The following is a 115343-nucleotide window of genomic DNA, read 5'->3' on the forward strand; positions in this document are numbered from 1 at the left end:
CTAACCATGTGACGAACTTCATGTTTTATTGGTTTGTTTTTTCTTCTTTAAGTTTTTACTATCGGTGGAAATAATTCGGCCAAAAATAACATAAGGCTATACCCTAAATAATTCGAATTTCAGGAAGGCGGCAAGCGAGGGAATCCCGATGAGCTTACTCAAGTAAGTGATTCGGGTGACTGAACGAAGCCAACGCACATGCAATTTGAATTATGACGGATATATGCGGGGAGTTTATTCCATGGGAAAAAATGAGGTTATTCAGTCAATCATTAAACTGGTTGGCGGAAACGATAATATAAATAAAGCCTGGCACTGCATGACACGGCTTCGGTTTGATTTAATTGATGAAAATAAAGTGCAAACCGAGGCGATCAAAAATCTGCCCGGTATATTAGGTGCGCAACACCAGAGTGAACAGTTTCAGATTATTATCGGGCCACAGGTCAATGAGTATTACGAACTGCTGAACGCCCAGCTTTCGCCTACAACGACATCGCAGCCAGACGTGCAGAAGCAGAAGAAGGGGCTGGTTTCGCTGTTCATGGATACGGTTTCCGGCGTATTTGGTCCGATCGTCCCTGCTATCGCGGGTGCGGGGATGATCAAAGGGCTGCTGGCAGGGCTGATCGCCTTGAAAGTGGTCTCTGCCAAAACCGATACCGTGATCGTCCTCGATCTGATCGCCAGCGGTGTGTTCTATTTCTTACCTTTCTTCCTCGCCATCTCCGCAGCCAGGATCTTTAAAACAAGCGAATATCTGGCAGCGGCTGTTGCAGCCTGCCTGATGTACCCATCGTTGATAGAAGCGGCGAAGGCACTAGCCAGCAATAGCCCTAATGCGGTCAGCGCCTTTTACTTCATCGGTGTGCTACCCATTCCGGTGTTCAACTATGCCGCCAGCGTCATCCCAGTGATTTTCTCCGTGTTGGCACTGAGCTATATCCATCGTTGGGTCGACCGCATCATGCCTTCGGTGCTGAAAACCGTGTTTACCCCAACGCTGACGCTGTTTATCGCCGCACTGGTGTCGCTCACCGTTATCGGGCCATTCGGGATCTACCTCGGTAAACTGCTGGCACTGTTTATTCAGAGCCTGTTCGATGTGTCGTCTATCTTTGCTGGTTTCGTGGTTGGTGCGATTCGACCTGTCGCGATTCTGACTGGCATGCATCACGCGATGACACCGATTGCGCTGCAAAATTTCAGCAATCAGGGCTTTGATATGCTGATGCCAATGATGTGTATGGCTAACATGGCGATTGCGGGTTCCACGTTTGCCATCTACTTCCATGCCAAAACCCGTCAGGATAAATCCGTCGTGCTGTCTGCTGGGGTTTCCGCGCTGCTCGGTATTACCGAACCGGCGCTGTTCGGCGTACTGACCAAGTATAAAAAAGCGTTTATCTCCGCCACTATTGCCAGCTCCATCGCCTCGGCCTTTATCGCGTACTTCGGTGTCCGGCTGTATGGCTACATCTTGTCGAGTATTTTCAGCCTGCCAGCCTATATCGGCCCGTACTTTAGCTACGCGGTATCCGGCATGGCCATCGCCATCGTGCTTTCTTTCACGCTGACTTATATTCTGGTCGTCAGAGCGTCCAAACAGGCATAACCGCACTCGCGGGGCCTTTGCGCCCCGCCATCCCCCTCCGCGATACTCTAAATAATTCGAGTTTCAGGAAGGCGGCAAGCGAAGGAATCCCGATGAACTTACTCAGGTAAGTGATTCGGGTGACTGAACGTAGCCAACGCACATGCAACTTGAAGTATGACGAGTATATTAGTTAGCCTAATATCCGCGCCCCTGTAATTAAATTTCACAAATTGCCAAGCCCGCCTCAATGCAAGTACAAAGAATAAGGAGAAGAAAGAATCGTCAATTGACGAATCCGCCTTATCGTGGCTAGATGGAGGCAGTGCGTCAAAATATGTCAAGTGAAATAAACTTACAAAAATGGTAGGGATGGTCAGGGTAACTATGAACGAACAATATTCCGCAATGCGCAGTAACGTCAGTATGCTCGGCAAGCTTCTCGGCGATACCATCAAGGAAGCGCTGGGTGAAAACATCCTTGATAAAGTCGAAACAATCCGCAAGCTGTCAAAGTCTTCCCGCGCAGGTAATGAAAAACATCGTCAGGAGCTGCTGACCACGCTGCAAAACCTGTCTAACGATGAACTGTTGCCGGTTGCTCGTGCATTCAGCCAGTTCCTTAACCTGACCAATACCGCTGAGCAGTACCATACGATTTCACCGCACGGTGAAGCCGCGAGTAACCCGGCACAGCTTTCCAACGCCTTTGAGCGCCTGAAAGAAAGTAAAAATCTGACCGAACGCGATATCCGTGACGCGGTAGAGTCCTTGTCGATCGAGCTGGTGCTGACAGCGCACCCGACCGAAATTACCCGCCGGACGCTGATCCACAAACTGGTGGAAGTGAATACCTGCCTCAAGCAACTCGACCATAACGATCTGGCTGATTATGAACGTAATCAGATCATGCGCCGCCTGCGCCAGCTGATCGCACAGTCCTGGCATACCGATGAAATCCGTAAAATTCGTCCTACCCCGGTAGATGAAGCCAAGTGGGGCTTTGCCGTGGTGGAAAACAGCCTGTGGGAAGGTGTGCCTGCGTTTTTACGCGAGCTGGATGAACAGCTGGAACAGGCTTTTGGCTACCGTCTGCCCGTTGATGCGGTTCCGGTGCGCTTTACGTCCTGGATGGGCGGCGACCGTGACGGTAACCCGAACGTCACGGCGGAAGTCACTCGCCATGTGCTGTTACTCAGCCGTTGGAAAGCGGCCGATCTGTTCCTGCGTGATATTCAGGTGCTGGTTTCCGAGCTGTCGATGTCCGAATGTACGCCGGAGTTGCTGGAGCTGGCCGGCGGCAGCGAGGTACAGGAACCGTACCGCGCCATCATGAAGTCGCTGCGTTCGCAGTTGAGCAGTACGCTGAGCTATCTGGAAGCCCGTCTGACGGGTGAAGAGCGTCTGCCTCCTAAAGATCTGCTGGTTACCAACGAACAGCTTTGGGAACCGCTCCACGCCTGCTACCAATCGCTGAAAACCTGCGGCATGGGCATCATCGCCGATGGTCGCCTGCTGGATACGCTGCGTCGCGTGCGCTGCTTCGGCGTGCCTTTGGTACGCATCGATGTCCGTCAGGAAAGTACCCGCCACACCGAAGCGCTGGCTGAAATTACCCGCTATCTGGGTCTGGGCGACTACGAAAGCTGGTCAGAGTCCGATAAGCAAGCCTTCCTGATCCGTGAACTGAGCTCCAAGCGCCCGCTCCTGCCGCGCTACTGGGAGCCGAGTGCGGAGACCAAAGAAGTGCTGGATACCTGTCGTGTCATCGCCAAAGCGCCAATCGGTTCAGTCGCAGCCTATGTCATTTCAATGGCGCGCACGCCTTCCGACGTGCTGGCCGTTCAACTGCTGCTCAAAGAAGCGGGCTGCCCATTTGCCTTGCCGGTCGCACCGCTGTTTGAAACGCTGGACGACCTGAACAACGCCGATGATGTCATGACGCAGTTGCTGAGTATCGACTGGTATCGCGGCTTTATTCAGGGCAAGCAGATGGTCATGATCGGCTATTCCGACTCTGCGAAAGACGCGGGCGTGATGGCCGCATCCTGGGCGCAATATCGTGCACAGGACGCGCTGATCAAAACCTGTGAGAAAGCAGGTATCGCATTAACGCTGTTCCACGGACGCGGCGGTTCCATCGGTCGCGGTGGCGCACCGGCTCATGCTGCGCTGTTGTCACAACCGCCGGGTAGCCTGAAAGGTGGCCTGCGCGTGACGGAACAGGGCGAGATGATCCGCTTTAAGTACGGCCTGCCGGAAGTCACCATCAGCAGTCTGGCGCTGTATACCGGTGCGATTCTGGAAGCAAACCTGCTGCCGCCGCCGGAACCAAAACAGGAATGGCACGAGGTGATGGATGAGCTGTCCCGCGTGTCCTGCGAGATGTACCGTGGCTACGTGCGTGAGAACCCAGATTTCGTCCCTTACTTCCGCGCCGCGACGCCGGAGCTGGAGCTGGGTAAACTGCCGCTGGGTTCACGTCCGGCCAAGCGTCGTCCGAACGGCGGTGTGGAAAGCCTGCGTGCTATCCCGTGGATTTTCGCCTGGACGCAGAACCGTCTGATGCTACCAGCGTGGCTGGGTGCAGGTGCCGCGTTGCAGAAAGTGGTGGATGACGGTAAGCAGGAACAGCTGGAAGCCATGTGTCGCGACTGGCCGTTCTTCTCGACGCGTATCGGTATGCTGGAGATGGTGTTCGCCAAAGCCGACCTGTGGCTGGCGGAGTATTACGATCAGCGTCTGGTCGAAGAGAAGCTGTGGCCGTTAGGGCAACAGCTGCGCGATCAGTTGGCCGCCGATATCAACATCGTGCTGGCGATCTCTAACGACGATCACCTGATGGCGGATCTGCCGTGGATCGCCGAGTCGATCGCATTACGTAACGTCTATACCGATCCTCTGAACGTATTGCAGGCCGAGTTGCTGCATCGTTCACGTCAGCAGGAAAAACCAGATGCCGATCTGGAGCTAGCGCTGATGGTGACGATCGCCGGTGTCGCGGCAGGTATGCGTAATACGGGTTAATTGCGACAACACGTTAATACGCCAAACTAACTCACTCACGAAGCCTCTCAACAGAGAGGCTTCCTTTACATGGGTTAAAAGATAACCGTCGTGACGCCATCTAACGGTAAATGCCAGTCCAGCGTGTTCCACGGACTTTCAGGATTACCGGTTAAACGACGCAGAATATCCATCTGATCGTTAACAAAATCTTCCGTCGCCAGCGAGCGCCAATATTGCCGCCCAACCACGTAGCTAATGGCAAAATGATACCAACTGTCATATTTCTGTTGCGCATCCCGCGCCATAGACATGATCATATCCCAACCTTCCTCTTCGCCCACCATACCCACCGCCATCCCCCAGCGGCACAGGTTGACGCTACGCCCTTCGTCCCAGGCATCAATCCCGGTACGATCCAACGCAAACCGATTGAGCCTCACGATCAGTAATTCACTGTGATGTTCTTCATCATGTTGATGGCGCTGGATATACGCATCCATCTCCGCTTCAGACATCGCAGACAGCCTATGCTGTAGACGGCGGTAACCAGGCCCGTGTCCGTGACCATTGAGCAGGCGATGGATCTGGCGCAGCAGCGCTTCGCGAGTTTCAATGCCCCAATCCCGTTTCAGAATATGGCGGATCGCCCTCAGCGCTTCCTGTTTATCACCCCCGCCATCCAGCACATCATGGCGATCGCGATTCATTTCCGTCAGAATGGCTGACAGCGCCAGCCCCCATAGCTGAGTTTTGGATAAAGGCTGCGTATTTTCCTGATTTTCCACGGTCATGCGTTATCTACTCCCTGCCGCCCCGGCGCTATCCGCTCCAGCTTCATTAACCATTCGCCGATCTCATCCATATCGCCGCCGTATTCCTGGTATAACTTCGCGCCACGCTGGGCCTTATCATACAAGCCTAATTCACAGGCAGATTTCAACAACTCCAGTGCGGTAATCGACCGCCGAGTGCCCCACTCGATCGCTTCGTCAAAACAGTCTATCGCTTCACGGTGTCTCCCTAAGCGACTTAGACATATGCCGCGACGATGCCAGAGTCCATCATCGGACGGTTTGCACCTCACCGCAAAATCCAGATCCGGTAACGCTTCATGGTAACGATGAAAGGTATAAAGCAACATTATCGAACGGGCGGAAAAATACACCCAATGTGATGCATCCAGCGCGATAGCTTTATTCACACACTCCAATGCCTTATCAGGCTCATCAGTAAAACGGAAAGCCTCCGAGAGCATAAACCAGACATCGGAATTGTCCTGATGATAGCTCAATACATTTTCCAATAGCGGGATCATGTCCTTGTACGTCTCCATTTCGTACAGGGTTCGCGCTAAGCGAATCCGCGCATCGTAGCCATTTTCTCCTTGCCGCTGCGCCTCTTCCATCGCCCATGTATAGGCCTGCCGTGCGTCCTCATACTGCTTCAACCGATAATAGGCATCGCCAAGCGTCATATAGAGCGTCGAGGAAAGATGACGCTGGCTGAAATCACCATGCTTGACGAAAAGTGAGCGGTAGATGACCTCAAAAATACTCCCCCTAATAAAGCGCCAGGGTGACGTAGCGTTGTATTCTGCTCGAGCCATCAGATGGCGGATAAAATTAATACTCAGTGTATAAGCACCATTTTGCAGGTAGCATTCTGCGACTTCTTCACAGTATTCCATGCTGTAACGCTTCGGTTTAATCGTCGCGAAACCACCAGCAATGGTCTGCGCATTGATTTTAAGCACCTGAATCTGCGCTTCTACGTCATACGGCACCAGCATGCAAAGATAGCGATACAGTTCCCGAGCTTCAAAGAGCAGACCTTGAGCCAGAAAACAGCCAGCCAATCCCTTCAACGCCACGGCATGGTCGCTTTGCATCTCCAGCACCTGATTAAACGCATCGGCAGCACGTAGATACTGTCGGTCATGCAGCTCGATCTGCGCTAATCGCAGGTAACCGTCTATTTGCTCCGGCACCATTGCAATTAACTGACGACAGCATTCACGAGCGGGGGAAAAATCACCAAGGCGATGGTAGTGGGCGATAGCCCAACAGAGCAGCTCTGGATCGCAGATCTCTCGCGCTAACACCTGCGCTAGTTGTCGATCAAATGCCGCGCGATCACGCTGATAAACGATGCGAACCAACTGTTCCCTATCGTGGAAATAACGGTCGACGTCCTCTCCAGTCAAGCCGGAAGGCAACCTCAATCCACGCACTGGGATATGCCAGACATCCTCATCATTCAGCCATTCCAACACATTCTCCACCTGCTGTGATGAATAATGTCGCTTTAGCAGTAACGAGTTATGTTCCCAGTCGAAGGTTTCCAGTAAGTGCTGCTTCACCGTATCGGGTAAGAAAGCACAGTGGCCTAAAAAACCAAACAGCCACAGTGAAACAGGCTGTTTGATTTCAAGACGATCGAGTACCGATGTTGATAGCACGTCACGCCACACCTCATCGTCGATACGACACTGAAAATCCGCATAGATTGCCGCCACACGCTGCTTTATCGCTTCAATTTGCTGCATCGTATCCTGCATTAAAGCAATGTCATCGTTCGCCGTGTTAGCCGCAGGATTGCTAATGTTCTCAGCCTCTGCTGCCGTCTCTGGCGCAGGGTTTTCCTGCTGCTCGGCATCCCCTTTAGCCACCAGATAGCGGGCCTGCAAGAGCGCTTCTTCGTACGCAGCGCGGAGCGCTTTAAACGCTTCGGCATCATCTTCTGGATTATGCTGCCGCAACAAACGCGCATACGCACGTCGAATAGCCATTTGGTCGACCGTTTCCTCAATCCCTAAAAATACCCAGCATGACGTTTTCATAACGAATGAGGCTCCATCTCATCAAATACGCTCTGTATTTCTTTTGTTACCCGACGAATATGTAATGTATCCTGCGTTTCCAATGCATCTTCAAAAACTTGCAATTCATGCGCAATACGTTCTCGCGCTTCGCCCATTAATTGCTCATATAAACGCTCACCGCGTGCCAGTAACAATCGACTCTCCATACGCTCACGCGGGTGTATTTTTATCTCTGCCAACTGCTGTAAGCGCGCCTGTATCTCAGCGTCCGACAAATCACAGCTATCATTGCGGATAACCGTTGATTTACTGTTGCCCTCATGGAGGTCTGTCGCCTGCACTTCCAAAATGCCGTTGATATCGTAGGTATAACGCACACGCACAATGGGTTCATCTTCCGGTGTGGGCGGAAACTCAATTTCCAGCTCACCCAATTTGACGTTATTACGCGTCAGGCGACTTTCCCCCTGATAGATTTGCAGCAGCATGTTGGTTTGCCCTTCATGACAGGTGCTGAACACCTTTTCCCGGCTCACGGGGACAACCGTATTACGATCAATGATCGGCGTATAATAACCGCTCTCCAGATGTCCATTCGGCAAGCGGCGTGCCGTTTCTAGCCCTAGGGTAAACGGGCAGACGTCAGTCAGCACGACCTCCGCTAGCCCTTGGCTACGCGCCTTGAGCCCAGCCTGCACGGCAGCACCCAACGCCACGATTTCATCAGGATTTAGCGTCGCGATCGGGTACTGACCAAATAGTTTGGCAGCCAGGCTTCTCACCACGGGCATACGGCTAGCACCCCCGACCAGAATGACGCAATTCAAATCACGCGGGGTAATAGCCGCGTCATTCAATGCCCGTTCGATAGGCTGGCGTAACGCATCAATTAAAGGAGTGCAAAGTGATTCAAAATCATCGCGGGTGAGGCGCCATGGATACGATACGCCACCGAACTCTGGCGCTATCGACGCCTCATGTTGCAGCGTCAATTCCCGTTTCATTCCTTCGATATGCTGGCGCAGGCGACTCATTTCTGACAAGTCGAGCGACGTCAGCGCATGCGTATTCAGAAACGCTTTTACCAACGTATCGACAAAATCTTCGCCCCCTAGTGTGTTGTGCCCTGCTGTGGCGTTCACTTCCATAATGCCGTCAAATAGCGTCAGGACCGACACATCGAAGGTGCCACCGCCCAGATCGAATACTAAAAAACGGTTTTCTGGTGCATTGATGTGCAACCCGTAACTTAACGCAGCGGCCGTCGGCTCATTCACCAAACGTTCAACCTTGAGGCCAGCTAGCTGCCCTGCAATCTGCGTTGCTTTGCGTTGTTTGTCATTAAAGTAAGCAGGCACGCTGATGACCGCTTCTGTCACGGGCGCACCAAGAAATGCTTCAGCATCAGCTTTCAACACGCGTAGCAGAAAAGAAGATAATTCCTCAGGCTGGTAGGTCTGTACATTACCAAGCGAATAGGCCTTTTTCGTCCCCATGTAGCGTTTGAACAATGCTGCGGTTTTAAGCGGGTGAGTAATCAAACGCTCTTTAGCCACACGCCCCACCAATAGGTCGCCGTTATCATCAAGGCCGATAACTGAGGGGGTGAGGTAATCACCGTGTGCATTAGGAATCAGTACGGCTTTCTCGCCGTCCCAAAATGAAGCCAGACTATTTGTCGTACCTAAATCAATCCCTATGATATGAGACATATTCCTCCCTGATTGAATAAACGCAAAACGCCTGATGAAATTCATCGGGCGTGGGTAAGCTGAATAGAATTAACCGATAGTAGGACTAATTATGAACACAATAACGAACTTAAAAAACGTCCTATTCTAAATTACGCCAGATATTTATCCTGCAAATAATTCCGCGCACGATTATCCAGCCCGTATTCCACCTCAAGCCAACTATCGATCGAACCATGCCGTTCGTAGATGGCCTGCAACGCCGTCACGATGAACTCTTCCTGCACCGACAGCACATAAGAGAACTGTCCCAGCGCTTTTTCATTCAGCGTTGCCGACAGATGTGTCAGTAGTTGCTGGCGGAAGGGCGTCAGCGTCGTCTCGGTGAGCAAGTAATCTTCCATCACCGTCTGCTCATCTGCCCCCAGCGCAAACATCACCAGCGCCGAACCGATACCGGTGCGATCTTTACCGACGGCGCAGTGCTGTACCAGCCCGCCCTCATCCGGCCGCAATAGCAGCGATACCAGCTGTTTATAGGCTGAGTTATTGAAAGGCAGACGGCGGTAAAGCTCCAACATGAATGCGCGGGAATCAAACGCCGCCAGCACATCGGATCCCAATGAATCCAGATTAGCCGTCACTTCATGGCGCAATGGGTTGGCTGGGTAAGCGTGGTAATTCGCCCCCGTCCACAAGACGTCGGGCTTCTGCGCAATTTCATCAGCATCCCGATAGTCCACCACGTGGGAAATCGGCACGCCCGCAAGGTGTTCACAGTCAGCCTGACTCAGCAAATCCAGCGAGCCGGAGCGAAAAAGTTTACCGTGTCGGATAAGCCGCCCATCAGCAGCGCGGTTACCGCCTAAATCGCGGAAGTTGATTCCGCCGTCCAGCGGTAATAAAGAAGGATGAAGCAACGTTGGTTCGGTCATACATCTCCTTGCGAGGTTGAAAGGCGAGCAAGGCAACTTGAGCTATTTAGTGTATACCCTAAATAATTCAAGTTGCAGGACAAAACGTTATCGTTTTGAACAACGCAAAGCGTTGACCCGCTAGGGCGAGGTTCATTTATGAGCCTCGTAACGCGGCAAGAGAAGGAATCCCGATGAGCTTACTCAAGTAAGTGATTCGGGTGAGCGAACGCAGCCAACGCACATGCAGCTTGAAGAATGACGGGTATATCAGGATACGGGCTGGCATCGACGATGACCAGCCCAAAATACCATCAATTTTTGTGCTTATTCAGCGGCTAACAAGCGGCGGGTTGCATCCAGCAACACCTTGACGACGGTGGTTTCGGCCAGCTTCATCGTCGCCGCATCCGGGATTTCCTGCTGAGTACGGTTCACGATCACGCCCGCGATCATGCCCGCTTTTAATCCCTGGCTGGCGCACATCGTCAGCAGCGTGGCGGATTCCATTTCATAGTTCAGCACGCCCATGCTCTGCCATTCTTCCATCGAACCGCGGAAACGACGTACCACGCGTCCAGAGAAGGTGTCATAGCGTTCCTGACCCGGATAGAACGTATCGGAAGATGCTGTGATGCCCACGTGCAACGCCGCGCCCGATGCCTTCGCCGCTTCCACCAGCGCGGTGGTACAGCCGAAATCAGCCACGGCAGGGAATTCCATTGGCGCGAAGTGCAGGCTCGCCCCATCAAGGCGAACGGCTGCCGTGGTTACTAGCACATCGCCGACATTGATACCGGACTGAATCGCCCCCGTCGTACCGACGCGCAGGAAAGTACGGATGCCGAGCTGTGCCAATTCTTCGACCGCAATTGATGTTGACGGGCCACCGATACCGGTCGAGCAAACAATCACTGCCTTGCCGTCCAGCTCCGCACGCCAGGACGTAAATTCACGGTGTGATGCCAGATGTACCGGGTTATCCATCAGGCGAGCAATTTTTTCAACACGCTCAGGATCGCCGGGGACGATAGCCAGCGTCGCGCCCTGTAAATCGTTCTTGACCAAACCAAGATGGAACACATCAGATGTAGACATAACTGCCTCCCGGGCAATCAATTGGGTATTCAGAGAAATCGTGCTGGACGCACCATAAACGCAGCCTGTAGGCGTCCGTGCAATAAAAAGACTCTAGCGCATCATGACGTTTTTTTAAGTGACGAGAATCACCGATAAAAAAGAAACAAATATCAACATACATAAAAAATGTGATTTAAATCACTATTTATTGGACGGGGAATTCATTTTTGCCGATTAATTGTCTTCTAGTGTAGATTCTTTAATCATTAATAGTATTTATGATGGATATTCTGAGATCCCTCTTTCACATGAAAATCGGCCGATAACAGGAGTGCGCGTAATGAAGACTGATGAACAGACAACCTTCAAACATCTTCCTCAGGGGCTATCCCCAGCGGTAGAACCGCAGACCTCCTCCATCATTACGACGGATTCTGTCGGTATCATTGCCAGTGAAACCACTATTTCTTCTCAGGGCGAGCAGTTGCCTGCGTATATCGCCAGACCGGCGAACCATGACAAGCCGCTCCCTATCATTCTGGTGGTGCAGGAGATTTTCGGCGTTCATCAACACATTCAGGACGTTTGCCGCAGGCTGGCCAAACGAGGCTATATGGCCATTGCACCAGAGCTGTATTTTCGTCAGGGCGACCCCAGCCACTATAACGATATTCAGCGAATCCTGACCGAGCTGGTGTATAAGGTGCCCGATACGCAGGTGCTATCCGATCTCGATCACACGGCCAACTGGGCGATTAAACAGGGCGGCGACGCCAGTAAGCTGGCGATAACGGGTTTCTGTTGGGGCGGACGCATCACCTGGCTCTACGCCGCGCATAATCCACAGCTCAAGGCGGCCGTTGCCTGGTACGGCAAATGTACGGGTGAGAAAACGTTGAATAGCCCTAAACATCCCGTCGATATTGCAACAGAATTAGCAGCCCCAGTGCTGGGGTTGTACGGTGCGAAAGACGGGAGTATTCCGCTAGAACAAGTGGATACCATGCGGCAGGCGCTGCGTGCTGCCAATGCGGAGGCAGATATCATTGTCTATCCCGATGCCGGTCATGCTTTTCATGCTGATTACCGCCCCAGCTATCATGCAGAATCCGCACGCGACGGCTGGCAGCATATGCTGGCGTGGTTCCAGAAAAACGGCGTGGCGTAACGCCATCACACCATTTTCGTTCTTATCCACGATCTAAAACGCCACCGAACAATGGTGGCGTTGGCGTTTTACCTTTTTACTGTTTTACAGAGACAGACAGCCTTAGAACGTCGTCCAGTCGCCGTCATTGCCCTTGTCTTTCGCTGCCGCTGGCGCTAAAGACAGCGTTGGCGTACGCATTGGTGCCGATGCATAAGAAGCGGTTTTGCCGCTGCCATATGACTGCAACTTAAACGCGCTTACCGCTTCCGCCAGGACAGAGGCCTGTGCTTGCAGAGACAGTGCCGCAGAGGCCGACTCTTCAACCAGAGCCATATTCTGCTGGGTCGTGGTATCAATCTGTCCAATCGCCAGATTCATCTGGTTAATGCCGTCGCTCTGCTCACGGCTGGCCTGCGAAATCTCGCTGATAATGCCCATTCACGTTATCGATGAGGTCATTCGCATCTACCGTTTGCGGATAAACCTCTTTGACGATATCTCTGGCACCATCCTGAAAAGAGGACAGTTTAGACAAAGAAAAAATACTCACGGTAAATAACATCAGAATCAAGATGGCAAATCCGCCTCCTAATCGATAGCCAATTCGCTAAACTCATGTCTCACTCATTTTAGGTAATACATAATAATGACTGCTGCTCGTATCATAACGCCGCAGTGTGGGGAATTATCGTTTTTTTCGGGAAAATAAATAGGTTGTATGGGTGTAAATAAATACTCATAGATGAGTAATTGCAGGTGCACGTTCAACATCAGTAAAACGTTAAAAAATAAAAAAACCTCGCTCCATGGGTACATCCAGAGCCGCTTCCATATCGTCTACCTTATCGGCACAATATTCCCTAGCTTTATGACGGCATCGATTAACTCTACCGATGAATCAATATATTCATAGCGAATAAATAATCCTTTTCGAAAAAATAACCTATCAGTCAATGCAGAAAAATACGGGGAATAGAGCGGGAGTTTTATTAAAGAAAAGACAATATAGTTAATTTTCAGGAAGGAAGAAGATTTGCAGGGTAGAAATAATAAACAGCCGAGAGGGAGAAAAATAATGCGTATTTTTATCTACTCGTTAGCTATAAAAGCTCAGGGAGGCCATCGCCTCCCTGATTGCATTAGCCACTAATTATTACTGGGTTTCACGCAGACGCTGTGCTGCCTGAACCATATTCGCCAGAGCCTGACGCGTTTCCGGCCAGCCACGGGTTTTCAGACCGCAATCCGGGTTCACCCACAGGCGTTCAGCGGGAATACGCTGTGCCGCTTTCTTCAGCAGGTCTTCCATCCATTCCACGCTCGGTACGTTCGGGGAGTGAATATCATAAACGCCGGGACCGATTTCATTCGGGTATTCGAATTCTTCAAACGACTCCAGCAATTCCATATCGGAACGAGAGGTTTCAATCGTAATCACGTCTGCATCCAGCGCGGCGATAGAATCCATGATGTCGTTGAACTCGCAATAACACATATGGGTGTGGATCTGCGTGTCATCTTTCGCCACGGCGGCATTCAGACGGAAGGCATCCACTGCCCAGGTCAGATAAGCGTCCCAGTCCGAGCGGTGCAGCGGCAGACCTTCACGCAGCGCCGGTTCGTCAATCTGGATGATGCCAATACCTGCGGCTTCTAAATCTGCCACTTCGTCACGCAGCGCCAGTGCAATCTGTTTAGCGATGGTTTCACGCGTGACGTCTTCACGCGGGAACGACCAGCACAGGATCGTCACCGGACCTGTCAGCATGCCTTTCATCGGCTTGTCGGTCAGAGACTGTGCGTATTTCGCCCACTCAACAGTGATCGCTTCTGGACGACTCACATCACCAATAATGACTGGCGGTTTCACACAGCGAGAACCGTAGCTCTGCACCCAGCCGTTCTGGGTAAAGACGAATCCGTCCAGATGCTCGCCGAAGTACTCCACCATGTCGTTACGCTCGGCTTCACCGTGCACCAGTACGTCCAGCCCCAGACGCTCTTGCTCAGCCACAGCCTGCTTGATGTGCTCGGAAATGCCGGTGCGATAGTGATTGCCATCCAGACGACCTTGTTTGAAATCCAGACGCAGGCCGCGAATTTCGGTGGTTTGCGGGAAAGAACCAATCGTCGTCGTCGGCCATGCTGGCAGATTAAAGCGCTCACGCTGGGCATCCGCACGAACCGAATACACGTTCTGACGCTGGCTGTCCTGCGCAGTAATCGCCGCCAGACGCTGGGCAACGGCAGCGTTATTCACACGCGTCGAGGTACGGCGAGCACGAATCGGCGCGCTGTAGGCGCCCAGTGCCTGCCCATTGCCGCTGTTCAGTGCCTGAGACAGCAGTGACAGCTCCGCACATTTCTGGATGGCAAAGGCAAACCAGCTCTTCACTTCATCATCCAGACGCACTTCCACACTCAGATCGATAGGGCTATGCAGCAGTGAACATGAACTGCCCAGCCATAGATCACGCGTCCCCACCAGCGGCTGCAGACGTTCGAACCAGTTGCTCAGGTCAGCACGCCATACGTTACGGCCGTTAATCACCCCCAGAGACAGTACCCAGTTAGCAGGCAGTTGAGTGCTCAGCGTAGCGGCATCATCCTTACCGTGAACCAGATCGACATGCAGCCCCTGAACCGGCAGCGTTTTGATCGTTTCCAGATTCTGGCTAACGCTATCGAAATAGGTCGTCAGCAGCAGTTTCACCTGACCCTGCAATGCATCGTAAGCCGGTTTAAATGCGGCCAGCCATGCTTGCGGCAGTTCCAGCACCAGTGCAGGCTCATCGATCTGCACCCACTCAATGCCGCGCTTCGCCAGTTCAGCCAGCACCTGCTGGTAAACGGGTAGAATGTCCTGCAGCAGCGACAGACGGTCAAACTGCTCGCCTTTCACTTTCCCCAGCCATAGGTAGGTCACCGGGCCTAGCAGAACAGGTTTAATTTTATGACCCAGCGCCAGCGCTTCATCAACTTCATCCAGCAGTTGTGTCCAGGTCAGCTTGAACTGCTGTCCTTTGGTGAATTCCGGCACCATGTAGTGATAGTTAGTGTTAAACCACTTGGTCATTTCTGCCGCAGCAGCAGGTTGACCGGTTGGCGCGCGTCCGCGGCCAATACGGAACAGCGTATCCAGATCGACCGAGCCATCTTCATTTTGATGGCGCGCAGGTACGTTACCCAGCAGCAGACTCGTGGTCAGCACATGGTCATACCAGGCGAAATCACCCACTGGCAGCAGATCAACGCCAGCATCCTTCTGTTGTTGCCAATGACGCGCACGCAGCTCACGTCCAACGGTCAGCAACTCTTCCTGTGTCGCGTTACCTGCCCAGTAGCTTTCCTGCGCTTTTTTCAGTTCACGGCGTAGTCCAACGCGCGGAAAACCCAGTGTGTGATTCACAATCGCCATCGTTAATTCCTCATTTAGCCGTCCAGATGTTTACACATCCATAATCCGCAGGTAGTGTAGTAAGCACAAGCGCAATTTATTCACTGTCACTGTGAAGGACTCTCATGATCGAATTCAAACACCTGCGAACGCTGCAAGCACTGCGCAATACCGGATCGTTAGCCGCCGCTGCCTCTGCACTTCACCAAACTCAATCGGCGTTATCCCACCAGTTCAGCGATCTGGAGCAGCGCCTTGGGTTCAGGCTATTCGTGCGTAAAAGCCAGCCGCTGCGCTTTACGCCTCAGGGAGAAATTCTGTTGCAGCTGGCAGAGCAGGTGTTACCGCAAATCCAGCAGGCGTTGCAGTCGTGCCATGAGCCGCACCAAACCATGCTGCGTCTGGCTATTGAGTGCCATAGCTGTATTCAGTGGCTGACACCTGCGCTAGACGAGTTCCACCAGCATTGGCCGCAGGTGGCGATGGACTTTAAATCAGGCGTGACGTTCGATCCTCAGCCAGCACTTCAACAAGGCGAGCTGGATCTGGTTATGACCTCCGACATCATGCCGCGCAGCGGTCTGCATTATTCACCTCTGTTTGATTTTGAAGTCAGGCTGGTACTGGCTCCCGACCATCCGCTGGCAGGAAAAGAGAAAATTGAACCGGAGGATTTCACCGCCGAGACTCTGATGATCTATCCGGTACAGCGGCAACGGCTGGACGTCTGGCGTCACTTTTTACAACCAGCCGGCGTCAGCCCTACGCTGAAAAGCGTGGACAATACGCTGCTGCTGATTCAGATGGTCGCCGCACGCATGGGCATCGCTGCGCTACCGCACTGGGTGGTGGAAAGCTTCGAGCGTCAGGGGCTGATTGTGACTAAATCGCTGGGTGACGGGCTGTGGAGCCGGTTGTACGCCGCCGTCCGTGACGGAGAGCAGCGCCAACCGGTGATTGATGCGTTTATTCGTTCGGCGCGCCAGCACGCTTGTGAGCACTTACCATTTGTGAAGGACGCTTCACGACCCAACGCTGGTGTACCCACAGTGAGGACGTAATAATTATCGTCCCCACGATAAAGCTCAGCCAGTCTGGCGTTTTATGCCAGATAGCGAAGTTGACCAAGAGCCCAGCCGGCACGTGAAAGTTGTTCATTATGCTAAGCGTTCCGGCATCGACCTGAGTTGCGCCATAGTTCCACATAAAATACCCCAGGCCAGAAGCGCCAATCCCCAACCAGACCAACACGCCCCACTGCAAGGTTGTAGTGGGTAATTTATCCAGATTGCCGAAAAGCAGCCATGCAGCTATCGTCACAATCGCCGCCCCCAGATAAAACCAGGAAAACGCGCAGTGCTGCGGCACCGGATAGAGCTCCATCAAACGCTTATAACCCACCTGACCGGCGGCAAAACACACGTTAGCTGCCTGCACCAGCAGGAATCCCCACCAGAAATGTGCACTCACGCCGTGATAGTGGATCACCGCCGCCCCGAATACCGCCAGCAGAGCGCTCATCACGTAGCCCCAGCGCAGGCGCTGTCGGGCAAGCAGGTCGTAAATCAGCGTCACGTACAGCGGCGTCATCACCGTAAAGAGTAAAAACTCAGGTACGGTCAGGTACAGGTAAGCCTGGAACACGAACAGGTACATGATACCCAGTTGGCAAGCACCCACTAACAGATACAAGAAAATAACGCGTGGGGCATAGCCGCGCAGGCGTAAGAACGGCAAAAACACCACTGCCGCCGCCGTCAGGCGGAACATCGCAGAAAACCAGCTATCAACCTGACCCGCCAGATATTCGCCAATCAGGCTGAATGAAAATGCCCACAAGATAGTGGTGATAGTAAGTAATGGCACAACAACATCCGCTTAGGAAAAAGTATCGCCATTGTAACGGAGATGGCTGAATGAATTTCAGTCAATGTGGTTTACATTAGATTAAAGAGTAAACAAACAAAAAATAAACGTCACAACGGAGAGAGATGACGTGAAATAGCCTTTAGCAGGGAGCAATCCACGTCATTAAATATATTCTGTCAGTGCTGCTCTTTTAGCAAAAAATAGGGCCTCTTTTTATCAAATAAAGAGACCCTGTGACCGTGGAATTAAATCTGCCATCTGAACCAAGCAAAGAAAACATTACCGTTATTGTATGTTCCGGGAATGTAAGTCGCCTGGAAAGAGAGCTTGCTGTAGCTTATTGATGCCAAAGGTAATAAGACGGGAATTGGAATATAGTTCCAGTTATCACGCATAGTGAAACCCGCCGTAAAACCCAGCCCCAGTTGAAAATCCTGATCGCTGGTTGGTCGCCAGCGCTTTTCATAACCATAGCCACCGATAGGCTCCCATTTGTTATAGGAGTCCTTGAACGCCATGAGATAAAGCCCGTGCCAGTCCCCATCCTTATCCAAGCGGGAAACCCCATAGCCCGCGCCCCACGGCCTTTCATTATATTTATCGGTCTTTTCTTTATCGTACGTCCAGCGGTTATGCCAGGTGATCGTCGGGATATAAATATCGTGGCTCTGCGGCGAATTCCAGGTCGTAGACAGATTATTTTTACTTCTCTGCCACCAACTTTCATCCTGCTTATCCGACGCCGACTCATTGGAATCAACCGCGACAGGTGCGAGATTTGCCGTGCTACTCGTATTATTTATCCCTACATTATTTATGCTTTCTGCTGCGTAACTCAAAAAAGGGACAACGGGTAGTGTAATCAAACTCAACGTGATTAAAATTCGCTTCAAATACATATAAGGTTCTCTGTAACAGAGTCACGATTCCATTCAAACAAAGGTAATCCAAACAAAACTATTTTTGGTTCTTACCAGAATATATAGTTCAGTTTACGTCATCTGCCTATATAGGCGGGAAACCAAAACAGCCTATTATGAAGGGATAAACAGCAACTTTGCTTAAATAGATAGTGAATTCCGTTCCGCTTTCAGACGTTTCCTAGCTGAAATAACAAAAAACCACCTTATTTATCGGCGGTTTATATTCTGGTTGGAACCCGTATCAGAGAGATAGCAAGAACGATGAATCGCCTATGTCGTGGGATTAGATACCATCACCATATTCGAAACCGCGATTGATCCCGTTGAAATACTGATCCATGTCCATAGCGGGTTTATCGCTTTCCGGGCGACCGACGATACGAGCCGGAACCCCTGCCGCCGTCGTATGTGGAGGAACCGATTGCAGCACAACAGAACCCGCGCCAATTTTCGCGCCACAACCCACCTCAATATTCCCCAGAATTTTCGCGCCCGCGCCAATCATCACGCCTTCGCGAATTTTAGGGTGACGGTCACCGCTCGTTTTACCCGTACCACCCAGCGTCACGGATTGCAGAATGGAAACATCGTTTTCAACAACAGCGGTTTCGCCGATTACAATGCCCGTTGCATGATCGAGCATGATCCCGCAGCCGATTCTCGCCGCTGGGTGGATATCAACACCGAAAGAAACCGAGATCTGATTCTGAAAATAGACCGCCAACGCTTTACGATCCTGCGACCACAGCCAGTGACCAATGCGGTAAGCCTGTAATGCATGAAACCCTTTCAGGTAGAGCAGCGGCGTAGAATATTTATCCACCGCCGGATCGCGCAGGCAGACGGCCTGAATATCGCGCGCGGCAGAAACGATCATCTGTGGATCGGCACGATAGGCTTCCTCTACCACCTCACGAATAGCAATCGCGGGCATAATCGAATTGGCTAACTTATTCGCCAACATATAGCTCAGCGCGCTGCCCAAATTCTCGTGCTTTAGCAATGTGGCATGAAAAAAGCTGGCCAGCATCGGTTCACAGTCCGCGAGACTGCGCGCTTCTGCCTTGATATTGGTCCAGACCAGTTCCAGTTCTTCTGTCGACATTGCCTTACTCTCCGAGATACCACACACCACAACGTATATCTGTTCTCAAACGGCAGGCTTAGTAGCACCGCCGCTCGCATACAAGAAAATGAAGATACTATGAGCCTCCAGGATTAGGAAGCCCAGCATATACTCGTCATACTTCAAGTTTCATGTGCGTTGGCTGCGTTCAGTCACCCGAATCACTTACTTAAGTAAGCTCATCGGGACTCCTTCCCTTGCCGCCTGCCTGAAGCTCGAATTATTTAGAGTATGGAACGACGTGTTTTATAACCTAGCGGTTTCGTCTTTACGCGTGCGCCCCAATAGGCTCAGCGCCGCCTCTCGGGCGTCTTTCCCACAATACAGCACCTGCCAGAGTTGCTCAGTAATCGGCATTTCAACGCCGTAGCGCTGTGCTAATGCCAGCACCTCTTTCGTATTGCGGTACCCTTCAACAACCTGACCAATGCTATCCTGCGCGCTCTGTACATCCATTCCCTGTCCCAGCATCATGCCGAAGCGCCGGTTACGGGACTGATTATCAGTACAGGTCAGCACCAGATCGCCAAGCCCGGCCATCCCCATGAAGGTAGTAGGATCCGCACCCAGCGCCGCACCAAGCCGAGTCATTTCTGCCAGCCCGCGGGTGATCAGAGCGGTACGTGCATTGGCACCAAACCCAATGCCGTCGGACATCCCAGCACCGATAGCAATGACGTTTTTTACCGCGCCGCCCAACTGCACGCCGATAAAATCGGGGTTGCTGTAAACGCGGAAGCTCTTCCCACAGTGCAGCAGCTGTTGTAGGTCGTCAGCAAATTCACTGTCCGTTGATGCCAGCGCAATCGCCGTCGGCATACCCGCCGCTAATTCTTTGGCAAATGTCGGGCCGGATACCACCGCAAGCGGGATGGCTTCGCCCAACGCTTCGCGTGCAACATCTTGCAACAAGCGTCCCGTTTCCGCTTCCAGCCCTTTAGTCGCCCACACAATACGCGCATCGGCACGCAAGTGGGGTTTCAATTGACGCAAGACATCACCGAACACATGGCTCGGCACAACGACCAGCACGTTTCTGCTGGCAGTAAGCGCCTGCGCCAGATTGGTTTCCAGCTGTAGCGAATCGGGGAAAGGCACATCAGGCAGGAATGCCTGATTACAGCGAGCGGCCTGTAACGCCTGAATGTGCACAGGGTTGTGACCCCACAGCACGACTCGATGGCCATTACGCGCCAGCGTAATGGCCAACGCGGTGCCGTACGAACCGGCACCGATAACGGTCATTGAAGCGTCAGACGCGTTCATCAGGCATCCTGATGCTGCGCAGCGCCTTCACCTTCGGTCTGCTGCTGCAGGTAATTCATGAACAGTGCATCAAAGTTAACCGGTGCCAGGTTCAGTTGCGGGAAGGTACCGCGAGAAACTAGGCTAGTGATGCACTCACGCGCATAAGGGAACAGAATGTTCGGGCAATATGCACCCAGACAATGCGCCAACTGAGTTCCTTCGATACCGCCAACGGTAAAGATACCACCTTGCTGAACTTCACACAGAAATGCAGTTTCTTCACCCAGAGAAGCCGTTACGGTCACACGCAGTACGACTTCATAGATGTCATCAGCCAGTTGGCTAGAAGCCGTATCCAGATCCAGTTTTACTTCCGGCTGCCATTCCTGCTGGAACACCTGAGGCGCATTCGGCGCTTCAAAAGAGATATCTTTGGTGTAGATACGCTGGATTTGGAAAGCCATTTCTGTGTTGTTTTGTTCAGACATGTTAAGTAATACCCTTTTGTTAGATTCTCTTGACGTCTTCCGTCGTCATAAGTGGGCGGACGTCAGCACATTTCTGTCATTGTCATACTGCAATCACTGTAGTTGCAATAACGGTAGTACTGCAATCAGCCTGTAGGTTATCCTGCAAAATCGCCGCCATTTTCACGGTGTATGATTGATACACTTGGCACGATGCGGATAGTTTTACCACAAACCATTTTATTTGCCGCGGACTAAAGGCAGATTCTCACCGCTCCAGCCAGCCAGGCCGTCTTTCAGTACCTGCACACGCTCAAAACCGGCTTTATGCAAATTCTCGGCCGCTTCGCGTGAAGAGAGGCCGTTGGCGCAAACCACGATAATCGGCTGCGATTTATGTTTTTCAAGTTCACCTACGCTGCCGTTTTTAATGTCGTTCGGCAACAGGTTAAATGCGTTGGCAATATGGCCACGGCGATAGTCGTCACGGTTACGGATATCAACGACGACAGCATCTTCTTTATTAATCAGGCGGATCGCTTCACCGCGAACCACTTCTTTTACGTTCGACAGTTTACTCTTCACAGTAAGTACAATTACCGCAACCAACAGCGCAACCCAGGCGATGCTCAAAATAGGGTTCTTGCTAACGAATGGCATAATCTCTTGCATGGGGTGTAACGACTCCCGGATCAGTTAAGCAACAAAAATATAAGGTTCCTGAGTATACCTGCGCGATACGGCAATTACAGCCAGTAAGCCAATATAGCGTATCGAATCTGCGGCGAGCTTTCCATTTATCTCTATATTGATGCGCCCAGACACCCACCTTTGTGCCATGCTTGTCACGTCTGGAAATAGAAATCAGACAAGAGACAACTGGTAAGCCGCTGTTCATCGTGGAATAATTCACCGCTATGAGTAAAAACGCGTTATTTGTACAGAGTCGAGTAGCATGTAGCGCCGATCGCCATGTATCCGCATTACAAAGGCTGCTCACCCGCTGCGCCAACGCGCTCTGCGTTGGCGTTTTGTTGTTGCCCGCACTCGGCCAGGCGGAAGATAATCAGGCACAGCTTAAGACCCTGCAACACGATATCGCCGAGAAAGAAAAAAGCGTTCAAGAACAACAAAAGCAACGCAGTGTCTTAGTCCAGCAGTTGAAAAAGCAGGAGCAGTCCATCTCTCAGGCCAGTCGTCAACTGCATGAAACGCGCAATACGCTGTCCACACTCAATAAAGAATTAACCAGCCTCAGCGCCTCTATCGCCAAACTGCAATCTCAGCAGGATAAGCAACAAACGCTACTTTCCCGTCAGCTTGACGCCGCCTTCCGGCAAGGTCAGCACAGCGCACTGCAATTAATGTTGAGCGGAGAAGAAAGCCAGCGCAGCGAGCGCATCCTCGCCTACTTCGGTTATCTGAATGAAGCGCGGCAGAAATCCATCCACGACTTGCAGCAAACGCGTGTGGAGCTGGCTGAACAAAAGCGTCAGTTGGAACAAAAACAGGCACAGCAAAAAACGCTGCTGGGCGATCAACAGCAACAACAGCAGACGCTAGAGCAGGCACAGTCCGATCGCAAGAAAACGCTGTCGACGCTGGAAAGTTCGCTGGAAAAAGATCAGCAGCAGTTGACGGAACTGCGCCAGAATGAAACGCGGTTGCGCGATCAGATCGTCCGCGCTGAGCGAGAAGCGAAAGCCCGAGCCGAACGGGAAGCACGTGAGGCCGCCAAGGTTCGCGCTAAAGAAGAACAGGCCAAACGCAGCGGCAGCAGCTACAAACCGACTGAAGGTGAACGCTCACTTATGGCCCGAACCGGCGGTTTAGGGCGACCTTCTGGTCAAGCTATCTGGCCAGTTAACGGTCGCATCGAGCACCGCTTTGGTGAACCGTTACAGGGTGAGCTGCGCTGGAAGGGCATGGTGATTACCGCACCGGAAGGGACGGAAGTGAAGGCGATCGCCGACGGAACCGTACTGATGGCCGACTGGCTACAGGGCTACGGGCTGGTCGTTGTTGTGCAGCATGGTAAAGGCGATATGAGCCTGTACGGCTATAACCAGAGCGCATTGGTTTCCGTTGGCGCTCAGGTCAAGGCCGGACAATCTATTGCGTTGGTCGGCACCAGCGGCGGGCAGAGCCAGCCTGGACTGTATTTTGAAATCCGTCGTCAGGGTCAGGCGGTCAATCCACAACCTTGGCTGGGAAGATAGTCTTGTCTTATTTAACCAAAACACCGTTATTGGCGTTGAGTCTGCTCGCCCTGTCTCCTTTGGCGCTGGCCGGAAAACTGTCCATCGTCATCGATGATTTCGGCTATCGTCCACATAATGAAAACCAGATTCTGGCGATGCCAACAGCGATTTCCGTCGCGGTATTACCCAACGCGCCGTACGCCCGTGAAATGGCAACCAAAGCCCATCAGCAAGGACGAGAAGTGCTGATCCATCTGCCGATGGCACCGATGAGCAAGCAGCCGCTGGAGCGCGATACATTACGCCCTGACATGAGCAGCGAAGAAATTCAGCGCATTATCCGCCAATCGGTTAATAACGTGCCTTACGCCGTGGGGTTGAATAACCATATGGGCAGCGCGATGACCGCCAGTCTGCCGGGTATGCAAAAAGTCATGCAGGCGCTGAGCGCCTACCAGCTCTATTTCCTCGATAGCATGACCATTGGCAGCAGCCAATCAAGCCAGGCCGCGGCAGGAACGAACGTCAAAGTTATCAAACGCAAAGTCTTTCTGGATGATTCGCAAAACGAAGCCGAGATTCGCAAACAGTTTACCCGCGCGGTGCAAATCGCCCGCCGCAGCGGTTCCGCCATCGCTATCGGGCATCCACATCCTGCAACCATCCGCGTCTTACAGCAGATGTTGCCCACGCTGGATGCCGATATTGTCTTAGTCCGCCCCAGCCAGTTGCTTAATGAGCCGACGCGGCAGTATGAGCCTCAGCCGCCGCAGCCAGTCAAACCGCGTAATCCGTTCCGCGGTATACCGCAGTGCCAAGTCAAACAGCCGCCGGAACCGGTGAAGAACGATGTGTTCTTCAAGCTGGTGAGCAGCAGCATTCGGGAAAGCGCCCCCGTGCTATTTATCAAGCACCGCTGGCAGACCTGGATTGCGCCAGCCGCGACCGAAGCATCCAAACAACCGTAATGTCAGGCGCGCGTTTCTCTTTTGCCATCGCGCATGTCAAAGCTAAGTTCGGATGTCCGCTCTTTGCCATATTTCCGGAATCAGGCCATGCAGAAGCCGGGGATGGAGACCTTCTGGAACAGGTGCGGACTTGCCACGACGGATGAAGGATATGCTGGAAGTTTCGCGAGGAACACGGGATCAGCGAAGGCGGCGCGGACCGCTTCGGTGGATTCCCACATTACATAGTTTAGGTAAGTCGGGCTATCGCCGATCGCCCGATGCAATTGCATGGAAATGAAGCCCGGTGCCTTCGTTATGACTTCTGCAGCCGCCCTGAAAGCGTCCAGAAAGCCCGCTTCGTCGGCGAGATCGACGACCGTGAAGAGGTTGATGAGCACGAGAGGCGCGGCCGCGATACCGAGTTGGCGGTCAAATGGAAATTTCTCGTCTAAAGGTTTGAATGGTTTTATGGCGGCCATGGTGGCGCTCCTGTCTATGGTGAAATTGAACTGGGGTGATCGATGCTACCTGCACTCAGGCGAGCATTGACTGCTGAACGAAGATACCCGCCATTACGCCCTGCCATGTTGCCGTGGTGACCGAGGGGATGCCGGGGTTGGCAAGGTCACCAGCGGCGTAGATGCCTGGCATGCTGGTTTCACGACGCTCGTCGGTCCTGAGGGCGATACCGGTTGGCGTATTGACCGTGGCGAGGCCCAGTGCGTCATGAAGGCTTGCGGACGGACTGGTACGCGGATGCGCGAACAGGATATCGACTGCGACATCAGGACCGGTATCGATCCTGATGGTGGCACTATGGCTCCCGTGACGCGCGATTTCGGTGATCCGACCATCAACGAGAGGTACCTGGCGGACCGCCAGATCGGCCCGTATATCGGGGGTGATGTCGTGACCATTGCTGAAGACAGTCAACCTGTCGGTCCAGTCGTGAAACAGCCTGACCTGATTCATCGATTGCGGACCAGACCAGACGAGGCCCCAATGCTGGTCAGCGACTTCGAAGCCATCACAATAGGGGCATGGGATGACAGATGTGCCCCAGCCTTCAGCAAAGCCAAGAATATCAGGCATCTGGTCAACAACGCCATAGCTCAGAATCAAGCGGCGCGCCCTCAGGCTTTCGTTATCGTCCGTGACGACGCAGAAATCGTCGATGGTACCAGATATGCCCTCGCCCCTCGCATTGACCAACTTGATCGTTGGATAACGTGCCAGTTGCTGCCGTGCCTCGACTAGGATGTCCTGCGGCGGCTTGTGATCGTGGCCGAGCACACCATGTGAACGGCCAGCAAAGCGATTACGTTGCCGGCCAGTGTCGAGGACTGTAACCTTGCGACGGGCACGGCCAAGCTGCAGGGCGGCGGCAAGACCGGCAAAGCTGCCTCCGATGATGATGACGTCATTCATGGTGATGAGTTCCGTGTTGAGGATGTAAGGAGATGAGCTAGCTCTAGCACACCTTGCAAAATTATGAAACTGCGTGGTATCGTAATTAAATAATTACGATACTGTCAAGGACTGTATTTATAGTGACCAATAAAAACAACCCGACTCGGCGGGGCCGACCTGTCAACGAGGCGCTTGGCCAGACAATCGTCGAGGCCGCCTCCGAACTCTTCGTAGAATTGGGATTTCAGGCGACGACCCTGGACAAGGTCGCCCAGCGGGCGAAGATATCCAAACTCAGCATCTATCGGCATTTCGAGAATAAAGAGGCACTGTTCAGAGCGGCCATCGTGTCCGGTTGTCATCAGTTGTTTGCACCGCAGGCCCTTCTTGAAGGCGTCGACGGTTCGGTTGAAGATCAACTGATGGCGGTGGGATCATTACTGCTGCGCACGTTGTTGAGACCCGACGTTAGTAGCGTAGAAGCCATGGTTATGGCCGACAAGACGAATCAAAAGTCGTTAAGCAGGCTCCATTATGAAGCCGGTCCCGCTCATGTCATCGCCCAAATCGAAGCTCTTTTGCGTCAGTTGCACGCGAAGACGCTTCTGAATGTTCCCGATCCTCTTCAGTCTGCTCGCTTGTTTGCCGCGCTTTTCAAAGGCTCCGACCTTCTGATTATCGCGCGCTTCGATGAGACCAGAGCAGAGGACGACAACGAAATCGAATCGTATTGTCGGTCGGCCGTCACCATGTTCATCGTCGCGCACAGTGGCCCCCAGGATGCAATATCGCGGTTGTGACCTTGCCCCATAGCCTCGCGTGGCTTCAAAATAGGTGAATGTTGATTCCGATTTCACAAATCGAAGCTGCATGAACCGTCATCAGAATCTCTTAATGGTGAATCTACGTAACGGACATCTTAACTTAGCCCAGAACAGACATTACAACTTTGCTGTTATAGTGCGGGTTCGCTTCGGCAGGGTTATGTCTCATCCCAATTGAGAATCACCTTGCCCGACTGACCCGAGCGCATGGCATCGAACCCTTTCTGAAATTCATCAATGTGAAAGCGGTGGGTGATAATCGGTGACAAATCCAGTCCAGACTGAATCAGCGCCGACATCTTGTACCAGGTTTCGAACATTTCCCGTCCGTAGATTCCTTTGATAAACAGCCCTTTAAAAATCACCTCTCCCCAGTCAATCGACATCGGTTCGTGCGGAATACCCAGCATAGCGATGCGCCCACCGTGATTCATCGCTTTCAGCATGGCACGAAAGGCCGATGGCGCACCCGACATCTCCAGACCGATATCAAACCCCTCGGTCATACCCAGCTCGATCATCACGTCCGCCAGCTTTTCTTCTGACACATTGACGGCGCGCGTGGCCCCCATTTTACTGGCGAGATCCAGACGATACGCATTCACATCGGTAATCACGACATTCCTTGCACCAACGTGGCGACATACCGCCGCCGCCATCATGCCTATCGGCCCTGCGCCGGCGATCAAGACATCTTCCCCCACTAAATCGAAGGACAGTGCGGTATGCACCGCGTTGCCGAAGGGATCGAAAATGGCGGCTAGCTCATCAGAAATATTGTCGGGAATGCGAAACGCGTTGTAGGCAGGAATCACCAGATACTCCGCAAATGAACCGGGGCGGTTTACCCCGACGCCGATAGCATTGCGGCATAAATGACGTCGACCGGCACGGCAGTTGCGACAGTAGCCGCAGGTAATGTGCCCTTCGCCAGAGACCCGATCGCCAATATGAAAACCGTTAACTTCCTGACCGATAGCGACAATTTCTCCAACGTACTCATGCCCGACGACCATCGGAACGGGAATCGTCTTCTGCGACCATTCATCCCAGTTGTAGATATGCACATCCGTTCCGCAAATCGCGCTTTTACGGATTTTAATCATGATGTCGTTATGCCCGAGCTCCGGCGTGGGCGAGTCCACCATCCAGATGCCCTCTTCCGGCCGCAGTTTTGCCAATGCTTTCATGACGGTTTCCTCAGATGATTACACCCAGACGTTTGCCCACGCGGATAAAAGCCTCGACGGCAAATTGGATTTGCTGCGGCGTATGGGCGGCCGACATTTGCGTGCGGATACGCGCCTGACCGAGGGGGACTACGGGATAGAAAAAGCCGGCGACATAAACACCTTCCCGCTGTAGCGCCTGCGCAAAATCCTGTGCCAGCTGTGCCTCACCCAACATGACGGGAATAATGGCGTGATCGGCTCCCGCTAGCGTGAACCCTGCGGCCGTCATCTTTTCACGGAACAGACGGGCATTTGTCCACAGACGCTCACGCCGTTCGCCGCTCTGTTCCAGCAAGTCCAATACCCTGAGCGACGCGGTGACAATGGCAGGGGCGAGCGAGTTGGAAAATAGATAGGGTCGAGAACGCTGGCGCAGCCAGTCGATCACCTCATGCTTGCCCGCCGTATAACCGCCCGATGCGCCACCCAGCGCTTTGCCTAACGTCCCGGTGATGATGTCAACGCGCTCCATCACGCCACAGCGTTCATGCGTTCCGCGCCCTTGTTCGCCCACAAATCCCACCGCATGCGAATCATCCACCATCACCAGCGCGTCATAACGATCCGCCAGATCGCAAATCCCCTGTAAATCGGCAATGACGCCATCCATCGAGAAAACGCCGTCGGTGGCGATCATGACGTGTCTTGCCCCTTCCGCTCTGGCCAGTTGCAGTTGTGCTTCCAACTGGCTCATATCGTTATTGCCATAGCGGTAGCGCCGCGCCTTCGATAGCCGAATACCGTCGATGATTGAGGCATGATTGAGCGCATCGGAAATAATCGCATCCTCCGGCCCCATCAGCGTTTCAAACAGCCCACCGTTAGCATCAAAACAGGAGGAATAGAGAATCGCATCGTCCATTCCCAGAAACTCCGCCAGCTTACGCTCCAGCGCTTTATGGATATCCTGCGTTCCACAGATGAAGCGCACCGAAGCCATACCAAAACCGTGGCTGTCCAATCCGGCTTTTGCAGCGGCAATCAGCTCAGGGCTGTCCGCCAGACCAAGATAATTATTGGCACAGAAGTTGAGCAGGCGGTTGCTGTCCATCACCTCGATTTCAGCCTGCTGCGCAGAGGTAATGATGCGCTCCTCCTTGAACACGCCTTCGGTGCGTGCAGCCATAATTTGTGCAGTAAGTTGTTGATAAAACGCGGCAGGCATAGCGTCACTCTCCCATAAAAAGATTGCGTTATGGTTTTTAAGCTAGCGGATGTGGGCAGAAATGCGGGGTAAACAGTCTGAAAATGCTGGCTTCGTCACGGCCTGAATCATCTTAAAAACGTGGGAGCAACACGGGATAAATTAAGCTCTGGCTGCTTGCGGTAAAATGAAATGCTATTATAGCGGTCATAAACAGTGTGGGGCGCGGTGCCTCACCGGCAAGATTAATAAAGGTCGCGCCCATGATTATCGTTACTGGCGGTGCCGGTTTTATCGGCAGCAATATCGTAAAATCTCTGAATGACATCGGCTATCGGGACATTCTGGTTGTCGATAACCTGAAAGACGGCACCAAGTTCGCCAATCTGGTCGATCTGGACATCGCAGATTACGTGGATAAAGAAGATTTCATCGCCAGCATCGTTGCAGGTGACGATCTGGGCGATATCGATGCCGTATTCCATGAAGGCGCTTGCTCTTCCACCACCGAGTGGGATGGCAAATACATGATGGATAACAACTATCAGTATTCTAAAGACGTGCTGCACTACTGCCTCGATCGCAACATTCCGTTCCTGTATGCCTCTTCTGCCGCAACCTATGGCGGTCGCAACGATAACTTTATCGAAGCGCGTCAATACGAGCAGCCGCTGAACGTCTATGGCTACTCCAAGTTCCTGTTCGACCAGTACGTGCGTGAAATTCTTCCAGAAGCTGAATCGCAGATCTGCGGTTTCCGCTATTTCAACGTCTACGGACCGCGCGAAGGTCACAAAGGCAGCATGGCAAGCGTCGCGTTTCATCTGAACAACCAAATCAATCAGGGTGAAAATCCGAAGCTGTTCTCCGGTAGCGAGAACTTCCAACGTGACTTCATCTACGTCGGTGATGTCGCGGCCGTCAATCTGTGGTTCTGGCAAAACGGTGTTTCCGGCATCTTCAACTGCGGTACTGGTCGCGCCGAATCCTTCCAGGCTGTCGCGGACGCCACCCTCGCTTTCCATAAAAAAGGCAGCGTGGAATACATCGAGTTCCCTGAGAAGCTGAAAGGCCGCTATCAGGCTTATACACAAGCCGACCTCACCAATTTGCGTGCCGCAGGCTATGACAAGCCGTTCAAAACCGTCGCCGAAGGCGTAGCGGAATATATGGCCTGGCTGAACCGTACCGTTTAATCGGATAAGGATTCATAAGCGGTATGAAAATTTTGGTCATCGGCCCTTCCTGGGTCGGCGATATGATGATGTCGCACAGCCTTTATCGCACGTTGAAGGCTGAACACCCGGAAGCGGTCATTGACGTGATGGCACCAGCCTGGTGCAGTCCGCTGCTGGCACGGATGCCGGAAGTCAATCAGGCGTTAGCCATGCCGCTAGGTCACGGCGCACTAGAGTTGGGCGAACGTCGCCGTCTTGGCGTATCGCTGCGCGATGCGGGCTATGACCGCGCTTACGTGCTGCCTAACTCCTTTAAATCCGCGCTGGTCCCGTACTTTGCCAACATTCCGCAGCGTACAGGCTGGCGTGGCGAAATGCGTTACGGGCTGCTGAACGACGTACGCGTGCTGGATAAAGCCGCATTTCCGCTGATGGTTCAGCGCTATACCGCGTTAGCCTATGATCGTAATCGTATTCGTAGGGCCGAAGACTTACCGCAGCCCTTACTGTGGCCACAGTTGCAGGTCAATCAGGCCGAAATTGTGGACATGATGCAGGCCTTCGATCTCAGCGATGCGCGCCCCATCATCGGCTTTTGCCCCGGTGCCGAGTTCGGCCCCGCCAAACGCTGGCCGCATTATCACTATGCGGCGTTGGCACAATCACTGATCGAGCGCGGCTACCAGATAGCGCTGTTCGGTTCGGCCAATGACCGTTCGGCCTGTGACGATATCCTTCAAGGATTAACGGAAGAGGCACGACAGCATTGCGCTAATCTGGCGGGGAAAACCTCGCTGGAACAGGCGGTAGTGCTCATTGCCGCCTGCCACGCCGTCGTCAGCAACGATTCTGGGCTCATGCACGTTGCGGCGGCACTTCATCGTCCGCTGGTCGCGCTTTATGGCCCAAGCAGCCCCGATTTTACCCCGCCGCTGTCCCATCAGGCCGAGGTGATTCGCCTGATTACCGGCTATCATCGGGTGCGCAAAGGCGATGCCGAACAGGGTTATCATCAGAGTTTGATCGACATTCAGCCCGAACGCGTACTCAGCGCGCTGGATAACTATATCGTTCCAAGAGAAAGTCTCATTCCGGGAGCGGACGCATGAGAGTGCTGATTGTGAAGACATCGTCGATGGGCGATGTGCTGCATACGCTGCCCGCCTTAACCGATGCAATGCAGGCTATTCCCGGTATCCAGTTCGACTGGGTGGTTGAAGAAGGTTTCGCGCAGATTCCAAACTGGCACCCAGCGGTTTCTCGCGTAATTCCCGTCGCAATACGCCGCTGGCGCAAAAGCTGGTTCAGTGCCTCGGTGCGTCAGGAACGTGCGGAATTTAAACGCCAGCTACGCCAGCACCGCTATGATGCCGTGATTGATGCGCAAGGGCTGATTAAAAGCGCGCTGCTGGTTACGCGACTCGCCAACGGAAAGAAGCACGGATTGGATTGCAAAAGTGCGCGTGAACCACTGGCAAGCTGGTTTTATAACTACCACCACCCAATAAGCCGTCGGCAGCATGCCGTCGAGCGCGTACGGGAGCTGTTTGCCGCCAGCCTGAACTATCGGAAACCCACCGAGCGCGGCGATTATGCGATTGCCTCACGCTTCCTCTCTCAGTCGCCCGCAGACGCCAACCGCTATCTGGTGTTTCTCCACGCCACGACGCGTGATGAAAAACACTGGCCGGAAGCACACTGGCGTGAACTGATTGCTCTATTAGCACCGAGTGGATTACGCATCAAACTCCCCTGGGGAGCGGAGCATGAGCACCAGCGCGCCTTACGGCTGGCGGAAGGCTTTCCGCATGTTGACGTCTTACCACGCCTCACGCTGCAACAGGTCGCCGAGGTATTAGCTGGCGCCAAAGTCGTCGTTTCCGTCGATACCGGGCTTAGCCACCTGACGGCAGCGCTGGATCGTCCAAATATCACCTTATATGGGCCAACCGACCCAGGGCTGATTGGCGGCTACGGAATGAATCAGGTGGTGGAAATGTCTGAAAGCCAGAAAATGGAGACTATTCCCGCTAGCCTCGTCCATCAGAAATTAGAGAAGCTGATATACACTAAATAATTCGAGTTTCAGGCAGGCGGCAAGAGAAGGCATCCCGATGAGCTTACTCAGGTAAGTGATTCGGGTGAGTGAACGAAGCCAACGCACATGCAACTTGAAGTATGACGGGTATAGAGTTACCGGCATCAGGCGAGTGATATCGCTCCCGACTGTGAACAAATACATGCTCAATGAATTAAGGTACGAACTGGGAAAAACGCCCAGCATAAGTTCGGCTGTCGCGCTTAAAGCGGTTTTCCCCGGCTGTTTACTCACATTAGCCGTGATGCCATTTAGTAGCATTATTGCCGGGTGGCTTTTTTATCTCACGGGCTCGCTATCTGTTTTTTATGTGGCGACACACTTAAGAACAGTAATAGCGGCTAAGCGGCTATTACTAATTCCACTTTGCCTGCTGGCTATCGGCTTGACCAATCTCATTTGGTATCACCACTATTATCAACCCGATAGCCTTTTACCTTATGTGTATAACGCCTACAGGACATCCGCTCATGCCAGTATTCTGGGTGCCTTTACCCTGCTAACGGTCTTGCATCTTTCACAAAAGAGTCAGCTACAACGGTTACATGCCTATATGCTCGTCATTTGTGTGCTAGCGTTAGGCTATGCATTTTATCAGGCATGGTTCAGTGGAATGCATCGCATTGGGCTGGTATTTGGCACGGCCACTAGCGCAGCCTATTTTCTGACGTTCATCGGCGCCTTAAGCGCACAGGCACTGCTCAAACTCGATTCACCGCATAAATATTACCTTTATCTGGGGCATTTTCTGTTAGTGATGGTGGCTATTTTGCTAACAGAGACGCGGGCAGCGATATTCGTCTACCCGATTGTCGGCGCGACCATTTTATTGTCAGAAGTCAGGCATAATAAACGCCTGCTTATTAAAGCATTCGTCGGCTCAGCCGCCACGCTTCTCCTGTGTTTATTCCTCTTCCAGAATACGCTTTATCAACGTGTCAACGACCTGATCAACGATATACACAGCTATAGTATGGACAACAGCATGACCTCGGTGGGTGCGCGTATTGCGATGTACCAATCAGGTATAGAGGCAGGAGAAGAAGCCCTGTTCGGACAATCCGCCGAACAGCGTGCAGAACATATCATGACACAAGCAAAGCAAGAGTCTGAGTTATCCGGCGCGTTGGGATATTTGAATGTCCATCTGCATAACGAAGTGATTGATGCCTTCTCCCTTAAGGGATTACCGGGAGCAATATTGCTAGTGTTGCTTTATGCCTCCCTATTTTATTTTTCGTTTTTTGTTCTACGCAGCCACCTCTCTGCTGCGCTGCTTTTTGCCTTGCTGATGTATGGACTTAGCGATGTCATTCTCTATTCACGAGACATGCTGATTGCGTGGCTGATGGCGTTTTGTCTTGGCACAACGCTGACTGGAAAATGGTTAAAGCAGAAATGATCCTAATCGGCGAGTTTTTTCAATGCTTCCGCTACGGTATGCACGTCGTAACCCCCTTGTGCAGCCATTACCACGAAATCAGCAAAGTTTTCTGACGGAGTCATTGATGCGCCATTCATATCAAGAAACACCATAGCCGCGGCTGCCGAAGTCCTTTTATTCGCATCATTAAAGCCATGCCCGCGCGCTATCGAAAGCAACAGCGACGCGGCAAGCACGTGTAGGTCATTCTCACCTTGGTATGAGTGAAGGTTCTCAACGCGGGCAACCATACCTTCCACCAAACCAATATCCCTAAACCCTGCCAAACCGCCATAGGTTTCTAACTGGCTGTCGTGAATAGCGATGACCTGTTCAACGGTTAAGAAGAAGATCATTTATCAGCGAGTTCCTTAAACAGCGCCTGATTCTTTGGCTTACTCATTACCTTGGTAAGGGAAGTCTCAAATTTAGCCTGCTGCAACTCTGCAAACTGTGCCGCCGTGATGACCACCATATCTGGCGCTGAACGACGGGTAATCGTCACTGGCTGCGTGATAGCCGTATCCAGAACTTTGGCAAATTTCTGACGAACATCAGAGAAAGTCATGGTCAACATAGCATGTTCCTTTAAATTGCTTCGGGTTAATCTCAATTAAGTTGTACAATTAAGTCGGTATAATTGTCAATTCAATGCGCTCAACATCTTTTCGACAAACGAGAGAGGGCATGACAACAAAAAACCAGCGGTAGTCGGAAATCTGTGGGTAAAGGTAACCTCTGCGCAGCTTTCAAGATGACGGATATAATAGTAATTACTACTGTGAGAGGGGGGTGGGTTTTAGTACCATAGCGGAAAAATTAGCTATCCATGCTGTCACACCACATGGATAGGATCAGCCTTTTGGTCGCTGTTGAGCCAAGGCGGTAGCGTGCCTGTAAAAATTAACCTTTTGATGACATGAAGGAAAACGAGTGAGTCAACGCATCATCCCTTATCACCGGATTCTCGTGGTAAAGCTCAGATATCATGGCGATATGCTGCTGACCACTCCGCTCATCAGCACGCTGAAAGCCAATTACCCTGACGCCAAAATCGATGTATTGCTGTATCAGGATACGATGCCAATTCTCTCCGCCAATCCAGAGATACATCAGCTTTATGGCCTCAAAAGAAAGACTGGCACGCTTTTGGAAAAGATCCGTAATTTCCAAGAAATCAGGCACGAACTTAAGCAAAACAATTACGATCTGATCGTAAATTTAGCTGACCAGTGGCCGATTGCCCTACTGGTAAAATCATTGGGATGTCACAGCATTGCTCTCGATCGGGGCGATAATCTGAAGGGAAAGATGTGGCGCTCATTTTTCAGCACCTGCGTTTCAGCAAAGGGAACGCATATTGTTGAGCAAAACCGCTCCGTGCTTTCTCCTCTCGACTTACAGCCGACCACGCAAAAAGATCGGATGTCGCTGTATTACAGAGAGGAAGATGCCGATCGTATGTTCAGTCTCTCTCCACAACTACGTGAGCAAGCTTATATTGTCATCCAGCCTACGGCGAGACAGTCTTTTAAATGCTGGGACAATGATAAATTTGCGACTGTCATCGACGACCTGAAAGTAAGAGGCATCGAAGTGGTACTGACCTGCGGCCCGTCTCAGGACGATCTTCATGTTGTTCAAGATATCCATGCTCTATGCAAGCACAAACCGAATATAAGCTTTGCAGGTAAAACCAGTTTTCTGGAACTCGCCGCATTAATCGATAGAGCCAAACTTTATCTCGGTGTCGACTCTGCTCCCATGCACATGGCAGCTGCGCTCGATACCCCAGTAGTTTGTCTGTTTGGGCCAACGGATCACAAGAAATGGCGACCCTGGTCTGACAATAGTATCGTTATTTGGGCTGGGGACTATCACCCGATGCCGGAAAGAAAAAATCTCGATAGGAACCAAAAATACCTTTCCTGCATCCCTGCACAAGAGGTTATTCAAGCGGTAAATAGTCTATTGGCAGATCGTTCGACAAACGAGGAAGTGCAATGAATATTGCCATCTGCCTGTATAAATATTTCCCTTTCGGCGGACTGCAACGTGATTTTTATAGTATTGCTCAAGCTTGCGTAAAGCTGGGACATCAGGTCCGCGTCTATGTTTTATCCTGGCAAGGTGAGCAGCCAGATAACCTTGAGATTATTGTCGTTCCCGTATCGGGTATGAGCAATAACCGACGAAATCAGCGTTATAGTGAATGGGTTCAGTGCCATCTCCAACACTATCCTGTCGATCGGATTGTTGGTTTTAATAAAATGCCAGGGCTGGATTTCTACTATGCTGCCGACGTTTGTTATGCCGAGAAAGTCGAGCAAGAGAAAGGGGCAATCTACCGCTTAATGCCACGCTACAGGCATTATGCCGCCTTTGAAAAGGCGGTGTTCAGTCCAAGCGCGAAAACCAAAATGCTGATGCTGACTCAGCGCCAGATTGCAGATTTTAAAAAACATTATGGTACGCAGGATGCGCGTTTCCTGATTCTACCGCCGGGCATTGCGCTGGACAGAAAATATGACCAGCAGCCTCCCGACGTTCGTCAGACCTTTCGTCACACGCAAAATATCCCAGAAGACGCCCTAGTACTGCTGCAAGTCGGTTCAGATTTTAAACGTAAGGGCGTCGAGCGCAGCCTGCGTGCTGTTGCCAGCCTGCCGCAAGCGCTGCGGGAAAAGGTCGTTTTCCTGATTGTCGGCCAAGATAAACCCGACCGCTATCAGACGCTGGCAAGTCAGTTAGAGATTGATAAGCACGTGCGTTTTTTCGCTGGGCGTAGCGATGTTCCTGATTTCATGGCCGCAGCAGACCTGTTGATGCATCCAGCTTACCAGGAAGCTGCGGGAATTGTACTACTTGAAGCGATAGCCGCTGGACTACCGGTGATGGTGACTGACGTGTGTGGCTACGCGCCCTATATCGACAAGGCGCGGGCAGGGGCTGTTATCCCTTCACCTTATGCACAAACATCGTTGAACATGGCCCTACATGATGCTCTGAATCAGCCGGAAACATTACTGAACTGGGCTAACAACGCCCGCCATTTCGCCGATAGCGAAGATTTATACAGCCTGCCTGAAAAAGCAGCGATGCTGATTTCAGGCAGTGATGAGTGAATAAACAGCATGATTGAACTAAAAGAGCCGTTTGCATCGGAATGGAAAGATCGCGATCCCTTCGAAGAAGTTGAAAAATTGGATGGCGACGTTTTTCGCGCATTGGAAAGTCGCCGGACGCTACGTTTTGTACTAAAAGAAAAATCCTACTTCATCAAAATACATCGTGGCACCGCGCTCAAAGAAGCGTTAAAGAATTTGCTATCACTCAGACTGCCCGTACTCGGTGCCGATCGTGAATGGCAAGCCATCCATCGTCTGGCAGATCTGGGTGTAGATACCATGAAGGGTATTGGATTCGGCCAACGTGGGTTAAACCCACTACGACGTCATTCTTTCATCATTACCGAAGATCTTAACCCTTCGATGAGTCTGGAAGACTATTGTGCAAACTGGCTGGCTAATCCGCCCTCTGTGAAAGAAAAACGTCGGCTTATCCGTCGCGTTGCAGAAATGGTACGCGACATGCACGCTGCGGGGATTAATCACCGCGATTGTTATATCTGCCATTTTTTACTGCATCTGCCTTATCAACCCACAGACACGCAATTTAAAATTTCAGTTATTGATTTACATCGAGCACAACTTCGCGATCGTGTTCCTCTGCGCTGGCGGAATAAAGATCTTATTGGCCTCTATTTTTCATCGACCGACATTGGTTTAACCAAAAACGATTTACTGTGGTTTTTAACGATCTATTTTGATCGGCAAACGTTGCGTACAACACTGCAACACGAACAGCCTCTATTTCAACAAGCACGTGTAAAGGCAGAAAAGATTCGCGTGCGAACGGAGCGCAAGGCTTTGTAAGGCCTTAGCCTGATAACACTTATGAACATACTATTTGTTGGTGAAGCCACTTCTGGGTTCGGCGGTATAGAAACCGTGCTGAAAAAAGTAACGGGTTTTCTTGAAAATGACGTCGAGACAAAAAACGACTACACCCTATATTTTTTATGTCGCGATGACCGCATGGACAAAGCATGGCTCGAAGGGAAAAAATTCGTTTGCCACCGTTCAAGCATCAAGATTTCATTTCTACGTCGACTGAGTCATGCCAGTGCGTTGGCACATCATATTAAACAGAGCCAACCGGATGTCGTCATTGCCTTTGATTCACCTTCATGCCGTGTAGCGGCACAAGCCATTCGCGCAAGCAAGAAAACATTGCCGCTGGTCTCTTGGATACACTATTCACTTGACCATAAAAAGCATTCAGAGCACGTGTTGGCTGCCAATTACCACTTGGCGATCAGTTCCGGCATCAAACAACAGTTGGTCGATCGCGGCGTTCCTGCCGATCGTGTTGCGGTCATTTTCAATCCAGTGACACCACAAACCACGGTGATCCCCCCTCCCTCCGAGGCGGAAAAAGCCGTATTTGTCTACGTCGGACGGCTTAAGTTTGAAGGGCAAAAACGCCTCAAAGATATGTTGGACGCTTTTTCTGGGCTGACAGGCGATTGGGAATGCCATTTTATTGGTGATGGCTCTGATGCTCAGACGTGTCAGGAGTATGCTAAAAAATTGGGCATTGCCGCACACATCCACTGGCACGGTTGGCATGCAGCGCCATGGGAATATGTACAAAATAATATTAAAAATGTTTCCGCGTTCGTCATGAGCTCTGCCTTTGAGGGGCTACCCATGACGTTACTTGAAGCCATGTCTTATGGTATCTATTGTGTTAGCAGTGATTGCCCTTCTGGGCCGGAAGATATCATCAGGAATGGCATCAATGGGCAGCTTTATCCTGTGAGGGATCTGAACGCTTTGCAAGCGATTCTCTCTTCAATTATTGTGAGTAGGGAGACACCTGATGTACAAATAATAAAAATCTCTATTCATGATTTTTATGATGATAACTATTATCGTACCTTTAAAAGTGTCATAAACACAGCATCACAAAAATAATTAATTGCACAACGTATAATGGTGAAAGCATGTATTTTACCCCTCAAACAGTTATTATCAATAAGTTTATTTTAAACGAAAATATATCTTTAGACGCGTCGAAAAAAACGCTAGACATCGCCTATGGAATTGACAAAAACTTCATTTTTGGTTGCGGGATATCTATAGCATCCATTTTACTGAACAATAAGCAAACAAATTTCACATTTCATGTTTTCACTGATTTTTTTGATAAAAAAAATAGAGATGAATTCACTAAACTAAGTCATCAATACAATACTCAAATCATAATTTATATTGTGAATTGTGACGAACTAAAGTCACTTCCCAGCACAAAGAACTGGTCTTACGCTACATACTTCAGATTTATCATTGCCGACTACTTTTACGAATTAAAAGATAAAATTCTTTACCTCGATGCAGATATAATCTGTAACGGAAACGTAGATGAATTAGTTGAACTGAAACTGGAGAATCATCTTGCCGCAGTAGTAACTGAAGGCGAGAACCCGTGGTGGACCAAACGTGCACAGGCGCTGGGAGATGAGCGGATCAGTGCTGGTTATTTTAATGCAGGTTTTCTATTGATAAATATTTCTCAATGGGGAAAAGAAGATATTAGTCGTCAAGCCATGGTTCTGCTTGACAGTGATGAAGTTAAAAACAAAATTTCATTTTTAGATCAAGATATTTTAAACATATTGTTTGTTGATAAAATTTTGTTCCTTACAAAAAAATATAATAATCAATATAGTATTAACTACGAACTAAATAAAGATACGACGCATTTTATTGCAGATAACGTCATTTTTATTCATTATATCGGGCCCACAAAACCTTGGCACGAATGGGCTAATTATCCTAACAGCCACTATTTTCAAATTGCAAAATCACATTCTCCTTGGGAAAACTCACCGTTGGAAAAGGCAAAATCGTCAACCCAACTGAGATACTGTGCCAAGCATTATGCTCATAAAGGGAATATACTTCCATCGCTAATGAGCTACGCCAAGTATTTTACGAGTAAACTACTAGCTCGATAATACACAAGAGAGTGAATATGTATTTTGATAAATCAGCCATTATAGAAAGAACAGTTGATATTATTGGTAGCAACTCTGCGAGCACGTTATTTAATGTTGCCTACGGCATAGATAAAAATTTTATGTTAGGTGCCGCTATTTCCGCAACGTCGATTGTCATCAATACTAATATCCCGCTGGCATTTCATTTTTTCACAGACTATATTGACAGTGATATCACGTCCCGCTTTGAAGCCATGGCGAATCGGTATCATGTTAATATTCATATCTATAAAGTTAATACCGAGTTATTAGCTGATTTACCACAAGATAAATGGCCTTGCTCTGCTTATTTTCGCCTTATAGCCTTTGATTATCTTACGGATAAGCTGGATACTTTATTATATCTTGATGCTGATGTTATGTGTAAGAATAATCTGGCAGAATTACCCACTCTCGATTTTCAAACCAAAATATGCGCAGTAGTACCAGATATTAGCTCAATCCAAGAACAATGCGCACTTCGCTTAGAAAACCCAGCAATGAAGACTGATTACTTCAATTCAGGCGTAATGTTTACGCACCTGAAAAACTGGACAGCGAATCAACTCACTGAAAGAACCTTGGCGTTTATTAAAGAAAACACAACCCTAAAATATCCAGATCAAGATGCCCTTAATATTCTGTTGTGTGGTAAAACCGTTCTCTTACCGCGAAAGTTCAATTGTATCTACAGTATCAAAAGCGAGCTTCAAGATAAGACTCACCTGAAATTTAAAAACATTATTAATGACGAAAGTGTATTTATCCATTATGTCGGTACGACAAAACCGTGGAGCGCATGGGGACAATATCCATCAACGATTTATTTCCAAACCGCCTACAAGGCATCCACATGGCATGATGTCAAACTGCTAACGCCAGCAAATGCATTACAATGGAAGAAAAAATCTAAGCATGCATTTAGAAAATATCACTTTCTGGATGGTATTCTTGCTAGAATTGCCTATTACTATTTAAAATAATTTTTCACTCCAGAGAATATTTTATGAATATCTACTTTATTGAGTGGAATGCTAATTATGAAAAATTAATGCTTGCAAATTTATCAGAACTTGGCATAAAAGAAAAAAACAACGTGATGAAACACTTCACAAAAAACAATATTAAATTAAAAAAAATCGGCATCAGCAACAAATTATTCGTAAAAATACATCATTTTCTAAAGCTGCGAGAAATAAAGCACGATGATTTGATTATTTGCAATGGCTTTAGTGTTTTAGGCTGTCTGGATTTAATAAAAAGCATCGACTGCAAGAAGGTGTTGATCATTCGAGATACCATCATTCATCTTGAAAAAGGGATGAAGGAAAATAAAAAATGGCTCCTTCCAAAAAATGATTTCATCAATACCGTTCGGGATCAATTTGATATAATCTATAGTTTCGATCCTGATGACTGCAAAAAATTCAATCTAACCTTTCTAAATCAATTTTTACCCTACACGAACAAAAATATCTCGGATATTTTGAAAGACAAAAATTCAACATTCTCGAATGAGAAATCTTGTTTTTTTATTGGTGAATATAGAGAGGAAAGAGAAACTTATCTTAATGAAATCTATGATTGTTTAAACAGTGTCAATTACCAATCTGATTTTTATTTAGTCGACAAGAAAAAACAATCTAAAAATTACCCGTCATTCTGTAAAAATGAATCTCTGAGCTATGATGAGAATGTAAAAAAAGTGATTAGAAGCGACGTCATCATAGAAATAAATCATGCAGGACAGAAGGGTGTCACTTTACGTGCCATAGAAGCGCTGGTCTTTGATAAAAAATTAATAACCAATAATGTACACATTATGGAATATGATTTTTATAATCCAGACAGATTTTTTATATTATCACACGATGATATAAAATCATTACCTAACTTCCTCAACGCAAAAACGACGCCTACTTTAGATTCAATAGCGAATAAATACAGCGCTGATTATATGGTCAACACAATCATGGCTGATATTAATCATTTAGAAAAATGATTACCCTGCGAAAAATGTGAGGCGTGATATTGGCGCATTGAAGATGTTTTATGATGACATATTTAACGCTTTTACCGCCAGCCACCGTTTACTCCCCCCAGCGATGATCGAATAATAGCCAATATCGATACTTCAAACCCTTTACACCGTTCTACTTTACCCTTAACTCCACCGATGCTCTGGCTATGTACGGGGCTGTAGGGCTCTCCCTGTCGCCATCGCTGGAGTAGCCCCCTCCCGGTTTTACCACCATCAATACGGATATTCTTCGTTATCTTCTGTGCGCTAATCGCCTTCTCGTACGCATACTTCTGACTACGTTCCTAAAAGAAAAATTAACACAATGATTTAAAAACATCTGATAAATGGATTTTTTTGTATTCTTGCTTAGATATATCACCCATGGAGATTTTCTTTTCAAGGCTCTCCACGAATTCATTGATATCCATTTTTTGATGAGGAAGGTCAGAGGGTTTGTAATTCCACCATTCGAGCAATAATAACTTTTGAATGACATCATTCTCAAATCTAAATCGAATTACTCTTGCTGGAACTCCACCAACGATAGCATAGGGGGGAACATCTTTCGTGACCACAGATCTCGCAGCAATAACAGCCCCATGACCAATTGTAATCCCTGTTTTCAAGGTCACATCTTCACCAATCCACACATCGTTGCCGATTATTGGTGCAGGCCGATGTAATTTATCATATTCAGTTGGCGTTACATTGGCCATTTTGGCTTCAACATCTATATAGGTAAACAAATGACTGGTAAATCGATCGGTGGGGTGGTCAGGCCCCATTACTTTTACTCCCCCTGCGATGCTACAGAATCGGCCTATCTGAGTGTCACCACGTAACCGACTGTTAGCATAGGAAAACGCACCCATTGAGCAAAAACTACGTTGGGGCATAGTGGCAAAGCTTTCAACCCAAACGTTCTGGGTTATTTTAACGCTCGAGCCTTTTTGAAATAACAGCAGATTTCTGGTTTTATAAACACCTTTAATATTGAATGGCTGTTGAAGAAAAATATTTTCTGAGATGCAAAAATCGTCGTGACGTTTCGTCCATCTAAATTTAAAAGGATCCATCTGCTTTTGCTCCACCGGCCTTAAAACGTAAATATTATGTCAGTATAACGCCAAGATTGCGTTAATGTCATAAGGTTTCTCTCGGCTGTTAGTTTATTGTTCTGCCTGGCCGCCTTGCTGGGCGTTGCGCTTTTGCCATCCGGTACACGTTTTCACGCGTCCTTAACACCCGACGGTTTTCCCCCTGGGATTGGTCTTTCGTTCATTTAACGGTGTTGATGGGCTGAATCGGAAAACACGGGCCTCGGCATTGACTTACATCTACCGGTACATCGTGATGTATGAGCATTAAAGCGGAGGGAGTACGGTGCAATTGATGGCGTTCGGGTTCGCAGTGACCACCAGGACAAATCGAAACCTATACTGAGTATGACGGGTATAGAACACTTTCCAGATTCAACACGGCGAATTATACTAGCTTGCTGGGATCGGTATGGATTTTTATTGAGAGGCTGAGTTCATGGTTTTCTGGAAAAAATTAAGAGATTACATTAAAAACAAAGCATTGAGTGAGATGGCCTCTGAGCTAAAAACAGCGATAAATGGCATTGATGTTCCAATAATAATAATATCATATAATAATTATGTGTATGTGGAAAACATGACCTTGCAGCTTAATAGATTGGGGGTCGTACCAATAATCATTGATAATAATTCAACAGACAGTGATTCACGTAAGGCACTGCACAATTTAAACGACAGTAAAAAAGCACGAGTTATTTTTGGGAAATTTAATTTTGGATACAGAGTAGGTTTTATGTCTCCGCTTTATGAGACGTTACCTAATTTCTTTGGTTATACCGATCCTGACTTGGCGTTTGAGGATAATATTCCTGAAAGCTTTGTGGAAGATTTTATTAACCTGACGGAAAAATATGAAATATATAAGGTGGGTTGTGCTTTATCACTTTCAAAAGAAATAGGAAAGGATTTATACATGACAACACCTAAACAACGCAAACCATTTTATGTTGCGCCTAAAAAATTTACAGTAGCCGAATGGGAAAGTAGATTTTGGAATATGCAAATTAACGACGATCAGTTTGAGTTATATGCTGCCCCCATTGATACAACATTCGCCATCTATAATAAAAAATATTACTTCAATAATTTACTCGATGCAATAAGGGTTGCAGGTCGTTATTCTGTCACCCATTTACCCTGGCATCCTGATATTGATATTATGAATAAAGAACAGAGTTTAGCTTATTATAAAAATAACAACTCTAATTCATGGCGGACAAAAAACTAATCTGCTGGTAATTACCAATAGCATATTTATGTTGGTTTTATTGAATTCATTACACGGCGTGATAAGGGTTCCCCCTCATGATATAGGGCAGGGCGGGATCCCACTTTACGAGGAGATATTATTCTGAGATGCTCCTTTTTGTGATGACGTGGGGTTGTCTGTATCGCGCATGGGTATACCATTCACGTTCAGGCAGCCAATCAGATCATCGGCCGATATATCGAATCGCGGCACGATCTCTTGAAAACGATAGGTATCGTCGATAATGCAGTGCAACAACGCTATCATCAACTTTACTGATAACTCAGAAGACGTTACCAGAACTCGCGAGTACGCACATTTAAGAATAACGCCACCGCCCACACTGTCATAAAAAAATATCCTGCCCCCGTTACTTACAAGTAAACAATTTAAAATTGGAGCGTGGTGATAACACCAGAAAATTTAAAATCCCAATTTTAATTAAGGTGATGAATAAATATTTCCAGAAAAGAATTTCGGATTTGCAGAATAAATAGTTATTTTATGCAAATAATCAACTAACCACCTCAGGTATATTTACCATACTTTCGTCACCAGTTTACATTTTCATGTGTATTTACAGCTTAATTAACAGGGACATCTCAATAAATCCATAGCCTTGCTCTTATTTACCCGATAAAATCCCCCTAGCGATAACCGATAACAGTAGATCTTATGTTACAAACTCTCTACACCATCATCCTGTACCTCATCCAACCGTTGATTTGGCTTCGCCTGTGGCTTCGTGGCCGTAAGGCTCCGGCCTATCGTCGACGCTGGGCTGAACGCTACGGCTTTTGTGCAGAGAAGGTTAAACCAGACGGTATCATGCTGCATTCGGTGTCGGTGGGGGAAACGCTGGCCGCCATTCCCTTAGTGAGAGCGCTACGCCATCGTTATCCCAATCTGCCGATCACCGTGACAACCATGACGCCAACCGGTTCCGAACGCGTGCGTTCAGCGTTTGGCGATACGGTCTATCACGTTTACCTGCCTTATGATTTACCCTGTGCCCTGAAGCGCTTTTTTGATCAGGTTCGTCCGAAAATCGTCATTATTATGGAAACCGAGCTGTGGCCAAATCTGATCGCGGAACTGCATAAACGCGACATTCCGTTGGTTATTGCGAATGCCCGACTGTCCGAACGCTCTGCAGCGGGTTACAAAAAGATCGGGAAGCTAATGCGCCATATCTTGCAGCGCATTACCCTCGTCGCTGCACAGAATCAGGAAGACGGGAATCGATTTATCGATCTTGGTCTGAAGCGCTCCAGCCTGAAAGTGACTGGCAGCCTTAAATTTGATATTTCCGTGACGCCAGAACTGGCAGCACGAGCCATTACATTGCGTCGACAATGGGCGCCACACCGTCCGGTATGGATAGCCACCAGTACGCACGAAGGTGAAGAAGCGATTGTTCTGGCTGCTCACCGACAACTGCTTGCCACCTACCCTGACTTACTCCTCATTCTTGTGCCTCGCCATCCAGAACGTTTCTCCACCACGCAGGCGTTAGCAGAAAATTTGGGATTCACCTACACGCTGCGCAGCAGTGGTGAACAGCCTCCTGCAAACACGCAGGTGGTTATCGGGGATACCATGGGCGAGCTGATGCTGTTATACGGCATCGCCGATCTGGCTTTTGTCGGTGGAAGCTTGGTTGAACGAGGCGGACATAATCCGCTAGAAGCGGCAGCGCATGCTATTCCGGTATTGATGGGGCCACACACGTTCAATTTCAAAGACATCTGCAACAAACTCGATCAGGCAGACGGGCTGATTACTGTGACCGATGCAGACTCACTTGGAAAAGAAGTCGGGAAACTGCTCGCTGACGAAGACTATCGCCTCTACTATGGTCGACATGCCGTGGAAGTGTTACACCAAAATCAGGGTGCACTACAGATGCTGCTTACGCTACTGGAACCTTATTTACCCCAGCGCACACAGTAAAGCAGTCGCTACCGAGACAGTAAATGAAGGGCTAACGTGATGACAATCAAAGCGATTTATCCTGGAACGTTCGATCCATTAACCCATGGTCATCTGGATCTGCTGACGCGTGCATCACGACTGTTCGATCATGTGGTGCTGGCCATCGCTGCCAGCCCGAGCAAGCATACGCTTTTCACATTGGATGAACGCGTCGCGCTGGCAAAGGGTGCAACGCAGCATTTATCGAATGTTGAGGTCATCGGCTTTAGCAACCTGATGGCGCACTTCGCACAACAGCAAAACGCGAATGTTCTTGTGCGTGGTTTGCGAGCCGTTGCCGATTTCGAATATGAACTCCAGCTCGCAAAAATGAATCACCACCTGATGCCTACTCTCGAAAGCGTGTTCCTGATGCCATCAGAAGAGTGGTCGTTTATTTCATCTTCTCTGGTCAAAGAAGTGGCTCGTCACGGCGGTGACGTATCGCATTTCTTACCCGATGCCATCGTTAGTGCCTTACTGGAAAAGCTCCGCTGATAATCCGTTTACGGGATAAGAGAAATGACGGCCTCTTTGACATCAGCCACACTAATGCTGTCGATGCATTTGCCTGAATGCAGCAAGACGTGATTGACACCAATCGGATACCAACGCAAATATTTCTCTGGTCTTGCTTCGAACAGACCGACAACCGGTATCTGCAACGCCGCACCAAGATGAACAGGTGCGCTATCAGCCGAAACCACCAGATCTAATTGGCTCATCGCTGCGATAAGATCAGGCACTGTTCCAGTATCGATACACTGAACCGTAATGCCATTAAGTGCATCTTGCTCCGGCTTCTCACCTGGACTAGAAAAAATAATAATATTGAAATCATTGCCGAGTAACTTAGCAAGTGAGTACCAGTTTTCCCACGGCCAGCGACGTTCATATGCTTTATTTGATATAAAAAACCCGATATTCGCTTTGCCGTTATTTTCTAATTTTTCTGACCATTGTTTTTTTAATTCTGGATTAGGATAAATATAAAGCTTTAGTTCGTCAGTGCTCGTTACACCAAGCTCAGGCACTAAATCATACCCCGCCAATACTTCATGCTTTATTGGTCGATTGGTAACATGTTCAGTATTGCGGTCGTCAAACTCTGTCTCAGCCTTGTGCCAACGCGAGTCAGGAACATTCATCCATCTGGCAAACTGGATTGCATTCTTATTCATTCCGCCATTAGGAATAATCAGCAAATCGAAATTCAAACGCCTTAAGCGCATAATCAAAAGAAATTTATCGATTAATGAGCCGATTAAACCACTGCGATTATTTCTCTCTCGGCTTTTGCTATAAACATAACGATGTACTTTTTCTACGCCAGGGTTATCATCAAGCGCGTATGAATTATATTTATTCGCTAATACATGAATTTCAGCAGCCGGCCATTTTCTTTTCAGAGAGTGAATCAATGCTGTCGTGCATACCATGTCACCTAGAAAATCGATTCTTATCAACAAAATGCGCTGCATACTTCCTTTCCCTTAATAAGCATTATCGTCACTGTTACTTATCTGAATTTTTATCCACAATACCGACTACTTCTGGCAGCGGCGACAGAAAAACGTGCTGCGCTGCCCATGCTTCGCGGTTTCGATCAATGTTCCGCATGTCCGACAAGGTTCGCCGTTGCGGCCATAGACTCGCAGCTCCTGCGCGAAATAACCGGGTTTACCGTCTGATTGCAAAAAGTCACGCAGCGTTGTGCCCCCCTGCTCAATCGAAAGCTGTAGCACCTGCTTAATCACGCGAACCAATACGGCTGCATCGTTTTCATTTAACGATCCAGCGGCTCTATCAGGATGAATGCCAGCAGCAAACAGCGATTCGCTCGCGTAGATATTGCCTACGCCAACGACCACTTTGTTATCCATAATCCACTGTTTGATTGCCGTCTTTTTACCGCGTGAAGTCTGATAAAGATAATCGGCAGAGAATTCCGCCTCTAGTGGTTCCGGCCCGAGATGCGCCAACACCGAGCAGGTTTCTGGATTATCCGTCCACAGCCAGGCACCAAAACGCCGAGGATCGGTGTAACGCAGCACCTTACCGCTGTCCATCACCAAATCAACATGGTCGTGCTTCTCCGGCTCGCTATATTCCGGTAACACCCGCAGGCTGCCAGACATGCCAAGATGTACAATAAGCCAGCCACGCGTGAGTTCAATTAGCAGATATTTTGCCCGCCGACGCACACTGAGCACCGGCTCATCGCTCAGTGAAAGGATCTCAGCCGATACCGGCCAGCGCAAACGCGTGTTCCTCACTTCCGCATAAAGGATGGTATGACCAACGAGATAAGGGGAAATACCCCGACGACTGGTTTCAACCTCAGGTAATTCAGGCATATTCTCTCTCTGGGGAGTCTCTCAATTATTGCAAACGCTGCCAGAATGAATATTTCCGGCCATGTTGCTGCTTAAGCTGTGCCTGATAATCCGTCCACGCCAATAACGGCGCGTAATCCGCAACTTGCGAGTCTAGAGCATCCAATTCGCGATAATAATTTGCAGCATGATCGTAGGCCTTACTCCGGCCAGCAGATAAAATATCGTTGAGTAGCAGACGATAACAAATCACTTCAGCTAAAGGGCATTCTGCATCATGAAATTGATTTGCCCAACCCAACAATACACCGAAGAAGACATTGAGTGACTCCCAATGGGCAAGCAGTTGTGCTGATGCTTGCGCATAATCATTCAGTGCCAACAGCGTATCAATTCTGGACTGAACATCTCCCATCGACAACGCATGGGTAGCCGCCTGATTCTGTAACGTTTCTCGTTCCGTCTCATCTTGCAAAACGGCAAGCAGTGCTTGTAGCCGAATATAATCAGGACGTTGCTGATAAGCTTCACGCCGTAACGTCAAGAGTGCGTCTTGATCGCCAAGTTGGACATAGGCTTTATCCAGCAATGCCCTGCGCTTTTCTTCGGCATGCCCCTCAAAAGGCTCTGATAACCATTTCAGAGCCGACTGTGCGTCATTGATCGACAGACAGAACTCCACAATGTGGAGCTTTTGCAATTCATTAGGCTTTGGGGAACCCAAGAGGATAGATCGCTCAAATAGGGCAACATCTTGCAGAGCTTGCGCCACCCCAGAAATACCGAGAGTGGCATGCGCAGCACGAAAGTTATATTCCTTGTGCGGTGCAGAGGCCAAGGCAGCAGCATATTCACGTTCAAAGTCCTGCGCCAGTTGCCGCAACTCTGGCTCGGTAAGTAACGTGCCACTTTGTGCAATCAAATCATCCCATGCGGCATAATCGTTCTCATCATGCCGTTTTTTTACCTCATCAGGCCAATTCCACGTCTTTCCACCTTGTGCTCGCCACTGGCTTGCGGCCTTAACCCATACCGAAAGCGCCGCCACATACGCCTCGCCAATAGCCCCATCGGAATCATCCACGCGCTCATAAACACGAACATGGGTGGACATCAGTGCGTCAATCAGTGCAAATGCTTTTTCCGGTGCGTCGTCGATCAGATAACCGATATCACCAGCCAGTGCCTCAAGCTCCATAGCAAAGCCATGACTCTGATAATAATCAATAAATTGTTTACCACGAGCAATAGATGCAATACGTTCTTTCAGCAATTTTCCCTGCTTCACCGTATCCTGCCGATACAACAGCGTTTCAATACGCTGGTCTACCTTTGGATCTAAACCATAAATCGTTTCGATCAAAAGTAAGAGCCGCGTCTGTGGTGTCGCTAACAAAAGCTGGTGCAATGTCGAGTCCATATTTTCATTACCGGATGGTTGTAGAAGCCAGAGCCCAGAAAATTGGCATAATGCAAAAAGGGATACAAGGGGAAGAATTAGGAAATAAGCTCGAAAAAAAACCCGACCAAGGCCGGGTTTTATCAAGAAGCAGAAATTACTTAATTTTAGCTTCTTTGTAGACAACGTGCTGACGGACAACGGGATCGAATTTCTTCAGTTCCAATTTTTCCGGCTTAGTACGTTTGTTCTTCGTAGTGGTATAGAAGTGACCAGTACCAGCAGAAGAAACAAGCTTGATCTTCTCGCGAACACCCTTAGCCATGATTCAGTTCCTTAATACTTTTCACCACGGGCACGCAGATCGGCCAGAACCGTCTCAATACCCTTCTTATCAATAACACGCATACCTTTAGCAGATACACGCAGTGTTACAAAGCGCTTCTCGCCTTCAACCCAAAAACGGTGTGAATGCAGGTTCGGCAGAAAACGGCGTTTGGTCGCATTCAGTGCGTGGGAACGGTTGTTCCCGGCCACCGGACGCTTGCCAGTAACTTGGCAGACTCGGGACATGTCTATTCTCCAAAAATCAAATCAGCTCGAGCTTCGTATAGGGTTTGGCCGCCTCGTCAGGCTTTAGAGCCCATCTCAGCAACTTCACTGAAAAGACTCTGTCATCAGGATAAACCTGCTGAGATAGGCTCTTAACGCCACACCCAAGATTCTCAAAGGTGGCGTAGTATACGCTCTGAAGCGTAAGTGCTCAAGTCCCGAACAGCTAAAGATCCCATTGGATCGCGGAAATATCTGTTAAATCCAGCCGCGTTCAGCAAAAGAAACGTATTCGCCATGCCCAATGACCAAATGATCGAGCACGCGGATCTCCATTAACAGACAGGCTTTAACAATCTGTTCGGTTATCGCACGGTCAGCCTGACTCGGCTCCGCTTTTCCGGATGGATGATTATGCGCCAGTATTAACGCGGCAGCATTGGCTTTTAGCGCTTCACGCACGATCTCACGCGGGTGGACTTCCACGCTGTTAATCGTACCAACAAACATCTCCTGATGGCGAATAACGTGGTGCTGATTGTCTAAAAACAGGACTAAAAAGACCTCGCGTTCACGTCGAGACAATAGCAGTTGCAGATATTGTCGCGTTGCTTCTGGGTTTAGCATGGCATCTTCTTTCGCCAAGCGAGAGAAAAACAGCCGCCGCGACAGCTCTGCGATCGCCTTGATTTGCGTATATTTTGATATTCCTACCCCTCTGGCATGATGAAACGCGGACTGGTCAGCAGTCATCAACTGATATAACGACCCAAACTGCACCAACAAGCCCTCTGCCAACTGCATCACATGCACGCCTGGCAACCCAGTGCGTAAAAAAATCGCCAGCAATTCGGCATCTGTCAGCGATTCCGCCCCTAAGCGCACCAGCTTTTCACGCGGTGCCAATCCCTTTTCCCAGCCCATCACCTTCTCCCTATACCGCTCGACGGCATCATGTCACGCCCGTAAAAACCGGACGACACCAGCGATAAAAGGCTGCGAAGCGCTTCGCAATCTTCTTAGGGAAGCCACGGTAACCATCTTAAGATTCCTATCTGACTGCAAGGTTATGGTAAAATGGCGCATCTTCTGACTTTCAATCGGACCATGATGATGACGGAATTTTCCAGCCTGAATGCACTCTCCGGCAAACGAATCGTGCTGGGTATCAGCGGCGGCATCGCCGCGTATAAGTGCCCGGAACTGGTGCGACGCCTGCGTGATGGCGGAGCCGATGTACGCGTTGTCATGACCTCTGCAGCTAAAGCGTTCATCACGCCGCTGACGCTGCAAGCCGTCTCCGGCTACCCAGTATCAGACGACCTGCTTGACCCCGCGGCGGAAGCCTCAATGGGCCACATCGAGCTGGGAAAATGGGCTGATTTAGTCATTCTCGCCCCGGCGACTGCCGATCTAATCGCACGAGTCGCCGCCGGCATGGCGAATGACCTGCTAACCACGATCTGTCTAGCGACATCCGCCCCTATCGCCGTTGTCCCTGCGATGAATCAGCAGATGTATCGCGCACAGCCCACGCAGGACAACCTGCGCACGCTGGCCGCGCGCGGTTTACCGATCTGGGGGCCAGATAGCGGCAGTCAGGCGTGTGGCGACGTTGGGCCAGGCCGCATGATCGACCCAATGGACATTGTCGGGCTGGCACAGCGTCATTTTTCTGCCATCAACGATCTGCAACATCTGAACATTCTGGTCACCGCAGGGCCGACGAGAGAAGCGCTGGATCCCGTTCGCTTTGTCACCAACCACAGCTCTGGGAAAATGGGCTTTGCTATCGCACAGGCCGCTGCCGCCCGTGGTGCGAATGTCACACTGGTCAGCGGCCCAGTTTCGCTCGCCACTCCGCAGGGCGTCACGCGTATTGACGTCGGCAGCGCGTTGGAGATGGAGCACGCGGTGATGGCACACGCGGCCCATCAGCACATTGTGATCGGCTGTGCGGCGGTTGCCGACTACCGCGCCAAACACATCGCCGATGAGAAGATAAAAAAACAGAATCAGCAGGGCGATGAAATGACTCTCACTCTGGTCAAAAATCCAGATATTATCGCTGGTGTCGCCGCCATGACGAAAAATCGTCCTTATGTTGTCGGGTTTGCTGCCGAAACCCAGAATGTGGAAGAATACGCCCGACAAAAACTGGCGCGTAAAAAGTTGGATCTGATTTGCGCGAACAACGTTTCTCTTTCTGGGCATGGTTTTAACAGTGAAACCAATGCGTTACACCTCTTTTGGCAAGGTGGTGACACGCCGTTGCCGCAATGCGACAAGCGTCTGCTTAGCCAAAAATTAATCGACGAGATTATCAGCCGTTATGATGAAAAAAATCGACGTTAAGATTGTTGACCCACGCGTTGGGCAGCAATTTCCGTTACCGACCTATGCCACACCGGGTTCTGCTGGGCTCGATCTGCGTGCCTGTCTGGATCAGGCGATTGAACTCAAAGCAGGGGAAACGACCCTGATTCCAACTGGGCTGGCGATTCACATTGCCGATACGGGGCTGGCAGCGGTTATCCTGCCCCGCTCCGGGCTGGGCCACAAGCACGGCGTAGTGCTGGGGAATCTGGTGGGGCTGATTGACTCGGACTACCAGGGGCAACTGATGGTTTCCGTCTGGAACCGTGGTCAACAAACGTTCACGGTTGAACCGGGCGAGCGCATCGCACAGATGGTTTTTGTGCCCGTCGTTCAGGCCGAATTTAATCTGGTCGAAGATTTTGTCGGCAGCGAACGTGGAGAAGGCGGCTTCGGCCACTCTGGCCGTAGCTAACGCGCTCCAGCCACCCATAGTGTAAAAATTCCTATAAGCCACAGCGCCGACTCAAACGGGAATGGCAACTGTGGCGCTAACGGGTGCTTGTCAGTCAAATATTTAGCAAGGGTCTTTTCAGACATGGCAGAAAAAGAAAATACGAAAAGGAATCGCCGCGAGGAAATTTTGCAGGCGCTGGCGCAGATGCTGGAATCCAGCGACGGTAGCCAGCGTATCACCACGGCAAAATTAGCTGCGAACGTCGGCGTGTCCGAAGCGGCGCTCTACCGGCATTTCCCCAGTAAAACGCGGATGTTTGATAGCCTGATTGAATTTATTGAGGATAGCCTGACCACCCGCATTAACCTGATTCTGCAAGACGAAAAAGAAACGTTTAATCGTCTTCGTCTGATTTTGCTGCTTATTTTAGGGTTTGCGGAACGAAATCCGGGTCTGACTCGCATCATGACCGGCCATGCGCTGATGTTTGAACAGGATCGCTTGCAAGGGCGTATTAACCAGCTGTTTGAGCGTATTGAATCGCAACTGCGTCAGGTGTTGCGCGAGCACAAGCTACGCGATGGTAAAGGTTTCCAGCATGATGAAACGCTGCTAGCCAGCCAACTATTAGCATTTTGCGAAGGGATGTTGTCGCGCTTCATTCGCTCTGAATTCCGCTATCGTCCGACGCAGGAATTCGACACCCGTTGGCCGCTGCTGGCGGCACAGTTGAACTAAACACCGCCTTTAGATAGTAAACCCGCCAGATATTCTCTTATGGCGGGCTCCTGACTCACAACGTTAAATCCCGTACTGCTCACGATAGGCTTTCACCGCATCCAGATGCGCTGCCATTTCTGGTTTTTCCGCCAGATAGGCGATCAAATCCGTTAACGTAATAATCGAAATCACCGTGCACTGATAGTCGCGTTCCACTTCCTGAATCGCGGACAGCTCGGCGCGGCCGCGTTCCTGACGATCCAGCGCAATCATCACCCCCGCCAGCGTCGCCCCGTGCGCACCGATGATCGCCATCGATTCACGAATCGCCGTCCCGGCCGTAATCACGTCATCCACCAGCATCACGCGGCCCTGTAACGGACTGCCGACCAGGCTGCCACCCTCACCGTGGTCTTTAGCTTCTTTGCGGTTGAAGCAGTACGGCAGGTCACGATCGTGATGTTCTGCCAGCGCGACAGCAGCGGTAGTCGCAATCGGAATGCCTTTGTAAGCTGGTCCGAACAGCAGGTCGAACTCTACACCGGAATCAACCAGCGCTTCCGCATAAAAACGCCCCAGTAAGGCCAGGTCACGCCCGGTATTAAACAGCCCAGCGTTAAAGAAATAGGGACTGATACGTCCGGATTTCAGGGTAAACTCGCCAAACTTCAATACCTGCTTGCTGAGTGCAAACTCAATAAACTGGCGCTGGTAGGCTTTCATTACGGCATCTCCTCGTCTTACGGATTAATCACGTTATCGATCAGAATTAAAAATTGATCAGACATAAAAAAAGCGACCATCTGGTCGCTTATCGCTTTAACAAATCAATCGATTAAGGCCGCTTTCTGCGCCTGAACGATGGTATCAATTCCCCCTCGGGCTAGCGCCAGCAGGGTGAGCAATTCTTCGTGGCTGAACGGCTCGCCTTCGGCCGTCCCTTGCACTTCAATCATACGGCCGTCTTCGGTCATGACCACATTCATGTCGGTTTCCGCAGCGGAATCTTCCACGTATTCCAGATCGCACAGCGCTTCGCCGTTCACGATGCCGACGGACACGGCGGCGATCATGCCTTTCATCGGGTTCTTTTTCAGCTTACCCTTGGCAACCATCTGGTTCAGCGCATCGGCCAGCGCCACGCAGGCACCGGTGATGGACGCCGTACGCGTGCCGCCGTCCGCCTGTAAGACATCACAGTCGAGCGTAATGGTGTATTCGCCGAGCACTTTCAGGTCGATTGCCGCACGCAGGGAACGCGCAATCAGGCGCTGAATCTCCAGCGTCCGGCCGCCCTGCTTACCTTTGGCGGCTTCACGCGCGTTACGGCTGTGCGTCGCACGCGGCAGCATGCCGTATTCGGCGGTGACCCATCCTTGTCCCTGGCCTTTCAGAAAGCGCGGAACACCCTCTTCTACCGTGGCATTGCATAACACTTTGGTATCGCCAAATTCGACTAAAACGGAACCTTCAGCGTGTTTCGTGTAATGACGGGTGAATGTAAGGGGGCGTACTTGCTGTGCACTTCGGCCTGTTGGGCGCATGGCTCATCTCCGGTGGGTCAATGAAAACTGGCGCGTATTATACACGAAATCCTTCGCGTTGCGGGAAAGCGGCATCAGAAAGCCATACCTTGAACTTAGGGTATAACCTGAGGTTATACCCTACTGATGAACAAGTATTCGTCAGTGATGATGCATCATGAAATAGTCCGTTCATCCCCTGAGCGTTGATGAGAAAAAATCATGATGCGGCATATGCAAATTGAAACGGTCAATCTGCCACTAGCCCGTCCTATGGCGGCTGAAAACGGGACGCGTCGTGCGGTTACCGTTATCCGCGTCGCGTTGGAAGAAAAAGGATTTATTGGACAAGGCGAATGTACGCCAGTCGCCCATTATGGCGAGTCCGCCGACAGCGTATGTCGCCAGCTCTCTGCGGTCCGTGAGGCAATAGAACACGGTCTGACCATCGAACAGCTCCAGAAAGATTTATCACCGGGTGCGGCCAGAAATGCGCTGGACTGCGCCCTGTGGCGGCTCAACACCGCCTTGGAAAAACAGACGCTGTGGCAGCGCATCGGCATTCATCCCCCCACATCCGTGATCTGTGCGCAAACGTTGGCGCTCGACAGCGTGGAGAGAATGGCTGCCGCCGCCTCCAATGCCGTTTCCCACGGCGCTCTGCTGCTGAAAATCAAACTGGATCGCGAGCTGATTCTGGAGAAGGTCGCCGCCATTCGTGCCGCCGCGCCCAACGCCAGATTGATTATCGATGCGAGAGCGAGCTGGAGCGGGCTAGATTTACATAGCCTGTCTACCGCTCTGCTGCCTTATCAGGTCGCCATGATTGAGCAACCGCTTCCCGTCGGTAAGGACGAGGATTTACAGCGGTTTTCTCACCCGATTCCGATCTGCGCGGACGAAAGCTGCCGCCACAGCGGAGACATCGTCGGGCTGCGCCGTCGTTACGACATGATCAACATCAAGCTGGACAAGTGTGGCGGGCTAACCGAAGCGCTGGCGATGGTGCGCGAAGCCCACTTTCACGGCCTGCGCATTATGGTCGGCTGCACGCTGGGCTCGTCAATGGCGATGGAAGCCGCCCTGCCCGTCGCCGCCGATGCCGAGCACGTCGATCTCGACGGCCCTATCTGGCTGGCCGCCGACAGTTCGCCTTATCTGACCTATAACCTTGGCCGAATTTGGCTATGACGCCATTAACCGCAGTAACCCTAAATCATCAACCGGAGTGACCATGACGGATATCATGCACGCGGGTGCCGCCACAGCACCCGGTAACGCCCCCAGGCCTGTACTGGAAATCGACGATCTGAGCGTCAGCTTTAGCGGCCGTTCCGGCACGCATCAGGCGCTAAAAGGCATTTCCTTTACCGTCAATAAAGGGGAAGTGGTCGCCGTGGTCGGCGAAAGTGGTTCAGGCAAGTCCGTAACCTCACTCGCCGTGATGGGGCTGCTGGCGGATTCTGCCAACATCGAACGCGGCGCGCTCCGCTTCACCGCACGCGACGGCCAACAGCATGACCTGCTGAGCATGAAAGCGGAAGCGCGTCGTAAGCTGCGCGGCCGCGATCTCGCCATGATTTTTCAGGAGCCGATGACTTCGCTTAATCCGGTACTGAAAGTCGGCGATCAGCTCACCGAAGCCCTGCTTGACCACAAAATCTGCGATGCCGCCAGCGCGGACAAAAAAGCCCGTGAGCTGCTGCACAAGGTGCGCATCGCAGACGTCGATCGCGTGATGAAAAGCTACCCGCACTCGCTGTCCGGCGGAATGCGCCAGCGTGTGATGATTGCACAGGCGCTGGCCTGCGATCCGCAGTTGTTGATTGCCGATGAACCGACCACTGCGCTGGACGTCACCGTGCAGGCACGTATTCTGCAAATCCTGCGCGACCTGCAACAGCAGAGTGACATGTCGGTGCTGTTTATCACCCACGATATGGGCGTGGTGGCGGAAATCGCTGACCGCGTAGTGGTGATGTACCGCGGCGAGATTGTGGAACAAGGCACCGTCGAACAGATTTTTGCCGCACCACAACATCCTTATACCCAATCGCTGCTGGCCGCTGTACCGAAGCTGGGCGACATGCGCGATAGCCTCTGGCCAAAGCGCTTCCCTTTACTAGGGCAGGCTGCCGATCCGGAAAACAGTGAACAGGTTACCGCCCGCTATGACGCTGAGCCGCTGTTGGATATTCGCGGGCTGAGCGTGTATTACCCCATGCGCAGCGGGATTTTATCCACCATCACTCACCACGTTCATGCGGTAGAGCAGATTGATTTCAACGTCTGGCCGGGCGAAACGCTGGCTATCGTCGGGGAAAGCGGTTGCGGCAAGTCCACCACCGGACGCGCCCTGCTGCGTCTGGTACAGAGCCAAGCCGAAAGCATTCATTTTCAGGGTAACGAAATTTCCCAGATGAAAGAGCGGGATTTCCAGCCGCTGCGTCGGGAAATGCAGATGGTGTTTCAAGACCCGTACGCCTCGCTCAACCCGCGCCTGACGGTCGGCTTCACCATCGCCGAACCGCTGCTGCTGCACGGGCTGGTGAAATCGCTGGAAGAAGCGACACCACAGGTGCAGGCGCTGTTAAAAAGCGTCGGTCTGCTGCCTGAGCACGCGCGTCGTTATCCGCACGAGTTTTCCGGCGGGCAGCGTCAGCGTATCGCGATTGCGCGTGCGATGGCGCTACAGCCGCAGGTCATCATTGCTGACGAAGCCGTTTCGGCGCTCGATGTGTCGATTCAGGCACAGGTCGTCAACCTGATGATGGATCTCCAGAAGAAAACCGGCGTGTCGTGGATTTTCATCTCGCACGATATGGCCGTCGTCGAGCGCATCGCCAACCGCGTCGCGGTGATGTACCTCGGCGAGATTGTGGAGATCGGCCCGCGTCAGTCGGTGTTTAACGACCCGCAGCACCCGTATACCCGCCGCCTGTTGGCCTCGGTTCCGATTGCCGATCCAACCCGTCGCGGCGCACGCCAGTTTGACGACAGCGAAATCCTCTCACCCTTGCGTAAAGCAGGAGAGGCCGTCGCCAAAACGCGCTACCGAGAGGTCGCGCCGCAGCACTGGGTCGCCGACAACGAATCGGCAGCCTGAAACACGATGCCATGATAAGAAAATAGCAATAAAAACAACGCACTAACAAAACAAAACACACGTTCATAGCTGACCAGGAGAGAAACCATGAAGCCATTCGTTCGCCGCTCTGCCGTTGCCCTCGGGCTCTCACTGTGTCTGGCGGCTGTCGCCCAGGCGCAAGACCTTCGCATTTCCATCTATGCCGATATCACCGGACTCGACCCGCACGATACCTCGGACACGCTGAGCTACTCCATTCAGAGCGGCATCTTCGAGCGTCTGTTCCAGTTCGATAATAAAATGAAACTGGTGCCGCGTCTGGCGACGGACTACACCAGTAATGACACCGCCACCGAGTTCGTCGTTACGCTGCGCGAAGGCATCACCTTCCAGGACGGCACCCCCTTCAACGCCGACGCCGTTAAAGCTAACCTCGACCGTCTGGCCGATCAGAGCAAAGGCTTAAAGCGCAACAGCCTGTTTAACATGGTACAAACCGTCACCGTTCTGTCGCCCACGCAGGTTAAAATCGAGCTGAACAAATCTTTCGGTGCCTTTGTCAATACGCTGGCGCACCCGTCTGCCGTTATGCACAGCCCGGAAGCGCTGAAGAAATACCCAGACGAAGCACAGCTGCGCGTGAACCCAGTCGGTACTGGCCCGTTCAAGTTCACCGAATGGCAGCAGGGTAAAGACGTGAAGCTGGTGAAATTCGACAACTACTGGCAGAAAGGCTGGCCGAAAGTCGACAGCGTGACCTTCTACCCGACGCCGGAAGATTCCACCCGCGTGGCGTCACTGAAATCCGGCCAGGTTGATGCGGTGTATCCGCTGCCTTCCGACCTGATCGGCACCGTACAAAACGACAGCAAGCTGGCGATTCAGCGCGACCCGAGTATTTATCAATTCTGGCTGGCGATGAACAACCTGCGTCCACCGCTGAACGATATCCGCGTGCGTCAGGCGCTGAACTACGCCATCAACCGCGACATCTGGCTGAAAGTTGGCTTTGCAGGCATGGGCGTTCCTGCCTCTTCTGCGATGGCACCAGACGTGCAGTTCTTCGCACGCCAAAGCTCACCGAACTACACCTATAACCCGGAAAAAGCCAAGGCGCTGCTGAAAGAAGCGGGCTACGCCAACGGCCTGAGCCTGAAGCTGTGGACGACGAACCGCACCGACTACATCCGTAGCGCGCAGTTCTTCAAGCAGCAGTTAGAGCAGGTCGGCATCAAAGTCACCGTTACCCCGATGGATTCCGGGATGCGTAACGCCAAGCTGTTCGGTGTTAAAGATCCGAAAGACGCCGAATTTGACCTGTTCTACAACGGCTGGTCTCCGTCTACCGGTGATGCTGACTGGGCACTGCGTCCGCTGTTCGCGACAGAGTCATGGGTGCCGGTTGCGTATAACGTTTCCTACTACAGCAATCCGGTAACGGATAAAGCGATTACCGCTGGGCTGGCGACGGCCGATAACGACAAACGTGCTGCGGCTTATGCGGATGCACAGCGTCAGATTTGGCAGGATGCGCCTGTGGTCTTCCTGGGCTCGCCGGACAACGTTGTCGGCAAAACCAAGAACCTCGACGGCGTGTACATGCTGGCGGATGGCTCACTGATCTTCGATCAGGCTGAATTTAAGTAATCGGTCAGGGAGAACGCCATGTTTGCTTATATCGTCCGACGTTTGCTGGAAATGATCCCGGTTTTGCTGGTGGTCTCCCTGTTAGTGTTCGGTTTTATAAAACTGCTGCCGGGTGACCCGGCACGTATTTACGCCGGTGCTGATGCGACCATTGAGGCCGTGGAAGCCGCCCGTCAGCAGTTAGGATTGAACGACCCGCTGCCGCAGCAGTACGTCCACTGGCTCGGCGGCCTGTTCAGCGGCGATCTGGGTGTGACGTACCGCACCCAGCAGCCGGTTATCGATGTCATCAGTAAGAGTTTTATGCCCACGATGTGGCTGGCGCTGGCGGGCTTTGTCTGGTCGGTGTTGCTCGGTCTGCTGATTGGCGTGGTGTCTGCGCTCAAGCGGGGCAAATGGCAGGACTGGGCGCTGATGAGCTTCGCGGTCGGCGGGATTTCTATGCCGCCGTTCTGGCTCGGCCTGTTGCTGATTCAGTTTGTCGCCATGCCGTTCGGCGTCTTTTCCGTCAGCGGCTTTAATCAGCCCAGCGACATCATTCTGCCCGCGCTGACGCTCGGGGCATCGGTGGCTGCCGTCATGGCACGCTTTACCCGCTCTGCGTTTCTGGAGGTCGCACAGGAAGACTACGTCCGCACCGCTCGCTCCAAGGGGCTGCGCAATCGGCTGGTCACCTGGAAGCACGTGATGCGTAACGCGCTGATTCCAGTCATCACCATGCTGGGGCTGCAATTCGGCTTCCTGCTCGGTGGCTCCATTGTGGTCGAAAGCGTGTTTAGCTGGCCGGGTCTGGGCTGGCTGCTGATTGAATCAATCAAGACGCAGGATCAGCCGGTCATTCAGGCGCTGGTGATGCTGTTCGTGTTTGAATTTATTGTCATTAACCTGTTGGTCGACCTGCTGTACGCGGTGGTCAATCCGGCGATTCGCCTACGTTAGGAGACACGATGAACCTTCCTCCCGAACCCGTCGTGGCCGTTGCCACGCTTGATGAAGAGACGATACGTTCGCCGTGGCGCGACTTCGTTCAGGTCTTTATCCGTAACCCGATGGCGCTGGTCTCCAGCGGCTTCGTCCTGCTATTGGTACTGGTCGCCATTTTCGCGCCCTGGCTGGCACCGTGGAACCCAATGGAGCCCGACTGGATGGCGCTGGCTTCACCGCCTTCAGCGGCGCACTGGATGGGCACCGACGATCTCGGGCGCGATGTGATGAGCCGTATCATCTACGGCGCACGCATCTCGCTATATATCGGCATTTTCTCCGTCACGCTGGGCATGCTGGTCGGCATCGTGCTCGGCCTGCTGGCAGGCTACTACGGTCGCTGGGTAGATACGCTGATCATGCGCGGTTCCGACGTGCTGTTCGCCTTCCCCGGCATGCTGCTGGCAATTGCGGTCGTCGCGATCCTCGGCCCCGGCCTGAATAACGTGATTATCGCCGTGGCGGTCTTCAGCGTACCGGTTTTCGCCCGCATCGTGCGTGCTTCTACGCTGTCGCTGAAACAGGCGGCCTATGTGGAAGCGGTACGCTGTGCCGGTGCGCCGGATCGCATCGTGCTGATACGCCACATCCTGCCCGGCACGCTGCCTAACGTGATCGTCTATTTCACCATGCGTATCGGTACCAGCATCCTGACCGCGGCAGGACTGAGCTTCATCGGCCTTGGCCCAGAACCGGACGTACCGGAATGGGGCAATATTCTGGCGATGAGCCGCAGCCTGATGATGGCAGGCGCCTGGCACGTCAGCGTGTTCCCCGGTCTGGCGATCTTCTTCACCGTGCTGGCGTTTAACCTGCTTGGGGATGCGCTGCGTGATACGCTCGATCCCAAACTGAAAAGCTGAGGAAAGCGATGCGCGGCGATCACCCGATGAACGATTATCAACAGCAGCAGCAGGCGCTATTGCTACAACGCTGGAAAACGACGCGGCAGTTGGGTACGCCGCGCTCGGCTAACGGACCGCGTAACAGCATTAGCGATGTGGCAGGCGTACGCGTCGGCCACTGCACATTGGCGGCAGGTGAAGTGCAAACTGGCGTCACGGCGATTGTGCCGCCCGGCGAGAACCTGTTCACCCAGCCTCTGCCCTGCGGCGCGGCGGTGCTGAACGGCTTCGCTAAACCCGTCGGACTGGTACAGATCGAGGAGTTGGGGGTGCTACAAACGCCCATCCTGCTCAGCAATACGCTGGCAACCGGCACGTTGTTTACTACGCTGGTACGCGACGCCATTGCCCGCAATCCTGAACTGGGTCGCACGCTGCCGACGGTTAACCCGCTGGCGCTGGAGTGCAACGACGGCTGGCTGAACGACATTCAGGCGCTGGCTGTCACGGAACACATGGCGCGACACGCGCTGGCTAGCGCAACGGACAGCTTCGCACGCGGCAGCGTAGGAGCCGGACGCGGCATGAGCTGCTTTAGTCTGAAAGGCGGCATCGGCACCGCATCGCGCCTGATTCCTGAATTGAACGCCACGCTCGGCGTGTTGGTGCTGGCAAACTTCGGCACGCTTTCCTCACTGACGCTGGACGGCGTGCAGATGGGCGACGCTATCGCGCCTATCCTGCCCGAGCTCGCACCGCAGCAGGACGCTGGATCGATCATCATTATCATGGCGACGGATGCCCCGCTCGATGCCCGCCAGCTCAAGCGTATCGCCAAACGTGCCGGTGCAGGATTAGGCCGGCTCGGCAGCTATTGGGGACACGGTTCTGGTGATATCGCCGTCGCATTCTCCACCTGCCCGCAGCCGCAACCGCCGGAGGATGCGCAGCTTGAATCGCTGTTAAGCGCCGCCGCCGACGCCACCGAACACGCTGTACTCGACGCCATGCTTCAGGCAGACGCCGTGACCGGTTTTCGTGGCCATCATCGTCCGACACTGCCACAAGCGTTGGATCGGCTGGCTGCGACTCTTTATCCATAAGCAAATTCTCCCGTAGGAAACTGATGATGAAAGTGTTTATCTCTGCTGATATCGAAGGGATCGCTGGCGTGATGCGCCCAGAACAGTGCAGCCCTGGCACCGCGGAATATCAACTGGCACGCGGCCTGATGGAGCAGGAAGTGAACGCCGCGATTGACGGTGCGTTCGCGGGTGGCGCAACAGAGGTGGTGGTCGCCGACAGCCATGCGGCAATGGTCAATCTGCGCGCGGAGAACATCGACGCCCGCGCCCGACTGGTACAGGGCAAACCGCGCGGCTATTCGATGGTAGAAGGGCTGGAGCAACAGCAGTTCGACGGCCTGATGTTCATCGGCTACCACAGCGCGGCGGGCGAGTTTGGCGTGCTGTCGCATACCATCAACGGTCGTGCGTTCTACCGCGTGCGCATCAACGGTGAAATCATGGGCGAGAGCGACATCTACGCTGCCGCCGGCGTAGAACAGAAGACACCACTCTGGTTGGTCAGCGGTGACGACACGCTCCAGCGCTGGATCGCCCGCTACTACCCCGCCACCGACTACACCTGCGTCAAGCGCGCGATTTCGCAGCATGCGGCCGAATCCCTCAGCACCGAACAGGCGCGTCAGGTCATTCGTGACGCAGCAAAAGCGGCGGTGGAAAAAGCGCACCGGACGCTGAACTCACGGATTCAGGCACCCTACCGCCTCGAACTGATGGTGGCAAAACCGGTACTGGCCGATCTATTCTGTCTGCTGCCGAATGTGGAACGTTTGGATGCCATAACCGTAGGTTATACGGCGCAGAGCATGCGGGAAATCACCAGCCTGCTGGGTGCCTTTTCCTATCTGGCGACGACGCAAAACTGATTCCAGTTTATCCGCCCCTTATTCCGGGGCGTAAACCGATTGAAAAGAGAATTTATCGCATGACAAAGCCCGTGATTGTGATCCACGGTGGCGCAGGTGCGCTGACCCGCTCAGCTATGAGCGCTGAAAAAGAGCAACGCTATCTGGCGGCGCTATCCGAGATTGTCGCCAGCGGACAACGCATTCTGGCTGAAAACGGCAGCGCGTTGGATGCCGTAACGGAAGCCGTCCGGCTGTTGGAAGAGTGTCCGTTATTCAACGCCGGACACGGTTCAGTCTTCACCCACGCAGAAACCCACGAACTGGACGCCAGCATCATGGACGGACGCACGCTGGATGCCGGCGCAGTGAGCTGCGTCAGTCATATCCGTAACCCGATTCTGGCCGCGCGTACCGTACTCGAAGCCAGCCAGCATGTGATGTTTACCGCCGACGGCGCAGAGGCATTTGCACAGCATCACGGTCTGGAGATGGTTGATCCTACGTTTTTCTCCACCGACGAACGCCGCCAGCAGCTGCATAACGCGCAAGCAGGTTCAGGCCGCGTCATCCTCGACCATGACGGCCAGAACGACCCTATCGATCCCGACCGTAAATTCGGTACCGTCGGCGCGGTAGCACTGGATAGCGCGGGGAATCTTGCGGCAGCAACCTCGACGGGCGGCATGACCAACAAACAGGCCGGACGCGTAGGTGACAGCCCCATCATCGGCGCAGGCTGCTACGCCAATAACCAGACGGTAGCGGTTTCCTGCACCGGCACTGGGGAAGTCTTCATGCGTGCCGTCGCCGCCTATGATGTCTCGGCGCTGATGGAATACGCCGGACTGACGCTACAGCAGGCCAGCGATCGCGTAGTCATGGAGAAACTCGTGCAAATGGACGGCAGCGGCGGGCTGATTGCCGTCGATAAAGCGGGCAACATTGCTCTGCCGTTTAACAGCGAAGGGATGTACCGCGGCTACGGTTACGTGGGAGAAGCCCCCGTCGCCGATATTTATCGCTAAATCTGTCTCCCTACGTATGCAGGTTGAATTGCACCACCTTAGACCACGACGCCCAATTACGGGGCATTGCGCACCATGATTGGGCAAGAGTATTATTAAGAAACGCAGCGGACCGCGCAGGAAAAAAATTAGAAACTGGCGTAATAATTGCAGGTATTTTGGTTATTACTCATACGATGCTCATTAGAAAGCATCAGCCGGAGCCTGCAACCATGCGATTACGCCATATTGAAATCTTCCAGGCCATTGTTCAGGCAGGCACCATCAGCGGCGCCGCCCGTTTACTCAACGTCTCTCAGCCCAACGTCAGCCGGGTACTGAATCACGCAGAACAGCAGCTCGGTTTTTCCCTGTTTGAACGCCGCACACAGGGAATGATCGCCACCGAAGAAGGGCTGCGCCTGATACCGAAAGTGCAGGAACTTTTCAGCCATCTGCAAAGCATCAGTTCACTCACCGAACAAATCAAAACCAGCAAGGCCCACTCCGTACGACTGGGCGCGGCACATGCGTTCGGACAAATGATCGTGGCCCCAACGCTGGTGGAATTTCATAAGCAGGCAGCCTCGGTTAACGTCGAACTGGTTACCGAACACTTCAGCACGCTGTGCCAGAACATCCTGCAAAACCAGCTCGATTTCGCGCTGATCTTTGGCCAGCAGGTGCCGTCCGAGCTGCTGGCAGAACCGCTGTTCCAGTCCACAATGGTTGCCCTATTGCCGAAAGACAGCCCGATAAACGGCCCTGTCTCGCTGGAATGGCTGTGCAACAACAATCTGCTGATGATGCAGCATAAGGATCCGCTCGGTCAGGTGCTACACCGTGCGCTGCGCGACAAAGCGCTACAGCCAGCGGCGTCGCTCTACATCAAAACCTACTCGGTGATTGCCGACATGGTGCTGGCGGGCGGCGGAACGGGCATCGTCGATCTCTTTACCGCCTGTCGCTATGCTGACCAGCTCAAGATCGTCCCTATCGATCAGCCGCTGCCTTTTGAAGTCACGCTGATCAGCCGCCGTGACAACCCACAGTCACAGGCGACACTGCAGTTAAAACAGATGATGAAAAATCGCTGTCGCGACATTGCCAGACAGAACGAAGCCTTACTTTACGCCGCCTGATTCTCGACAGGTGGCACCATGTAGGCGGTTTTTCCTATCCCCTGCACGGGACTCAACGCTATAATCCGTCTCATCATTTGCTTTACAGGTATGCACCAATGATTCGCAGCATGACCGCTTACGCCCGCCGAGAGATCAAGGGCAACTGGGGAAGCGCAGCCTGGGAACTGCGTTCCGTTAACCAGCGCTATCTGGAAACCTATCTTCGTTTACCGGAACAATTCCGCAGCCTCGAACCTGTCGCCCGTGAGCGCATCCGCGCCCGCTTAACCCGTGGAAAAATCGAATGCAACCTGCGTTTTGAGCTCGATCCGAGCGCGCAAAGTGCGCTGATCCTGAACGAAAAATTGGCGAAACAGCTGGTTAATGCCGCCAACTGGGTCAAAATGCAGAGCGACGAAGGGGAAATCAACCCAGTTGATATCCTGCGCTGGCCCGGCGTGATGTTGGCGGAAGAGCAGGATCTGGACGCCATCAGCGCCGAACTGCTGACCGCGCTAGAAGGCGCGTTAGATGATTTCATCGCCGCCCGCGAAAGCGAAGGCAACGCGTTGAAAGGGATGATCGAACAACGTCTGGCGGGCGTCAGCGCCGAAGTTGTCAAAGTCCGCGCTCAAATGCCGAACATCCTGCTCTGGCAGCGTGAACGCCTGCAAAGCAAGCTGGAAGATGCGCAGGTACAACTGGAAAATAACCGTCTGGAACAGGAACTGGTGCTGATGGCACAGCGCGTTGATGTCGCGGAAGAACTCGACCGCCTCGACGCTCACGTCAAAGAAACCTACAAAATCCTGAAAAAAGAAGAAGCCGTCGGCCGCCGCCTCGACTTCATGATGCAGGAATTCAACCGCGAATCGAACACGCTGGCCTCGAAATCCATCAACGCCGACGTCACCGCGTCAGCCATTGAGTTGAAAGTGCTGATCGAGCAAATGCGGGAACAGATTCAAAACATCGAGTAGTGTTTCACGCGATCTCATAGAGTCTCATCACATCTCATCAATCAAAAAGGCCATTGTAAATACTGGCCTTTTCTGTTTTATATAGTCTCATATCGTATCACTAGAGCGCGTACTTGAAGTGTACTTAAAGGTGTACTTATTTAGTCTTAAGTACATTCGTTTAAGTACACTCCCCTGATGGTCACGTATTCAATATGTAGATCAGGTCATTGCAGATAATGTTCACGCTCGATGAATGTGCCGATTATCGAGTTTTTTAAGGTGCGTACAACGGCATTAATACTGATATGCAGCGCCCGTGCGGTATCGCGGATACCGGCATTGTTCATGGCAAGGTCAACAATTTTCTCTTTCATACCCTGCTGACAGGCACGATATTCATACTCAAGCTGAAAACTTCGACAACAGGTCTGACAGCGGAAGCGCTGATGACCGGTGCTTCCCAGTCCATGTTTTTTAACCGAGTCTGTTTGCTCACAAAATGGGCATTTTACCTCAACCGTTGCCATCAGGCTCTTCTTCTAAATATTTCGGAAAACAGATGAACGTTCTACCTGACGATCACCGAGTTGAATACGTGACCGCATTTTCCTGTTTGCGCTGATCCAATGTCTTAGCAATCGCAGACACTGTTGTTTTACTGATCCCTTGTTGCTTGGCAAGATAAGTAAATTGACTGATGGCTTCTGCGACTTCTTCAATGACTTGCCTTGCATCATTCCAATTCGCAAAGCCAGCACTGGTAGCAAGTTTTTGCATCACCTTAAGCGGTGGCGCTTTGCCATAACCTCCGAACGCAGTGGCGTGTTCGTTGAATGGATGTGGGCTGTAGGTAACATCGTAAAAAGGTGCAGGATTCCATTGACCGTCATCCGCTTGCAAAAACGCCCAATTTTTACTGTGGTCGTCTTGATTAGACGACAGCAAGTTAAAAATGGCGCGGCGAAATTGCAGTTGTCCAGCCGCTGGAGATTTACACAACTGACGGCTGGCTTTAACCAAGTCAATATAATCCAAACTTGGCGTTCGAAAGTCTGCATCCAGCAGCCCGCAAGCGCTGTGCATATGCAATCGACCTGAACTGAGTTGACTGCCTGAGTCGGCCTGTTCAGTGACATAATCAAAACGCTTAAGCGCTAACCAGGCAGATGCAGCGCTTGAAGATGGTGCTTCAATGAGTTGCCAGACTGGTGGTTGACACTTAGCTTGCTCAGCCATTTGCAAATAAACCGCCTCACACAAACCTTCTTCATGGCCGAGCGGGAGATTTTTTGAGGTAAATTTAATCAGCCAAGCCTCATCTTTAGGCTGAGCAAAGGTTCGACAATGCCGAGCTTCTCCAGCAGGCATATAAATCTGCGCTTTAGGCCTTGCCCCACCCGAACTACCTCCGGCGACTAATGCGGCCAACACCTGTTGCGTATGCCCATCTAACTCATCGTGATTATCATCCATATAATCTGACATCGAAGAATCGAACAGCGTTTGCGCTTCTAAGCCTAAAGTAGCTAAATCAATGTCCGCGTTCGTCGTGGCTGAAAACTCAGACACCGGAGAAAAAGACAATGCTCCCATGCCTTTATCACCGACAAAGGCCAGTCTATCCATCGCCGTTAATTGATTAGGCAGGATGCCCTTTTGCCGGAAAATACGATCTTGCAACAGCATGCCCCAGCCATCGGGCAAACAATCTCCAAATACGCCATGTACACCTTGGTGCGGCGCTTTAGGAGCGGCTTGAACTTGCGCATTCGCTTGCAAGGTAAACGGTGATAAATTGCCAAACTGCTGCAAATAGTCGTCAGCATACTGAAAAAAAGCGCCTTGCCGATTCTGTGCCAAGACTCCAACAGATATTTGTTCACCTGAGCTTAGCGTACGAGTAACGGATAGTTTTTGAATGGGTTTAAAACTCATCTTTTAGCACCTCATCAATACTAGAAGGCATAGTGGCGCGCTCTTTGTGAGGTTGCGTGAGCTGATAAAGTCTATCCAACGAGTCTAGGGTCTGCCAGAGCAACAGCAATTGGCGAAATGAAATTTGCCCAGTTAGCTCAAATTTCTTAATGGTGGCCGCAGGTACACAGCTTCGCTCAGCAAGCGACGCTCGTGACAGCTTTGCTCGTTGACGTAACTCTCGTAAATAAGCCGCATAGGCTTGGCTTACATCGGTATCATCAAGTAAGGTAAAATTCATCCGCAAAGACCAAATGGATACAGTTATACCCATTATAGCGAGATAAAACCAAAATTAGATACTATAATGTCCACTTGTGGGTAAGATGCTGAAAAATCACTCGATAAATCCTTTCTAAACTGCTATGTTTTAACCCTAACAGCAGCGTAAAGCGGCACTGTTTTTCCATTGCTAACCACTAAGATTTAGTAAAAGCCAGAGGCAAGTGGTGGGCAGTTTGGTGGGCAAACAGGCATTTTTGAACGGTTTCTTTTCGATAAACCATTGAGTTTATTAAGGTCTACACCGCTACTCTACGAGCAGATCCAGAATAACGTTTCACGCGATCTCATAGAGTCTCATCACATCTCACCAATCAAAAAGGCCATTGTAAATCATGGCCTTTTTGTTTTATGACCGTGGAAGAAAAACATGGGTTAACCCATATCAAATGGATTTTTTGGTGTTACGTCATTCAATAACTCAGACGTGATGGCATGTACCTCTCTCTGAACATAATCCCAATATTCGGGATTATCGAGGGTTCTCTCTTTAATTTGCTTAGGGATAAAGCGGCTCATTTCCATATTAAAGTCGTCACGGACTTCATCTTGCGACATTAACTTAGCTAACTGAATAGATAGCGCCTGTCGAAAGTCATCTGTTTGCTTGTGTCTGGCGGTGAGTTTCTTTTCAACCAGTGTTTTGGATAGATCAATGCCGCGCTGCTTAATCCAAACAATATCCCAGATATCACGAGGCTTTATACGTCTTGCCCGATACGCTAACGCGATCAGCTTATCGGCTAGTGTTTCTTGTAACGATTGTACCGGAACCAAGATCCCTTCAGTCGGTACAACAATGTCGTAATGATTGATTAGCGGGCGCTTTTCAATATCAAATGATGGAATAGCACAGACATCAATATGCATTTTTTGCCGTGGCAAATCAGGACGATTCGCTTCTTTTACGATACTAATTTTCCAAGAAACGGTATCCCCTTGCTGCTCGCCAGAAGGTTTGTTTACCCAAACTTCGGTTTCATACTTGTTCTGAATATAGGTTTGGATCTCGGATTCCAGCCCCTCAAATGCTGAGGGCTTGAAATCATGACCACCATTGAAATCAAGGTCTTCTGATAGCCTGCTACTGTTGTAACACATTCGTAATGAGGTGCCGCCAATAAACGTTAACCGTTGCATGACACCCTGTTTGATCAGCACATCTATAATGTCATGATGCAAGATCTCTTTTTCTATGACGGGTGTCACTGCGGCATAGTCAGGGTTTGACTGGACGATTTGGCGAATTTGTTGCTTCAGCATACGTTATCTCCCACACACTTCCCCATACTTAGCTCTCCAACATATGTAGATTGCGCTGGCAGTGCTTTAGATCTGCAATCGCTTGTTCCTTGTATGCGCGATACATTTTAATGTCAGGGTCATAGTACAAATTAGGTGCAACTTGCTCGACTGGCTTTTTAGTATGGGTAAACTCAATCACGCCATAAGGCGTATCAAAACAACCACTTCGACCTTTAGTCACTACCGTGACTCTACCCATCACCACTTGTGAAATATCACCGGTATGACTGAGCTGGCTTTCTAAACTGATGTAGTTCAATACGCCACTGCGCAACTTTTTGATGATTTTATAAATGGCAGTCTCAGGCTCAGGTGGTGTAATAACACTTTCATAGAAGCCTTTCACCACTCGTCTTAGCAACCCCCTCTTTACGCAATCGGCTAGGAACTTTCTAAAGGCTGAGTCACATGGCACACCCTGCATAAAAGCCAGCTCTGTTGCACTATGAATGCCACCGCCAGCGTTCACCGCTTTGGAAAATACGTTTAGTAGCTCATCAGATTTAGTCATAGGTCTACACTACGTCACAAAATAAGTAACTTAATGTAGACCTGATGTTCAACTTAAACAAGAAACAGATCTACACATTATTACCTTATAGGTAACGATGAAAATAATTGGTCAAGACAGTAGCTGACAGAGGGCGAAGCGTCCCTAAAGCAGATCGCTCAGCCGGTTTAGCAGTGCTTTACGATTATTATTGGCCACGGTAAATCGCTTAAAACGATGCTCAAATGCCGCGACATCGCCTTTAAACTGATAGGCTTCGAACAACTGATGCAGATAACGTGAAGCTGCATCGTAGCCACTAGCGCAGATTCGATTAGCTTGCTCTTGCGCTTGCTGCCAGCAGTGCTCACGCTGGCTATAAATATCGGCTAACACTTTTTCTTTTTCCGCTCTTTCGATTGCCAATTTCTTTGCTAATTCTTCGGCTTGCTCTTGCTGTAATTGACTTCGTACTTCTTGAATATAAGGGGTAATCACATCGGGAGTTAACCAATACTGATAAGTTTCATCTTTATTAACAGACTCTTTTCGCGTCATCGCTGAGGCTTGGTGACTTGGTTGAGCGCTCAGGACCATGGCAAGCGCTTTAATAGAAGCTAAGGGAATATCATAAAGCGCAGTAAAAGCCAGTAGCCCCTCACTGAGAGACGTAAAATCGAACTGAATTAACGGTATTCCCTCAAGTTCATCATTAAAGCCAAACGTTTTGAGCCATATGAAGTAGAACAAACGCCAATCACCTTGCATTAACTCACTGCGTAAGGCGGCTAAATGTTGGAAAAAATCGTCTGCACTTTCATCATCAAAATACTCGTAATATTCCTCGATAGAGAAAACAAGCAATTGCCACTCATCGGTTTGATGAATAGAAAGTTCAAGTGTTGCAAACTCAAGCATAGCACTCGGTATCGTCCCAGCAGGTAGCTTAATGTAGGCATCGATTGAGCCCCAGTCGGCCTAATAAAAACCGATATCGAAGTATTTTAACATCAGCTCAGAAGGTTCCGCCTTTAAGTCACTGTAGGTGTAATACACCTGAAAATACGTTGCGGAGATGTCGGCACGGCTTGAAATAGCTCTGAGTTTTTGTCGCGCCTTCGCGTCTAAATACCCATCCAGACGCTCAAATCGATAGTATTGATATTCGCTCACGATGACTTTTCTGCTGAATTAATGGTGAATTGAAAAGTTTGTTTTAATAAAGGCTGAACCTGAACCATTCTGGCAACAGGCTCTGCGCTTATATAACGTTTTGGATCAACCGTCACAAACCCCCAAAACTGTAAGAAGCGTTCAATAAACCTTGATTCGATTAGCATGTTTAAACTTCTTTTCGGTGAGAAGTAACCGTCCGTAGGGAATGCCAGCAGCAAATCAGGGAAAGCCGTCATCACCTCTTTAACAAGCTGATCCACACTGTGATGACGTTGTATGCGCCACAGCATAAACAACCAAAAGGTACGCAAATCGGCATCGAATTCAAAGCCGTCCAAATACCCCCAGTTGTATTGACTGGTTGCGGCGTCTAGCATGGGTTTAAAGAATGCTTGGCTACCTAAAGCCTGATACTGCTTCTGCGCTGATTTTTTTACATGGTAGCGGCCGCTGCGTTGATAAATAATGCCACTGATTTCGGCAAGTACTCGGGTGTAGTGCAAGGCATTAAACTTATCTTCGTTACTGCCCGCAAACTCACTGATGCTCTTGTCATATTCAAATTGAGCAACGGCAAACTCAGGCAATAATTCACTGGCCTGTTTGACTACCTTAGTCGGTAAGTTGCCTTTGCTCGTGGCTTTGAATGAGCCATCTTGCGCCATGGCTTCATCAAGAATCAGGGCTAAATAGCGCATCACAGGGCTGGCAGAAAGGCAGTCTGGCGTGTTGATTGTGACCCACTGTAACTCATCAAAAGGCGCATAAAGCCAATTGGCCATTTGCCTTGGCGTCACCCCACAAAAATCGGGATGAGGTTGATTATTACGATCCAGCACTTTGTGTTGTAAAGCAGCATTGAGTTCATCAAGGCTCAAATTTGGGTTCATTGCCAGCATGGCTTGAACATCATCAAGGAGTTGGGAATGCTGCTGAGATACGCTGTTCATACAACAATTTTTAAATTTTTTACCACTGCCACAGTGGCAAGGATCGTTACGACCGAGCTTCATTATGGGTTTCTCTTATTGTGGTAGAAAATATTGAAAAAAAACGCCTTGCCAATTCTGAGCCAACACCCCCACTGCGACCTGTTCACCCGACGTGCGGGCTACACTGCGTTTCTGAATGGGTTTAAAACTCATCTTTTAGCACCTCATCAATGCTAGTCGGTATAGCAGCACGCTCTTTGCTGGGTTGTGTGAGCTGATATAGCCTGTCTAGCGAGTCAAGTGTCTTCTGCCAAAGCAACAGTAATTGGCGGAAGGACATTTGCCCAGTCAGCTCAAACTTCTTAATCGTGGCCGCAGGCACGCAGCTTCGCTCTGCCAGTGCAGCCCGTGACAGCTTTGCTTGTTGGCGTAACTCACGTAAGTAAGCAGCATAGGCTCGGCTCACATCAGTATCATCAAGTAATGTAAAATTCATCTGCGGCCACAACGCCCTGTGCTCAGGGCGTTTTCGTTGCATTATTGCCCTTCACCCTTTCCTACATACGAGACCGGCAAGGCTTCCTTATAGACTTCTTTCACCGAATTAAATTGTCGCGCCGCCTCCAGGGCATTCAATGTTGTTAGCTTCATCGAATTGCGAATGGGCCGGTGAGGCACGTTTTCAATCGGTGTTTTTAACATCAGGGGTTTACCTAATTCAAACAAAATACAGTCATAAGTATCGACACTTAACTTTCCCGTTTGCTCAACGTCTAGTTCATTCCTTTTCACGATTTTCTGGCTTTTAACTGGCCATATTTTCTTAATCGATTTCCAGTGGGGATCAAGGTCACTCGTTGAGGCGATAGCAAGGTAGCGTATTTCTGCGACTACGTGGTTTTTTGACTTTTTCATCGCCGCATTGAATGTCTCCACTCTGGTGTGGTACCACGCGGATGTGCCGTTTTCAAAATTATCAAAATACGTGCTGGTTCGCCCCACCTTACCACCCAAAGCGGCCGTCATCACTAAATCGGGGTAAAGCGTTTGCCCCATTCCGTAATAAGGGATCCGTGCGGCTTCTTGCAGATATAAACGTTCTTGTAATTGTTGCGTGCTGTAATAATTTCCCGCAACACCAAGCTGGTGCTTTAGAAAATCCACAATCCAGCGGCACCCAACCTGACCATCGTTGTTGGGCAGAAGTGCAAACGCGCCAATCCCCACCTCAGAAATGGCATCAAGGTAAGGGTTGTCTTCCACGTTTTGGTTAAAAAAGCCGGGGTAGAGGGCAAAGGCTCCAAACACGGGGCGACTTTTCTGGCCTGCTACGGATGATGTGTCTTGCGTAATACGGATCAACGCATCACGGTAACGGTGCATTTGGTTAATGGCATCGTCCGGCACCAAATCGATTTTATCAATATCATATTTATCTGCATCGCTGCCATCCACTTGGCTCGCTTTGGTTTGAATACGGTACTTGGCATCGAATAGCCAAATACAGCGCTTATCGCTCGGCGTAGGGAATTCAACCTTCAAGACAATATCAGGACGATGAGAGACGAAGTAAGAACGAATATCTTCGCTGTTTGGGCTAAAATGAGGTTCGTGAGCCAATCTCGCCACTAAACCATCCTCGCGTTCAAAAACAAACGCGCCCGCAAATCCATTTTTTAACTGATATTCAAAGTCATTTTTTAATACCAAGGCTTGGCGATTCGGGGTGATATCCTTAAATCCAAGATCGTCGATTAAAATATTGCGCAATGCCAGAAAACACCACACTTCATAAATATCAGCAACAGATTTCATCGAAATACTGGTTTGATTAGCAAAAACATCCAAGTAGCATTTAAGCTCCTGCCAAATACGATATACCGCGCTGTAGCCCGTTTTTTGTTGCAGTACGAGCGATGATTTAGCCAAACCATTAAATTCGCTAACGTCACGTAAAAAACTGTGGTTCAGCATTTTGATCAATGGTTTTTGCCAACTGCCAATTTCAGTGAGAAACGAATCGGAAAGACGTTGATTTTCAGGTGCTTGATTATTTTTCCGCAGTTTGCGTTCAAACTCGATTAATCGATTTTTGCATTGAGTGACCACCATCTTGATAAAACGGTTTTCTGGCGTATCCACACTCAAGTATTTTTTTTCAACGCGATAGCGTTTATCAGACCGACCATTTTTCAGATCGTTAATGACGTTTTCGGTTAAGCGATGAGGTAAGCGGCCTTTTAAACGATCCGCACGCACAAATGAAACATTGGGCTGTAGACGGCGATGAGGAGACTGACTGATTATTTTTAAACTTTGTTCTAAACGTTGCCTCAGCGCCGTAAAATTAGCCAACCACAGTAATGGAAAATCACCACGCTGTTTACTGTGTTCTGCATCTTGCTCCGTTTTCTCCGCCAGGCTAAAACGCCATAGCGGATAATTGTTGTCGAGTACGCGATACATCTCAGACAAATCACGGTGTAAATCCATTTTGGTCGGCAACACTTCAAAAGCGAGAGTAAACCGATAGTCCTGACCTGCACGGCGATAGCTAAGCGGCAGGCGCATCCAGCCGACATCATTACCAGTATTGATGGTGCCCGTTAAACGAGCGGGAATATCACGTTTCTTTGCCGCAAAGCGAAAACCTTCATTCACCAGCCTTACGCGGTGGGTTAAAGCGGCTTGCTCCACCTCATTAAAAAACACCCACTCAAACTGATATTGCGCATTTTCAAAAAACAAAGGTTCCCGCAGAGCGATCGACTCACTCTGCACACGGGGGGCATTACCCAACGTTTCAGAGATCAGCATTTCATCCAGAACTGCCACTTCCTGCAAATCCATCGCAGGGGAAAAACGCACCGCCGAGCCCACGCTATTCTCAACTGAGGGATGAAGAGCATCAGCGTGCTGAACGCGTTTAGCCAGCGTGTTACGGTAAACCTGTTGCCGTTTAGCGATATCATTACACCAAATCGACAGTTCAAAATGCTCAGTTTGTACTCGCAATAATTCGGGCATTTCGTACCGCCTTGTGGGTTATGGCCAGAAACTGGTGAAGCCGGATTGCGCAAGCTTATTTTGCATCCAATCAATTTTAGCGCGACTGCGGCAATCAATCATTATTGTCGCACCATCTTGTTGCTTTTCACGGTAAAAATCCGGTCTTGCGTTTGGTTCATTCCAAATAGCGGACAGATTTTCCTTTAAAATACCGGATAATTTTATGAGCAGCGATTCATCAATATCATGCTGAGCTAATTTATCGCTATCACCTTCAATACGCGGTAATAACTTGCACATTAAAAAATCATCCCAAACCGCTTGTAACTGAATTTCGTCTTCAGGTTGATGACTGATCACACTCAGCAGCAATTCATTTAAGGCACGATAGGCCAATTTAAAGGGCGTGTTGTCCAAAACGGTATTCAGCGCATGTAGAAATTGAATACTCGCTTTGCCATCCGCATCAATCGCAGGCAAGCGTTCTTTATTCTTCACAGCACTTGAATAAATCGGGTAGGACAGTTTTTTAAGTGCGACCGTTGGTGAAAAATAATCGTCAAAATCGTTAGGGAAGAAGTCACCAAAATCGAAACTCAGTGCGCGGTCAATCACCTTACGGGAAAAACCATGTGTGGTCTCATCCATATTCACCGTACCGGCCACCAGTAAGTTAAAGGGAATGCCGATACCATGCTTAGAAAATTCAAGCCATAACGCAGAAGTCGGGTCTAACTTCAAGTTTTCGCACAATTCATTCCGTTTATCATCAGAAAGTGACTGAATCACGGAGGCTTTTAATAACGGATCGCACTGGTAGGTAAATTCATCATCTGCCCATTCCCATTCGCGGGTTTCCAGTATGGATAAATAATCAGCGAAATACTGCTCAACAGGGGCGAGATTCATTTCATCCAAGCATAGCCAATACGGCGGTATTGCCTGTAAATCATCACGGTGGCCTGCCGTTTTATTCCCTGCAATTTGCACACCGGTCTCTGCAATGGCTTTCCACGCTTTCACAATAAATTGCAACACATCGGTGGTGACGTACCCAGCATTGTTATTCAAACGGGTGGTATAGCCTAATAAATCGCTAGGTTCATGCCAATCCGGCCGGACGGAAACTAAGCAATACGTTTCTTCACGGCTCCCTGTCGCTTCCGCTTGTTCACGAACAAAACGTGATTTCCCCGTGCCGGAGATACCGGCAAGTAAGAGGAAAGGTTTTGGGAGGGGAATAGCATTATTATCTGCTACACTCGATTTTTCTTTGGTCTGTACGTCTTGCATTTCGAGTTCTACCCCCTCGATTTCTCTATAGATATTCAGTAATGAATTCAAATCACTTTTTAGAATTTCATCAGACGGAATACTGTCAGCAGAATAATATCTTGCGATAATACTTGGTTTTTCATACGATTTACCAAGAGATGTACTTGCTGTTAAATTTATATCTTTACCCCCCCAACCCTCTAAACCAAAAACTTTTTCTAATAGCTGTTTTTTTATATATTCAGCGCGTTCTTCGGCGACTTTTTTTCCCAATTTTTTAGCTGGGATTGTTGTACCTTGATTAAGGGACAAATAAAATCCTGAGCCATCAGCTTTAAAAAGGTATACTGGATAAATGCCTTCTTGAGTGGTACTTGTAATTTTTGGATTGAGAATAGATACCCAAGGAACACTTGCCCAATTCCCTGCACCAGCACTAGCTTCTACTTTATAATTCGAATCGAACTGACTAACTATATTCTCTATTTCTTTTTTTAACTCTTTTCTCAATAAATTCGCAATCGGGTTATTAGTAAATCCCTCTTTTTTCGCTGCAACCCAACCTTTAGTTATTATTTGAAATTTTTCTTGCAGGCTCATCCTAGCTCCTAAATTAAGACAATAAATCTATGATTATGTTGCCACAACGTTTTACTTTATTGCGTAATACTATTTTTATCTACTACACAGAGGCTTAAAGTGTTTCAGCAGTCATCATACCGACGACGCAGCGTCTTCGACCATCGGCCTCTGGCATAGTTTCATAAAAGCCTATTGGCATTGGCACTCAACCCGTAATTTACAACTGTGTATTTATACATGAGTATTAATATTATCATCTGATGATACTTAGGCAAGTATTGTATTCTTCACCCCACCTGATCGAAAGCATCTTAGGTCTCGATTTGTGCTGTAAGATAATTGTAGGCTACGAAACTCGTAGTATCTGAACCCGTAAAACACATCGACAAGATGGTAATCGGCCAACGAGTTGTATCAATTCACACGGCAAACCTCACCTAAACTGTCCCTATTCGAGCACAATAAGGACAACTTTCCTACAAATTGTCCTTATTATCTGGCGTTTTGTCCTTATTCATCCTAAATATAGAGACACTTACCGCCATGTTGTCCTTATAGAAACACGTCAATAAACCGACCCGCGCTACACATTAAACGCCTCTTGTTTGGCAAGTTGCTCATTGAGGCTGATACCCAATCGGTTTGCGGCCTCTTGCCAGCCTTTTACGGTGCAAAGTACCTCGTCATAGATACGGGTTGCGTCCTCGCGGCTTAAGCGGAAAAAATCGATCACCTCAAAGGCAGATGATAACTTCCAGCCTCTATTGATGAGCAAAAAATAATCAAATAGGGACTATATTCCCATGATATTGCCAAAAATGGGAATACAGTCCTCTTTTCTCGGTCGATGAAATCGACACAAAAAATCTATCCACGCTTTAATCGGTCACAGATTGACCAACTCTTAAATGACCAGTAGACTCATTCATGTAGACCAACTTTTTTTAAAAATTTGACCAACTCTTCGGAGGACCTGTGCAAAAAATCAATCTCTACGAGGCAAAGACCAATTTCTCTAAAATTATCAACCATGTATCTGAAACGGGAGAATCCTATGTCATCACCCGCAACGGTAAACCCGTAGCGAAGATCGTTCCTCTTACCCTTACCGAAAAAACGCCACGCATTGGTTTCATGAAGGGCCAAGTTTCAGCACCAGAGAATTTTAATGATTTGAATAAAGAAGAAATTATCGACATGTTTAATGGGAAATAATGATGACAATCAACAAGGACGATGCCCCAAAGCAGCGCTCTACTAGCTACTTGTTAGATACGCACGCGTTGATTTGGTTAGCAGGTGAGCCGGAAAACCTTAGCAGCGACACAATCGCCATTCTTTCCGATGACAATAACCGTTTTTACTTCTCTTCCGTCAGCATACAAGAGATAGCAATCAAAACGGCACTAAACAAGCCCAGCTTTAGTATTGATGCTGAGGCTATAACGAAAGGTTTATTATCAGCGGGTTATCTTGAGCTTCCTATGCAGGCAACTCACGCCTATAACCTCACAAGATTACCCGAAATGCACCAAGACCCGTTTGACCGAATATTAGTCTCTCAAGCGAAAATAGAAGGTCTGGCACTGATAACAAACGATGGCAATATTATTAAGTATTGCTCAGGCTATATCAGCGTGATCAAATGTTGTTAGCATTCCAAGGAAAAACAACCGACATGCGTTGCCTCGTCCTCCCCTTCATCCTTCTTGTCCTGACCGGCTGTCAGGCGCTCACCACCTTCGATAAATACGCCACGATGCGACGTGGCGAATAAGCATCAACAAATTTACCAGTAACATAATAGTAATTCCCGACCACAGGTTTAAACGTGACGGTACTAAATCCACCATTGGCAGCAATCATTCTGACTGCAATATTGTGCTGCGCGCTGACCCAAAATTCACGAATCATCGTTGGCGTTTCTGGAATAGCGGGAAAGCCGAGTTCTTTATTATTGAGTTTAGTTTGGAACCCAAACGCATTATTGGTATAGCCATTTTCTGGTGCATCAATATTAATACATCTGTCGGTCGTCGGATAAACGCGAACATAGTCAAGGTTGCGGTTATCGAACGTCATACCCACGCGCTCAGCACCCTGATAATCTTCCAGTTTATGACTATAGGTTGCGACCGAGCATCCGCTAAGTAATACCGCGCCCATTCCAATCAGAAGCATTTTCCCGAACATAACCATCCCTTACCTTTATAAAATCAGAACATCCTGATTATTTTACGCCGCTTTTTATTCGAAAATTTACGTTGTATTACTTCACCTTAAAGCATTACCTCACCTTAAACACTAATGATAAACGAGGCAAAGGCGCATGATCCCACGCGATGAAGTCTGAGCCTCTGACGCTTGCTGAAAGACGAATTTGGCCTGTGATTCTTCGCCAAAGCGCCCGCAGGCGTCGTGTGGATTACGCCCGAGAGGCAAGAGAGTTGGACGTAAGAGGAATCAGCGGGCCAATCACAAAACCGTTGATACCGTAGATTTCCATACCGCCCATAAGATGGCGGAATAATACGGTGCTAGGGTGTCAAAAACGCCAGCGTGAGATAAATAAGATAAGGATGAGGAATCTCCCTTCGTTCAATCTGCCCTCGAAATATAGAACGCAGTCGACCGTTTGCAATTCAGGAAAAAGCGCATAGTGCTGAGGAAATGGCTAGGCAAGCGCCTCATGAGTGGCAATAAAGTCATTTTTTAACTGGCTATACACAGCGGCATCGTTGTCACACGCCAGTGCTGCGGCACGTTTTATTGCCGCATACTCAGCACATACGGCTGGGTTTGCACGTAGATAATCGCGGAAAGCCAAGTGCCGCTGGATTGACTCGTCGCCCACCACAAAAGCGTGAAGATGGTGAGTACGCGCATCGCCACCTTTGGTGTAGTAACGACGTCCCGCTATTCCATTTTCGCCACGAGGGTGATAGCCCAAATCGACCATGACATGATCGAACTTGTCCAAAGCGGATAACGAAATCACTTCCAGCAGTATATCAATCACCGGCTTAGCGGGGAGTCCCGGCACGGCCGTGCTACCGATGTGATGCACATTTACCGCAACTTCGCCGAGCGCCTGCGTGAGTTCCCTTGCCGCCGTTGCATAATTTGTCGCCCACAGTGGATCGTAATCCACCACGGCAATCGTTCGTCCGCCCATTCACTGCTCCCCCAACACGGCCTTATCGCGTAAAGGGTATCAGCGTTCAGGGGACGATTCAAAAGCCATCAGAAAGCGCGGCGAAAAGACGGTAAATGTCTCCCGCCACGTCATCCGTGCTTACAGGCCATCCAACCGCCGCTGGGTCGCGCGCACCAATGAGTCTGTGGTGATATCGGCAATGGATTTGGCACCCGTGAGCGTCATCGCCACACGCATCTCTTTTTCGATCAGGTTCAGCAGGTTAACCACACCCGCCTCGCCCGCCGCCGCTAGCGCGTAGACAAACGCGCGCCCGAGCATCACGCCGTCCGCGCCCAGCGCGATCATCCGCACTACGTCCAGCCCAGTACGAATACCGGAATCTGCCAGAATGGTGATATCGCCTTTCACCGCATCGGCGATGGCAGGCAGCGCATGTGCCGTTGACAGCACGCCGTCCAGTTGTCGACCGCCGTGATTGGAGACCACGATGCCGTCTGCACCGAATTTCACCGCTTCTTTGGCATCTTCGGGGTCGAGAATGCCTTTGATGATCATCGGCCCTTTCCACATCTCGCGGATCCACGCCAAATCCTGCCACGAAATAGAGGAATCGAAATTCTCGGCCAGCCAGCCGATATAGTTTTCCAGCGTTGTCGGCGTGCCGCGATAGGCGGAGACGTTCCCCAAGTCATGCGGTTTACCATTCAGGCCAACGTCCCATGCCCACTGTGGATGGGTAACGGCCTGTAAAATACGACGCGCCGCCGCATTCGGGCCGCTCATACCAGAGTGCGCATCGCGATATCGCGCACCCGGCGTCGGCATATCCACGGTAAACACCAGCGTCTTCACCCCGGCGGCCTGCGCGCGCTCCAGCGCATTACGCATAAAACCACGATCTTTCAACACATAGAGCTGGAACCACATCGGACGATTGATTGCAGGTGCCACTTCCTCAATCGGGCAGACTGAAACCGTGGATAAGGTAAACGGGATCCCTTTCTGCGCTGCCGCACGGGCAGCTTGGACTTCGCCGCGTCGGGCGTACATCCCAGTCAGGCCAACGGGTGCCAGCACCACTGGCATCGCCAGCTTTTCGCCGAACAGCTGCGTTTCCAGACTCAGGTCGGAGACATTTTTCAGGATACGCTGACGCAGCGCGATATCCGCCAGATCGGCGGTATTACGCCTGAGCGTGTGCTCGCCATATGCACCGCCATCGATGTAGTGGAAAAGAAACGGCGGCAGCTTACGCTGCGCCGCCGCCCGGTAGTCCGCTGAAGCAGAGATGATCATCGTCCTTTCCCATCCTTCTTCTTGTTGGTTTCATTCTTGCGGTCAATAGAATGACCGCGAATGAAATGACCTTTCTAGTGAAGCCACTTTTAGTGAAACTGTAAATACGCGACATGCGTTTGCAGGTATTCCTGCAAGCCGTGTTTGCCGTCCGCCCCACCCACACCGGATTTACGCCAACCCGCATGGAAGCCCTGCATCGCCTCAAAGTTCTCACGGTTGATGTAGGTTTCACCGAATTTCAGCCCTTTCAGCGCCTTCATTGCGGTGTTGATGTTTTGCGTATAGATCGACGACGTCAGGCCATATTCGCTGTCGTTCGCCATCGCAATTGCCTCTTCCAGCGTGTCGAAGGTCGCGACGGGCAGCACCGGACCAAACACCTCTTCGTGCATGATCGGCATGTCCTGTTTGACATCCACCAGCAGCGTTGGCGGATAGAAATAGCCCGTGCCGCTTTCGCGCTGGCCGCCGAGCAGCACTTTCGCGCCCTGCGATACCGCTTTCGCCACTTTGTCTTCCACACGCTGTAACGCCGCGGCGCTGATCAGCGGTCCCATATCCAGCGCTTTTTTCTCTGCCGTGTTGCCGAAAGTCACCTGCTCCATCGCGGTTTTAATACGGGCGATAAACTCGTCGTAAATGCCTTTCTGCACATAAACGCGCTCGGCGCAGTTACACACCTGCCCGCTGTTGATGACGCGGGAACTGACAATCGCTTTGACCGCCAGATCGAGATCGGCATCGTCCATCACGATAGCTGGGGCTTTGCCGCCCAGTTCCAGCGACACCTTCGTGACGTTCTGCGCCGCTGCCGTCATGGTTGCAATACCCGCCGCCACGCTGCCGGTCAGGCTGACCATGCCGACTTTCGGGTTAGCAGCCAGCTCTTGCCCGACCGTTGGGCCGTAGCCGGTAACAAAATTGATGACGCCTTTCGGTAGGCCAATTTTGTGAATGATTTCGGCGAAAATCACCGCATTATTCGGTGTGATCTCGCTCGGTTTGATGACGATGGTATTGCCGGTAATCAGCGCTGGCGCCGCTTTACGCGCAATCAGGAAGAAAGGGAAGTTCCACGGCAGAATGCCGGTCGTAACGCCAATCGCTTTGCGGAAGACGAAGATGTTCTCATTCGGGCGGTCGCTCTGAATGATTTCACCTTCATAACGGCGCGCCCACTCCGCCATGTAGTCGAGGTAGTCAGCGGTGAACAGCACTTCCGTCTGTGCCAGACCGTGCGTCTTGCCGCCTTCCGCAATGATGGTATCGGTCAGTTCGGCTTCGCGCTCGCGGATACCGTCGGCAATCTTGTGCAGCCAAACGCCGCGTTCAACCGCAGGAAGCGCTTCCCAGCCCGGCTGTGCGGCTTCTGCCGCATCAATCGCTCTCTTTGCATCGTCAGCGGAGCCTTCCGGAATCTGTGAAATAACCTGCTCTGTGGCCGGGTTCACCACATCAATCCACTTCCCGCTTCTGTTTTCAACAAATTCACCGTTGATGTACATACGTTTTTGGGTGGTGCTCATGTCAGGCATCTCCAAAGTAGGGTTAGAGAATACAACGCATAAACGAGTTGTTAATAAAACGCGTCTTTTTTGTGAAGTTTTGCCATGCTGCGCGATCTGCACTGCATTTACCTTTTCATGGCTGCCATTCCAGTCTGATAAGTGGCAAAAAAGTCATGCTGAGAACGCCTGACGTAACAATTTTGCAAAGTATCGGAGAATGCAGGGGAATAACGGCAAAGTGGGACTGAACGGGGCGGTGACAGACGCCAGCCGTAAGCGTCTGTCTGTTGAGCAGAAGACGCTTACTGCTCGTCGATTTTCGCGATCTCTTCCTTCACCAGCCACTTGCCGCCCACCAGTTCACGGGTGGTGGCGACCATTGCCTGCTTCTCCTCGGAGTAGGCTTCCGTGGTTTCGACAATCAGGACAGGCTTATTATTGGCTATCTGATAGGTAGACCATTGGTGCCAGCAGCAGCCGCTTTTGGTAAACGTCATGATGGTCTTACTTTTCTCATCAATCTCGAACAGGCCGAGGTTGGAGCTGGCTAACTCGGTCAGCGGCACATTCTGAGTAAACTGCTGCTTTTCAACATCAAACAGGTAGACGTCGTAAGACGGCCCACCGTAAGCGCCGCTATTGCCATTACGCAGCATGATATCTGCGTGGTAATCGAAGTTAGCGTCATCAATCACCAGCCCGCTGTTGTTCTCACCGTAGACCTCGACCAGATTCGCCGTGACTTCACCCTTATTGTTCAACTCGATGAACAGGTTTTCCATCGTGATACGCTGGAACAGGTCACCACGCCCTTTCTTAAAGATATCCAGCGTACCGGGGCCTTCGCAGGTTGAGTAAGAAGGGTCGAGAGTGCACCTCGCCACGCTGAGAACAAAGTCCCACTGGCCTGATGCCTGAGTAATCAGGGAGATATTTTCACTACCGGACAGCGCCTGAATACGGGAAACCATCTCATTCCCTAGGCAAACGTCATCCTTACAGCGGTCACGCTCGGCCAGCCACGCACGCTGCTCCTGACGCGCTTGCGCTTTGTCTTCCTTTTTCACATAACCCTGATAGGCCTTGTTTAATACCGTATCAAGCTGCTGTAAACGGCTGCTGGCACAAATCATTTTCTCGGTATCTGTGCTGGCCTTGCTGCAATCCATCGCCCAGACGGACGAGGTGAAGAAAAACAGCAGGGATGAAACGGCCAGAGATAAATAACGCATGAAGTCTCGCTCCTTGAATACAGATGAAAACCTAACTGATTAATAAGTAGACCATCGTCCGGTGCCTGATAAAACGTCCCCTTTGCCCAATGCAACCCCAGAGATTGAAATGCTCGCCCAGAGGGTGAACCACATGCACCGCCCACAGCATGCCGAAGGTATGGTGCAGGCGACATAGCCATAGCAAAAAATTTCCACGCTGCGAAAGAGCCACAACCAGCATGCAGACAATAGATAATGCTAAATCGATCATAATGTCATTCCTGATGCTGCTTGTCGTTAGGCAGCGGAGCCGCTGGGGAAATGGCCTTCACCGCCTCTCGGCTACGCAGAAAAACCCACCCAGCGATGCCCGCCAGTATCGCCCCCGTCACCAGATCGATGAACAGGTGGCGGCGCAGTTGCAGGATAGAAAGGGCAATCGCCGCCCCCCACAGCAGGTACAAGCCGGTTTTCATCTTCTGCTGTCTATCGCTCATCGCCCACACCGCCAGCACCGTTAGCGCAATATGCAGCGACGGCAGGCAATTCTGCGGTGAGTCGATAAGCAGCAAAAGCTGTAGCACACGCGTGGAGAGATCGTCCCCAACGACCTGCGGGTACACCATCGTGGTCGGGAAAATCAGATACACCGCGCCCGCGATCAGCGCGGTAAGCTGCGTTGCGCGGCGTAGCCCCGCCAGATGCGTAATCGGGCAGGATAAGTAAGACAGCGGCACGATGATAAAAAACGAGAGATACAGCCAGATCGCCGAGGCGCTAAAAGGAATCCACTCATCAACGAACGACGTCGGCAGCACCGTTCCCTGCCCCTGAAACTGCGCGCTCAGTTGATACACCAGCCCGACCGTTCCCCAGCCGAAAAGCAGCGCTTTCAGCCGCAACAGCCTCGTTTTTTGCGGAAATAGCCTCATGCACGCTCCTTCACGCGGGTAATCCGTCTGCGCTTTTGCGTAAACTCCGGCGCAATCTCACCGGCGCTTAACTGCCACCGTAGCCGCGATACGTCAATCCCCTGTAACGCACACTGCTGCGACAGGCTGTCCCGACAGGCTTCCAGCTCCGGCAGGCTACACGCTGCGGATAAATGCAGCATCGCATCGCCCTGCTGCACCAGTCGATAGTCGGCATGCAGCGGCAGCGCATTGGCGATAATCCGGCTACAGAGATCCGCAAACACGGTCTGAGGCTCACCGTTACTATCCAGCAATCGCAGACTGTCATCGCTACGCCCTTCGATGCGGGCAATAGCCATCGTCACTCGGCCACACGCGCAGGGCGTTTTTTGCCTCACCAACACATCGTCCAGCCGATAACGCACAATCGGCTGCGTGCTGCGGGTGAAATCGGTGATGATGGGCGTAAAGCGCTCATCATCCAGCCACTGCGGCTCGATGTGAATAAATTCCTCGTTGAGATGCAGCGTGCCGTGCTCGCAGGTCGATGCCAGAAAGCCTTCCGTCGCCTGATACACTTCCCCAACCTGCCCGAAGACCTGCTGGAGCAACTGCTTGTCCTGCGGTTCCAGCACCTCGGCCACGGAAATCACCTTTTTGACCGTCAGCCGCAGCTCACCGCGCTGTACCGCCAGCGCCAGTTCGCGCAGCACCTGCGCGGGAGCGACGATAATTGAGGGCGACCACGCTTCCAGTCGCGAAACATGCTCGGAAAACGGCGCAAAGAGATCGTAAAACGACAGGCTGAGCCAGCGGTTATCGACGCTGTGATACAGGTTGTTATCCGCCCGCAGGAACAGCGCCACCCGCTCACCGGCGCGTAGCCCGTCCGGCAGCATTTTCGCCAGCATGCCTCCCGCCCACACCTGCTGTTCGCGTGGGCTGACGACAAATAACCCGCGCTGCCCAGAGGTGCCGGACGACAGCCCGACGCTGAATCCACTCACATTCGGCGTGAAGTCACGATCTTCCTCACTGCGGCGCGCGCAGGCGAGCAGTTCATCCCGTTTAAGCCCAGCGGTATTCATCCGATCGAATTCGGCCATCATCACGGCTTTATCCATCATCGGCCAGGATGTCATGGGGAGCTGGCAGTAAGGGCGAAAATAGGGGCTGCGAGCCAGCACCCACCGAGCAAAACGAGAAAGCTGGCGCTGCTGATGGCGTTCAAGCGCCTGACGGCTGGCAAAGGTGAGGCGTCTGGCACGGAAATAGTGCCAGATCGTCATCAGCGGAATCATAGGTCGCCCTCGTGACACAGCCGAATCTCGACTTGCCCGTTCAGGTGCAACTGGTGCAGTTGATCCAGCGTGTGGTAATAGGCTTTTGGATCGTCCATCACCAGATTCGCCAATCGCGACGGCCCACGACCTTCGCGATAGCTGTGCGGCGACCAGGCAGCATCGCTTGCCAGCAACACCCAGCCGTTTTCCGTCAGCACAAACGCGCCGAGGTGTCCGGCAGCATGGCCGGGCAACGGCACCAGCACGATCTCTTTATCGCTACCCGGCAGCGCATAGCCTTGCGTAAACGGCGCCAGCTCGGCTGGCAGATCGGTAAACGGGAAGTTCTCAACAAACTGGAGCGCCTGCTCAAAATGTTCAGGGATCAGGGCAGGCACAAACGCCCGCTTCAAGGCCGCGAAACCACGCAGATTCCGCGTCTGCTGCCATCCCAGCGCCGAACAGATAAACGGCACGTCAGGAAAATCCCGCAGCCCCGCGATATGGTCGCCGTGAAAATGGGAAATAATCAGGCCGTCGATGTCCGCAGGTTGAATCCCCTGCCCGTGTAGCTGGTGAATCAGCGCGTCTTTCGTCTCGAAATGCACCGGCGTCATCCTGCGGTACAACTGAAACAGGCCGGATCGCGTGGCATCGGTAAAATGCTGGGCATAGCCGGTGTCCCACAGCCAGCGCTTATCCTGACTCTCCAGCATCCAGACGCGTGCCGGAAAACGGCACACCTTCCATCCCGCACCACGCAGCGCCATGCAGCCGGGATGCAGACAGTACCCGACTTCAAACGTTGAAATAGTAGCCATGCCCGCCATTCCTCTGCTGCGCAAGGTGCGCGTTGAGCCAGTTACCCGTTAGCTCGATGCCCTGATTAAGGGAGAAACGCGGCTGATACCCCAGCTCCTGCCTGGCTTTCTCCGCGCTGAGCGTCATATCAAAATTCACCGCGCCCGCACTGTAGCGCGTCAGCAGCGGCTCTTTCCGGCTAAACCACGAGAACAGCTCCATGCCACCTGCCACCGCGTGCAGCAACGGATACGGCACCGCACTAACGCGATAATGCATCCCCAGTTGCCCAGTCAGCAGTTGCTCCAGCATATCGACAAGGCGTGCGGGCTCATGATTGGTGATGTTGTACGCCGCACCAGACACTAACCCCGCTCGCTCGCTGGCAAGCGCCATTGCTTCCACGACGTTGCCGACAAACGTGAGATCCAGCAGCGCTTCGCCACCACGCGGGAGCCGCAGCACGCCACCGCCCACCTCAATCTGTTCCAGCACTCGCGGCAGAATCACGCGATCATGCGGGCCAAACAGGCCGCGCGGGCGCAGAATCACATAGGTGGTTTGCGGGTAGCGCGATGTCAGCGCCTGAAGGCGCTCTTCCGCCAAAAATTTGGTCTGCGCATAGTGATTGGCAAAACGCGCCGCGCGGTAGCTTTCATCGATATTCAGGTGGTGCTGATAGTCGAAGTAAATCGCGGGCGTGGAGATGTGGACAAAGCGCGGGATACCTAACTGACCGGCAGCGTCGGCCAGCCGTGCTGTCACCTCGGTATTATTCTGATAAAAATCATTATATTGGCCCCACGGCGATGATTTCGCTGCACAGTGCCAGACCACGTCGCAGCCCGCCATCAGCGTTCGAAACTGGTCTACTGAGGTGTCCACCAAATCGATACCGATGAACTGCGCGCCCAGCGCTTCAAGCTGTTGCCCCACCGAGCGATCGCGCCCGAACGCCAGCACCTGATGCCCGGTCTGAAGCAGCCACTCCACCGCGTTACGCCCCAGTCCGCTGGTCGCGCCCGTGACGAAGACGCTCATGGGATCAATACCATCCCGCCCAGCGTCAACCCAGCGGCCGTACCGACCAGCATCGCGGGTTCACCCTCAGGCAGACGCTGCGTCACGATGGCGTGATGCAGTGCCGTCGGAATCGAGGCCGCTACCTGATTACCGTGATAGCGGTAAATATCAATCAGCCTTTCCGTCGAAATCGCCAGCCGCTTGCGCATATGTTCCAGCGACAGGTGGCTGGCCTGATGCGGAACTACCGCCGCCATCTGATCCAGCGAATAACCGCTGGCCTCCAGCAGCCGTTGCAGATAACCCTCAATCAGCGCAGAAGCCTGCCTGAATAGCCGTTTTCCCTGCATATGGAACAGAAAATCATGCAGCTCCATCCCCGCCCGCGGGTTACGCAAGGTGCCGCCAGCGCGGATCTGGCACAGTTCGTTGCCCTTCGGGTAGGTTTCCAGCAGACACGCCGCAATACCGCTGCGCCCATCGCCGCGTTCGACAATGGCACACGCGGCACCATCACCAAAAATCAGCGACGACTCTTCGTCATCCCAATCGATACCGCGCGAAGCAAGTTCGGTAGAGACGATGGCAATGCGTCGATAAGCGCCGGTATTTAACAGCCCGGCCGCCACCTGAAGCGCGGAAATAAAGCTGACGCAGCTGCTGTTAATATCGAAACTGGCCGTCCCTTTTGGCAGGGACGACGCTTTTAATAAGTGACTGGCGCTATAAGGCAGCGCCTGAATCGGAATCGCGGAAGCAAACAGCAGCAGATCGATGGACGTTGGCGGAATAACACCCCGCGCCAGCGCGTCATTTAACGCCGCCACACCGAGTTCCGCCTGGCTGGCATGATTGTCCGCATGGTGGCGATAAATAATGCCTGAACGGCTTTCGACATACCCAGCGGGCTTATTGAGCCGCACATCTAATTCAGCCGAGGTCACCCGCTGCGCAGGAAGCGCACTGCCGGTAGAAATAATCTTGAGTGGAACCAATCCCTGAGTGACTGCATGACTTTGCGTCTTCAACATCCATCCTTTCCAGATTTATTATCGTTTTACCTGCGAACGATAAGACTATCGTGCGCGGTATTTATTCATTCTGACGCTAAGAATAACGAAATCACCGCGAATTGAAATCTTAAGCTGTGCGGTCGCACTATTCCATCCCGATACTTTTTCGCTATTCTCTGTGCATTCACGATGATTAATTCAGCCAGAAGTTATACTTATGTCATTGTTTATCAAATCTGTTATTGGCGCGCTGATCGTATTGCTCATCAGCGTACTGGCGAAAAGTCGAAACTATTATATTGCTGGGCTGGTGCCGCTATTTCCCACATTCGCGCTGATCGCCCATTATATCGTTGGCGCCGAACGTGGACTGGAAGCGCTGCGCGCCACCATCCTGTTTGGCATCTGGTCCGTTGTTCCTTATCTGGTTTATCTCATCTCACTTTATTACTTTACCGCGTGGATGAAATTGCCACAGGCGCTGCTCGCGGCAGTCGTGTGTTGGAGTGTATCAGCGGCACTGCTGGTCAAAATCTGGACGTGGTATCAGGGGAATTAGGGGTTGGCAGAAGGGATGGCCCCTCTGCCATAGGCAGGGGATATCAGGCGAAGGCAAAGCCCTCATCTTCCCATCCCGTGATTCCCCCTATCATAATTTTTACCGGACGACCGAGTTGTGCCAGCTTTAATGCCGCCTGATCTGCGCCATTGCAGTGTGGTCCCGCGCAATAGACGACAAACCGTGTGTCAGCGGGCCACTCAGCCATACGCTCAGGTGTGATTTCACGATGCGGCAGATGAATCGCTCCCGGTATATGGCGCGCGCTAAAGTGCTTCGTCGACCCCACCACATGCAATAACACAAAGTCCTGCTGGGTGTCAGAGAGCGAACCCGCCACATCCGCACAGTCTGTTTCCACAGACAGACGCCGTGAAAAATGGGATTGGGCGATATCAGAAGCAGCAAAGGGATAGTCAGTCACGTAACTCATCGATTTTTCTCACTGATTGGAATGAGACTCGACTATAAAACGGATACATAAAGGCTGGCAGATGGCATTATTGCCATATATCGTCAATATCATGACAAGTTATTGAGGTGAGGAAATCGATGTTCAATCCGCTTGTTGTCGTACTCGCTTATGATGGCTTGTGTACCTTCGAATTTGGTATCGCTGTTGAAGTCTTCGGCCTTCCTCGCCCCGAAATGGGGGAAAATTGGTATCAGTTTGCCGTTGCGGGTTTAGACAGTGGCGCGATGCGGGCAACGGGTGGCATCCATGTGGTTGCCGATGGTGGCCTTGAGCTGTTGACACAGGCAGGGACGATTATCATTCCCGGCTGGAAAGGCAGTGATGTGCCTATCCCCGCCCATCTGGTCGATGCATTACGTCAAGCACATCAGCAGGGTGCCAGACTGCTCTCTATCTGTTCTGGCGTTTTTGTCCTCGCGGCGACAGGCCTGCTTTCCGGGCGACGCGCCACGACGCATTGGCGCTACAGCGACACGTTAAAAATGCAATATCCTGATATCAACGTCGAACCAGACGTTCTTTATATTGATGAGGGAACCATGCTTACGTCAGCCGGGAGTGCTGCGGGTATCGATCTGGGGCTGCATCTCATCCGTCGGGATTACGGCAGCAAAGCGGCCAATCAAGTGGCTCGCCGATTGGTAGTCGCACCGCATCGCGATGGTGGGCAAGCACAGTATATTGAAAAAGCGGTACCGGTAGACTACGAACGCTCACGCCTCGGGCCGCTTATCGATCATGTCCGCGCCAACCTCGCGGAAGAGTATTCCGTTACGAAACTGGCAGCAATTTCCTGTATGAGCCCACGCACGTTCCTTCGCCGTTTTTCTGCCGCTACGGGTACGACGCCAGCGCGCTGGTTACTGGCAGAACGGCTGAATACCGCACGCGATTTACTGGAAAACACGCGCTTATCGATCGAGAAAATCGCCGAAACGGTAGGATTCGGTACCGCAGCCTCGTTACGCCACCATTTTCGCCAGCAGCTACAGCTCACGCCCTCAACTTATCGGTTGCGCTTCGGGCAGAAAACCCATGATATTCCAGAGAATTTTGCTGCGAAAAGAGGATAAAATCATATCGACGAGGCGTGAGATACAGTAAAAGCGAGCACAATATGAAAAGTCGAGTGTTACTCATGAAGACAACGAATGTCATTGAGGCCTGATGGGCCTGTAAAACGATACAGGCCATCGAGGAGAAAAAATTATTTTTATTATACTATTGATAAATATCGCTTAATTAGCATTCCCTGATGTTAGCCAATCATCACGCCTATCCTGAGCGGTGTTTGTTTCTCTTGTTTTATGCTCTTAAAATCGTCGTAAGATTGTATGTTTTTCACTCACCCATAACAATTAGACTTAGGTACAGGTGTAGGTATATACTTTTCCGTTACACGGATGTTGATTCTTCAGACTGAGGTCATGAGATGTCGCCATTATTCACCGATAGTGAAATAATAAGCAGGGTAATAAAAAAACACTTCAATAAAAATTTGGATCATTATGATGGAATAAAGTTCTCATTTATGGTTCTCAATAAGAAAAACCCTTCTCAGATGATCATCATTTCCAGTTATCCCGATGAATGGGTTGACCTCTATAAGGAGAACAAATACCAGCACATTGATCCTGTGGTTCTTGCTTCATTCAATAAAATATCGCCCTTCTCTTGGGATAAAAGCCTAGTTATTAACACGCGACTACAGCTTGCCAAGATATTCGATCTCTCTAAAAAATATAATATTATCAACGGATATACTTTTGTACTTCACGATCATGGCGACAATCTGGCCATGTTATCGATTATTGTGGATAGCTCATATCCAGATGATGTTGACGTATTCATTGAAGAAAAAAAAGACACCTTTCAGATGCTATTAATTGAGGCATATGAAAAAATCATCTCCCTTTGTATAGAGATGGTTGAAAGCAAAAAAAAACCAGATAATAAAGAGATATTCTCTCAGCGAGAAAATGAAATTCTTTACTGGGCCAGTATGGGTAAAACCTATCTGGAAGTGGCTATTATTCTCGGTATCAAAACCAGCACGGTAAAATTCCATATTGGCAACGTTGTGAAAAAACTTGGGGTTCTTAACGCCAAGCATGCCATCAGGCTCGGCGTTGAGTTACAGCTTATCAAGCCAGTGAAATAGCACCCGGAACTCGCAGAGGCCACTGCTTCAATTCATTGCTCATGAATGTCCCACTGCGGTTAATACGACGAGCCAACGCTTCCTGATTCTCATCATCAACGGGAAGGAAAACTAAATACACTCTTTCTTCCTTTTCTGACAAACCTTGTTCAACCACGCGAATTCCCCAGCCAGATCGTTTTAATATCGTCAGCATAGGGTGACTCACTATTGTATATATTCCATCATAACCTTTATCCTTTGAATAATTAATCATAGAAAGAAACAACATCGAACTAATTGGATATTCATTACCGAGAATATCTTTCGCTCGTGATTTATCGACAAAGAACCGACTCGATTCAAGATAATTTCCATCAGGAATATTAATCTCCTTAAAATAAGGGAAAAATGTTCCAGTAATCATATTAGGGTATTTTGTTTCAATAAACCTCAAACTACAGATAACGATGTTATCTTTTATGCCAAAAAGATAAGTCGTGTTATTATTATCATACTGATCAAATTCCATTCCATCAGTACATTGCACGGCCCAATCCAGTCGATCTTTAAACGTCTCCTTTCTGAGGGTAAATAGCTCTTCTGATTTCTTTTCTGACAACAAGGTGTGATTTACATCAAATATCTCTAACATTTTTCCTCCATTGAAAAGTTAATACATAATCTCAAAAAACGATACGCCATCCCACCAATCCTTCGCTTTCAGATTATTATCTTGGCTGATTATTTATAGGTATTCTGTCGCTTTCCTCGGCGGTTGTACAGATGCAACCTGCATTGTCAGCAAGAGTTCACACATGAAAAAATACAGCGAGAAGAACAAATCTAAACATATGATAAACGGATAAAAAAAATCCGGAAGCGCGAGACGATTCCGGATTTTTATATTACTCAATCTGTGCGTTATTTCTCTGTTTTATCCTGCAGTTGCCCCACCTGCGGCAGACCCGTGCTGGCGGAGGAAGAGAGCAAGCCTGTTGCAGCATAGTTAAACAGTTTTTCACGCGTGTCGGTGATATCCAGATTGCGCATGGTCAGTTGGCCGATACGGTCATCTGGCGAGAAGACCGAGTCGCCTTTCTCCATGGTCAGACGTTCTGGTTTATAGGTCAGATTATCAGATACGGTGTTCATGATGGAGTAATCATTGCCACGACGCAGTTCAAGCGTCACTTCGCCGGTGATGGCGCTGGCGATCCAACGCTGAGAAGCATCACGCAGCATCAGTGCCTGAGAATCGAACCAGCGTCCCTGGTACAGGAAACGACCCAGTTGACGGCCATTAGCGTGGTATTGCTCGATGGTGTCTTCGTTGTGGATACCGGTAACCAGACGCTCATAGGCAATGTGCAGCAGTGCCATTCCCGGCGCTTCATAGATGCCGCGGCTTTTCGCTTCAATGATACGGTTTTCGATCTGATCGCTCATGCCCAGGCCGTGACGACCACCGATGCGATTCGCTTCCAGCATCAGTTCAACATCATCGGCAAAGGTCTTGCCGTTCAGCGCCACTGGGTGACCGCGTTCAAAACGAATGGTCACTTCTTCTGCCGGCACGTTGACGTTCTCGTCCCAGAACTTCACGCCCATAATCGGGTTAACGATTTTGACGCTGGAATTAAGGAATTCCAGATCCTTCGCTTCATGCGTCGCACCCAGAATGTTGGAATCGGTGGAATAGGCTTTCTCGGCCGACATTTTATAGCCGAACCCTGCCTGTGACATAAACTCGGACATCTCCTGACGGCCGCCCAGCTCATCAATGAAATCGGTATCCAGCCACGGCTTGTAAATCTTCAGTTCAGCATTGGTCAGAAGGCCGTAACGATAGAAACGTTCGATGTCGTTGCCTTTATAGGTGCTGCCGTCGCCCCAGATGTTTACGCCGTCTTCTTTCATTGCAGCAACCAGCATCGTACCGGTAACCGCACGGCCCAGCGGCGTGGTGTTGAAATAGGTCACGCCCGCTGTCGTATTGTGGAATGCGCCACACTGAATCGCAGCGATACCTTCAGCAACCAGTTGCTTACGGCAATCGATCAGGCGAGCATTTTCTGCGCCGTATTCCATAGCCCGACGTGGGATTTCCTCGTAGTCATCCTCGTCTGGCTGTCCCAGGTTCGCGGTATACGCATAAGGAACCGCGCCTTTTTGACGCATCCAAAGCAGCGCAGCACTGGTATCCAGACCACCCGAGAACGCAATACCAATACGCTGACCAACCGGAAGATGCTTGAGAATCGTTGTCATATATATAATCCCTGCTCGAAAGATCTCTGGATATAAGCTGAGTCGCCCACACCATTATGTTACGCCATACACTCATGAGCGCTCAGGCCCTGTGCACATCCTGCATCAAACAGGCCGGTCGATGACCAACATCGACACACTCACAAATGCATATTTATGCAAAATAAGTGAGTGATAATTTAAACATCTTTTTGGCGGGACAGGAAGAGAAGAGTCATACTTTCATGCAAAAAAATTCGTGGCCAATTCACGACCAAGTTAGCAAGTATAGCGCTATCTTCTCTTCAAGCTAAGCAGCAAAAATCGTTTACGCGACCCACCCGACATTAATAAAACATCGTTTCATTTTTGCGATATTTCTTTGCTATTCTCTTGCGGTTAACACCTTCCCTTGCATATTGCTGGAGATGCTATGTCTAAGAAAGTCGCCGTTCTGCTGGCTCCTGGGTTTGAAGAAGCAGAAGCGATTATGGTGATTGATGTACTGCACCGTATGAAGATAGAAGTCACCATGCTGTCATGCTATGACAGACTGGAGCTACACAGTTATCACAATATTCGCATGTTTGCCGATGCTCTGCTGGAAAGAAACCAGGACACGCTGTTTGATGCCGTAGTCATTCCTGGCGGCCCACAGGGAACGGTAAATCTGGCCGCAAACCCGATGGTCGTCGAGTTTATCCGTCGCCACGACGATGCGGGAAAACTGATTTGCCCACTGTGCTCCGCCGCCGCCCGCGTGCTGGGTGGTAACAAACTGCTGAAAGGCCGCCGCTACGTTTGCTCTGGGAATTTATGGCAGGACGTGACCGATGGCGTTTATGTTGACGAGAAAGTCGTGGAAGACGGCAATCTGATCAGTGGCAAGGGGCTGGGGGTCACATTCGACTTTGCCTTTACCCTCGCCAGCCGTCTGACCGGTGACAAAGAAAACGCCAACTTCCAGGTTGAGCACATCGATTACGATTATTGGCGCGTGCCAGCGTAACCGTTCACCAACCTAATGATAAGGCGCGCACCGTCGCGCCTTCCTGCGTGACCTTCTTTTATGAACTAATGCCGATCGTTTAAGAATCGAGATACCGAGGGCTACCACGGTGCGAGGTATCCCTGCGGGAACCTCATCACCGTGTTTCCCCCTAAATCCACGCTTAAGTGAACAACATGACTTTTATTAATAGTCTCAATAACCTTCTCCATAACGCTCGCGGTACTCTTTCGGCGTGATGTCATACCCTTTCTTAAAGACGGCATAGAAATAGGGCAGCGAAGGATAGCCGCACATCAACGAGATCTCACCAATCGAGAGCGAGGTCGATATCAGCAAGTTACGCGCTCGATCCAGCTTCTCCTCATGAATCATGCCGTGAATGGTCTGGCCGACTTCTTCTTTGAAGCGTTTTTCCAGATTAGAGCGGGAAATCCCCACCGCATCCAGCACTTGCTCGACCTTAATCCCTTTGCAGGCGTGATAGCGGATAAAGTGCATAGCCTGAATGACGGCAGGATCGTGCACAGAGCGATAATCCGTTGAGCGACGTTCAACCACCCGAACTGGCGGCACCAAAATACGCTGTAGCGGTACATCAGACTGATTCAACAACAGCTGGTGCAGCAGTTTCGCTGCGCGATACCCCATTTGGCGCGTGCCCTGCGCTACCGACGAGAGCGCAACGCGTGAAAGGTAGCGAATCAGATCTTCGTTATCGATCCCAATGACGCACAGCTTTTCCGGTACGGCAATATTCAGGTGTTCGCAGACTTGCAGCAGATGGCGCGCACGGGAATCCGTCACTGCGATAATCCCCGTCTGCGGCGGTAACCCCTGCACCCAGTCAGCCAGCCGATTTTGCGCGTATCGCCAGTTATCCGGCGAGGTTTCCATTCCCTGATACACCACGCCCTGATACTTTTCTGCCGCAACCAACTGCCGGAAAGCGTGCTCCCGTTCCTGCGCCCAGCCTTTCCCGCCGGATGCCGGCAGGCCATAAAACGCAAAGCGGTTGAGCCCTTTCTCTTTGAGGTGCATAAACGCGCTTTCTACCAATGCATAATTATCTGTCGCGATATAATGCACCGATGGGTAATCCTCCGGTTGATGGTAGGAACCGCCCACCCCCACCAGCGGCACGTTCACATCCTGTAGTAGCCGCTTGATTTCGCCATCGTCAAAATCGGCAATCACGCCGTCACCCAGCCACTCTTTGATGTTATCAATGCGGCAACGGAAATCCTCTTCGATGAAGATGTCCCAGTCGCACTGGGAAGCCTGTAAATACTCGCCAACGCCTTCAACCACCTGACGGTCATACACTTTATTGGCGTTGAACAGCAGCGTGATGCGATAGCGTTTTTCAAACATGGCAGTTGGCGCTCATTAATCGCAAGTTCCTTGATTGAATAAAGTCTTCCTCCTTGAATAACACAGCCTCCCAAGAGGCCAAAATAATTTGCTGATTATTGCGAGCCGCCGCGTATTTCCTTCGCAGACTCTGCATCACGTCATACGCGCCGCTTTGTTGCGGTATCCATCCACACCGCCAACAACAGGATTCCGCCTTTTACGACGTATTGCCAGAACGTCGGCACATCCAGCATGCTCATCCCGTTATCCAGCGACGCCATGATAAATGCCCCCATCACCGCCCCCGCGACGCTACCAATGCCGCCCGCCAGACTGGTGCCGCCAATCACACAGGCGGCAATCGCATCCAGCTCAGCAATATTCCCAGCGGATGGCGAACCCGCCCCCAGTCGTGAACTGAGAATCAGCCCAGCGACCGCCACCATCAAGCCGTTAATCGCGAACACCGCCATTTTGGTGCGTTCGACATTCACACCCGATAGGCGAGCAGCATCGATATTCCCGCCCACGGCATAGATACGGCGGCCAAACGCGGTTCGCGTCGCCAGAAAAATACCGCCCAGCATCAACAGTGTCAGCACCAGCACTGGCGTTGGCACACCGCGATAGTCATTCAGCAGATAAATCGCGCCCAGCACCACCAGTGCCGTAAATGTCTGACGGCCAATATCGCCTGCGGGTGGGTTTACCGGTAACCCTAATCGGGCACGACTGCTGCGCCGACGCCACTGCCAGGCAATAAACACCATTAGTCCGATGGCACCGAACATAAAACCGATACCGGCAGGTAGATAGCTCTGCCCAATCTGCGACATCGCTTCGCTGGTCGGAGAAACCGTCGTCCCATTGGTGATACCGATCAGAATGCCGCGAAAAGCCAGCATCCCCGCCAGCGTCACGATAAAAGAAGGGACTTTCCGATAGGCGACCCACCAGCCATTCCACGCGCCTAGCAATAATCCCAGCGCGAGCGTCACGACGATGGTCAACGGCAAGGGCCAGCCAAACCAGACATCAAAAATCGCCGCCGCACCGCCCAATAGCCCCATCATCGAACCGACCGACAGATCGATCTCGGCAGAGATAATGACAAACACCATGCCAACCGCCAGAATGCCGGTGATCGCCGTTTGCCTCAGCAGGTTGGAAAGATTACGCGCGCTGAGATACGCCCCGTCGGTCATGTAAGTGAAAAAAAGCATGATGGCGATGATGGCGGCAATCATCACGTAGACCTGAAGATTGATGTTTTTCAATCGTTGCAGCATCGAGGCAGAGCCAGCGATATGTTGTTGTTCAGACTGCGATGTTTTCAGCACGATGTTCACTCCTCAATGCAGCTTCCATAACCTGTTCCTGGGTTAAATCACGATTGATCAAATCCGCTTTGATCCGCCCCTGATGCATCACCAATACCCGATCGCTCAACCCCAGCACTTCGGGCAATTCAGAAGAAATGACAATGACGGCAATATGCTGTTTTACCAGCGCATTAATGAGCTTATAGATTTCGTATTTGGCACCGATATCAATGCCGCGTGTGGGCTCATCGAGAATCAGAATACGGGGGTTCAACAATAGGCATTTCGCCAGCACCGCTTTTTGCTGGTTGCCGCCGCTTAACCGGGCAATCGCCAGCTCTGGACTGGAGGTTTTCACTTTCAGGTTCGCGAGCGACTGCCGGATGATGTCCTGCTCACGGGCATCATCCAGCATGGAAAACGCCCCTGTGAATTGGTCGAGCGCCGCCAGCGTCATGTTCTGCGCCACGCTCATCACCGGGACGATGCCGTCCTTCTTACGATCCTCCGGTACCATCGCAATGCCTTGTGCCATCGCCTGTTGGCAATTGCTGATGGTCACCTTCTCGCCGTCAATAAAGATGTCGCCCTGCCAACGGCCGTGATAGGCACCAAACAGGCATTGCACCGTTTCCGTACGCCCTGACCCCACCAGCCCGGCAATGCCGAGAATTTCGCCTCGGTGTAGAGCAAACGAAACACCATCCACCCGACGAATATGGCGATTCACAGGGTGCCAGGCGGTCAGGTGTTCTACGCGCAGCACTTCTTCACCAATGACATGCGGTTCATTGGGATAAAGCTCCGTCAGTTCACGCCCCACCATCATGGCAATGATCTGGTCCTCACTCAGCTCGGCCGCCGGACGCATACCAATCGGCTTCCCGTCGCGAATCACACAAATCACATCGGAAATGGCTTTAACTTCGTTAAGTTTGTGCGAGATATAGATGCAGGCGATACCGTGATCGCGCAGATCCTGAATGATCTCCAGCAGGATTGCGGTTTCCCGCTCGGTCAATGAGGCCGTTGGCTCATCCAGCACCAGCAGGCGCACCTGTTTGTTCAGCGCTTTGGCGATTTCCACCAGTTGCTGCTGACCTAATCCCAGTTCACCCACTTTGGTATTCGGGTCGACAGCCAGCTTGACCTGCTCCAGCATACGCTGGCAGCGAAGGTACATATTGTCGTAATCCATCACGCCAAAACGCGTCCACTCGTTGCCCAAAAAGAGGTTCTCCAGCACCGTCATCTCTTTCACTAGCGCCAGTTCCTGATGAATGATCGCAATGCCCTTTTGTTCCGTATCGCGAATATGGTTTGCGCGTAGCTCATCACCGGAAAACACGATCTGCCCGTCATAGCTGCCATATGGGTAAATGCCACACAGCACCTTCATTAAGGTGGATTTCCCTGAGCCATTCTCGCCACACAGCGACAAGACCTGACCCGCGTCCAGCATCAGGCTAACGTTATCTACGGCTTTCACCGTGCCAAACGCCTTGGTGATGTTTTTCATTTCCAACAGATGCGGCATCATTGGCCTCCGTGATTCAGGTGTCTCAGGCCTCGCCTGCGACAGTGGCGAGCCACAACGTGATGTCGTGGCCCGTAAACTTCTTTCCTACATCCTGAAATCTATTGGCGGTGGAGTGCGTTAATACACATCCGCTTTTTTGTGGAAACCATCGGCAATAACGGTGGAATCGATATTGGATTTATCGACGGGAATCGGAGTCAGTAAGAAGGAAGGAATGTCTTTCAACCCATTGTTTAATTTAGCATTGGATTCTGGGGCTTTATCGGAGCCGAGCGCCACGGCGATATCTGCGGCGTCTTTCGCCAGCTTGCTGATCGGTTTATAGACCGTCATGGTTTGCGTACCTGCCACAATGCGTTTGATTGCTGCCAGATCGGCATCCTGACCGGAAATTGCAACTTTCCCTGCCAATCCCTGTGCGGCAAGCGCCTGAATCGCCCCGCCTGCCGTAGCATCGTTCGATGCCACAACCGCATCAATCTTATTGCTGTTCGCCGTTAGCGCATTTTCCATAATTTTCAGCGCATTTTCTGGTAGCCAGGCATCAACCCACTGATCGCCGACCACGTTTATTTTCCCACTCTCGATCAACGGCGTGAGCACTTTCATTTGACCCTGACGAAACAGCTTCGCATTATTATCGACCGGTGAGCCTCCCATTAAGAAATAGTTCCCGCCAGGTACCTTATCGACGAGATATTTCGCCTGTAGTTCTCCAACCTTCTCATTATCAAATGAAATATAAAAATCCACGTCCGCATTATTAATCATGCGGTCGTAAGCAAGCACTTTTATTCCCTCACGTTTTGCTTCCGCAATAACATTACCAAGTACTTGACCGTTATAAGGAATAATCACTAATACATCGACACCGCGATTGATCATGTTTTCTATTTGAGAAATTTGCGTCGCTTCATTGCCGTTTGCTGATTGAACAAAAACATCAGCACCCTGCTTTTTTGCTTGCTCAACAAAAAGATCGCGATCTTTCTGCCAGCGTTCGAGACGCAAGTCATCAATCGCCATACCTATTTTAACGTCCTTCGCGAATCCGGGCTGACAAGCAAGAATGAATACGGCACAAGCTGAGAGTAAAAAATGGTTAACTTTCATCATAGCGTACCTTTTTTATTTAAGATGCAGGATCTAAGACTCCAATCGCCAGCAAAGTATTGTCGCTAAACATTCCTCTATCAATTACAGATTTTTATCCTCCAATTATGTTTTTTGGTTTAATTTCCATTTTTTGATACGGGTCATATTTTATTGTCGAGTCACATTTTCATGTGGTTCCCTATTGCGAAACGTATTCAGAGTAAAACACCGTTATTTTTTGCGACGCAGCGCACATTTAATAATTCTCTGAATTTCAGTGTGAAATAACGTAATTGAGGAAATACTCATCCACTCCGAAAATTAATCACATTCCCGTCTCTTCCGTCTGGGTGGTTTCTAAGGAGTTAACGATGCAAACCTATTTTGAACAGATCGAAAAAGTCCGTTATGAAGGTAGCCAAAGCAACAATTCCTTCGCCTTTCGTCATTACAACCCCGACCAGGAAATACTTGGTAAACGTATGGCGGATCATTTGCGTTTTGCCGTCGCGTATTGGCACACGTTCTGCTGGAACGGCGCGGATATGTTCGGCGTCGGCTCTTTTGCTCGGCCGTGGCAGCAGTCAGGCGATGCGCTGGAGCTGGCAAAGCGCAAGGCGGATATCGCATTCGAATTTTTTCAAAAGCTCAGCGTGCCTTACTACTGCTTTCATGACGTCGATGTTGCGCCGGAAGGGAACTCACTGAAAGAGTATCTGCATAACTTTGCGGTCATTACCGATGTTCTGGCGGAAAAACAACAGGATAGCGGTGTAAAGCTGCTGTGGGGCACCGCCAACTGCTTCACCCATCCCCGCTACGGCGCAGGCGCAGCGACCAATCCTGACCCAGACGTCTTTGCTTGGGCCGCCACACAGGTGTTCACCGCCATGAACGCGACCCAAAAACTGGGTGGTGAAAACTATGTGCTGTGGGGCGGGCGTGAGGGATATGAAACCCTGCTCAATACCGACCTGCGTCAGGAACGTGAACAGATCGGCCGCTTCATGCAGATGGTCGTCGAGCATAAACACAAAATCGGCTTTCAGGGCACACTGCTCATCGAACCGAAGCCGCAGGAACCGACCAAACATCAGTACGATTATGATGTCGCCACCGTTTATGGCTTCCTGACGCAGTTTGGGCTGGAAAAAGAGATTAAAGTCAACGTGGAAGCCAACCACGCTACGCTGGCAGGCCATTCCTTCCATCATGAAATCGCCACCGCGGTCGCGCTGGGCATTTTCGGATCTGTCGATGCGAACCGCGGCGATCCGCAGCTCGGCTGGGACACCGATCAGTTCCCTAACAGCGTGGAAGAGAACGCGCTGATCATGTACGAAATTCTCAAAGCGGGTGGCTTCACAACGGGTGGCCTGAACTTTGATGCCAAAGTTCGCCGCCAGAGTACCGATCGCTATGACCTTTTCCATGCGCATATCGGCGCGATGGATACGATGGCACTCGCGCTCAAGGCTGCCGCCAGAATGATTGAAGATGATAAGCTCAATCAGCTAGTCGCTAAACGCTATGCGGGCTGGAACGGGGAACTGGGTCAGCAAATCCTGCAAGGTAAGGCCTCGCTGGAATCGCTTGCTCGGTATGCGGAAAGCCATCAACTGGCACCACAACACCAGAGTGGCCAGCAGGAATTGCTGGAAAATCTGGTCAACCGCCACCTATTTGGCTAAAACGGTACGCTCACCTCCTGCGACAGACTAAACCCTGTCTCAGAGGCTTATCAGGAGCCACTATGTATATCGGTATTGATCTGGGTACGTCCGGTGTGAAAGCCATCCTGCTGGATGAAGCAGGCAAGGTGGTTGCTAGCCATAGCGCCGCGCTGAGCATTTCCCGTCCGCATCCGCTCTGGTCGGAGCAAGCGCCTGAAGAGTGGTGGCAGGCAACCGATCAGGCATTACACGGGTTGGCGGCAGCACATAGCCTTCGTGCCGTGAAAGCGCTGGGGCTGACCGGGCAAATGCACGGGGCGACCTTGCTGGATGCACGCCAAAATGTGCTGCGACCCGCGATCCTCTGGAATGACGGACGCAGCGCAGCCCAATGCCGAACGCTGGAACAACAGGTACCCACATCGCGTCAGATTACCGGCAACCTGATGATGCCGGGCTTTACCGCGCCCAAACTGAAATGGGTGCAAGAAAACGAAAGCGAGATCTTCCGCCAAATCGATAAAGTTCTGCTACCGAAAGACTATCTCCGCTGGCGTCTGACAGGGGAATTTGCCAGCGATATGTCCGATGCGGCTGGAACGCTTTGGCTAGACGTTGCCAAACGAGACTGGAGCGATACTCTGCTGGAAGCCTGTTCGTTGAGCCGCAAGCATATGCCCACGCTTTATGAAGGCAGCCAGATTACAGGCTATCTGCGAGCTGACACCGCCAGCCGCTGGGGTATGGATCCCGTTCCCGTCGTGGCTGGCGGTGGGGATAACGCAGCAGGTGCGATTGGCGTCGGGCTGTATCAAACGGGTCAGGCGATGCTGTCTCTCGGCACATCCGGCGTTTACTTCGCCGTCAGCGATGGCTTTCTCAGCAATCCGCAGCATGCCGTCCACAGTTTCTGCCACGCGCTGCCGCATACCTGGCACCTGATGTCCGTGATGCTAAGCGCCGCATCCTGCCTCGACTGGATCGCCCGTCTGACGCACGCGGAGAGCGTTCCCGCGCTGCTGCAGGAAATCGCTTCGACACCCGTCGATGACACGATAACGCCAGTGTGGTTCTTGCCTTATCTTTCCGGCGAACGTACGCCGTACAACAATCCCGATGCCAAAGGCGCATTCTGGGGGCTCACCCACCAGCACGGACGCCCGGAACTGGCAAAAGCGGTATTGGAAGGTGTGGGGTTCGCGCTTGCCGACGGCATGGATGCACTGCATATGACGGGGCTCAAGCCCGATAGTATTACGCTGATTGGCGGCGGCGCACGCAGCGCCTACTGGCGGCAAATGCTGGCGGATATCAGTGGTCAAACGCTGGCGTACCGCACGGGAGGGGATGTCGGCCCTGCACTGGGCGCCGCGCGTCTGGCGCAAATTGCCATGCATCCGCATACGCCACTGGCAGAACTCTTGCCGCCGCTACAGTTGGAACAGATTCATCAACCGGATCCCCAGCGTCACGCCGACTATACCGAGCGGAGGCGTACATTTAAGACTCTCTACCAACAGCTTAAGCCGTTGATGTAAAAATTAATCCTTCTTCAACTTACCCAGCGGCGCACATCGATTTTCTGTAGCGCCATCGAAAGCAGCAGGCTGGCCGCCAGCGCGATGGCGAAAACAGAGAAGATATCGAGAACCGGATGAGCTGGCAGTATCACATCATGCGTACGCAGATAGTGAATGATCAACGCGTGGAAGCCGTAAATAGCCAGCGAATGGCGCGAAATGGTAGCAAAGCCCGGTAACATCCGCTGGCTAAAGTAGTGCTTAAACACCACTAGAAGGCTGACCGCAGCCAAAAATACCAGCGGGCCACAGTAGATGTAAAACGTCTGGGTGAATGTATCGTTCAATAATGTGTGGTGCTTCGTTCCCATCGCCACCAACGCGACACACGCAATAAAGAAGGGAATAGCGGCTAGCACGACTTTCTTTGGTACTTCCAGCATGCCCAGCGCACGCCCCAGCGCGGCGTACAGCACATAGTAAAACGTATCGCCGTAAATATAGAGATTCACGGGCAGTAATTTAAATCCTTCAAATTCCACTCGTCCCGTATTGGGGTTAGCGACAACGGCCAGCAAAATAATCAAGACGGCTACATATTTACCCGATACTGGCTTGATGGTAATAAGGGGAGAGAGCAAGTAAATCACGATAATCGCGTAGAAAAACCATAAGTGATAAAAGATCGGTTTTTGCAGCGCATGGTGCAATGAATTCAGGCCATTGATCGACGTGAGCGTCGCAATATAAATCAACGCGACCGTACTATAGAACAGCAGACATAAACCGATGCGCAGAAAATGCTTCTTCCCCGCGCAATCTTCACCAAAGAATAAATAGCCCGAGATCATGAAAAACAGCGGAACGCAGACGCGCGAGGCAGAATTCAGGATATTCGCCACATCCCAATGTCCATCGCCCGGCGTGCCGCCCGCGGTAATATAATACGTTGTGCTATGAATCAGAACGACCATCATGCAGGCCAGCGCCCGCAGATTATCAATCCAGCCGATCTTATCCGTCATGCACAACCTCTTGAAAGAAAAGCGCTATTCAAAATAGCGTAGCCGTTGTTAAGCGCTGGTACAATCGATTATTAACAACCAGCAACTATCAATGATCGGCTATCAACAATCGGGTAAATCTGAGTGATAAGGACGGATTAATACAGGCAAACCATATGGGTTAACGCCATGCGTACTCGCCAGAAAAGGCAAGAACAGCACGGCGTTCGTGAATCAGAACAGCCCCATCGGCTTATCAGAGTAGCTGACCAATAGGCACTTGGTTTGCTGGTAGTGTTCCAGCATCATTTTATGGTTTTCACGCCCGATACCGGACTGCTTGTAACCCCCAAATGCCGCATGCGCCGGATAGGCGTGATAACAGTTGGTCCAGACGCGTCCAGCCTGAATACCGCGCCCCATCCGGTAGGCGATATTGCCGTTACGGCTCCACACGCCAGCGCCCAAGCCGTATTCCGTATCGTTAGCGATCTCCAGTGCGTCATCCATCGTTTTGAAGGTCGTGACCGCCAGCACCGGTCCGAAAATCTCCTCCTGAAAGACGCGCATACTATTTTTACCGAACAAGATCGTCGGCTCCAGATAGTATCCTTCAGCCAGCCCGCCCGGCATCGCCTTGCGTTGGCCGCCCGTGAGCACGCGTGCGCCCTCTTTCTTACCGATATCAATGTAGTTAAGGATGGTGTCAAGCTGACCTGCGGACACCTGCGCGCCCATCATGGTTTTGCTATCCAGTGGGTTACCGATGCGGATCGCCTCAACGCGCTTGATTGCCCGTTCCATAAAGCGATCATAGATAGATTCCTGCACCAGCGCACGGCTAGGACAGGTGCAGACCTCTCCCTGATTGAAGGCAAACAGCGTGAAACCTTCGAGCACCTTGTCAAAGAAGCTGTCTTCCTTGTCCATCACATCGGCAAAAAAGATGTTCGGCGATTTGCCGCCCAGTTCCAGCGTTACCGGCGTCACGTTCTGCGCCGCATAGCTCATGATCTGCTGACCCACCTCGGTCGATCCGGTGAATGCCACTTTCGCAACGCGTTTCGATGTCGCCAGATATTCACCAATTTCGCTGCCCGACCCATTAACGACATTAATGACACCGGGCGGCAGCAGATCCTGAATCAGTTCCATCAAAATCAACACCGACATCGGCGTCAGTTTGGCGGGTTTCAGCACAATACAGTTACCGGCAGCCAGCGCGGGTGCCATCTTCCAACAGGCCATGAGCAGCGGGAAATTCCAAGGAATAATTTGTCCGACAACGCCGAGAGGCTCATGAAAATGATAGGCCACGGTATCGCCATCAATTTCGCTAATCCCCCCTTCTTGCGCGCGGATACAGGCAGCAAAATAGCGAAAGTGGTCAATCGCCAGCGGCACATCCGCCCCGCGGGTTTCGCGTATCGGTTTACCGTTATCCCAGGTTTCCACCTGCGCCAGCAGCTCAAGATTTTGCTCCATCCGGTCGGCGATTCGGTTAAGCACCAACGCGCGTTGTTGCACCGACAGGCCACCCCACTCCGCTTTTGCCTTGTGAGCGGCATCCAGTGCGTGGTCAATATCTCGCGTTGACGAACTGGCCACTTCACACAACGGCTGGCCAGTTACTGGCGTCAAATTGACAAAATACTGACCAGCGTCAGGTGGTACCCAGGCTCCGCCGATAAAATTGTCATAGCGTTTTTTCAGATTAAGAGAGTCATATTCGCCAGATTCAGATCGGCCTTCGAGATTATCGTGCGCCATTTCAGTCTCCTTTTCATTTCCGAGTGAGCGGCCAGGCCGCAGTGAAAAAAGAGGTAAACAGTAAGCCGTACATTAAGCCTATACGGGGTATGGGGTTAGCGACAGGATTCGGCCAGAGAAGAAGGCAACTCTTCGAGTTGACGCACAGTTTCTTGCGAGAAAAAGTCGCCTACCTTCAGGCGCGGTGAGATAATACTTTTAATTTCTAGGGTGACTAACATGCAGGTATTTCAGGTGGAAGGGGTTCATTTATCAACGGATGCCGCCCTTGAAGGCGCAACGCAACATTCAGTCTATCATCCCGATTCGCTGCATCAGCCGCAGTCTGACTGGCTGGCGGAAGAAGTGCCCGTTGCGTTGGTTTATAACGGCATATCGCATGTCGTCATGATGGCCTCACCGAAGGAACTGGAGCAGTTCGCACTCGGGTTTTCTTTATCTGAAGGCATTATTCAATCACCGGCAGATATCTACGGCATTGATGTACAGACCGCCTGTAACGGCATCGAAGTACAGATTGAGCTTTCGAGCCGACGCTTCGCTGGGCTAAAAGAACGCCGCCGGGCAATGGATGGTCGCACAGGCTGCGGCGTATGTGGCGTAGAACAGCTCGCAGAAATCGGCAAACCGATCGCACCGCTGCCCTTCACGCAGACATTTTCCCTTAGCAAACTTGAAAACGCGCTGCTGCGGTTGCGCGATGTGCAGAAGATCGGTCAGGTAACGGGTTGCACTCACGCCGCAAGCTGGGTCGCGCCAGACGGCACGCAGTCCGGGGGGAGTGAAGACGTCGGCCGCCATGTCGCACTGGATAAACTGCTGGGTACCCGAGCGAAACAGGGGTGGCAGCAAGGCGCAGCGCTGGTTTCCAGCCGGGCCAGCTATGAGATGGTCCAAAAATCCGCTATGTGCGGCGTGGAAATCCTGTTTGCTGCCTCAGCGGCCACCTCGCTGGCCGTAGAGGTCGCACAACGCTGCAACCTGACACTGGTCGGTTTTTGTCGGCCGGGACATGCGACTATCTACACGCATCCGCAGCGTCTTAGCGCGTAAGGGCAACCAACACACAGGCAGCTTGAAGTATGACGGGCATAGATTAATTTGTTTTTACATAGTGCAATAACGACATAAGCGTTTGTTATCATGAAGTAAAGCAATCTGACTCATGCCGACCGTTCGAGAATAATCATTTTCAATATCATTTAATTAACTATAATGAAGGTATTGCTTACGCGGTACTAACAACACAGTGCCGTAACATTTTTTACCATGGAGATGCTAAACATGAGTTATTCACTGCCATCGCTGCCTTACGCTTATGACGCACTGGAACCGCATTTCGACAAAGAAACAATGGAAATTCACCATTCCAAACACCATCAGGCTTACGTCAATAATGCTAACGCCGCGCTGGAATCTCTGCCTGAACTGGCTACATTATCTGCTGAAGAGCTGATTGCTCAACTGGACAAAGTTCCTGCGGAGAAAAGAACGGCACTGCGTAACAACGCGGGTGGTCACGTTAACCACAGCCTGTTCTGGAAAGGCCTGAAAGTCGGCACGACGCTGACTGGTGATCTGAAAGCCGCCATCGAGCGTGATTTCGGTAGCGTTGACGCGTTTAAAGAGAAATTTGAGCAAGCAGCAGCAACACGCTTTGGTTCTGGCTGGGCGTGGCTGGTACTGAAAGACGACGGCAAACTGGCCGTTGTGTCTACCGCAAACCAAGACAGCCCGCTGATGGGTGAAGCCGTTTCTGGCACATCTGGCTACCCAATCGTCGGTCTGGACGTATGGGAACACGCTTACTACCTGAAATATCAGAACCTTCGTCCAGCTTATGCTAAAGCATTCTGGAACGTGTTGAACTGGGACGAAGCTGCTGCGCGTTTCGCTAGCGCGAAAAAATAAAGCCGCTGAATGCCTGATACCATCAGGCCTCTTCTGCATTTGAATATAAACTGGAATAACAGTCTGTTATTCCAGTTTTTTATTATCCCTACCTCGATGCCGAGCAGCATGTACGTTGGCATTCCTCTCTCACTGGCGCATAAAGTTTCGGAGTAACGTGCCGATATCTATTGCAGGTTTTTATCATGTTATTGTGCAGGGATAAGCTTGGTAAGCGGTAATCCGAGATGCTAACACCGCTAAATACGTGTGCATCAGGATAGTGAATTCGACTCAATACGATATAGTGGTGGGATGTGATGACGATGAATTTTGATAATCTAAAAGTCGGTAAAAAATTAGGATTAGGTTTTTTCCTTATTCTGCTGATGACCATGGTGATTGCCGGTGCGGGCATTATGCATATTGGCTCGCTGAAAGACAGTATTGATAAAGTGAATTTAAGCAACAATATCAATGATGAAATTAACCAGGCTAAATATTACCGCGCATTATACGGCACCACCTATAATCCTGATGATATAAAAAAGAACGTTGAACACATTGCCAACGTCAGTAAACTCGCTGAAAAGGCAAAAGAATTTAACTGGTCAGAAAGTGATACCAAGAAAATAGCCAGTATCCCCACATTAATTTCCAGCTATCAGGAAAAACAAAATAATTATATTAATGCAGTGGGAAAAAAGGATGCCGTCAGAAAAAGCTGGAATATCTCAACAACAGAAAAACCGCTAGAACAGCTTAACGATCAATTAAAGACGGACAACAACAGTACTACTCTTCAATTATTACTTTCTGACCTGAACCAAAAACTGATTGCCGTTCGCTACCACGTTCGTGGCTTATTACTGTCTACCAATAAAGAATCCGAAGAAAAACTGACGGATGCCATCAACGCAGCACAAACGTCATTGACCTTCCTGTATCAAAGCCTGTCTGCCGAACAGCGTGAAACGCTGACACCCGTACTGACGATCATGAATACCTATGAAGAGCAGGTTTTGGCCTATATGCCAGCCTATCAAGAGGAAATGGCGCAGGCGGGGCAAATGCGGGTGGTTGCCGATCAGTTAAATACCGTTATCACCTCACTCCTCAGCGATCAGTTAGCGGCTTCACAGGCAGACATTCGTAGTGCCACGCTGCAAATGAGCATCGCAACACTGATTACGCTGCTGCTTGGTCTGCTGATTTCCTGGTTTATCTCACGTCAGATTACGACACCGCTTGGCAACACATTGAGCATGGCTGAAAAAATCGCAACAGGCGACCTCACCATGTCCATCAACACGACGCGTAAGGATGAGCTGGGTCAGTTGATGAGTGCAATGTCGAAAATGAATGACAACCTGCACAATATGATCGATGACATTCGCGTCGGCGTCAGCCAGATTTCTAACGCATCCAGCGAGATCGTCGCGGGTAATACGGACCTGTCATCACGTACCGAGCAACAGGCCGCTGCCGTTGAGCAAACTGCCGCCAGCATGGAGCAGCTCACCGCGACGGTTAAGCAAAACGCAGATAACGCACACCACGCTAACAAGCTGGCAATCAGCGCATCTCAAACCGCAAAACAAGGCGGCGAGCAGGTGAATAACGTGGTGCAAACCATGACGGCGATTGAGAGCAGTTCTAAGCGTATCGCGGAAATCACGTCCGTCATCAATAGCATCGCCTTCCAGACCAACATTCTGGCATTGAACGCTGCGGTGGAAGCCGCTCGCGCGGGTGAACAAGGCCGCGGTTTTGCCGTGGTCGCCAGCGAAGTCCGTAGCCTTGCACAGCGTAGTTCACAGGCCGCGAAGGAAATCGAAGGTTTGATCTCTGAATCAGTTAATCAGGTATCACGCGGGGCAGCGCTGGTCGGTAATGCCGGTAAAACGATGAATGATATCGTCATCTCTATCACGCAGGTGCATGACATCATGGGTGAAATTGCTACCGCATCGGATGAGCAAAGTCGCGGAATCAGCCAGGTTAGTCAGGCGATTGTTGAGATGGACAGCACCACGCAGCAGAACGCCGCACTGGTTCAACAATCCTCTGCTGCTGCCGATTCGTTGGAAGAGCAGGCGAGACTGCTGAAGCAGGCGGTTTCCGTCTTCCGTCTGGCAAGCACACCACACGATGACACTCCAGCGGGTATCGCGTTTGCCGACCAAACGCATCGTCTGCGCGCGCCGCGCTAATATCAACAACCGTACCAAAAACGACAAAGCCCCTGTTAAACAGGGGCTTCATCAACGAATCCATCACCAGCATCGGTCTGCGCAGAGAAGAAACCTCAGAACGGTTTCGGCGCGAAGCCTGTCATCTCTTTTAAACCCATCTCGCGCCCCAGTGCCGTCATCGGGTGCACCACCACCAAACCGCGAACGCTTTTCTTCAACGTCCCCATATCAGCTTGCTCTTTTTTAGTAATCGCACGTTTGAAAGGCAGGCTTGCCAGTTTCTGTGCTTCTTTGCTGAGCTTCTGTTCTCTCACGTTACGCAGGCGCTCGATTTCAGCCGTTAGCTTCTCGCAGGCCTCCAGATTGAGGGCGATTGCTTCAGCATCACCTTGTTCCAGCAGCGTGGTCTGCTTACGCGTCAGCTTATCCAGTTGGTCGCTAAGGCGTTTGATCTCTGCTTTTTCCTGCTCTTTCATAAAAGATAACCTATATAACGGGAGAATAATGCGGGGCACAGCATACACTATACGCTAAATAATTCGAGTTGCGTGAAGACGGGAACCGCATGACATGACGCAGTGACATAATATAGCGGAATGGGATTAAAACGCCTTTTTCAGACTGATTTGCGCAATCAATGTGGTCAGGGATAGCACCAGCGTGGAGCGCACCATCTGCTGATAACGCTGCCGTTGCATACTCACCAAAAGCGGATCGGCGGCGTCTGCCCCCGGCGGCAAAGCGGGTTCTGTAGGCAACGCCGCCACGCAGTGCAGCTCGCCGATAGGCCCCAGAATTTCATCATCGGTAAAACGGTAATGCCGCTCGTCATGTGCCAGCTCTTCGCCCAGTGCCATTAACAGTTCCGCATCTTCGTACTCTTTACGGCTGATCATTCCTAGGCCATAAATCAGTTTCAGGCGCACGGACAGGTCGCCCAGCGGGCCCGTTCCCGTCATCAGGGGTTCAACGGCATATTTCACCGCATAGTCATCTTTACGGAACACCTGCAACATCAGGATACTGACCGCTTCAGCCAGCAGCTCGACGGCGCAGAGCATAAATTCGCGCACGGTATTACCTGAGTTCAGCGCTTCCAGAACCCGGTTTTCAAACGCCTGTGTTTCTTCCATCGTCACTTCTCGACCCTTTAACCCCGCCCACAGCATCCCCATCTCGGCAGCATGCTTACCGGCAGGTGTGGCGACATCCTATCCCCGACGTCGCCCGTATACCTTACACTGTGTCGAAAAGACCACACCTGCCTGATGACGAGAGACGCCGATTACTGCATGGCGTTATACACATTCACTGCTTGCGCGACAACCTCGCTGTCAGCATCTAGGCCAGAAATCTGCACCAGCGCCGCCTGCGGCCCCTGAGTACGGATTAATTCAGCCAGTTCCAGCGCCTGCGGATCCTGTTCACTGCGATAATGCATCGCGGCAGCAATGCCGGTAATCAGGTTATCATGCGGCAACTGGTATTCCAGCGTGCCGAACAGCGGCTTGATCAAACGGTCGCCTGCACTCAGCTTGCGCAGCGGCTGACGGCCAACGCGCTCTACGTCATCGTGCAGATGCGGGTTTTCAAAGCGGCTGAGAATCTTGTTGATATAGGCAGCGTGTTTCTCCGCATCAAAACCGTAGCGTTTGATGAGTACCGCGCCGCTCTCTTCCATTGCGCCTTTGACCACGGCTCTGACTTTCGGGTCGAGAATCGCATCGCGGATCGTCTGGTGACGCGCCTGCTGGCCGAGGTAGGCCGTAATCGCATGACCCGTGTTCAGCGTGAAGAGCTTACGCTCGACAAATGCCATCAGGTTGTCGGTCAGTTCCATGCCGAGAATCGCTGGCGGCTCACCGCAGAACTGGGTTTTATCGACAATCCATTCGCTGAAGGTTTCTACCGTCACCGCCAGCACATCGTCGCTGCCGGCTTCGGAAGGGGGAACGATGCGATCCACGGCGGAATCCACGAATCCCACGTGCTCAACCACCCATTCCTGATGGCCTTCAGGCAGCAGTTTCAACACATGCTGTTTTAACTGGCTGGTGCCGCGCACCATATTTTCACAGGCAATAATGTTCAACGGCCGGGTATTGCCGTCGTTATGACGCTTAACCAGCCCCTGAGCGATAGTTCCGGCGATTTTTTCCAGAATCTGCGGCCCCACCGCGGTCGTCACCAGATCGGCCACGGCAATCAGCGCGACGGCATCCTGGCTGCCACTGTGAACGGCGCTCACGTTGCTCACGGTATCAACCTGCGTGTTATCGCCGACAATCCGCACCGTATAGCTGGTACGGCTGTTCAGGGCATCCAACAGCGGCTGATTGACGTCAGCGAATGTCAGTTCGACGTTGGCATCGGCCAACAATTTTCCAATAAACCCACGGCCAATATTACCCGCGCCAAAGTGTAATGCTTTCATGAGACATAACCTTAAAAAAACATAAAAAGAGGCCGCCCGCAGGCGGCCCTAGCCACATCAATTAGGCACTCTTTTTACCGGAGAGTAAGTCGAGCACATCCTGAACATCCTGGGTCTGTGCCAGACGTTCAATGACAGCATCATCATCTAGTGCGTTGGTCAGACTGGTGATGACCTGAATATGTTCGTTGTTGCGAGCGGCAATACCGATAACCAGACGCGCAACCTCATCTTCTTCATCGCCAAAGCGAACGCCTTCAGGATATTGGCAGAAGACAACGCCCGTTTTCAGCACGCGGTCTTTCGCTTCAATCGTACCGTGCGGCACAGCAATCGATTCGCCCAGATAGGTGGAGGTCAGCTTTTCACGTTCCAGCATCGCTTCAACATACGCAGGCTCGACATAGCCGCCTTTCACCAGTTGCTCACCGGCGAAACGGATTGCCTGCTCTTTGTCTGTCGCATGCTGATTCAGGAACACATTGCCTGCACCCAGTTGGAACAGGTTAGCCTGTGCGTCGGCGACAGCAGGTGCTAGCGTCGCGACGGCTTCAGACTTCACGGCACCCTGTGCTGCGGTAAGACGTGCCACTAGATCGCTATACAGACCGCTATCAAGGAAGTTAGTCAGCGAAATGTGCTGTGCCTGCGGCGCATGACGCATCGCACGTTCGGTCAAGTCGCGGTGCGTAATCACCAGATCGACATCGTCCGGCAAACTATTGATCGCGCTGTTAGTCACCGAAATGTTGGTCAGCCCAGCATCCTGAACTTTCTTGCGCA

General features: G+C 51.0%; 105 protein-coding genes and 3 pseudogenes (1 of these 108 cut by a window edge). 45 read left to right on the plus strand and 63 right to left on the minus strand.

Features of this window, described 5'->3' with window-relative positions; translation table 11 throughout:
• The first annotated feature begins 241 nt into the window (after window positions 1-241).
• A complete protein-coding gene (locus IG609_RS19240; RefSeq protein ID WP_193399279.1) occupies window positions 242-1615 on the plus strand; it encodes a PTS transporter subunit EIIC in 1374 nt (457 codons plus the stop codon).
• A gap of 366 nt (window positions 1616-1981) precedes the next feature.
• Window positions 1982-4621, plus strand: coding sequence for a phosphoenolpyruvate carboxylase (gene ppc / locus IG609_RS19245; protein WP_193400663.1), 2640 nt, complete (start codon window positions 1982-1984; stop codon window positions 4619-4621).
• 74 nt (window positions 4622-4695) lie between these two features.
• Here the strand turns inward: ppc and IG609_RS19250 are convergent, their stop codons facing one another.
• The 5 genes from IG609_RS19250 to udp form a co-directional block, all read right to left on the minus strand.
• Window positions 4696-5394 carry a DUF1266 domain-containing protein gene (locus tag IG609_RS19250; RefSeq protein ID WP_180786786.1) on the minus strand — a complete coding sequence of 233 codons (699 nt, stop codon included), beginning with the start codon at window positions 5392-5394 and terminating at the stop codon, window positions 4696-4698.
• On the minus strand, window positions 5391-7391 hold the full coding sequence (locus tag IG609_RS19255) for a J domain-containing protein (RefSeq protein ID WP_193400661.1): 2001 nt from the start codon (window positions 7389-7391) through the stop codon (window positions 5391-5393). Before IG609_RS19255 ends, IG609_RS19250 begins: the two co-directional genes overlap by 4 nt.
• A 47-nt stretch (window positions 7392-7438) precedes the next feature.
• Entirely contained in the window at window positions 7439-9136 is a 1698-nt protein-coding gene (locus tag IG609_RS19260; protein ID WP_193400659.1) for an Hsp70 family protein, read from the minus strand.
• A 131-nt stretch (window positions 9137-9267) separates the two neighbouring features.
• Window positions 9268-10050 (minus strand): tyrosine-protein phosphatase, encoded by a 783-nt coding sequence (locus IG609_RS19265; RefSeq protein WP_039285206.1) that lies wholly within the window; start codon window positions 10048-10050, stop codon window positions 9268-9270.
• A gap of 306 nt (window positions 10051-10356) precedes the next feature.
• Window positions 10357-11127, minus strand: coding sequence for a uridine phosphorylase (gene udp, locus IG609_RS19270; protein ID WP_193400221.1), 771 nt, complete (start codon window positions 11125-11127; stop codon window positions 10357-10359).
• Between the two features lie 322 nt (window positions 11128-11449).
• Between udp and IG609_RS19275 the strand changes: the two genes are divergently transcribed.
• Window positions 11450-12277 carry a dienelactone hydrolase family protein gene (locus IG609_RS19275; protein ID WP_193399285.1) on the plus strand — a complete coding sequence of 276 codons (828 nt, stop codon included), beginning with the start codon at window positions 11450-11452 and terminating at the stop codon, window positions 12275-12277.
• A 102-nt stretch (window positions 12278-12379) separates the two neighbouring features.
• Here the strand turns inward: IG609_RS19275 and IG609_RS19280 are convergent.
• From IG609_RS19280 to metE, 3 genes and pseudogenes are all read right to left on the minus strand, one after another.
• Window positions 12380-12691: pseudogene (locus tag IG609_RS19280) on the minus strand (methyl-accepting chemotaxis protein); the annotation flags it as partial.
• On the minus strand, window positions 12660-12809 hold the full coding sequence (locus tag IG609_RS19285) for a hypothetical protein (RefSeq protein ID WP_193401980.1): 150 nt from the start codon (window positions 12807-12809) through the stop codon (window positions 12660-12662). The pseudogene IG609_RS19280 and the gene IG609_RS19285, both read right to left, overlap by 32 nt.
• A 603-nt stretch (window positions 12810-13412) precedes the next feature.
• Window positions 13413-15677 (minus strand): 5-methyltetrahydropteroyltriglutamate--homocysteine S-methyltransferase, encoded by a 2265-nt coding sequence (gene metE / locus IG609_RS19290; RefSeq protein ID WP_193400223.1) that lies wholly within the window; start codon window positions 15675-15677, stop codon window positions 13413-13415.
• A gap of 104 nt (window positions 15678-15781) precedes the next feature.
• On the opposite strand from metE, the gene metR reads away from it, so the two are divergent.
• Window positions 15782-16717, plus strand: coding sequence for an HTH-type transcriptional regulator MetR (gene metR / locus IG609_RS19295; RefSeq protein WP_193399288.1), 936 nt, complete (start codon window positions 15782-15784; stop codon window positions 16715-16717).
• Here the strand turns inward: metR and IG609_RS19300 are convergent.
• The 6 genes from IG609_RS19300 to IG609_RS19325 form a co-directional block, all read right to left on the minus strand.
• Window positions 16623-17522: a carboxylate/amino acid/amine transporter gene (locus IG609_RS19300; protein ID WP_193400226.1), complete on the minus strand. Its 900-nt coding sequence runs from the start codon at window positions 17520-17522 to the stop codon at window positions 16623-16625. The genes metR and IG609_RS19300 overlap by 95 nt on opposite strands.
• Window positions 17523-17770: 248 nt before the next feature.
• Window positions 17771-18424, minus strand: coding sequence for a lipid IV(A) palmitoyltransferase PagP (pagP, locus tag IG609_RS19305; RefSeq protein ID WP_193400228.1), 654 nt, complete (start codon window positions 18422-18424; stop codon window positions 17771-17773).
• Window positions 18425-18731: 307 nt separating this feature from the next.
• Window positions 18732-19553 carry a serine O-acetyltransferase gene (gene cysE / locus IG609_RS19310; protein ID WP_039364143.1) on the minus strand — a complete coding sequence of 274 codons (822 nt, stop codon included), beginning with the start codon at window positions 19551-19553 and terminating at the stop codon, window positions 18732-18734.
• Between the two features lie 267 nt (window positions 19554-19820).
• On the minus strand, window positions 19821-20840 hold the full coding sequence (gpsA, locus tag IG609_RS19315; protein ID WP_193400230.1) for an NAD(P)H-dependent glycerol-3-phosphate dehydrogenase: 1020 nt from the start codon (window positions 20838-20840) through the stop codon (window positions 19821-19823).
• A complete protein-coding gene (gene secB / locus IG609_RS19320; RefSeq protein ID WP_014913761.1) occupies window positions 20840-21310 on the minus strand; it encodes a protein-export chaperone SecB in 471 nt (156 codons plus the stop codon). Before secB ends, gpsA begins: the two co-directional genes overlap by 1 nt.
• Window positions 21311-21529: 219 nt before the next feature.
• On the minus strand, window positions 21530-21961 hold the full coding sequence (locus IG609_RS19325; protein ID WP_102116996.1) for a rhodanese-like domain-containing protein: 432 nt from the start codon (window positions 21959-21961) through the stop codon (window positions 21530-21532).
• Between the two features lie 245 nt (window positions 21962-22206).
• On the opposite strand from IG609_RS19325, the gene envC reads away from it, so the two are divergent.
• A complete protein-coding gene (envC, locus tag IG609_RS19330; RefSeq protein ID WP_193400232.1) occupies window positions 22207-23508 on the plus strand; it encodes a murein hydrolase activator EnvC in 1302 nt (433 codons plus the stop codon).
• Window positions 23509-23510: 2 nt separating this feature from the next.
• The gene (locus IG609_RS19335) at window positions 23511-24458 is read left to right on the plus strand and encodes a divergent polysaccharide deacetylase family protein (RefSeq protein ID WP_193400656.1); all 948 of its coding nucleotides are present in this window, start codon (window positions 23511-23513) and stop codon (window positions 24456-24458) included.
• A gap of 80 nt (window positions 24459-24538) precedes the next feature.
• On the opposite strand, the gene IG609_RS19340 is transcribed toward IG609_RS19335, so the two are convergent.
• Complete coding sequence (locus IG609_RS19340) at window positions 24539-24919, minus strand: antibiotic biosynthesis monooxygenase family protein (RefSeq protein ID WP_193400236.1); 381 nt, start codon at window positions 24917-24919, stop codon at window positions 24539-24541.
• A 55-nt stretch (window positions 24920-24974) separates the two neighbouring features.
• Window positions 24975-25868: an NAD(P)/FAD-dependent oxidoreductase gene (locus tag IG609_RS19345; protein WP_193400238.1), complete on the minus strand. Its 894-nt coding sequence runs from the start codon at window positions 25866-25868 to the stop codon at window positions 24975-24977.
• Window positions 25869-25990: 122 nt separating this feature from the next.
• On the opposite strand from IG609_RS19345, the gene IG609_RS19350 reads away from it, so the two are divergent.
• Window positions 25991-26650, plus strand: a complete 660-nt coding sequence (locus IG609_RS19350; protein WP_205562367.1) for a TetR/AcrR family transcriptional regulator — start codon at window positions 25991-25993, stop codon at window positions 26648-26650.
• 182 nt (window positions 26651-26832) lie between these two features.
• On the opposite strand, the gene tdh is transcribed toward IG609_RS19350, so the two are convergent.
• Together tdh and IG609_RS19360 are read right to left on the minus strand one after the other, a co-directional pair.
• Window positions 26833-27864: an L-threonine 3-dehydrogenase gene (gene tdh / locus IG609_RS19355; protein WP_193400240.1), complete on the minus strand. Its 1032-nt coding sequence runs from the start codon at window positions 27862-27864 to the stop codon at window positions 26833-26835.
• A 10-nt stretch (window positions 27865-27874) separates the two neighbouring features.
• Window positions 27875-29071, minus strand: coding sequence for a glycine C-acetyltransferase (locus tag IG609_RS19360; RefSeq protein WP_193399294.1), 1197 nt, complete (start codon window positions 29069-29071; stop codon window positions 27875-27877).
• A 242-nt stretch (window positions 29072-29313) separates the two neighbouring features.
• Here IG609_RS19360 and rfaD point away from each other — a divergent pair, with 242 nt between their 5' ends.
• The 4 genes from rfaD to IG609_RS19380 all read left to right on the plus strand — a co-directional run bounded on the left by rfaD (window position 29314) and on the right by IG609_RS19380 (window position 33728).
• Window positions 29314-30246 (plus strand): ADP-glyceromanno-heptose 6-epimerase, encoded by a 933-nt coding sequence (gene rfaD / locus IG609_RS19365; RefSeq protein ID WP_193399295.1) that lies wholly within the window; start codon window positions 29314-29316, stop codon window positions 30244-30246.
• 23 nt (window positions 30247-30269) lie between these two features.
• Window positions 30270-31337, plus strand: a complete 1068-nt coding sequence (rfaF, locus tag IG609_RS19370) for an ADP-heptose--LPS heptosyltransferase RfaF (RefSeq protein WP_193400653.1) — start codon at window positions 30270-30272, stop codon at window positions 31335-31337.
• Window positions 31334-32305, plus strand: coding sequence for a lipopolysaccharide heptosyltransferase RfaC (gene rfaC / locus IG609_RS19375; RefSeq protein ID WP_193400651.1), 972 nt, complete (start codon window positions 31334-31336; stop codon window positions 32303-32305). The genes rfaF and rfaC overlap by 4 nt, the downstream gene beginning before the upstream one ends.
• A 163-nt stretch (window positions 32306-32468) precedes the next feature.
• Window positions 32469-33728, plus strand: coding sequence for an O-antigen ligase family protein (locus tag IG609_RS19380; protein ID WP_226373218.1), 1260 nt, complete (start codon window positions 32469-32471; stop codon window positions 33726-33728).
• 2 nt (window positions 33729-33730) lie between these two features.
• On the opposite strand, the gene IG609_RS19385 is transcribed toward IG609_RS19380, so the two are convergent.
• Window positions 33731-34105: a type II toxin-antitoxin system death-on-curing family toxin gene (locus IG609_RS19385; RefSeq protein WP_039278700.1), complete on the minus strand. Its 375-nt coding sequence runs from the start codon at window positions 34103-34105 to the stop codon at window positions 33731-33733.
• A complete protein-coding gene (locus IG609_RS19390; RefSeq protein ID WP_039278698.1) occupies window positions 34102-34326 on the minus strand; it encodes a type II toxin-antitoxin system Phd/YefM family antitoxin in 225 nt (74 codons plus the stop codon). The genes IG609_RS19385 and IG609_RS19390 overlap by 4 nt, the downstream gene beginning before the upstream one ends.
• Window positions 34327-34682: 356 nt before the next feature.
• Here IG609_RS19390 and rfaQ point away from each other — a divergent pair, with 356 nt between their 5' ends.
• From rfaQ to IG609_RS19425, 7 genes are read left to right on the plus strand one after another with little or no spacing between them, the layout of a single operon-like run.
• Window positions 34683-35756, plus strand: coding sequence for a lipopolysaccharide core heptosyltransferase RfaQ (rfaQ, locus tag IG609_RS19395; protein WP_193400649.1), 1074 nt, complete (start codon window positions 34683-34685; stop codon window positions 35754-35756).
• Window positions 35753-36874: a glycosyltransferase family 4 protein gene (locus IG609_RS19400; protein ID WP_193400647.1), complete on the plus strand. Its 1122-nt coding sequence runs from the start codon at window positions 35753-35755 to the stop codon at window positions 36872-36874. The genes rfaQ and IG609_RS19400 overlap by 4 nt, the downstream gene beginning before the upstream one ends.
• A 9-nt stretch (window positions 36875-36883) precedes the next feature.
• Window positions 36884-37684 carry a lipopolysaccharide core heptose(I) kinase RfaP gene (rfaP, locus tag IG609_RS19405; RefSeq protein ID WP_110163100.1) on the plus strand — a complete coding sequence of 267 codons (801 nt, stop codon included), beginning with the start codon at window positions 36884-36886 and terminating at the stop codon, window positions 37682-37684.
• 21 nt (window positions 37685-37705) lie between these two features.
• Window positions 37706-38788 (plus strand): lipopolysaccharide 1,6-galactosyltransferase, encoded by a 1083-nt coding sequence (waaB, locus tag IG609_RS19410; protein WP_193400645.1) that lies wholly within the window; start codon window positions 37706-37708, stop codon window positions 38786-38788.
• A 29-nt stretch (window positions 38789-38817) separates the two neighbouring features.
• On the plus strand, window positions 38818-39831 hold the full coding sequence (gene waaO, locus IG609_RS19415) for a lipopolysaccharide 3-alpha-galactosyltransferase (protein WP_193400643.1): 1014 nt from the start codon (window positions 38818-38820) through the stop codon (window positions 39829-39831).
• Window positions 39832-39848: 17 nt separating this feature from the next.
• Window positions 39849-40835: a glycosyltransferase gene (locus tag IG609_RS19420; RefSeq protein ID WP_193400640.1), complete on the plus strand. Its 987-nt coding sequence runs from the start codon at window positions 39849-39851 to the stop codon at window positions 40833-40835.
• A 23-nt stretch (window positions 40836-40858) separates the two neighbouring features.
• On the plus strand, window positions 40859-41854 hold the full coding sequence (locus IG609_RS19425; RefSeq protein ID WP_193400638.1) for a WaaS/CpsH family glycosyltransferase: 996 nt from the start codon (window positions 40859-40861) through the stop codon (window positions 41852-41854).
• A gap of 335 nt (window positions 41855-42189) precedes the next feature.
• Here IG609_RS19425 and IG609_RS19430 read toward each other — a convergent pair whose 3' ends face one another.
• The gene (locus tag IG609_RS19430; RefSeq protein WP_193400636.1) at window positions 42190-42951 is read right to left on the minus strand and encodes a CatB-related O-acetyltransferase; all 762 of its coding nucleotides are present in this window, start codon (window positions 42949-42951) and stop codon (window positions 42190-42192) included.
• 460 nt (window positions 42952-43411) lie between these two features.
• Here IG609_RS19430 and IG609_RS19435 point away from each other — a divergent pair, with 460 nt between their 5' ends.
• The 3 genes from IG609_RS19435 to coaD all read left to right on the plus strand — a co-directional run bounded on the left by IG609_RS19435 (window position 43412) and on the right by coaD (window position 46696).
• Window positions 43412-44203, plus strand: a complete 792-nt coding sequence (locus IG609_RS19435; RefSeq protein WP_193400634.1) for a glycosyltransferase family protein — start codon at window positions 43412-43414, stop codon at window positions 44201-44203.
• A 696-nt stretch (window positions 44204-44899) separates the two neighbouring features.
• Complete coding sequence (gene waaA, locus IG609_RS19440) at window positions 44900-46177, plus strand: lipid IV(A) 3-deoxy-D-manno-octulosonic acid transferase (protein WP_193399308.1); 1278 nt, start codon at window positions 44900-44902, stop codon at window positions 46175-46177.
• A gap of 39 nt (window positions 46178-46216) precedes the next feature.
• Complete coding sequence (gene coaD / locus IG609_RS19445) at window positions 46217-46696, plus strand: pantetheine-phosphate adenylyltransferase (RefSeq protein WP_193400371.1); 480 nt, start codon at window positions 46217-46219, stop codon at window positions 46694-46696.
• Window positions 46697-46704: 8 nt separating this feature from the next.
• Here the strand turns inward: coaD and IG609_RS19450 are convergent, their stop codons facing one another.
• From IG609_RS19450 to radC, 6 genes are all read right to left on the minus strand, one after another.
• The gene (locus IG609_RS19450; protein WP_193400267.1) at window positions 46705-47679 is read right to left on the minus strand and encodes a glycosyltransferase family 9 protein; all 975 of its coding nucleotides are present in this window, start codon (window positions 47677-47679) and stop codon (window positions 46705-46707) included.
• 66 nt (window positions 47680-47745) lie between these two features.
• A complete protein-coding gene (gene mutM, locus IG609_RS19455; RefSeq protein WP_193400268.1) occupies window positions 47746-48555 on the minus strand; it encodes a bifunctional DNA-formamidopyrimidine glycosylase/DNA-(apurinic or apyrimidinic site) lyase in 810 nt (269 codons plus the stop codon).
• A 25-nt stretch (window positions 48556-48580) separates the two neighbouring features.
• Complete coding sequence (locus tag IG609_RS19460) at window positions 48581-49954, minus strand: DUF6880 family protein (protein WP_193400632.1); 1374 nt, start codon at window positions 49952-49954, stop codon at window positions 48581-48583.
• Window positions 49955-50090: 136 nt separating this feature from the next.
• The gene (rpmG, locus tag IG609_RS19465) at window positions 50091-50258 is read right to left on the minus strand and encodes a 50S ribosomal protein L33 (protein WP_002442576.1); all 168 of its coding nucleotides are present in this window, start codon (window positions 50256-50258) and stop codon (window positions 50091-50093) included.
• Between the two features lie 11 nt (window positions 50259-50269).
• On the minus strand, window positions 50270-50506 hold the full coding sequence (rpmB, locus tag IG609_RS19470; protein WP_005967968.1) for a 50S ribosomal protein L28: 237 nt from the start codon (window positions 50504-50506) through the stop codon (window positions 50270-50272).
• 237 nt (window positions 50507-50743) lie between these two features.
• The gene (gene radC / locus IG609_RS19475) at window positions 50744-51409 is read right to left on the minus strand and encodes a RadC family protein (protein WP_180785870.1); all 666 of its coding nucleotides are present in this window, start codon (window positions 51407-51409) and stop codon (window positions 50744-50746) included.
• A 153-nt stretch (window positions 51410-51562) separates the two neighbouring features.
• Here radC and coaBC point away from each other — a divergent pair, with 153 nt between their 5' ends.
• From coaBC to slmA, 3 genes are all read left to right on the plus strand, one after another.
• Complete coding sequence (gene coaBC, locus IG609_RS19480; protein ID WP_404825803.1) at window positions 51563-52840, plus strand: bifunctional phosphopantothenoylcysteine decarboxylase/phosphopantothenate--cysteine ligase CoaBC; 1278 nt, start codon at window positions 51563-51565, stop codon at window positions 52838-52840.
• Window positions 52818-53276 (plus strand): dUTP diphosphatase, encoded by a 459-nt coding sequence (gene dut / locus IG609_RS19485; RefSeq protein WP_010285710.1) that lies wholly within the window; start codon window positions 52818-52820, stop codon window positions 53274-53276. Before coaBC ends, dut begins: the two co-directional genes overlap by 23 nt.
• A 123-nt stretch (window positions 53277-53399) precedes the next feature.
• The gene (gene slmA, locus IG609_RS19490; RefSeq protein ID WP_005967978.1) at window positions 53400-53996 is read left to right on the plus strand and encodes a nucleoid occlusion factor SlmA; all 597 of its coding nucleotides are present in this window, start codon (window positions 53400-53402) and stop codon (window positions 53994-53996) included.
• Window positions 53997-54059: 63 nt separating this feature from the next.
• Here slmA and pyrE read toward each other — a convergent pair whose 3' ends face one another.
• Both pyrE and rph read right to left on the minus strand, forming a co-directional pair.
• Window positions 54060-54701 (minus strand): orotate phosphoribosyltransferase, encoded by a 642-nt coding sequence (gene pyrE / locus IG609_RS19495; protein ID WP_193400272.1) that lies wholly within the window; start codon window positions 54699-54701, stop codon window positions 54060-54062.
• A gap of 104 nt (window positions 54702-54805) precedes the next feature.
• Window positions 54806-55522: a ribonuclease PH gene (rph, locus tag IG609_RS19500; protein ID WP_102117023.1), complete on the minus strand. Its 717-nt coding sequence runs from the start codon at window positions 55520-55522 to the stop codon at window positions 54806-54808.
• A 204-nt stretch (window positions 55523-55726) separates the two neighbouring features.
• On the opposite strand from rph, the gene ycjG reads away from it, so the two are divergent.
• The 10 genes from ycjG (at window position 55727) to IG609_RS19550 (ending at window position 67106) form a co-directional block, all read left to right on the plus strand.
• Window positions 55727-56692, plus strand: a complete 966-nt coding sequence (ycjG, locus tag IG609_RS19505) for an L-Ala-D/L-Glu epimerase (protein ID WP_180789469.1) — start codon at window positions 55727-55729, stop codon at window positions 56690-56692.
• Between the two features lie 43 nt (window positions 56693-56735).
• Entirely contained in the window at window positions 56736-58607 is a 1872-nt protein-coding gene (locus tag IG609_RS19510; RefSeq protein ID WP_193400630.1) for an ABC transporter ATP-binding protein, read from the plus strand.
• Window positions 58608-58694: 87 nt separating this feature from the next.
• Complete coding sequence (locus IG609_RS19515; protein WP_193400628.1) at window positions 58695-60236, plus strand: glutathione ABC transporter substrate-binding protein; 1542 nt, start codon at window positions 58695-58697, stop codon at window positions 60234-60236.
• An 18-nt stretch (window positions 60237-60254) separates the two neighbouring features.
• A complete protein-coding gene (locus IG609_RS19520; RefSeq protein WP_129709163.1) occupies window positions 60255-61175 on the plus strand; it encodes an ABC transporter permease in 921 nt (306 codons plus the stop codon).
• Between the two features lie 8 nt (window positions 61176-61183).
• A complete protein-coding gene (locus IG609_RS19525; RefSeq protein WP_193400626.1) occupies window positions 61184-62083 on the plus strand; it encodes an ABC transporter permease subunit in 900 nt (299 codons plus the stop codon).
• A 26-nt stretch (window positions 62084-62109) separates the two neighbouring features.
• Window positions 62110-63168 carry a DmpA family aminopeptidase gene (locus tag IG609_RS19530; RefSeq protein WP_193400688.1) on the plus strand — a complete coding sequence of 353 codons (1059 nt, stop codon included), beginning with the start codon at window positions 62110-62112 and terminating at the stop codon, window positions 63166-63168.
• A gap of 26 nt (window positions 63169-63194) precedes the next feature.
• Entirely contained in the window at window positions 63195-64016 is an 822-nt protein-coding gene (locus IG609_RS19535) for a M55 family metallopeptidase (protein ID WP_193400685.1), read from the plus strand.
• A 59-nt stretch (window positions 64017-64075) separates the two neighbouring features.
• The gene (locus IG609_RS19540; protein WP_193400624.1) at window positions 64076-65023 is read left to right on the plus strand and encodes an isoaspartyl peptidase/L-asparaginase family protein; all 948 of its coding nucleotides are present in this window, start codon (window positions 64076-64078) and stop codon (window positions 65021-65023) included.
• 212 nt (window positions 65024-65235) lie between these two features.
• Window positions 65236-66144 (plus strand): LysR family transcriptional regulator, encoded by a 909-nt coding sequence (locus tag IG609_RS19545; protein WP_193400275.1) that lies wholly within the window; start codon window positions 65236-65238, stop codon window positions 66142-66144.
• A 98-nt stretch (window positions 66145-66242) separates the two neighbouring features.
• Complete coding sequence (locus IG609_RS19550) at window positions 66243-67106, plus strand: YicC/YloC family endoribonuclease (RefSeq protein WP_102117032.1); 864 nt, start codon at window positions 66243-66245, stop codon at window positions 67104-67106.
• A 254-nt stretch (window positions 67107-67360) separates the two neighbouring features.
• Here the strand turns inward: IG609_RS19550 and IG609_RS19555 are convergent.
• The 10 genes and pseudogenes from IG609_RS19555 to IG609_RS19600 all read right to left on the minus strand — a co-directional run.
• A pseudogene (locus IG609_RS19555) lies at window positions 67361-67615 on the minus strand (IS1-like element transposase); the annotation flags it as partial.
• A 52-nt stretch (window positions 67616-67667) separates the two neighbouring features.
• Window positions 67668-69023, minus strand: a complete 1356-nt coding sequence (locus IG609_RS19560; RefSeq protein WP_193399054.1) for a type II toxin-antitoxin system HipA family toxin — start codon at window positions 69021-69023, stop codon at window positions 67668-67670.
• Window positions 69013-69303: a helix-turn-helix domain-containing protein gene (locus tag IG609_RS19565; RefSeq protein ID WP_180785889.1), complete on the minus strand. Its 291-nt coding sequence runs from the start codon at window positions 69301-69303 to the stop codon at window positions 69013-69015. Before IG609_RS19565 ends, IG609_RS19560 begins: the two co-directional genes overlap by 11 nt.
• A 416-nt stretch (window positions 69304-69719) precedes the next feature.
• Window positions 69720-70607 (minus strand): nucleotidyl transferase AbiEii/AbiGii toxin family protein, encoded by an 888-nt coding sequence (locus IG609_RS19570; protein WP_193399053.1) that lies wholly within the window; start codon window positions 70605-70607, stop codon window positions 69720-69722.
• A 28-nt stretch (window positions 70608-70635) separates the two neighbouring features.
• Window positions 70636-71160 (minus strand): type IV toxin-antitoxin system AbiEi family antitoxin, encoded by a 525-nt coding sequence (gene abiEi, locus IG609_RS19575; protein WP_193399052.1) that lies wholly within the window; start codon window positions 71158-71160, stop codon window positions 70636-70638.
• Between the two features lie 144 nt (window positions 71161-71304).
• Window positions 71305-72057, minus strand: a complete 753-nt coding sequence (locus IG609_RS19580; RefSeq protein ID WP_226373219.1) for a hypothetical protein — start codon at window positions 72055-72057, stop codon at window positions 71305-71307.
• A 251-nt stretch (window positions 72058-72308) separates the two neighbouring features.
• A complete protein-coding gene (locus IG609_RS19585; RefSeq protein WP_193399051.1) occupies window positions 72309-73328 on the minus strand; it encodes a YecA family protein in 1020 nt (339 codons plus the stop codon).
• Window positions 73329-73449: 121 nt separating this feature from the next.
• Window positions 73450-73713, minus strand: coding sequence for a helix-turn-helix domain-containing protein (locus tag IG609_RS19590; protein WP_431040662.1), 264 nt, complete (start codon window positions 73711-73713; stop codon window positions 73450-73452).
• A 71-nt stretch (window positions 73714-73784) separates the two neighbouring features.
• Window positions 73785-76274, minus strand: coding sequence for a restriction endonuclease-like protein (locus IG609_RS19595; protein WP_193400970.1), 2490 nt, complete (start codon window positions 76272-76274; stop codon window positions 73785-73787).
• A gap of 18 nt (window positions 76275-76292) precedes the next feature.
• Window positions 76293-78131 (minus strand): MrcB family domain-containing protein, encoded by a 1839-nt coding sequence (locus IG609_RS19600; RefSeq protein ID WP_193399049.1) that lies wholly within the window; start codon window positions 78129-78131, stop codon window positions 76293-76295.
• Between the two features lie 957 nt (window positions 78132-79088).
• On the opposite strand from IG609_RS19600, the gene IG609_RS19605 reads away from it, so the two are divergent.
• Both IG609_RS19605 and IG609_RS19610 read left to right on the plus strand, forming a co-directional pair.
• Entirely contained in the window at window positions 79089-79328 is a 240-nt protein-coding gene (locus IG609_RS19605; protein WP_193399048.1) for a type II toxin-antitoxin system Phd/YefM family antitoxin, read from the plus strand.
• On the plus strand, window positions 79328-79768 hold the full coding sequence (locus tag IG609_RS19610) for a type II toxin-antitoxin system VapC family toxin (protein WP_080724435.1): 441 nt from the start codon (window positions 79328-79330) through the stop codon (window positions 79766-79768). The genes IG609_RS19605 and IG609_RS19610 overlap by 1 nt, the downstream gene beginning before the upstream one ends.
• Window positions 79769-79838: 70 nt before the next feature.
• Here the strand turns inward: IG609_RS19610 and IG609_RS19615 are convergent, their stop codons facing one another.
• The 11 genes and pseudogenes from IG609_RS19615 to IG609_RS19665 form a co-directional block, all read right to left on the minus strand.
• Window positions 79839-80306: a hypothetical protein gene (locus tag IG609_RS19615; RefSeq protein WP_226374109.1), complete on the minus strand. Its 468-nt coding sequence runs from the start codon at window positions 80304-80306 to the stop codon at window positions 79839-79841.
• 481 nt (window positions 80307-80787) lie between these two features.
• On the minus strand, window positions 80788-81288 hold the full coding sequence (locus IG609_RS19620; RefSeq protein WP_193400972.1) for a GrpB family protein: 501 nt from the start codon (window positions 81286-81288) through the stop codon (window positions 80788-80790).
• A gap of 120 nt (window positions 81289-81408) precedes the next feature.
• A complete protein-coding gene (gene lldD, locus IG609_RS19625; protein WP_193400975.1) occupies window positions 81409-82569 on the minus strand; it encodes an FMN-dependent L-lactate dehydrogenase LldD in 1161 nt (386 codons plus the stop codon).
• An 89-nt stretch (window positions 82570-82658) separates the two neighbouring features.
• Window positions 82659-84098 carry an aldehyde dehydrogenase gene (aldA, locus tag IG609_RS19630; RefSeq protein ID WP_193400977.1) on the minus strand — a complete coding sequence of 480 codons (1440 nt, stop codon included), beginning with the start codon at window positions 84096-84098 and terminating at the stop codon, window positions 82659-82661.
• Between the two features lie 284 nt (window positions 84099-84382).
• On the minus strand, window positions 84383-85312 hold the full coding sequence (locus IG609_RS19635) for a lysozyme inhibitor LprI family protein (protein WP_193400979.1): 930 nt from the start codon (window positions 85310-85312) through the stop codon (window positions 84383-84385).
• A gap of 100 nt (window positions 85313-85412) precedes the next feature.
• Window positions 85413-85528: pseudogene (locus IG609_RS20685) on the minus strand (sterol desaturase family protein); the annotation flags it as partial.
• Between the two features lie 41 nt (window positions 85529-85569).
• Window positions 85570-86226 carry a phosphatase PAP2 family protein gene (locus tag IG609_RS19645; RefSeq protein WP_193399046.1) on the minus strand — a complete coding sequence of 219 codons (657 nt, stop codon included), beginning with the start codon at window positions 86224-86226 and terminating at the stop codon, window positions 85570-85572.
• Entirely contained in the window at window positions 86223-87509 is a 1287-nt protein-coding gene (locus tag IG609_RS19650; protein WP_193399045.1) for a F390 synthetase-related protein, read from the minus strand. The genes IG609_RS19645 and IG609_RS19650 overlap by 4 nt, the downstream gene beginning before the upstream one ends.
• The gene (locus IG609_RS19655; RefSeq protein WP_193399044.1) at window positions 87506-88312 is read right to left on the minus strand and encodes an MBL fold metallo-hydrolase; all 807 of its coding nucleotides are present in this window, start codon (window positions 88310-88312) and stop codon (window positions 87506-87508) included. The genes IG609_RS19650 and IG609_RS19655 overlap by 4 nt, the downstream gene beginning before the upstream one ends.
• Window positions 88290-89333 carry an NAD-dependent epimerase/dehydratase family protein gene (locus IG609_RS19660; RefSeq protein ID WP_193399043.1) on the minus strand — a complete coding sequence of 348 codons (1044 nt, stop codon included), beginning with the start codon at window positions 89331-89333 and terminating at the stop codon, window positions 88290-88292. Before IG609_RS19660 ends, IG609_RS19655 begins: the two co-directional genes overlap by 23 nt.
• Window positions 89330-90346 carry a ketoacyl-ACP synthase III gene (locus tag IG609_RS19665; RefSeq protein ID WP_193399042.1) on the minus strand — a complete coding sequence of 339 codons (1017 nt, stop codon included), beginning with the start codon at window positions 90344-90346 and terminating at the stop codon, window positions 89330-89332. The genes IG609_RS19660 and IG609_RS19665 overlap by 4 nt, the downstream gene beginning before the upstream one ends.
• Before the next feature lie 199 nt (window positions 90347-90545).
• Here IG609_RS19665 and IG609_RS19670 point away from each other — a divergent pair, with 199 nt between their 5' ends.
• Entirely contained in the window at window positions 90546-90887 is a 342-nt protein-coding gene (locus IG609_RS19670; RefSeq protein WP_193399041.1) for a GlpM family protein, read from the plus strand.
• Between the two features lie 43 nt (window positions 90888-90930).
• Here the strand turns inward: IG609_RS19670 and IG609_RS19675 are convergent, their stop codons facing one another.
• Window positions 90931-91320 (minus strand): rhodanese-like domain-containing protein, encoded by a 390-nt coding sequence (locus IG609_RS19675; protein WP_193399040.1) that lies wholly within the window; start codon window positions 91318-91320, stop codon window positions 90931-90933.
• Window positions 91321-91439: 119 nt separating this feature from the next.
• Here IG609_RS19675 and ftrA point away from each other — a divergent pair, with 119 nt between their 5' ends.
• Together ftrA and IG609_RS19685 are read left to right on the plus strand one after the other, a co-directional pair.
• Window positions 91440-92435, plus strand: a complete 996-nt coding sequence (ftrA, locus tag IG609_RS19680) for a transcriptional regulator FtrA (protein WP_193399039.1) — start codon at window positions 91440-91442, stop codon at window positions 92433-92435.
• A 359-nt stretch (window positions 92436-92794) separates the two neighbouring features.
• The gene (locus IG609_RS19685) at window positions 92795-93523 is read left to right on the plus strand and encodes a LuxR family transcriptional regulator (RefSeq protein WP_193399038.1); all 729 of its coding nucleotides are present in this window, start codon (window positions 92795-92797) and stop codon (window positions 93521-93523) included.
• Here the strand turns inward: IG609_RS19685 and carI are convergent.
• Both carI and argG read right to left on the minus strand, forming a co-directional pair.
• Window positions 93507-94157 (minus strand): acyl-homoserine-lactone synthase CarI, encoded by a 651-nt coding sequence (carI, locus tag IG609_RS19690; protein ID WP_193399037.1) that lies wholly within the window; start codon window positions 94155-94157, stop codon window positions 93507-93509. The two genes, IG609_RS19685 and carI, sit on opposite strands and share 17 nt — an antisense overlap.
• Window positions 94158-94426: 269 nt before the next feature.
• Entirely contained in the window at window positions 94427-95773 is a 1347-nt protein-coding gene (gene argG / locus IG609_RS19695; RefSeq protein ID WP_193399036.1) for an argininosuccinate synthase, read from the minus strand.
• A 412-nt stretch (window positions 95774-96185) separates the two neighbouring features.
• On the opposite strand from argG, the gene IG609_RS19700 reads away from it, so the two are divergent.
• The gene (locus IG609_RS19700) at window positions 96186-96761 is read left to right on the plus strand and encodes a DJ-1/PfpI family protein (protein WP_010284196.1); all 576 of its coding nucleotides are present in this window, start codon (window positions 96186-96188) and stop codon (window positions 96759-96761) included.
• A 195-nt stretch (window positions 96762-96956) separates the two neighbouring features.
• Here the strand turns inward: IG609_RS19700 and xylR are convergent, their stop codons facing one another.
• The 4 genes from xylR to xylF form a co-directional block, all read right to left on the minus strand.
• The gene (gene xylR / locus IG609_RS19705) at window positions 96957-98135 is read right to left on the minus strand and encodes a D-xylose utilization transcriptional activator XylR (RefSeq protein WP_102117053.1); all 1179 of its coding nucleotides are present in this window, start codon (window positions 98133-98135) and stop codon (window positions 96957-96959) included.
• 140 nt (window positions 98136-98275) lie between these two features.
• Window positions 98276-99406 carry a xylose ABC transporter permease XylH gene (xylH, locus tag IG609_RS19710; RefSeq protein WP_226374113.1) on the minus strand — a complete coding sequence of 377 codons (1131 nt, stop codon included), beginning with the start codon at window positions 99404-99406 and terminating at the stop codon, window positions 98276-98278.
• Window positions 99407-99434: 28 nt separating this feature from the next.
• On the minus strand, window positions 99435-100976 hold the full coding sequence (locus IG609_RS19715; RefSeq protein ID WP_193399059.1) for a xylose ABC transporter ATP-binding protein: 1542 nt from the start codon (window positions 100974-100976) through the stop codon (window positions 99435-99437).
• 120 nt (window positions 100977-101096) lie between these two features.
• Entirely contained in the window at window positions 101097-102092 is a 996-nt protein-coding gene (xylF, locus tag IG609_RS19720; RefSeq protein ID WP_193399058.1) for a D-xylose ABC transporter substrate-binding protein, read from the minus strand.
• A gap of 353 nt (window positions 102093-102445) precedes the next feature.
• On the opposite strand from xylF, the gene xylA reads away from it, so the two are divergent.
• Entirely contained in the window at window positions 102446-103765 is a 1320-nt protein-coding gene (gene xylA, locus IG609_RS19725; protein ID WP_193399035.1) for a xylose isomerase, read from the plus strand.
• A 62-nt stretch (window positions 103766-103827) separates the two neighbouring features.
• Window positions 103828-105285, plus strand: coding sequence for a xylulokinase (xylB, locus tag IG609_RS19730; RefSeq protein ID WP_193399034.1), 1458 nt, complete (start codon window positions 103828-103830; stop codon window positions 105283-105285).
• 14 nt (window positions 105286-105299) lie between these two features.
• Here xylB and IG609_RS19735 read toward each other — a convergent pair whose 3' ends face one another.
• Both IG609_RS19735 and exaC read right to left on the minus strand, forming a co-directional pair.
• On the minus strand, window positions 105300-106292 hold the full coding sequence (locus IG609_RS19735) for an acyltransferase (RefSeq protein ID WP_193399033.1): 993 nt from the start codon (window positions 106290-106292) through the stop codon (window positions 105300-105302).
• Window positions 106293-106505: 213 nt separating this feature from the next.
• Window positions 106506-108041, minus strand: coding sequence for an acetaldehyde dehydrogenase ExaC (exaC, locus tag IG609_RS19740; RefSeq protein WP_193399032.1), 1536 nt, complete (start codon window positions 108039-108041; stop codon window positions 106506-106508).
• Between the two features lie 219 nt (window positions 108042-108260).
• Here exaC and fdhD point away from each other — a divergent pair, with 219 nt between their 5' ends.
• The 3 genes from fdhD (at window position 108261) to IG609_RS19755 (ending at window position 112144) form a co-directional block, all read left to right on the plus strand.
• Window positions 108261-109094, plus strand: coding sequence for a formate dehydrogenase accessory sulfurtransferase FdhD (gene fdhD / locus IG609_RS19745; protein ID WP_193399031.1), 834 nt, complete (start codon window positions 108261-108263; stop codon window positions 109092-109094).
• A gap of 231 nt (window positions 109095-109325) precedes the next feature.
• Complete coding sequence (gene sodA / locus IG609_RS19750) at window positions 109326-109952, plus strand: superoxide dismutase [Mn] (RefSeq protein WP_180784382.1); 627 nt, start codon at window positions 109326-109328, stop codon at window positions 109950-109952.
• 299 nt (window positions 109953-110251) lie between these two features.
• Entirely contained in the window at window positions 110252-112144 is a 1893-nt protein-coding gene (locus IG609_RS19755) for a methyl-accepting chemotaxis protein (RefSeq protein WP_193399030.1), read from the plus strand.
• A gap of 95 nt (window positions 112145-112239) precedes the next feature.
• Here the strand turns inward: IG609_RS19755 and IG609_RS19760 are convergent, their stop codons facing one another.
• The 4 genes from IG609_RS19760 to IG609_RS19775 form a co-directional block, all read right to left on the minus strand.
• Window positions 112240-112602 carry a YibL family ribosome-associated protein gene (locus IG609_RS19760; protein ID WP_193399029.1) on the minus strand — a complete coding sequence of 121 codons (363 nt, stop codon included), beginning with the start codon at window positions 112600-112602 and terminating at the stop codon, window positions 112240-112242.
• 126 nt (window positions 112603-112728) lie between these two features.
• The gene (locus IG609_RS19765; protein WP_193400383.1) at window positions 112729-113295 is read right to left on the minus strand and encodes an MltR family transcriptional regulator; all 567 of its coding nucleotides are present in this window, start codon (window positions 113293-113295) and stop codon (window positions 112729-112731) included.
• Window positions 113296-113411: 116 nt separating this feature from the next.
• Window positions 113412-114560: a mannitol-1-phosphate 5-dehydrogenase gene (locus IG609_RS19770; RefSeq protein WP_193400315.1), complete on the minus strand. Its 1149-nt coding sequence runs from the start codon at window positions 114558-114560 to the stop codon at window positions 113412-113414.
• Window positions 114561-114621: 61 nt separating this feature from the next.
• A protein-coding gene (locus IG609_RS19775) for a PTS mannitol transporter subunit IICBA (RefSeq protein WP_193400982.1) crosses the window boundary here: on the minus strand, window positions 114622-115343 show its end. It continues 1186 nt past the right edge of the window; only the last 722 of its 1908 coding nucleotides appear in the window; its start codon lies off the right edge, out of view; the stop codon is at window positions 114622-114624.

Source organism: Pectobacterium quasiaquaticum (genome assembly GCF_014946775.2).
In the GTDB taxonomy this organism is placed as follows: Bacteria; Pseudomonadota; Gammaproteobacteria; order Enterobacterales; family Enterobacteriaceae; genus Pectobacterium; species Pectobacterium aquaticum.

Excerpts from the sequence above, each read along its gene's own strand:
- metE (WP_193400223.1), bottom strand. The coding sequence starts at position 15,677 with ATGGCGATTGTGAATCACACACTGGGTTTTCCGCGCGTTGGACTACGC.
- IG609_RS19420 (WP_193400640.1), top strand. The coding sequence starts at position 39,849 with ATGTATTTTGATAAATCAGCCATTATAGAAAGAACAGTTGATATTATT.
- IG609_RS19430 (WP_193400636.1), bottom strand. The coding sequence starts at position 42,951 with ATGGATCCTTTTAAATTTAGATGGACGAAACGTCACGACGATTTTTGC.
- IG609_RS19255 (WP_193400661.1), bottom strand. The coding sequence starts at position 7,391 with ATGGCTATTCGACGTGCGTATGCGCGTTTGTTGCGGCAGCATAATCCA.
- IG609_RS19760 (WP_193399029.1), bottom strand. The coding sequence starts at position 112,602 with ATGAAAGAGCAGGAAAAAGCAGAGATCAAACGCCTTAGCGACCAACTG.
- IG609_RS19550 (WP_102117032.1), top strand. The coding sequence starts at position 66,243 with ATGATTCGCAGCATGACCGCTTACGCCCGCCGAGAGATCAAGGGCAAC.
- slmA (WP_005967978.1), top strand. The coding sequence starts at position 53,400 with ATGGCAGAAAAAGAAAATACGAAAAGGAATCGCCGCGAGGAAATTTTG.
- xylA (WP_193399035.1), top strand. The coding sequence starts at position 102,446 with ATGCAAACCTATTTTGAACAGATCGAAAAAGTCCGTTATGAAGGTAGC.
- IG609_RS19345 (WP_193400238.1), bottom strand. The coding sequence starts at position 25,868 with ATGAATGACGTCATCATCATCGGAGGCAGCTTTGCCGGTCTTGCCGCC.
- IG609_RS19650 (WP_193399045.1), bottom strand. The coding sequence starts at position 87,509 with ATGATTCCGCTGATGACGATCTGGCACTATTTCCGTGCCAGACGCCTC.
- carI (WP_193399037.1), bottom strand. The coding sequence starts at position 94,157 with ATGTTAGAGATATTTGATGTAAATCACACCTTGTTGTCAGAAAAGAAA.
- IG609_RS19615 (WP_226374109.1), bottom strand. The coding sequence starts at position 80,306 with ATGTTCGGGAAAATGCTTCTGATTGGAATGGGCGCGGTATTACTTAGC.
- secB (WP_014913761.1), bottom strand. The coding sequence starts at position 21,310 with ATGTCTGAACAAAACAACACAGAAATGGCTTTCCAAATCCAGCGTATC.
- IG609_RS19360 (WP_193399294.1), bottom strand. The coding sequence starts at position 29,071 with ATGCCTGCCGCGTTTTATCAACAACTTACTGCACAAATTATGGCTGCA.
- IG609_RS19240 (WP_193399279.1), top strand. The coding sequence starts at position 242 with ATGGGAAAAAATGAGGTTATTCAGTCAATCATTAAACTGGTTGGCGGA.
- rpmG (WP_002442576.1), bottom strand. The coding sequence starts at position 50,258 with ATGGCTAAGGGTGTTCGCGAGAAGATCAAGCTTGTTTCTTCTGCTGGT.
- IG609_RS19670 (WP_193399041.1), top strand. The coding sequence starts at position 90,546 with ATGTCATTGTTTATCAAATCTGTTATTGGCGCGCTGATCGTATTGCTC.
- IG609_RS19700 (WP_010284196.1), top strand. The coding sequence starts at position 96,186 with ATGTCTAAGAAAGTCGCCGTTCTGCTGGCTCCTGGGTTTGAAGAAGCA.
- metR (WP_193399288.1), top strand. The coding sequence starts at position 15,782 with ATGATCGAATTCAAACACCTGCGAACGCTGCAAGCACTGCGCAATACC.
- IG609_RS19380 (WP_226373218.1), top strand. The coding sequence starts at position 32,469 with ATGCTCAATGAATTAAGGTACGAACTGGGAAAAACGCCCAGCATAAGT.
- IG609_RS19570 (WP_193399053.1), bottom strand. The coding sequence starts at position 70,607 with ATGCTGAAGCAACAAATTCGCCAAATCGTCCAGTCAAACCCTGACTAT.
- xylF (WP_193399058.1), bottom strand. The coding sequence starts at position 102,092 with ATGAAAGTTAACCATTTTTTACTCTCAGCTTGTGCCGTATTCATTCTT.
- abiEi (WP_193399052.1), bottom strand. The coding sequence starts at position 71,160 with ATGACTAAATCTGATGAGCTACTAAACGTATTTTCCAAAGCGGTGAAC.
- IG609_RS19435 (WP_193400634.1), top strand. The coding sequence starts at position 43,412 with ATGGTTTTCTGGAAAAAATTAAGAGATTACATTAAAAACAAAGCATTG.
- IG609_RS19390 (WP_039278698.1), bottom strand. The coding sequence starts at position 34,326 with ATGTTGACCATGACTTTCTCTGATGTTCGTCAGAAATTTGCCAAAGTT.
- rfaP (WP_110163100.1), top strand. The coding sequence starts at position 36,884 with ATGATTGAACTAAAAGAGCCGTTTGCATCGGAATGGAAAGATCGCGAT.
- IG609_RS19610 (WP_080724435.1), top strand. The coding sequence starts at position 79,328 with ATGATGACAATCAACAAGGACGATGCCCCAAAGCAGCGCTCTACTAGC.
- IG609_RS19665 (WP_193399042.1), bottom strand. The coding sequence starts at position 90,346 with ATGTTGAAGACGCAAAGTCATGCAGTCACTCAGGGATTGGTTCCACTC.
- IG609_RS19520 (WP_129709163.1), top strand. The coding sequence starts at position 60,255 with ATGTTTGCTTATATCGTCCGACGTTTGCTGGAAATGATCCCGGTTTTG.
- coaD (WP_193400371.1), top strand. The coding sequence starts at position 46,217 with ATGACAATCAAAGCGATTTATCCTGGAACGTTCGATCCATTAACCCAT.
- udp (WP_193400221.1), bottom strand. The coding sequence starts at position 11,127 with ATGTCTACATCTGATGTGTTCCATCTTGGTTTGGTCAAGAACGATTTA.
- sodA (WP_180784382.1), top strand. The coding sequence starts at position 109,326 with ATGAGTTATTCACTGCCATCGCTGCCTTACGCTTATGACGCACTGGAA.
- IG609_RS19540 (WP_193400624.1), top strand. The coding sequence starts at position 64,076 with ATGACAAAGCCCGTGATTGTGATCCACGGTGGCGCAGGTGCGCTGACC.
- IG609_RS19735 (WP_193399033.1), bottom strand. The coding sequence starts at position 106,292 with ATGACGGATAAGATCGGCTGGATTGATAATCTGCGGGCGCTGGCCTGC.
- ppc (WP_193400663.1), top strand. The coding sequence starts at position 1,982 with ATGAACGAACAATATTCCGCAATGCGCAGTAACGTCAGTATGCTCGGC.
- fdhD (WP_193399031.1), top strand. The coding sequence starts at position 108,261 with ATGCAGGTATTTCAGGTGGAAGGGGTTCATTTATCAACGGATGCCGCC.
- radC (WP_180785870.1), bottom strand. The coding sequence starts at position 51,409 with ATGGGCTGGGAAAAGGGATTGGCACCGCGTGAAAAGCTGGTGCGCTTA.
- IG609_RS19585 (WP_193399051.1), bottom strand. The coding sequence starts at position 73,328 with ATGAAGCTCGGTCGTAACGATCCTTGCCACTGTGGCAGTGGTAAAAAA.
- IG609_RS19635 (WP_193400979.1), bottom strand. The coding sequence starts at position 85,312 with ATGCGTTATTTATCTCTGGCCGTTTCATCCCTGCTGTTTTTCTTCACC.
- IG609_RS19755 (WP_193399030.1), top strand. The coding sequence starts at position 110,252 with ATGACGATGAATTTTGATAATCTAAAAGTCGGTAAAAAATTAGGATTA.
- mutM (WP_193400268.1), bottom strand. The coding sequence starts at position 48,555 with ATGCCTGAATTACCTGAGGTTGAAACCAGTCGTCGGGGTATTTCCCCT.
- waaB (WP_193400645.1), top strand. The coding sequence starts at position 37,706 with ATGAACATACTATTTGTTGGTGAAGCCACTTCTGGGTTCGGCGGTATA.
- exaC (WP_193399032.1), bottom strand. The coding sequence starts at position 108,041 with ATGGCGCACGATAATCTCGAAGGCCGATCTGAATCTGGCGAATATGAC.
- xylR (WP_102117053.1), bottom strand. The coding sequence starts at position 98,135 with ATGTTTGAAAAACGCTATCGCATCACGCTGCTGTTCAACGCCAATAAA.
- envC (WP_193400232.1), top strand. The coding sequence starts at position 22,207 with ATGAGTAAAAACGCGTTATTTGTACAGAGTCGAGTAGCATGTAGCGCC.
- IG609_RS19580 (WP_226373219.1), bottom strand. The coding sequence starts at position 72,057 with ATGCTTGAGTTTGCAACACTTGAACTTTCTATTCATCAAACCGATGAG.
- IG609_RS19660 (WP_193399043.1), bottom strand. The coding sequence starts at position 89,333 with ATGAGCGTCTTCGTCACGGGCGCGACCAGCGGACTGGGGCGTAACGCG.
- cysE (WP_039364143.1), bottom strand. The coding sequence starts at position 19,553 with ATGTCGACAGAAGAACTGGAACTGGTCTGGACCAATATCAAGGCAGAA.
- IG609_RS19770 (WP_193400315.1), bottom strand. The coding sequence starts at position 114,560 with ATGAAAGCATTACACTTTGGCGCGGGTAATATTGGCCGTGGGTTTATT.
- ycjG (WP_180789469.1), top strand. The coding sequence starts at position 55,727 with ATGCGGCATATGCAAATTGAAACGGTCAATCTGCCACTAGCCCGTCCT.
- IG609_RS19510 (WP_193400630.1), top strand. The coding sequence starts at position 56,736 with ATGACGGATATCATGCACGCGGGTGCCGCCACAGCACCCGGTAACGCC.
- IG609_RS19515 (WP_193400628.1), top strand. The coding sequence starts at position 58,695 with ATGAAGCCATTCGTTCGCCGCTCTGCCGTTGCCCTCGGGCTCTCACTG.
- dut (WP_010285710.1), top strand. The coding sequence starts at position 52,818 with ATGATGAAAAAAATCGACGTTAAGATTGTTGACCCACGCGTTGGGCAG.
- IG609_RS19595 (WP_193400970.1), bottom strand. The coding sequence starts at position 76,274 with ATGCCCGAATTATTGCGAGTACAAACTGAGCATTTTGAACTGTCGATT.
- IG609_RS19260 (WP_193400659.1), bottom strand. The coding sequence starts at position 9,136 with ATGTCTCATATCATAGGGATTGATTTAGGTACGACAAATAGTCTGGCT.
- ftrA (WP_193399039.1), top strand. The coding sequence starts at position 91,440 with ATGTTCAATCCGCTTGTTGTCGTACTCGCTTATGATGGCTTGTGTACC.
- xylH (WP_226374113.1), bottom strand. The coding sequence starts at position 99,406 with ATGCTGCAACGATTGAAAAACATCAATCTTCAGGTCTACGTGATGATT.
- waaO (WP_193400643.1), top strand. The coding sequence starts at position 38,818 with ATGTATTTTACCCCTCAAACAGTTATTATCAATAAGTTTATTTTAAAC.
- IG609_RS19765 (WP_193400383.1), bottom strand. The coding sequence starts at position 113,295 with ATGCTGTGGGCGGGGTTAAAGGGTCGAGAAGTGACGATGGAAGAAACA.
- tdh (WP_193400240.1), bottom strand. The coding sequence starts at position 27,864 with ATGAAAGCATTGGCAAAACTGCGGCCGGAAGAGGGCATCTGGATGGTG.
- IG609_RS19600 (WP_193399049.1), bottom strand. The coding sequence starts at position 78,131 with ATGAGCCTGCAAGAAAAATTTCAAATAATAACTAAAGGTTGGGTTGCA.
- IG609_RS19620 (WP_193400972.1), bottom strand. The coding sequence starts at position 81,288 with ATGGGCGGACGAACGATTGCCGTGGTGGATTACGATCCACTGTGGGCG.
- IG609_RS19385 (WP_039278700.1), bottom strand. The coding sequence starts at position 34,105 with ATGATCTTCTTCTTAACCGTTGAACAGGTCATCGCTATTCACGACAGC.
- IG609_RS19400 (WP_193400647.1), top strand. The coding sequence starts at position 35,753 with ATGAATATTGCCATCTGCCTGTATAAATATTTCCCTTTCGGCGGACTG.
- pagP (WP_193400228.1), bottom strand. The coding sequence starts at position 18,424 with ATGTATTTGAAGCGAATTTTAATCACGTTGAGTTTGATTACACTACCC.
- IG609_RS19525 (WP_193400626.1), top strand. The coding sequence starts at position 61,184 with ATGAACCTTCCTCCCGAACCCGTCGTGGCCGTTGCCACGCTTGATGAA.
- lldD (WP_193400975.1), bottom strand. The coding sequence starts at position 82,569 with ATGATCATCTCTGCTTCAGCGGACTACCGGGCGGCGGCGCAGCGTAAG.
- rph (WP_102117023.1), bottom strand. The coding sequence starts at position 55,522 with ATGCGCCCAACAGGCCGAAGTGCACAGCAAGTACGCCCCCTTACATTC.
- IG609_RS19460 (WP_193400632.1), bottom strand. The coding sequence starts at position 49,954 with ATGGACTCGACATTGCACCAGCTTTTGTTAGCGACACCACAGACGCGG.
- IG609_RS19340 (WP_193400236.1), bottom strand. The coding sequence starts at position 24,919 with ATGGCCGCCATAAAACCATTCAAACCTTTAGACGAGAAATTTCCATTT.
- IG609_RS19450 (WP_193400267.1), bottom strand. The coding sequence starts at position 47,679 with ATGCAGCGCATTTTGTTGATAAGAATCGATTTTCTAGGTGACATGGTA.
- IG609_RS19560 (WP_193399054.1), bottom strand. The coding sequence starts at position 69,023 with ATGAGTTTTAAACCCATTCAAAAACTATCCGTTACTCGTACGCTAAGC.
- IG609_RS19275 (WP_193399285.1), top strand. The coding sequence starts at position 11,450 with ATGAAGACTGATGAACAGACAACCTTCAAACATCTTCCTCAGGGGCTA.
- IG609_RS19685 (WP_193399038.1), top strand. The coding sequence starts at position 92,795 with ATGTCGCCATTATTCACCGATAGTGAAATAATAAGCAGGGTAATAAAA.
- IG609_RS19715 (WP_193399059.1), bottom strand. The coding sequence starts at position 100,976 with ATGCCGCATCTGTTGGAAATGAAAAACATCACCAAGGCGTTTGGCACG.
- gpsA (WP_193400230.1), bottom strand. The coding sequence starts at position 20,840 with ATGAACGCGTCTGACGCTTCAATGACCGTTATCGGTGCCGGTTCGTAC.
- rpmB (WP_005967968.1), bottom strand. The coding sequence starts at position 50,506 with ATGTCCCGAGTCTGCCAAGTTACTGGCAAGCGTCCGGTGGCCGGGAAC.
- rfaD (WP_193399295.1), top strand. The coding sequence starts at position 29,314 with ATGATTATCGTTACTGGCGGTGCCGGTTTTATCGGCAGCAATATCGTA.
- aldA (WP_193400977.1), bottom strand. The coding sequence starts at position 84,098 with ATGAGCACCACCCAAAAACGTATGTACATCAACGGTGAATTTGTTGAA.
- rfaF (WP_193400653.1), top strand. The coding sequence starts at position 30,270 with ATGAAAATTTTGGTCATCGGCCCTTCCTGGGTCGGCGATATGATGATG.
- IG609_RS19655 (WP_193399044.1), bottom strand. The coding sequence starts at position 88,312 with ATGGCTACTATTTCAACGTTTGAAGTCGGGTACTGTCTGCATCCCGGC.
- xylB (WP_193399034.1), top strand. The coding sequence starts at position 103,828 with ATGTATATCGGTATTGATCTGGGTACGTCCGGTGTGAAAGCCATCCTG.
- IG609_RS19325 (WP_102116996.1), bottom strand. The coding sequence starts at position 21,961 with ATGCAAGAGATTATGCCATTCGTTAGCAAGAACCCTATTTTGAGCATC.
- waaA (WP_193399308.1), top strand. The coding sequence starts at position 44,900 with ATGTTACAAACTCTCTACACCATCATCCTGTACCTCATCCAACCGTTG.
- coaBC (WP_404825803.1), top strand. The coding sequence starts at position 51,563 with ATGGCGCATCTTCTGACTTTCAATCGGACCATGATGATGACGGAATTT.
- IG609_RS19530 (WP_193400688.1), top strand. The coding sequence starts at position 62,110 with ATGAACGATTATCAACAGCAGCAGCAGGCGCTATTGCTACAACGCTGG.
- IG609_RS19675 (WP_193399040.1), bottom strand. The coding sequence starts at position 91,320 with ATGAGTTACGTGACTGACTATCCCTTTGCTGCTTCTGATATCGCCCAA.
- IG609_RS19250 (WP_180786786.1), bottom strand. The coding sequence starts at position 5,394 with ATGACCGTGGAAAATCAGGAAAATACGCAGCCTTTATCCAAAACTCAG.
- IG609_RS19545 (WP_193400275.1), top strand. The coding sequence starts at position 65,236 with ATGCGATTACGCCATATTGAAATCTTCCAGGCCATTGTTCAGGCAGGC.
- IG609_RS19645 (WP_193399046.1), bottom strand. The coding sequence starts at position 86,226 with ATGAGGCTATTTCCGCAAAAAACGAGGCTGTTGCGGCTGAAAGCGCTG.
- IG609_RS19535 (WP_193400685.1), top strand. The coding sequence starts at position 63,195 with ATGAAAGTGTTTATCTCTGCTGATATCGAAGGGATCGCTGGCGTGATG.
- argG (WP_193399036.1), bottom strand. The coding sequence starts at position 95,773 with ATGACAACGATTCTCAAGCATCTTCCGGTTGGTCAGCGTATTGGTATT.
- pyrE (WP_193400272.1), bottom strand. The coding sequence starts at position 54,701 with ATGAAAGCCTACCAGCGCCAGTTTATTGAGTTTGCACTCAGCAAGCAG.
- rfaC (WP_193400651.1), top strand. The coding sequence starts at position 31,334 with ATGAGAGTGCTGATTGTGAAGACATCGTCGATGGGCGATGTGCTGCAT.
- IG609_RS19265 (WP_039285206.1), bottom strand. The coding sequence starts at position 10,050 with ATGACCGAACCAACGTTGCTTCATCCTTCTTTATTACCGCTGGACGGC.
- IG609_RS19425 (WP_193400638.1), top strand. The coding sequence starts at position 40,859 with ATGAATATCTACTTTATTGAGTGGAATGCTAATTATGAAAAATTAATG.
- IG609_RS19565 (WP_180785889.1), bottom strand. The coding sequence starts at position 69,303 with ATGAATTTTACCTTACTTGATGATACCGATGTAAGCCAAGCCTATGCG.